Below are 110,208 nucleotides of genomic sequence, written 5' to 3'. Positions count from 1 at the left end.
TTTTCCTAAAGGCTCGTTCCCAAAGGCTTGGCGGACCGGCCGCCGGCGCCCGGGAGCGCCTTCTTGCAACGATTTTCGGGGCGGGTCCACGGCCGATTTGGCCGGGCAGGGCGGCTTGTGTGAGCGGCATGGCTCGGCATTTGCCGATATCAATGACTCGGCGTTGTAAGCTAGGTCAGAGGACTACCGCCGCGCCACCAGCACGCCGATCATGAACGCCACCATCAGCGCCGGCAGCGGCGCCTCGCGCACCATGCCGCGAACGACGTGTGTCCAATGTTGCTCCGGGACGAGGTTCGGCGACCTGATCTCCGGCGTTGGCGTGATGCCCCATTCCGACGCTAGCTCTGCGACCTCGCTCGATGCGAGCCGCACGCCATCGCGGACGCGGAAGATCGCTGCGTCGGATCGTTCGCCTGGTGCGAGCGCCATCAGCGTCGCGACGGCTGTGCGCAACGTCATCTCGCCGTAGCCTTGCAGCCTGACCGATTCCTCGGGGTCGGACGTCATCGCAAATACCTCACAGCCCAAATGCTCTACAGCGCGAAGTGGCGCGCGATGGTGAAGGCCATCGTCGCGCACAGGACCAGCGTGGATACCGCGCCGGCCACGCCGCGCACGAGATCGGCCCGCGTCAGGTGCCTGGTCATGATCTTGCTCCATGCTCGGCATGGCAATGGCGGGGAGGCGGCGTTGGTTCCTTGCGCGACGGGCGAATCGCGAACCGCGGCTATTTCCGCAGCAGCTCGCTCAGTGCGGCCGTCGCCTCGGCGCAGCGGATATCGTCGATTTCGCGCGACAGGCTGAGGGCGCTCGATCTGAGCTCTTCGACTTTCCAGCTCTCGGGGTGCTGGGTCTCGAGTTGACCGAGCCGCTTGTTCAGATCGTCCAATCTGGTCTGCAACTGCTCGACGCTGGCAGCCCCGTTCACCACCCAGACTCGTTGCGCACGCATCGTCGTTCCCCTGCTCGTCTCACGGCGTTGTGAGAGGGGTTCGTGGCCGCAATGGGAGTTTCTTTTGTCCGGCTTCAGACGGACGGGAACCGTTGCAGATCGGCAACGGGAGTTCCTTCGTGTTAGCGTGCGTCTGGAGCTCGGCCCGTCGCCGCATCAGGCCGCGCGCGGCCACTCGGTCGATTGCTTTTCAAGCCGGCGTTCGAGAATGGCGACGCTCACCCGGATATTCTCGCGTCGAGCCCGCAGGTTGTGCGCGAGCATGGGATAGGCGACGTTCTGGGGATCGCAGATTCCAGCCTTCCGCTCTTCCTCCAGAATGTCGGCGTCGATCATTCGCAGGCGCCAGCGCAGGTCGGAGATCAATGCATGGAGCTGTGTCGGCATGGTCGCTTCGAAACGGGACGTCGGGTGCATGATCGCCTCACGATGAGACAGACCCACTGCGGGTCTGAGGGATTTGACTGCCGTGCAGCAAGCGGAATGCCAGTGGGCGGCTGAGCGTCTCGCGCGATTGCTCGACGGCGCACCGGAACGATTGCCACTTTTTCCCGTTGCTGCAGGGGCCTCGACAACGAGGCGATCGAGGGACCCATGCCGCTCATCCGCTATTTCGTCTTCACCGGCGGCGCTCTGCTCGCCCTCCTGTACCTCGCTGACTACTACCTCGCCGGCCCCGTAAGCGCCGCCGCCGAAACCGGACCGGACCTCTCGATCGCCCGAATTCATTCTGCACAGACCTGGCCGGAGAAGATCGTCTTCGACACCAACGTGCGACAGATTCCGTTGACCAAAACTGTGGCGTCAACGTCAGACGCGGCGGCGCCAGTCGCGCCGGACGGTACGCGCCAGGCATTTGCCATGGCGGCGCAGCCCGCCGCGGAGCCCAGGCAGGCCAAGGCGGCCTCTCCGAACAAGCGCGTCGCGGAGCGGCATCGGCGCCGCCAGCCGTCGCGCATGGTGGCGCGCAGTCAGTTCTTCAACGAGCCCGTCGCCGCAGAATGGTGAGTGGCGCCCTGTGAGGGTGTTTGCGCGCGACGTGGATGCGATCAATCCCAATTCATCCTCGGCGCTTCCCGCGGAACGGTCGGGCTGCCTCTCGGTTGGGCACCGTGCCGGACAGCGGGGCTGTGCGCGCGGCGCATCGCGCGATAGGCTCTGCCGCGACCTGACCCGGGAAGCGGACGAGGGAAAGATTCGTGGCGAGATTTGTAACTGTTGCGGCCGGCCAGCTTGGCCCTGTGGCGCGGACCGAGACCAGAACCGCGGTCGTGGCGCGCCTGATGGCCTTGATGCGCCAGGCGCACGCAAACGGTTGCGACCTGATCGTCTATCCCGAACTCGCGCTGACCACGTTCTTTCCGCGTTGGTATTTCGAGGATCAGGCCGAGATCGACAGCTTCTTCGAGCGGGAGATGCCGGGGCCGGAGACGAGAGGCCTGTTCGATCTCGCGCGCGAGATCGGCATCGGATTTTATCTTGGCTATGCCGAGCTGACGGTCGAGGCCGGAATGGTCAGGCGCTACAACACCTCGATCCTGGTCGAGAAGAGCGGCGCCATCGTCGCGAGGTATCGCAAGGTTCATCTGCCCGGGCATGCCGAGCACGAGCCCTGGCGCGAATTCCAGCATCTGGAAAAACGCTATTTCGAGCCCGGCGATGGTTTTGGCGTGACCGAGGCCTTTGGCGGCGTGATGGGGATGGCGATCTGCAATGACCGCCGCTGGAGCGAGACCTATCGGGTGATGGGCCTGCAGGGCGTCGAGATGGTGATGATCGGCTACAACACGCCGGTGCACAATCCGCCCGCGCCCGAGCATGACGATCTCTCGCTGTTTCACAATCATCTGGTGATGCAGGCCGGCGCGTACCAGAACGGCACCTTCGTGGTCGGCGTCGCCAAAGCGGGTGTCGAGGAGGGCGTCGACCACATCGGCGGAAGCTGCGTCATCGCGCCCTCCGGCGAGATCATCGCGCGATGCACGACCAAGAGCGACGAGATCGCGCTCGCCCGCTGCGATCTCGATCTCTGCAACTCCTACAAGCGCACCACCTTCAATTTCGACGTTCACCGTCAGCCGCAGGCCTACGGGATGATTGTCGAACGGAAGGGCGTGACCATGATGGCGGATGGAACGCCGGTGCGAACGACGGGGTGATCTCCTGTAGCCCGGGTGAGCGTAGCGATACCCGGGGCCGCTCGCGCGGCGTTCGCACCTTCCCGGATTACGCTTGCGCTCCATCCGGGCTACGGGACTTCCTGTGTCGCCCCCTGTCAGTCCGCCGCCGCTTAGAGGCGATGCTATCCCGTGCTTCGCTCGGAATTGGCCATGTCGCGGCAGTCAGGCGCAACAATCTCAAATGTCGTCCTGGCGAAGGCCAGGACCCATACCGCGAGGTCAAGCGATTTGACGCGGTATCAATCCCACCGAACGAATGTCCGCCAAACCCCTCCCTGGATAATGGGTCCTGGCCTTCGCCAGGACGACGCCTGAGCCATCAGTTTGATCCGTGATCTCATCACAACCAAGTGTCTTTATTCGGAAACAATCATTCCCTATTATTCCGCAATGCAAAAGACCGCCCGCAAATCCCAGCCGATTGCCCGTCCGCCCGGCCGTCCCCGGGAGTTCGACATGGACACCGCGCTCGACAGGGCCGTCCGCGTGTTTTCCGAGCGCGGCTACCATGCCACCTCGATCGGCGATCTCACCACGGCGATGCGGCTGGCGACCGGCAGCGTTTACAAGGCATTTCGCGACAAGCATGCGGTGTTTCTCGCCGCCTTCGAGCGCTACGTGGCTCTGCGCCAGGAGCAGACGCGTAGCGCGGCGGCGAAAGGCGCCAATGGCCGCGAGCGGCTGCGCAACATGCTGCTGTCGTATGTAGAGCATTCCCAGGGCAGCGAGGGGCGGCGCGGCTGCCTCGTGGTCGGCAGCGCCGTCGAATTGTCCGCGGTCGATCCGGTGGTCGCCGCCCTCGTCAGCGCGCGGCTGGAAACCAACGAAGGCTTCATCGCCGGCCTCATTCGCGAGGGGCAGGCCGACGGCTCTATACCCCGCCATGTCGCCGCGGACGACACCGCGCGGCTGATGATCTGCATCACGCAGGGTCTGCGCGTGGTCGGCAAGGCGCGCCTTTCGCTCGACGGCAAGCGCCTGGTCGCTGTCGCGATGAAGCTGCTCGCCTGAATTTTTTGTCATATTAGGGAACAAGCGTTTCCTATAGTTCGGAGACTGTGTGAATGACGATGAATGCCACGATCGAGACCGCGCCGGATCCGGATGCGGTGTCGCAGCTCCTGACCTTCGTGCTTGCCGCGGCCTGTGGCATGGTCGCCGCCAACATCTATTACGCCCAGCCGCTGATCGCCCCGATCAGCGCCGCGCTCGGCCTGTCGCATGAAGCGGCGGGGCTGATCGTCACCATGACGCAGATCGGCTACGGCGTGGGGCTTCTCTTCATCGTGCCGCTCGGCGACCTCGTCGAGAACCGTACCCTGATCTGCTCCGTCATCACGCTCGGCGCGGCAGCCCTGCTCGCCGCGGGGTTCGCGTCCCACGCGCTGCCTTTCCTGATCGCCGCGCTGTTCATCGGGCTCGGCTCGGTCGCGGTGCAGATCATCATTCCCTATGCGGCGCATCTGGCGCCGGCAGCCATTCGCGGCCGCGTCGTCGGCAACGTCTCGACCGGCCTGATGCTCGGCATCATGCTGGCGCGGCCGGTGTCGAGTTTCGTCACGGCGATGCTGTCGTGGCACGCGGTGTTCTTCTCTTCGGCCGCGCTGATGATTGTGCTCGCAGCCGTGCTCTGGATGACGCTGCCGAAGCGTAAGCCGGTCGCGCGGATGCATTACGGCGAGTTGCTGCTGTCGATGCCGCATCTGGCGCGGACCACGCCGCTGCTGCGCCGCCGCGCGCTGTACCAGGCCAGCCTGTTCGGCGCCTTCAGCCTGTTCTGGACCGTGACGCCGCTGCTGCTCGCGAGCGAGTTCGGCTTCACCCAGAGCGGCATCGCGCTGTTCGCGCTCGCCGGTGTCGCCGGCGTGTTCGCGGCGCCGATCGCGGGGCGGCTTGCCGATCGCGGCCACAGCCGCATGGCAACACTGGTCGCGCTGCTGCTCGCGGCCGTGGGCTTCCTGATCACGCATGTCGGCGCGGCCGGATCGGTGCTGAACCTCGCCTGCCTGGTCGTGGCCGCGATCGCGATCGACATCGGCGTGCAGGGCAACGTCGTGCTCGGCTTCCGCGCGATCTTCGCGCTGGGGCATGAGCACCGCAGCCGCCTCAACGGCCTCTACATGGCGACGTTCTTCACGGCGGGCGCGGCGGGCTCGGCGGTCGGCGCCTGGGCGTTTGCGCAAGGCGGCTGGACGCTCGCATCGGCCATTGGCCTCGCGTTGCCCGTCGCAGGGCTGATCTATGCGGCCACCGAGTAGCGGCCGCGGTGGTCCAGATTGCGCGATTCGGCCCGTTTACCAAGGCCGTCCGGCCGGCAATTTCCACCTCGCAGTTTCCCTGCCGCTGTAGTACTTTGGTCGCAAGCGAGCCTGGTTAACGGGCGGCAGGGGGAGGCTGATGAGGCGTGCGGGGCTGGTTGGCGTACCGCGGGTACGACCATGGTCGTGGCAGGCGTTTCTGCTTGGATTCGTCGTTGTCGCGATGTCGGCTGCGCTCCAGGGCGTCTGTGTTGCGCTCGGCGCAAAACTTTATTTCGCGGCGTTCCTACCCAGCCTGTTCGTGCTCGGCATTGTCGCGGGCGCGCCGGCGGCGGCGTTCGCCGCGGTGCTTACAATTCCGCTGGTGTGGTGGGCGTTCATGCCGCCCTTCTTCGAGTTCAATTCGCTGACCAGCGCGCATGCCGATTCCATCAAGCTGTTCTGCCTGCTCGCCGTGCTGGTGATCGGCCTTGCCGATCTCTGCCGTGCGACGATGGCGATCATCAGCCGCGGCGGGTTGAAGCCGCGGAGCGAGAGCGCGGCAACGAATTCGCAATAGATCGGCCTTGCGCGGTCGCGCACGTTGCGCGCAGGCAACAGTCCGGAAACCATTCGCACGCTTGCTGTGCGGCGCTAACTTTTCGAAAAAGATTTGGCCGCAATTTCTCCCCCGGGAATGACGAGGGAGTTTTCGGACATGAACGGCCAAATCACCGGTCACGCCATCTTGGAGAACGTGCGCCGCTACCGCGGTATCGCGTCGCTCTATCGCCAGACCGCTGCATTCCGTCCGGGCCAGAGCTGGTCGCTGCTCGAGCAGGCGAAGGATTGGGAAGCGCGGGCGCTGCTGGAGCTGGAAGCCTATTTTGCCGCGCGGATGGACTACGCCGCGACGCGTGCGGCCTGATCGTTAACCATCGGCGCGGGCTTGGGCAGGCCCGCCGAGGGGCCGGTCGTCGGGTCGCGTACGGAGACCACGGGGCGATTACGGAGTTCTCTCGACGCCCGCCTGTGCTAGCAACGTCCCGACCGAGACATCCCAATTCGGCCGGGGCAAGCGATGACCACCTTTAACCGCATCTTCACGACCGAGCGCCTGCTCCAGATCATCGTCATTCTCGCGGCCACGGTCGCGATGAAGCTGATGGGCTGAAATTCGACGGGCTATCGCGCGCCGAGTTCGGGCAATTCGGGAAGATAGTTCGACCCCTCCGATCCCAAGAAATCGAACATCGCCTGCGCCGGTGGCAACAGCACCTTGTCGCTGCGGCGGATCACGTACCATTGCCGCACGATCGGCAGGCCCGCGACGTCGAGCACGATCAGCCGGCCCTCGGTGAGCTCGTGCGCCACGGTGTGGGCCGAGATGAAGGCGATGCCGAGCCCGGCGATGACAGCCTGCTTGATGGTCTCGTTGCTGCTCATCTCCATGCCGATGATCGGCTCGAGATCCGACCTCTGGAACATGCCTTCCATCAGTGTCCGCGTGCCCGAGCCGGGCTCGCGGGTGAGGAAGGTCTCGTGCACGAGGTCGGTCAGGTTGAGGCCGGAATCCTTCTCCAGCCAGTGCCCCTTGCGCGCGACGATGATGTGCGGATTGCGCCCGAGCTGACGGACGTCGACGCTGACATCGGCCGGTGGCCGACCCATCACCGCGAAATCGAGATCGTAGCCGTGCATGGCCTCGCGGATCTCCTCGCGATTGCCGACCGTGAGCTTGAGCTCGATCTTCGGATACCGCTTCGAGAATGCCGCGATCGCGTGCGGCACGAAATACTTTGCAGTCGAGACAGCGCCGAGATGCACCGTGCCGCCGGTCCGCCCCGCAAGCAGGTCGAGCGCGCCCTGGCAGTCGGCGATTGCGGCTTCGACCCGCTCGGCGAGGGTAAGCACCTCCTTGCCCGCCTCCGTCAGCAGCATGCCGTCGCCGGTCCGCTGCAGCAGCGGCAGTCCGGCGAGATCCTGAAGCTGGCGCAGTTGCTGGGTCACGGCCGGCTGCGTCAGGCCGAGTTGGGTCGATGCGGCCGTGACGCTGCCCTTGGCCGCGAGCGCCGCGAGCGAGCGAAGCTGCCGGATCGTCAGATGCCGGAGCTGTGCTGAGGCATTATAAGATAATTCTTTGGCACTCATTATGAATAGAAATTTTCCTTATTAAGCCGCCCCTGTCAATCTCATCGTTGTTGGCACTGACCGCACCGGACCTCCAGCGGGGAGGGAACTGGATACGGCACCAGCAAGGGGATGGACGCAGATGACCGGGCAACTCAGGCTGGACGACCACCTTCAGCGGTATTCCGAGACGGCGCCGCATGCGCTGGCCGTGGCGGCCGCGGTCGACGCCATCGCGGCAGCCGCGATCGAGATCGCCGATCTCATCGCGACGGGAGACCTTGCGGACGCATCGGGCCTGACCACCGGCCGTAACAGCGACGGTGACGTCCAGCGCGATCTCGACGTGCAGGCCGACGCGATCCTGCGCCGCTGCCTCGGCAAGCTGCCGATCGCGGCACTGGCATCAGAGGAGATGCGCGAACCTCAGATCGGCGACCGCGCGGCGAAGATCTGCGTCGCGATCGATCCGCTCGACGGCTCCTCCAACATCGACATCAACATGACCGTGGGCACGATCTTCTCGATCCTGCCCGCGCCCGATGATCTCACGCTCGCCTTCCATCAGCGCGGCTCGGCGCAGCTCGCGGCGGGGTTCGTCACCTATGGTCCGCAGACCTCGCTGGTGCTGACGCTTGGCGAGGGTGTCGACATCTTCACGCTTGACCGCAAGTCCGGTTGCTTCCGTCTCGCCCGCAGCGCCGTGCAGATCTCCGAGACCTGCGAGGAGTTCGCGATCAACGCCTCGAACCGCCGGCATTGGGAACAGCCGGTGCGCGCCTTCGTCGACGAATGCCTCGCCGGTGTGGAAGGGCAGGCCAATCACAATTTCAACATGCGCTGGGTCGGCTCGCTGGTTGCCGAGGCCTATCGCATCCTCACCCGCGGTGGCGTGTTCCTCTATCCCTCCGATGCACGGCCCGGTTATGGCGACGGCCGCCTGCGCCTCGTCTACGAGGCGCACCCGATGGCTTACATCATCGAGCAGGCCGGCGGCTCGGCTTCGACCGGGCGCGAGCGCATCCTCGAACTCTCGGCGCAGAGCCTGCACCAGCGCGTGCCGCTGATCATGGGCTCGAGCAACGAGGTGCAGCGTGTCGAGGAGCTGCATTGCGATCCCTTGCTGGTCGCCAGCGTCTCCGCACCGCTGTTCGCGCGGCGCGGCTTCTTCCGGCTGTGAGCGAGGCATCCTATGTCCAGGAAGTATCCGATCATCTCCATCACCGGCTCTTCCGGCGCCGGCACCACGTCGGTCAAGAAGACCTTTGAGCAGATCTTCTTCCGCGAGAAGGTCAACGCCGCCTACATCGAAGGCGACGCCTTCCATCGCTACGATCGCGCGGAAATGCGCACGCAGATGGCGAAGGAGGCCGATCGCGGCAACAGGCATTTCAGCCATTTCAGCCCCGAGACCAACCTGTTCGAGGAGCTGGAGCGGGCGTTCCGCGATTATGGCGAGAGCGGCACAGCGATGACGCGGCACTACGTCCACGATGCCGAGGAATCCGCGCTGCATGGTGCCGCACCCGGCACCTTTACCGAATGGAAACGACTGCCGGAGAGCTCCGATCTGCTGTTCTACGAAGGCCTGCACGGCGCGGTCGTCACCGACAAGGTCAACGTCGCGCGCTATGCCGACCTCAAGATCGGCGTCGTGCCCGTCATCAATCTCGAATGGATCCAGAAGCTGCATCGCGACCGCAGTGCGCGAGGCTATTCGACCGAGGCCGTCACCGACACCGTTCTGCGGCGGATGCCCGACTACATCCACTACATCTGCCCGCAATTTTCCGAAACCGACATCAACTTCCAGCGCGTGCCCACGGTGGACACCTCCAATCCATTCATCGCGCGCTGGATCCCGACGCCGGATGAATCGATGGTCGTGATTCGCTTCAAGAATCCGCGCGGCATCGACTTCCCCTATCTGCTCTCGATGCTGCCGCAAAGCTGGATGTCCCGCGCCAATTCGATCGTCTGCCCCGGCGCGAAGCTCGATCTCGCCATGCAGCTCATCCTGACGCCGCTGATCATGCAGCTGATCGAGCGCAAGCGAAACCTGAAGTGAACGAGGGGAGGATCCGATGAACATCTCCGTCCACGCCGACGCCGACCTCACGGCGGTCACGCACAACGATCTCGCCAATTCCGTCCGCTTTCTCGCGGTCGATGCCATCGAGACCTCGCAGTCCGGCCATCCCGGCCTGCCCATGGGCATGGCCGATGTCGCGACCGTGCTGTTCTCGCGCTTCCTGAAATTCGACTCGGCTCACCCCAATTGGCCGGACCGCGACCGCTTCGTGCTGTCGGCGGGCCATGGCTCGATGCTGCTCTATGCATTGCTCCATCTCACCGGCGGCGACCTCAGCCTCGATGACATCAAGGCGTTCCGGCAATGGGGCTCGAAGACGCCGGGGCATCCGGAATATGGCCACACGCCGGGCGTCGAGACGACGACCGGTCCGCTGGGGCAGGGGATTGCGACCGCGGTGGGCATGGCCCTCGCCGAGCGCATGGCCAATGCGCGGCATGGCGATGGCCTCGTCGACCACTTTACGTATGTGATCGCCGGCGACGGCTGCCTGATGGAAGGCATCAGCCAGGAAGCGATCTCGCTCGCCGGCCATCTCGGGCTGGGCCGCCTGATCGTGCTGTTCGACGACAATGGCATCTCGATCGACGGCCCGACCTCGCTCGCGACCTCCGACGACCAGCTCGCGCGCTTCGCTGCCTCCGGCTGGTCGGTTCGCCGTGTCGACGGGCACGATCCCGAAGCAGTTGCGCAGGCGATCGCCGAGGAGCGTGAGAGCACAAGACCGTCATTGATCGCCTGCCGCACCATCATCGGCTATGGCGCGCCGGATCGTCAGGGCACCGAGAAGGCGCATGGCGCGCCGCTCGGCACCGAGCAGGCGGCAGCGGCGCGGCGAGCGCTCGGCTGGGACTATCAGCCCTTCGTGGTGCCAATCCCGATCCTGAAAGCATGGCGGATGATCGGGCAGCGCGGGCAGGTCGCGCGTCTCGCCTGGCTCGATCGCTATGAATGCGCGACGCCCGAGCAGCGCGATCTGTTTGTCGAGGGCAAGACGGTTGCCCTGCCGAACGCCTATGCCCAAGCCTCGGCGAAATTGCGCGAACGCTTTGCCACCGAGCGTCCGAAGCTTGCGACGCGGCAGGCGTCGCAACAGGTGCTCGACGGCATCGCAGGGACGATTCCCGGATTTGTCGGCGGCTCGGCGGACCTCACGCATTCGAACCTGACGCATGCCAAGGCGCAGACCCCGGTCAAGCGCGACGCGTTCGCCGGCGATTACATCCATTATGGTATCCGCGAGCACGGCATGGCGGCCGCGATGAACGGCCTCGCGCTGCACGGCGGCTTCATTCCCTATGGCGGCACCTTCCTCGCCTTCTCTGATTACAGCCGGCCGGCGATCCGCCTTGCGGCGTTGATGCGGATCCGCGTCATTCATGTGATGACCCATGACTCCATTGGTCTCGGTGAGGACGGCCCCACGCATCAACCAGTCGAGCATCTCGCAGCGCTTCGCGTCATTCCGAACCTGCTTGTGTTCCGGCCGGCCGACGCGGTTGAGACGCTGGAAGCCTGGGACTGCGCGCTCCAAGCTGAAAATCGTCCCTCCGTGCTGTGCCTGTCCCGTCAGGCCCTGCCGACCTTCCGCAGCGATGTCCGTGGAAGAAACCGCGTCGCACGCGGCGCCTATCTGATTGTTTCGCCGGACGGCGGCCGAGACGTGACGCTCATTGCAACAGGTTCGGAAGTCTCGACTGCGCTGGAAGCGGCTCGCCTGCTTGCCACCGAGCATATCCGCGCGGCCGTGGTCTCCGCACCCTGCTTCGCGTTGTTCGAGGAGCAGCCGGAGGACTACCGCGCTGCCGTGCTCGGCACTGTGCCCCGGGTGGGCATCGAGGCGGCAGTCGCCGGCGATTGGCATCGCTGGATCGGCACCGAGGGCGAATTCGTCGGCATGCGCGGCTTCGGTGCTTCAGCGCCGGCCCCGGTGCTCTACCGCGAATTCGGCATCACGCCACAAAGCGTTGCGGAAGCCGCCCGGCGGGCGATGGCCCGCACAGGCAAGCAATAACAGGAGGAATTGTCGTGGCCCGTATCACCCTTCGCCAACTGCTCGACCACGCCGCCAGTCACGGTTACGCGGTGCCGGCGTTCAACATCAATAACATGGAGCAGGGTATCGCGATCATGCAGGCGGCGGCCGAGGTCGATGCGCCCGTCATCATCCAGGCTTCGCGCGGCGCGCGCAGCTATGCCGGCGACCTCATGCTCTCGCACATGATCGACGCGCTGGAGCGGACCTATCCGGACATCCCGCTCTGCATGCACCAGGACCACGGTAATGACGAGGCGACCTGCGCCTCCGCCATCGCGCATGGCTTCACCTCCGTGATGATGGACGGCTCGCTCAAGGCCGACGCCAAGACCGCGGCCGATTACGAGTACAATGTCGCGATCACCAGCCGCGTCGTCGATCTCGCGCATTGGGTCGGCGCCTCCGTCGAAGGCGAACTCGGCGTGCTCGGCTCGCTCGAACATGGCGGCGGCGAGCAGGAGGATGGCCACGGCGTCGAAGGCACGGTCAGCCATGATCAGTTGCTGACGGATCCCGACCAGGCGGTCGACTTCGTCCGCGCCACCAAGGTCGATGCGCTCGCGATCGCGATGGGCACCTCGCACGGCGCCTACAAGTTCAGCCGCAAGCCGGACGGCGACATTCTGGCCATGCGGGTGGTCGAGGAGATTCATCGCCGGCTGCCGAACACGCATCTCGTGATGCACGGCTCTTCCTCGGTGCCGCAGCCGCTTCAGGACATGTTCAACCAGTTCGGCGGCGAGATGCCGCAGACCTGGGGCGTGCCGGTCGAGGAGATCGTCCGCGGCATCAAGAGCGGCGTGCGCAAGGTCAATATCGATACCGACTGCCGACTGGCGATGACCGCGGTGTTCCGCAAAGTTGCGGCGCAAACGCGCTCGGAGTTCGATCCACGCAAATTCCTCAAGCCCGCGATGGATGCGATGCGCGAGCTCTGCCGCGAGCGCTTCGAGCAGTTCGGGACCGCAGGACACGCCAGCCGGATCAAGGTCGTTCCCTTGAGCGAGATGGCGCGGCGCTACCGCGCCGGAGAACTCGATCCGAGCGTCGACGCCCGCGACCCTGTCGCAGCCTAATCATTCAGAGAGAGAAGAGCAGGAGAGAGCTATGAACGCACACGCAGGAACCGTCCGCGGCAAGGAAAGATATCGATCGGGCGTGATGGAATACAAGCGCATGGGCTATTGGGAGCCTGACTATGTGCCAAAGGACACCGATGTCATCGCGCTGTTCCGCGTCACGCCGCAAGAGGGCGTCGATCCGATCGAGGCGTCGGCCGCTGTCGCCGGCGAATCCTCGACGGCGACCTGGACGGTGGTGTGGACCGATCGCCTGACCGCCGCGGAGAAGTATCGCGCAAAATGCTATCGCGTCGATCCGGTGCCGGGCACGCCGGGCTCGTATTTCGCCTACATCGCCTATGACCTCGACCTGTTCGAGCCGGGCTCGATCGCCAACCTCTCGGCCTCGATCATCGGCAACGTGTTCGGCTTCAAGCCGTTGAAAGCGCTGCGTCTGGAAGACATGCGCTTCCCCGTCGCTTATGTGAAGACGTTCCAGGGACCGGCAACCGGCATCGTGGTCGAGCGCGAGCGGCTCGACAAGTTCGGCAGGCCGCTGCTCGGCGCCACCGTCAAGCCCAAGCTCGGGCTTTCGGGCCGCAATTACGGCCGCGTGGTCTACGAGGCGCTGAAGGGCGGGCTCGACTTCACCAAGGATGACGAGAACATCAACTCGCAGCCGTTCATGCACTGGCGCGACCGCTTCCTCTATTGCATGGAGGCGGTGAACCGCGCGCAGGCGGCCTCCGGCGAGGCGAAGGGCACCTACCTGAACATCACCGCGGGAACGATGGAGGACATGTACGAGCGCGCCGAGTTCGCGAAGGAGCTCGGGTCGTGCATCGTCATGATCGACCTCGTGATCGGCTACACCGCGATCCAGTCGATGGCGAAATGGGCGCGTCGCAACGACATGATCCTGCATCTGCATCGCGCCGGTCACTCGACCTACACGCGGCAGAAGAGCCACGGCGTGTCGTTCCGTGTCATCGCCAAGTGGATGCGGCTTGCCGGCGTCGACCACATCCATGCCGGCACGGTGGTCGGCAAGCTCGAAGGTGATCCGAACACTACGCGCGGCTATTATGATGTTTGCCGCGAGGACTTCAACCCGACCAAACTCGAACACGGTCTGTTCTTCGACCAGTCCTGGGCGAGCCTGAACAAGATGATGCCGGTCGCCTCCGGCGGCATCCATGCCGGCCAGATGCACCAGCTGCTCGACCTGCTCGGCGAGGACGTCGTGCTGCAGTTCGGCGGCGGTACCATCGGCCATCCCATGGGCATCGCGGCCGGCGCGATCGCCAACCGCGTGGCGCTGGAAGCGATGATCCTCGCCCGCAACGAGGGCCGCGACTATGTCCACGAAGGTCCGGAGATCCTGGCCAGGGCGGCCGAGACCTGCACGCCCCTGAAAGCCGCACTCGAGGTCTGGAAGGACGTCTCCTTCAATTATGAATCCACCGACACGCCGGACTTCGTGCCGACCGCGCTCGAAACCGTTTGAGGAGATTTGACATGAAGCTGACCCAAGGCTGCTTCTCGTTCCTTCCAGATCTGACCGACGACCAGATCACCAAGCAGGTGCAGTATTGCCTGACCAACGGTTGGGCGGTGAACATCGAGTTCACCGACGATCCGCATCCCCGCAACACCTATTGGGAGATGTGGGGCCTGCCAATGTTCGATCTCCAGGACGCCGCCGGCGTGATGATGGAGCTCGCCGAATGCCGCAGAGTGTATGGCGACCGTTACATCCGTCTCAGCGGCTTCGACTCCAGCCACGGCTGGGAGTCGGTGCGGATCTCGTTCATCGTCAACCGCCCGCCGCAGGAGGCCGAGTTCGAGCTGGTGCGGCAGGAGGTGGGCGGACGCGCGATCCGCTACACCACCGTGCGTCGGCAGCCCGCGCACGCGCCAACCTAACTCATTCTCCTCCGCGCGGAGCACTCCCTGCTCCGTTTCCTTGGCGGACCACTGCTTCGCCGCTCCCCCGCGGCGAAGCCCTTTTCTTCGAGGTGCCGATGCTGGATGTTCCCCACGCCATGACCACTGAGCCCGGCGAGACCAGTTTCGATCTCCGCAAGGAGGCCGAAGCGGCTGGAATCACCGGCACGCTGCAACAGCTCGAGCAGGAGCTGATCGGATTGAAGCCGGTGAAGAACCGCGTGCGCCAGATCGCGTCGCTCTTGCTGATCGAACGTATCCGGCAGCGTGCGGGACTGGCTTCGTCGCCGCCGACGCTGCACATGTCGTTCACCGGAAATCCCGGCACCGGCAAGACGACCGTTGCGCTCCGCATGGCAAAGATCCTGCACGGCCTCGGCTTCGTGCGGCGCGGGCAGGTGATCTCGGTGACGCGCGACGATCTCGTCGGCCAGTATATCGGCCACACCGCGCCGAAGACCAAGGAGATCCTGAAGAAGGCGATGGGCGGCGTGCTGTTCATCGACGAGGCCTATTATCTGCACCGTCCCGACAACGAGCGCGACTACGGCCAGGAGGCGATCGAGATACTGCTCCAGGTGATGGAGAACCAGCGCGAGGACCTCGTCGTCATCCTTGCCGGCTATGGCGAGCGAATGACCAGCTTCTTCGCCTCCAATCCCGGCTTCCGCTCGCGCATCGCCCATCACATCGACTTTCCGGACTATGCGGAAGCCGAGCTGCTTGTCATCGCCGAATTGATGCTGAAGGAACGGGGTTATCGCCTCTCGGCGGCGGCGCGCGAAGCTTTCGAGAAATACATTGCGCTACGCCGGACCCAGCCGTTCTTTTCGAATGCACGCTCGATCCGCAATGCCGTCGACCGCATCCGCCTGCGGCAGGCCGATCGCCTGGTATCCGATCTCGATCGCATGCTCGAGATCGCCGACCTCGAAACGATCGATGCCATGGACGTCCTGGCGAGCCGCGTGTTTAGCGGCGTTGCGGACGCGCAGGGGAGTGCGAAGCCATGACCAGAGAAATCCTCATCGCGCCGTCGATCCTGGCTGCGGATTTCGCCCGCCTCGGCGAGGAGATCGCGGCGATCGACGCTGCGGGTGCCGACTGGATTCATTGCGACGTCATGGATGGGCATTTCGTTCCGAACATCAGTTATGGCGCGGACGTCATCAAGGCGATCCGGCCGCTGACGAAGAAAATATTCGACGTGCATCTCATGATCGCGCCGGCCGATCCCTATCTCGAGGCGTTCGCGAAGGCCGGCGCGGATGTCATCACGGTGCATGCCGAAGCCGGTCCGCATCTCGATCGCTCGCTCCAGGCCATCCGCGCGCTCGGTAAGAAAGCCGGTGTCAGCCTGTGTCCCGCCACTCCCGAAAGCGCGATCGAATATGTGCTCGATCGTCTCGATCTCGTCCTGGTGATGACGGTCAATCCGGGCTTTGGCGGCCAGTCCTTCCTGGAGTCCCAGCTCGAGAAGATCGGGCGTATTCGAAGCATGATCGGCGACCGGCCCATCCGGCTCGAGGTTGACGGCGGCATCACGCGCGACAATGCCGCTGCCGTGGCCGCTGCGGGTGCCGATACGCTTGTGGCGGGCTCCGCCGTGTTTCGCGGCAAGAGCAGCGCAGACTATGCCGGCAACATCGCCGCCATCCGCGCTGCTGCGGAAGCCGGCAGGGTTCCGGAGCTGCAACATAGTGCGGCGCAGACGATCCGGACCGGTGAGCCCGCGCTCATCCGGTAGGCTATGGGATACAGGCGGAGCGAGCCGGTACCCGAATGGGCTGTGCCAGGGCCTGCCACTTTCCACCAGACATATTGAGTCCGCGCTGATTGGAACTTTCGGCGCAACACGCGTTTGCCTAGAAGCGGGTCAAGCGCGCGGCGGGCGCAGCAAATCTTTTGCACAACCGCCATCGCCCTGACGCAAATAAGGGCAATAAGCTCTGTGAATGCGAGGGAGGGTCTCATGGACAACGTACGTCGCTATCGCGCGCTAGCGTCCCTCTGTCGTCAGCAGGCCGCCTACCGGCCGCTCCAGAGTTGGGAACTGCTCGGCCAGGCCGAACATTTCGAATATCTCGCCGAAGTCGAACTCAAGGCGCATTTCGACGCGTGCAATGCGCAACACGACGAGGACGGCGTCGAGGCCTCGGCGTGGGAGAGGCCCGCCGCGGCGTGACGGGCCAACCTGTTCGAATATGACCCGAACTTGCCGACGCCGGCACCGCTCAAGGACGCGGTTGTCGGCCCGAACGACAGGTCTTGTGACCGGCCCGACCTGGTCGTCCCTCGATTAATGCGACATCAGCGTCGGAACGGTCATGGCTTCCAGCATGGCGCGGGTGACACCGCCGAGGAACCGCTCCTGCAATCGCGAATGGCCGTAGCCGCCCATGACCAGAAGATCGAGGTTCTCATCGGCTGCCAGCGACAGCATGGTCGGCTGAATGTCGGAGCGCGCCGCCGACAGGTTGACGGTGCGGGTCGACAGTCCGCGCCGGCCGAGATGCCTTGCCAGATTGCGCGTCGAGACTTCGTCGGGAACCATATCTGTTTCGTTGATCGCAATGATCACGATCTCCTCGGCGCGAGCCAGGAATGGTGCGGCGTCGCGCATGGCGCGCGCGGCGAGGCGGCTGCCATCCCAACAGATGCCGATTCGTTTCGCCTTGAACGCTCCATGGAAGGTGTAGGGCAGGAAAAGCACCGGCCCGCCCGCCTGGAACAGGATCTCGCGGGGCACATCGTTGTCGAGTGAGCCTTGCGCCGGATCCGGCTGGAGCACGATGCTGAGATCGTGCAGCCGCGCCATCTCGCCAAGCAACCCGACCGCATCCCCCGGCATCGCTCCGAGTGGGTGGCATGTGTAGGAAATGCCGGCGTTCATCGCTTCGCTCTTGAACACCGCGAGCGCCGCCTCGGCCCGCTCCACTGCGCTTTCGCGCTCCATCTCGAACACCGCCGCCACCGCGGCGCCGCCCTCCATCACGTAGGCCGCGCTGGTTGCCACATAGCCAACCGCGACTGCATCGAGATGGGCGTTGAGGCCCGCTGCGAGTGAGATCGAGCCATCGATCACCGGGCGCATCGGCCGCTCGGTAGGGATGTGGACGAGAATGTCTTTGTACATGACCGCCTCCGATGGACATCATCCGGTAGCTGCAGTCTTTCACGGTGCGCAGCGCCCGCGTTGAGCTGCATCAAACGTGCAGTCTCGACTTTTGGCCGTGTCGCCGGCCCCGGCTACTTTGCCAAGATTTAATCGCGTGGACGGGACGCTGTAAGGTGGCGACCACCATGTTGGGTCCAAGGCGACTTACCCAACATGGACATATCGACATGAACGATCACGTCAATTCCGACACCACCGCGTCCCGCAAGATCCTGAGACCGCGCCGGCTCGCGCTGCTCGGCACCGTGGCCGCGCTTGGCCTGGCCGTGCTGGCGACTGCCCCCGGCTCTTCGCCGTTCGGCGCGAACTCCTTCATTGCGCCCGCCCAGGCCGCGGAGAGCGCCGCGACACCGCCGGGCTTCGGCGACCTCGTCAGCAAGGTCAAACCCGCCGTCATCTCGGTCCGGGTCAGGATCGACCAGGACAACGACAAGAGCGCGATGCTGCAACAGAACCGGATGGATTCGGACGAAGCATCGCCGTTCGACCAGTTCTCACGGCAATTCGGCTTCCGCGGCCCGGGTGGCATGGAAGGCATGCCGCGCCAGCACCGCCAGATGATCACGGGTGAGGGCTCCGGCTTCTTCATCTCAGCGGACGGCTACGCCGTGACCAACAACCACGTCGTCGATCACGCCGAGTCGGTGCAAGTGACGATGGACGACGGCGCGATCTACAGCGCGAAAGTGGTCGGCACCGATCCGAAGACGGACCTCGCGCTGATCAAGGTCGAGGGAAAGAAGGATTTTCCGTTCGTCAAATTCTCCGACCAGAAGCCGCGTATCGGCGACTGGGTGGTCGCGGTCGGCAATCCCTTCGGCCTCGGTGGCACCGTGACCGCCGGGATCGTCTCGGCCAGCGGTCGCGACATCGGCAACGGTCCCTATGACGACTTCATCCAGATCGACGCGCCGATCAACAAGGGTAACTCCGGCGGCCCGGCCTTCGACATGAATGGCAACGTGATCGGCGTGAACACTGCGATCTTCTCGCCCTCCGGCGGCTCGGTCGGCATCGGCTTCGACATTCCGGCCTCGACCGCAAAGCTCGTCGTCGCACAGTTGAAGGACAAGGGCGCGGTCACACGCGGCTGGCTCGGCGTGCAGGTGCAGCCGGTGACGTCGGATATCGCCGACAGCCTCGGCCTCAAGGAGGCGCGCGGCGCGATCGTCGACAATCCGCAGGACGGCAGCCCGGCAGCGAAGGCGGGCATCGAGGCGGGCGACGTCATCACCGCCGTCAATGGCACCGCGATCAAGGATTCCCGCGATCTCGCCCGCACCATCGCCACCCTGGCGCCAGGCACGTCCGTGAAGCTCGATGTCGTCCACAAGGGCGACAACAAGACGGTGACACTGGCGCTCGGCGAGTTGCCGAACGAGCGGCAGGCTAGAGCCGACGAGGGCAAGTCGCAGCCAGATGCCGGCATGCCGCCGCGTCTCGGCCTCAGCCTGGCTCCGGCCGGGGACGTCCAGGGCGCCGGCCAAAAGGGCGTCGTCGTCACCGAAGTCGATCCGCAAGGGCCGGCCGCGCAGCGCGGCATCCAGACCGGCGACGTCATCCTCAATGTGGGGGGCAAGGCCGTCGCCAATATCGGCGATGTCCGTTCGGAGCTGGCGCAGGCGAAATCGTCCGGCAAGCGCAGCGTGCTGCTGCAGGTCAGAAGCGCGCAGGCGACCCGGTTCGTGGCGGTGCCGCTCGCATAAGTCGAACGTCGATCGGCGCAACTCCAAAAAGGCGGCCTACGGGCCGCCTTTCCTGTTCGCCTTCAGGATTTCGGATGCCCGCCGATAACATTCTCGTTAACGGCAGGGAGGATGACCCGGTTCGTCCGAAAAAGCCGTGTTCGTTCATCACAATTACGGATCTCGTATGGACTCGGCGGCAATGAAGCCGCCGACGATTGCAAGCGTGGAACTTCGAACTTGCCGCCGCTGAGCCGGCCGGCAATTCGTATTTGATCGGTGCCGACATGGATCGATTGAAGCTCTCGCTGACGGCTGCGCTGCTCGTGGCGCCGTTCGTGCTGTGGGGCGGAAACGCTCTCGGGCGTGACGACGGCCGCTACGCGGACTCACCTCTTAAGCCGTGGTTCGACGGCCTGCGCAGCCATCTCGGTCCGTGCTGCTCGGATGCGGACGGGTTTGCCGTCGCCGATCCCGATTGGGACTCGCACAATGGACATTATCGCGTGCGGCTCGACGGCGAATGGGTCGAGGTACCGGACGAAGCCGTGATCACCGAGCCGAACCGGGCCGGCCGCACCATGGTGTGGCCGGTGAAGACCGCGTTCGGCGTGTCGATCCGCTGCTTCATGCCGGGCAGCATGATCTGACGGAGGTCAGCGCGACCGTTTGGAAGATTTGCGCTTCGACGTTTTCTTCGAACTCTTCTTCGAAGTCTTCTTGGATGTTTTCCGAGATGTCTTCTTTGACGTCTTCTTGGACGACTTCCGTTTCGCTGCTTTCTTCGGGACCTTCTTGCCCTTCTTGCGCGCTTTCGACAGGCCGATCGCGATCGCCTGCTTGCGGCTCTTCACGCGTCCGCCTCGACCGCCAAGTCCGCTTTTCGCGGTCCCCTTCTTGTAGCGCTTCATCTCGCCTTCGACATCGCTGCCGGAGCTGCGCGAGTAGCGGCGCTTCTTTGCCTTGCGTGCCATGCATGTTCTCCCTTGGCCTGGGAAAACAATCCGAGACAGGCATAGTTCCGAAAGCGCAAGCAACGTCCCGGATACGCGGCCTAGCCTAGAACGAATCCGCCAGCTCGATCTCCGCTTCCAGCACCTGAATGCGCCGCGCTGCCTCGCTGGAGGACAGATCCCGCGCATATTGCGCGGGTTGATACGCCTCTTCGCTCAGCCGTTTCAGCCGGAGGCCCTGCGCCCGCGTCATCTGCTCGGTGAGGAAAGCTTTGGCGTCGTATCTACCCTGAACCTGCATATCGCTTCTCCCTTCTGAAATCGTGACTTGACTATATGTTCTTATTTTGTTCTAACAAGTCATGGACAATAGAATTAATGAAATTCGACGTAAAATCAGCGCCTTGAGGTTGGAAATGGCCGATATCGAGGTGTCCGTCCGCGAACTCGTCGAGCGCGATCGCGACTGCACGGAGAAGGCCCTGGCGCAGATGGATCTGCGCCGGAAAATCAATCTGCTGATCGGCGAATGGAAGGCTGCAGGTGGCGGCGATGTCCTGCCGAATGTCCGCGATAGGATGCGCCTTCGTTCCGCGAAGGCAGCAGGTAGTCCTCTGCGCGTGGTCGCGCGCCGCTGAGAGCTTTGGGAGCGCACGGTGGGGGAAGACCCGGATGTGTACCGGATTCTAAAGCTGCGCGCCGAGATTCTCGAACTGGGCTCTGCCATCCGGCAGCTGCAACGCGAGGGGCTCGACGACGCCGCGGCCCAGCTCTTGATCGCCCGCAAGCGGGCACGGCTCGATCATCTGGTGAAATCAGATCCTGCGGGCGTCCACCCTGACATCCTGGGCAGCCATCGTAGCTGAGCCTTGGCGTAACGCGCGTGCGGGGCTCGTCGATACCGCATGTCGACGAAGCGGCCCGAGAAAAAGTTCGTTTGAACACCAAAGCAAAAGGCCCCGCGATCGCGGGGCCTTCATGATTTCGGGGAACACCTACTTGGTGTTGCTCATGCCGCCCTTGTTGTTCGTCATGGTGCCGCCCTGGTCGGAGCCGGGGCCGGAGCCGCCCTGACCGGAGGGATCAGCACCCTTGGAAGACTTGGTGTTGGCGCCCGTGGTGGTCTGCGACGATGACATCGAGGATCCGTGTTTTGCCTTGTGCGACTTGGCCTGCACGGCGAACGGTGCGGCGGCGAGGCCGGTTGCCAACATCACGGCAAGAGCGAGCTTGGTGGTCTTCATATGCGGGAACTCCCTGAGTTGAATTGACGCAGGCAGCCAACTGCCATTGGTCGCAGGAGTTCCGAACAAGGAAGTTCCGGTAAAGCACGCATCCTTCAAGATTGCTTGTCCTCTTCGAGGATGAATACGACCCCGGTCAGTGTTGCGCCGATCGCGAACGTCGTCACCAATGTGAGGGCGAAAACGACAACGGCCTGCCTTCCGCCGTGACTCAGCAAATTGGCGACGCCGGGATTGGACAGCACGAGCAAGAGGCTGAAAGCGAGCCCGAGGGCTGCGCCCATCATCGCGTGCGTCATCAGCTTGACGAGCCCGCTGGGAGAGATCAGGTCCGACGACTTCTTCGCGCGCATGGAACTCTATCCCAATCCCGCATGAAACGCCTGCGACACGCGCCGGTTCCACCCGCATGAAGGAATCGTTATCGCCCGCTTCATCCGACGTTCATGCCGGGTGGGCGAGAATGACCCTGCAACACGGGAACATTCGATATGGGTAAGGTGGTCTTTCTCTATCGCTCTCTGGCTTATCGCAACGCCGCTGCGGACATCCTCCGCAAAGCGCGCAAACTGCCCCGCGGCGCGGAGCGAAGCGCGGCGCGCCGCTATGCCAAGGCGCTGCGCGATCTCGCCCAAACGGAAGCCTGGCTCGAAGGGCGGGTCGCGCGCGAACCGCAAACGACGCAGCGCAGGAAGAGTGCGGCCTCCGGTTAACCGGACGCGCGCTGCAATTCGGCGGAGCTCGCGGCTTCGAAGTTTCCGGGCGCAGTCGTCGCGGCAGTCTTGCGGACCAACGGCACCTCGAGCCGGCACAACAGACCCTCGGCGCGCCAATCGAATCGCGCCTGCCCGCCGAGCTGGGACTCGACGCTCGCAAGCAGGCTCCGCGTACCAAAGCCGCGGGATTTCGGCGTCATGACAAGCGGGCCGCCGGATTCCTCCCACGTCAGCGTGAGCAGCTCGTCCTCGACCTGCCAGTCGATCGCGAGCCGTCCCGTCCGCGTCGAGAGCGCGCCATACTTCGCCGAGTTGGTGAAAAGCTCGTGCAGCGCCAGCGCCAGCGTCTGGGCGGTCGCCGGCAGCAACTGAACTTCGGACCCCGCCAATTTGATCTGGCCGCCGAGGGAATAGGGCGCAAGCTCCTCGTCGATCAGCTTCGAGAGTTCTGCGCCCTGCCAGCTCGACAGCGACAGGATCGTATGCACGCGCGCCAGTGCATTGATGCGTCCCTCGACGGCGCTGACATAGGCTTTGACCTCGTCGGCGCGGGTGAGGCGCACAATCGATTGCGCCAGCGCCAGCGCATTCTTGGCGCGATGATCGACTTCCCGCGCCAGGAGAGTCTGCCGTTCCTCGGCGCGCTTGCGTTCGGTGATGTCCACCGTCACGCCGCTGACGCGCATGACCCGACCGCTATCGTCAACCGTGGCGGCGGCCGTGCCGACACACCAGCGCACATCGCCGTCGGGCCGCACGATGCGGAACTCCGTTTCATAGGAGCGTGTGCCCTTGTTGAATTCGGCGATCGCCTTGCGCAACTGATCGACGTCATCCGGATGCAACAGCGCCTGAACGTTGGCCGGATTCACCGCGAAGCTCTCCGGGCCAACACCAAAGATGCGGTACTGTCCCTCGTCCCACATCCAGTCGCCGGTGATCCAGTCCCAGTCCCAGGAACCCATCTTGCCGGCGGCGATCGCCATACTGCGCCGCTCTTCGCTCTCGCGCAGCTTTGCAGTGGAATTCTCCAGCTCGGCGGTGCGTGCGCGCACGCGGTCCTCGAGATCCTGGTTCAGTCGTTCGAGTTCGCGCGTCTTGCGATAGAGCTCCGCAAACACCTTGACCTTGGCGCGCAGCACCTCCGGCACGACGGGGACCGGGACGTAGTCGACGGCGCCCATCTCGTAGCCGCGCAGGCGGTCGATGTCGCTGACTTGAATGGCCGAGATGAAGATCATCGCGGTCTTCTGGAAGCGCGGGTGCTCACGGATCATCGCGGCGAGCTCGAAGCCGTCGAGCTCGGGCATGCAGACGTCGACCAGGATCACCGCGATCTCGGTCTTGAGCAGCACCTCGAGAGCCTCGCGACCGGACGAGGCGATCACGAGGTTCTGGCCGAGATCCTTCAGGATCACCTCATAGGCGAGCAGCTTGGCCGGCTGGTCGTCGACGAGGAGGATGTTGACCTTTTCGTGGTCCATACGGGCATCCAACTCAGCGGTGCAGCCACATGCGGATTGCAAGCAGCAATTGATCGGTGTTGACGGGTTTGGCGAGGTAGTCGGACGCGCCGGCCTCGAGGCACTTCTCGCGGTCGCCCTTCATGGCCTTGGCCGTCAACGCGATGATCGGAAGACGGGCGAAGGTCGGATTTTCACGAATGACGCCGATGGTCTGATAGCCATCCATCTGCGGCATCATGATGTCCATCAGCACGATGGCGATCTCCGGGTTGGATTCGACCAAGGTCACCGCCTCGTTGCCGGTCGTGGCCGTCAGCACCTTCATGCCGCGCCGCTCCAGCACGCTCGACAGCGCGAAGATGTTGCGGGCGTCGTCGTCGACGAGCAGGGCTGTCTTGCCGATCAGGTCTTCGTCGGAACTGTTCAGCTTCTCGAGCATGCGCTGCTTCTCGACCGGCAACTCCGTGATCACGCGATGCAGGAACAGCGCGGTCTCGTCAAGCAGGCGCTCCGGCGATTCCACGCCCTTGACCACGATGCTTCGCGCCATGGTGTGGAGCTCCGCATCTTCCTCGGCCGACAGCTCGCGGCCGGTGAAGACGACGACCGGAACGTTCGAGAGCGCCTCGTCGTTGCGGATCTGGTCCAGCACCTCGAAGCCGGTCATGTCGGGCAGGCGCAGGTCGAGCACGACGCAATCACAGGGGGTCTCACGCAGCATCGAGAGCGCGTCGGCACCGGTGCCGGTCGTCACGATCTCGATGTCGTCGTGATGCAGGAGCTCGCGGATCGAGAGCTGCTCGGCCTCGTTGTCCTCGACGATCAGCAGCCGCTTGCGCCGCGGCCGCGCATATTCCTTGATCTGGGTCAGCGCGGCCGAGACGCCCTCGGTCGTCGTCGGTTTGTTGACGAAGGAGAAGGCGCCGCGCGCCAGCGCATGCTGGCGGTCCTCGTCGAGCGTGATGATCTGCACGGGGATGTGGCGGGTCAGCGGATTGTGCTTGAGCTGGCTCAACACGGTCCAGCCGAGCATATCCGGCAGGAATACGTCGAGCGACACGGCCCTCGGCTGGTACTGCTTTGCTAGCTCCAGCGCCTCCGCGCCGCGTGCGGCGACCAGCACCTTGAATCCCTTGTCGCGCGCGAGGTCGACCAGCACGCGTGCGTAGTGCGGGTCGTCCTCGACGATCAGGAGGATACTGTCGCCGGGTTCGAGGTTGAGCCGGTCGTCGGGAAGCTGCTCGATGACGCGCTGCGGTTCGGCTGTAGCGGGCTGCAGCGCCGGCGGCTGGCTTTGTTGGGGCGTCGCGCGGGGCGCGAGCGTCGGGCCGGAATATTTCAGCGGCAGGTAAAGCGTGAAGCACGAGCCTTTGCCCGGCAAGCTGCGCAGGTGGATCTCGCCGCCGAGCAGGCTTGCGAGCTCGCGGCTGATCGCAAGGCCGAGGCCGGTGCCGCCATATTTGCGGCTGGTGCCGGCATCCGCTTGCTGGAACGCCTCGAAGATCAGCTTCTGCTTCTCCAGGGGAATGCCGATGCCGGTATCGGACACTTCGAATGCGATCACGGCCGGCGCCGAGTTCAGTACGGGATGATCCGTGCCCCAGCCGCCGACCGCGGCGGCGACCTTCAGGCGCACTTCGCCCTCGGCGGTGAACTTGAAGGCGTTGGAGAGCAGGTTCTTCAAAACCTGCTGCAGGCGCTTGGAATCGGTGACGAGGCTGCGTGCGAGATTCGGATCGACGTCGATCTTGAACGACAAATTGCGGTTCTCCGCCTCGTGACGGAACGGCCGCCCGACCGTCTCGAGCAGGTTCGCGGTCAGGATTTCCTCGGCGTCGACCGTCACCGTACCGGACTCGATCTTGGAGAGATCGAGAATGTCGCTGATGAGATTGAGTAGGTCGGTGCCGGCGCCGTGGATGGTGCGGGCGAATTCGACCTGCTTGCCGGTAAGATTGCCGTCCGGATTGTCGGTGAGCTGCTGGCCGAGGATCAGGATCGAGTTCAGCGGCGTGCGCAGCTCGTGGCTCATATTGGCCAGGAATTCGGACTTATACTTCGAGGTCAGCGCGAGCTCGGTCGCCTTTTCCTCCAGTGCGCGGCGGGCCTGCTCGATCTCCTGGTTCTTGCGCTCGACTTCGACGTTGCGCTCGGCGAGCTGCTGCGCCTTCTGTTCGAGCTGGTCATTGGTCTGCTGCAATTCGCGCTGCTGGGTCTGGAGTTCGCCGGCGAGCTGCTGCGACTGCTTGAGCAGGCCTTCGGTCTGCATTGTCGCTTCGATCGAGTTGAGCACGATGCCGATCGAGTCCGTGAGCTGCTCCAGGAAGGTCATCTGCGAGGTCGTGAAGGAGGTGAGCGAGGCGAGCTCGATGACCGCCTTGACCTGGCCTTCGAACAGCACCGGCAGCACCACGAGGTTCTTCGGCGCGACGCGAAGCAGCGCCGAATTGATCGGCACCACGTCGGGCGGAATGTCCGCAATTACGCGCGGGCGCCGGTCGAGCGCGCATTGGCCGATCAGGCCGTCGCCGAATGGCAGCACGCGCGGATACGGATAGACGCCGTCGCCGGCATAGGAGGCAAGCAGCAGGAGCCGCGGATTGTCTTCGTTCTCGACCTGATAGATCACGCCGGTATGCGCGTTCACCAGCGGCGACAATTCGGTCAGCAGCAGGCGACCGACAGTGGTGAGGTCGCGCTGGCCCTGAAGCATGTTGGTGAATTTCGCCAGATTGGTCTTCAGCCAATCCTGCTCGGTGTTCACGTCCGTCGTGAGACGGAGGTTGGTGATCATCGTGTTGATGTTGTCTTTCAGCTCCGCGACCTCGCCGCGGGCGTCGACCTGGATCGACCGCGTCAGGTCGCCCTTGGTCACGGCGGTCGCCACTTCCGCGATCGCGCGCACCTGCGAGGTGAGGTTGGCCGCCAGCAAATTGACGTTGCCGGTGAGGTCCTTCCAGGTGCCGGCGGCGCCGGGCACGTCGGCCTGACCGCCCAGCCGGCCCTCGACACCGACCTCGCGCGCCACCGACGTCACCTGGTCGGCGAAGGTCGCGAGCGTCTCGGTCATGTTGTTGATGGTGTCGGCGAGTGCGGCGACCTCGCCCTTCGATTTCACGGTGAGGTTCTGCTTGAGGTCGCCGTTGGCGACCGCGGTCACCACCTTGACGATGCCGCGGACCTGCTCGGTCAGGTTCGCCGCCATGAAGTTGACGGTGTCGGTGAGATCCTTCCAGGTGCCGGCGACGCCGGGCACCTGGGCCTGGCCGCCGAGTTCGCCTTCGGTGCCGACCTCGCGTGCAACGCGCGTGACTTCGCCGGCGAACGCATTGAGCTGGTCCACCATGGTGTTGATGGTGTTTTTGAGCTCGAGGATTTCGCCCTTCACGTCGACGGTGATCTTGCGCGACAGGTCGCCGCGCGCCACCGCGGTGGTGACTTCGGCGATGTTGCGGACCTGGGTGGTGAGGTTCGCGGCCAGCAGGTTGACGTTGTCGGTGAGGTCCTTCCAGGTGCCGCCGACGCCGGGCACGACGGCCTGGCCGCCGAGCCGCCCCTCGGTGCCGACCTCACGTGCGACGCGCGTCACTTCCGCGGCGAAGGAGCGAAGCTGCTCGACCATGGTGTTCAAGGTGTCCTTGAGCAGCAGAATTTCGCCGCGCACGTCCACCGTGATCTTCTTCGACAGGTCGCCGCCGGCGATCGCGGTCGCGACCTCGGCGATGTTGCGGACCTGCGCCGTCAGGTTCGAGGCCATGAAGTTGACGTTGTCGGTGAGATCCTTCCAGGTGCCGGCAACGCCGGGGACTTCGGCCTGGCCGCCGAGCTTGCCTTCGGTGCCGACCTCGCGCGCGACGCGCGTCACTTCACCGGCGAAGCCGTTGAGCTGGTCCACCATGGTGTTGATGGTGTTCTTCAGCTCCAAAATCTCACCACGGACGTCGACGGTGATCTTGCGCGAGAGGTCGCCGCGCGCCACGGCAGTGGTGACTTCGGCGATGTTGCGGACCTGGGCAGTGAGGTTGCCCGCCATCGAGTTGACGCTGTCGGTGAGGTCTTTCCAGGTGCCGGCGACGCCGGGCACGTTGGCCTGACCGCCGAGCCGGCCTTCGGTGCCGACCTCGCGCGCGACGCGCGTCACTTCACCGGCGAAGCGGTTGAGCTGGTCGACCATCGTGTTCAGCGTGTCCTTGAGCTGAAGGATCTCGCCGCGCACGTCCACGGTGATCTTGCGCGACAAGTCGCCGCCGGCGATCGCAGTCGCGACTTCGGCGATGTTGCGGACCTGGGCGGTGAGGTTGCCCGCCATCGAGTTGACGCTGTCGGTGAGGTCCTTCCAGGTGCCGGCGACGCCGGGCACTTCGGCCTGACCGCCGAGCTTGCCTTCGGTGCCGACCTCGCGCGCGACGCGCGTGACTTCGCCGGCGAAGGCGTTGAGCTGGTCCACCATGGTGTTGAGCGTTTCCTTCAGCTGAAGGATTTCGCCTGACACGTTGACGGTGATCTTCTTCGACAAATCACCCTTGGCCACCGCAGTCGCGACCTCGGCGATGTTGCGGACCTGGCCGGTCAGGTTCGAGGCCATCGAGTTGACGCTGTCGGTGAGATCCTTCCAGGTGCCGGCGACGCCGCGCACCTGGGCCTGGCCGCCGAGTTTGCCTTCAGTGCCGACCTCGCGGGCGACGCGCGTGACTTCGCCGGCAAAGGCGTTGAGCTGGTCCACCATGGTGTTGATGGTGTCTTTCAGCTCCAGGATTTCGCCGCGGACATCGACCGTGATCTTTTTCGACAGATCGCCGCCCGCGACCGCGGTCGTCACCTCGGCGATGTTACGGACCTGCGCGGTGAGGTTCGAGGCCATCGAGTTGACGCTCTCGGTCAAGTCCTTCCACGTGCCCGCGACGCCTAGCACGTTGGCCTGGCCGCCGAGCCGCCCCTCGGTGCCGACCTCGCGCGCGACGCGCGTGACTTCGCCGGCGAAGGCGTTGAGCTGGTCGACCATGGTGTTGAGCGTTTCCTTCAATTGAAGGATTTCGCCCGAGACGTTCACCGTGATCTTCTTCGACAGGTCGCCGCTCGCGATGGCGGTGGCAACATCGGCGATGTTGCGGACCTGCGCGGTGAGGTTCGACGCCATGAAATTGACGTTGTCGGTGAGGTCCTTCCAGGTACCGGCGACGCCCGGCACCTGGGCCTGGCCGCCGAGCTTGCCTTCGGTGCCGACCTCGCGCGCCACGCGCGTCACTTCCGAGGCGAACGAGTTGAGCTGGTCCACCATGGTGTTGATGGTGTCCTTCAGCTCCAGGATCTCGCCGCGCACGTCGACCGTGATCTTGCGCGACAGGTCGCCGCGCGCCACGGCGGTGGTGACGTTGGCGATGTTGCGCACCTGTGCGGTGAGGTTGCCGCACATCGCGTTGACGCTATCGGTGAGATCCTTCCAGGTGCCGGCGACGCCTGGCACGATGGCCTGGCCGCCAAGCTTGCCGTCGGTGCCGACCTCGCGCGCCACGCGCGTCACTTCCGAGGCAAAGGAACGGAGCTGGTCCACCATCGTGTTGATGGCTTCCTTGAGCTGAAGGATCTCGCCGCGGACGTCGACCGTGATCTTTTTCGAGAGGTCGCCGTTCGCAACCGCGATCGTCACCTCGGCGATGTTGCGAACCTGGTTCGTCAGGTTGTTCGCCATCGAGTTGACGCTCTCGGTCAGATCCTTCCAGACGCCGGTCACCTCAGGTACCTGGGCCTGGCCGCCGAGCTTGCCCTCGGTGCCGACCTCGCGCGCCACGCGCGTCACCTCGGAGGTGAACACGCCGAGCTGCTTGATCATGGTGTTGACGATGGTCGCCGACTGCAGGAATTCGCCGCGCAGGGGACGCCCATCGACGTCGAGCTTGACGGTCTGGAGCAGGTCGCCCTGCGCCACGGCCGCGACCGCGCGCGTCACCTCGCGCGTCGGCCACAGCAAATCGTCGATCAGCGTGTTGACGGAGCCTTCCATGTCGGCCCAGGAGCCGGAGGCCAGCCCAAACTTTACGCGCTGCCGCGTCTTGCCCTCGCGGCCCACGACCTGGCCGACCAGCTCGAGCTGCTGCGCCATGCGCTGATTGGCGGCGATGATGTCGTTGAAAGTGTCCGCGAGCTTGCCGTCGATGCCGAGATAGTCGCCGCTCATGCGCACGGAGAAATCGCCGTTGCGCATGGCCTGCAGGGCGAGCAGCAATTCTGCCCGGGAATCGGGCTCCGACATGCCATTGGTTTTTGGCTTTGGAACGCGACGACCGGAACGTGATGCAGATCCGGGATCGAGGTCGCTCATACTGATTCCCCCGCAGGCGTCGGCCGATTCCCTGGCGAGACGCGGTTCATCAAAATAGAGCGTCAGCCAAATTCGAAATCAAGCGCCAACGTGACGGCGCCAGGAAGTGGAACCTGCTTTGCTCAGCCCGATTAACCTAAGTGCGATCCCTCGGAATGGTTCCGGCAGATAACCAAGTCGCTGAAAACAAACGGCCGGCCCGGAAATACTGGAACCGGCTTTCCGGAACGGAGCGCCGGGCGTGCCGTTAGCCCGCAGATGGAGGGAGAGCGCACATGAAAGCAGGATTTGCCGTCATCGGGACCGTGATGTTGTTGGCCGGATCGGCGTTCGCGCAGGGCGGGGCCCCCAGCGGCCGTGGGGCCGTCACCGGCGATCCCGCCGCAAGCTCCGCCACGCCACGCGCGGACACACCAACTACGGGTACGTCGACCCGGCCTAACCCCAGCGGTAGCGGCACGTCGAGTTCGGGCGGCAAGGATGACAATGGGGATGCCGGCCGCGACAGGATGCCGGAGAGCAACCGCACCGTGCGGCCGGAGAGCCAGCAAAGTCATCCCAGCGACAAGTGAACGGTCTACTTGTCTGCCATGGTGCGCTCGGCGTCCTTGACCTGCGAGCGCAACATCGGGAGCTGCTCGCGCGCGAACGCTGCAAGCGCGGCATTGTCGGGTGCCTTGAGATAGCGTTCGAGCAAGTCGATGACAGATTCATACTCGGGAATCTGCGCGGCATAGAAGCTTCTGACGAAAGTGGGTCCGTCCGAGGTTTCGGGCTCGACCAGGCTCGCGCTCGCCGGGGTCGTCTTGGTGACGCGCGGTTCGGTGCCGATCGCCTCCTGAATTGGCTTCAGGGTCTTATCGCGCCGGGCCGCTTCTTCGGCACGCAGGGCGGCGAGGTTCTTGACCTCGGCATTGCCCTTGAGGTCGGTGCTCTCCAGCAGACCCTGCTGGAAGCGGCTGAAGCTGTAGAGATCGCTGATGGTCTCGGTTGCGGTCGGCGTGCGGCCGCCCGGCCTTCGCTCCCCAGTGCTGTCGGCAAGCGCTGCCGTGCTGACGAATGCCAAAACGATCGCGAGAAGAATCCGCATGGATATCCAAGGCGGACGGCGGTCGAAAGTTCCGCAGATGTTACGATCCGGTAAGGGCGGTTGCGACGCGACGGTTCCGTCCCCAATTCATACTGATGAAACAGTCCGAGATCTTCAGGAATAACGCCGACAACTGCCTCCAGCTCGCCGAGAGGGCCGAAGGGCAGCCGGCACACAATCGTTTTCTGCGCATGGCGAATGCGTGGACGGCACTTGCCGACGAGCAGGATTGGCTCGACGGCGAGGTGCCGCCCGTTCCAGCCCGCATCCGTCAAAAGCAGGATGCGTAACGCTCTCGTTTCGTGGATCTGCGTGTGAGACTGCTCACGGACAGCAAGCAGGATCATTCGTAACAGTCGATCGCGTTGATTTCCTATTCCAGGAGGTTTTTGCAATGGCTCCACGTCTGGCTCTTCTTTCGCTCATCCTCGCCTTTGGCGTGTCGGTCGCGTTCGCCACCGTGACGACAGTGCGGCAGGTGCATCACGAAAATGCATCGGCCCCGGTGCACTCAGCGCACAGTTAGCAGTCCGATCTCGCGGGCCGGAACCTTCGACGCTCCGGCGCGTAAGCGCTTCGAGACAGCAAAGAGGCGAGAGCTATCATGGCCCATTCCGACCAAGGCATCATCAGAGATCAGCGCGGTGAACAGCAGCCGCGGGACAAGCAGCGCGCGCAGACCGTGCACAAGTCGGAGCCAAAGGGCTCGCCCTCTCGTGAGGCTACGCGCGATCCCAAACTGAACGACAACAGCAAGACGCCCGGCTCCGGCATGGCGCCGGATGATTCCGGCGACGCCCCGAGCGGCTAATTCCATCAGGAACGAATTCGCACGCAAAGAGTCGAGGGATTGCTTCCGGCTGTCATGCCCCCGGTGATCCGGAAGCAATCTCCAAGGACGGCCCTGGCACCCCGTGCCGGGGCCGTTTGCTTGAGCATCAGGCTGGACTAATCCTCGGCGTCGCGCTGCGGATGCGGTTGCGTATGGCCGTCCGGGCCGCGCCCGAAAACCCCGAACCTGCTCGATTTGACATTAGGCCCTGCATCGACAGCGGCGGTGGCCAGGCCGAGCTTGAGGAGCTCGCGCACAGCCGCGGCTCGCGTCGGCATGCGATGTTTGAACCGGAAGTCGTCGACCGCGGCCAGTTCTTCCGGTGACAGCATGACCTGGAGCCGCTCGGCGCGAAGGTCGTTCATGATCAATCATCCAAAATGAGCAAGTTGAGTAGTTTACTCAACGAACTCATTCCACCGCGGTTCCATAAGATGCGGCTATGGCGCCAAGTGAGTAAAATAATATAGCAAAATCAACAAGTTGGATGGTGCAAAGGTCGTTGGGCGGGTGTATGCTTCCGGCAAATGGGAGAGACCTCATGACGAGCGAAGTCACATTGCCCCGCAAACATGTCGACGAGAGCGCGGCACCCAAGCCGGTGCGCCCCAGCCACCAGAAGGTCATCGAGCAGGTCGAGCGCTGGGCCAACAGTCCGGGCCTTCAACCGCCGAGATTGCAGCCGTCAACGCATGCCAAAGCGGGCTAGCGCTTCGCAAGGGGAGAGCCCTTTGACGATAGCGAATGGGCTGATCGGTGCGATTTGCGGGAGACGATGCGAAGCTTGCGCCTGAGCCACCAGGCCAAGACCGAAACGATGGTCCAGACTGTCAACGCGGCAGCGAAAGCGCCCGGAACGCTCGCGGCCACGGTGAAATGAAAGACGGCAGCGAATGCCAGGAGACCGATGCTTCCCCAGGCGGCACCAGCCGCGTCGAGCGCGGCGGCCTCTTGCCCGCGGCGCGTGCCGCTGAGGCCAGCCTTCTCCTTAGTGCGGCGTTCATGGCTTTCGACCAGCGTGGCGCTCGCGCAAAAGATGGCGGGAAGCGCAAGGAAAAGTCCGCCGACGGACACACCGAAGCGCGCTCCCAGAACCCCCGTGAGCACGGTCGCCAGGCCACCGAGCAGGAAACGAATGCCGTATTCGTACCAGCGTGTCTGCTTCAGCGCGGAGAGCGACAGCTTGACCGGCATCAGGCCGCACCTCCGAACCCGGCGAGCAGGCCGAAGGCGACTGCAAGCCACACGATGACAGCGAGGACGGTCGCGGGCAGCGCGGACACACGGTATCTGATCAGCAGATGGCAGACGACGACGCTGTAGCAGCCGAGCGCGACCGCGCCATAGATCATCGTCCAGCTTTCGGCCGCAGCATATTGCGGGCCGTGCTGGACGACGGCGATGCCGAGCGTCGCCAGTGCGACCGACGGTGCCGCGCCGAGCAACCCCGCAAAGCTTTTGGGTTTGAGCATATCGCCCAAGATCGCAAAAGCGGAGACGATGATGCCACCGGCGATGAAGCGCACGATATATTCGGTCACGGCTTTTCCCGCCGATTGACTTGCTTGCGGAACGATTGCGTCAGTGTCCATGGCCGCAAGAGTCTCTCTACGGCCGCGCCAAGCGCAAAGCCTGCGACCACGTCGCTTGCCCAGTGCGCGAGCACCGCGATCCGTGTCAGTGACAGCGCGATCGCAACCGTGCGCAGCAATCGGCGCGGCGTCTTCGGTAGCAAGCCCGCCGCCGAGGCAAGAGCGCCCATATGGACCGCGTGACCGGACGGGAAGGCGTCGCGCGCTCGTCCTGAGACGGGTACTCCATGCCCGTGCCCGCGTATGGTCAGCCGGTCTGGCCTGGTCTGATCGAACACGGATTTCAGGACATGCGGCAGGGCGGCCGTCGCGAGCGACACGGCCAGGACGTGGTTTGCCACGGGCCGCTGTTGCGGCTGCCGAATATGAGTATAGAGCCACCCTATTGCGGCCAGCGCGAGCAGCACGTGCTCGTCAGCGGCCCAGGTCAATGTCTGCGCCGTGTGCTCGACGCCTGAATTGGTGTGATCAGCGATCGTATCCGCGATCGCGGTGTCGATCCGGCTGGGTTTGACCTCTACCAATGCCATCGGTCTGCAAGCGTGATGTCCTTTGTGACAGTTTTGTAAAGCCCGAAGACAAAGAAGGTTCCTGGGCCCTACCTTGCGGCATCAGCCTGGGGCCGGACCAAAGCGCCGTTTACGGCTGTCCCGATCCACCAGCGGACCCATACACCTGGCCGGTCGCATAGCTCGCGTCGGCTGCGGCAAGCTGCACGTAAATGGAGGCCAGTTCGGCGGGCTGGCCGGGACGGCCGAGCGGCGTCATGCCGCCGAATTTTTCGAGCTTCTCCATCGTGGCGCCGCCGGAGACCTGGAGTGGCGTCCAGATCGGTCCCGGGGCGACGCCATTGACGCGAATGCCCTTCGGACCCAACTGCTTTGCCAGCGACTTGACGTAGTTCATCGTCGCCGCCTTGGTCTGCGCGTAGTCATAGAGATCGGGCGAGGGATCGTAAGCCTGCTCCGATGCCGTGCCAATGATGCACGAGCCGGGCTTCAAATGCGGCAGCGCCGCCTTGATGATCCAGAACGGCGCGTAGATGTTGGTCTTCATGGTCGCGTCGAAGTCTTCCGAGGAGACGTCGAGAATGGACGCACGTGTCTGCTGCCGCGCCGCGTTGCAGACGACGATGTCGAGTCCGCCGAGACCTTGGACGGCCTGCTCGACCAGCTTCTTGCAGAAAGCCTCATCCTTGAGGTCGCCGGGAATCGCGAGCCCGATACGCCCTTCCTTCTTGATCAGCGCGATGACGTCCTGCGCATCCGGCTCTTCGGCCGGTAGATAGTTGATGGCGACGTCGGCGCCTTCGCGTGCGTAGGCTATCGCAGCGGCGCGGCCCATACCGGAATCGCCGCCGGTGATCAGCGCTTTGCGGCCGGCGAGCCGGCCGGAGCCCTTGTAGCTGGTCTCGCCGTGATCCGGGGGCGGCTCCATCTTGCCGGCGAGGCCAGGCCAGGGCTGCGATTGCTTCTTGAACGGCGGCTTTGGAAAGCGGGTGACGGGATCGACCAGGTTCTGCTCGGCCATTTTCTGCTCGGCCATGGACGTGTCTCCTTTCGCTGTGATTGTGTTGCAAAAGTCGAAAGTTGCAGGGCTCAAGATTTTTCGCGAAACCACTACGCAGCGAGCGACCGCTGATTCGTATGACCTCAATCGCGTTACCGAAGTCGCCTGTGAATTTTGCGTGAGGCCGTGAGGTCCCCCGCATCTTGTACGCGAAAGTCGCGCCCACGGCCCGCGGAATTTTGGTCATCGGCGAAAAACGACTTTTGCAACAATATCGCTGTGGAAGAGGCCAGCGAAGCGGCAGCAAGCGTTGCGCTCGCCGCTTGGACGACGTGCCGGCGGGATACTGAAGCCTTGTCGTGATGTGTCATGACGATCTCCGCGATCTCGCGATCTCAACGCGCGGAGAGAGGCATCGTTGCAAAACGAGAGGACGCCGACCCGCAAGCCGGCGTCCTCGGAAGATGTTTACTTGGTCTGGCCGACGCTTGGCGCCTTGCCGAGCTCCTTGGCCATGTCGAGATGGTGCTTGAGCGCCGGCAGCGTCTTGCCGGCCCAATCCTTCAGGTCGGAATTGTCGCCGCCCTTGGCGTAACGCTCGAACAGCGAGACCGCGTCCTCGTGGGCGCTGACCTGGTACGAATTGTAATCCGAGCTGAAGTCCCTGCCATTCGCGCTCTTGAGCTTGTCGAGCTTGCTCTGATGCGAGCTGTCGAGCGCTGTCGGAAGGGTCGCCTGCACCTTGCCGCCGGTGACGAGGCCCTTCAGTTCGCTGCTGGTCTTGGTGTGGTCGGTCACCATCTGTTGCGCAAATGTCTTTTCCTGCGCGTTGCCTTTCTGCTCGGCAAGTTTGCTCGATTCGATCTCGAACATGTCGCTGATGGCGACTTCCTTGACGAAGTCGGTGGTGGCGGGCGCGACGCCGAGCGCCGAGTTGACGCCGGTTTTCTCGCCGAGCGACTGGGCGAGCGCGGGGCCTGCGAGCAGCACGCAAGCAGCTGCGATAATCATTCGTTTCATGGTCCGATCCCTCCGAATGGGCGCGCAGCCTCTCGCCGCGCGGCGTTGCGCCCACCAACACGCTGCAGCGGCCGGAGTTCCTAACGGCTAATCCGTCGGTCTCCGCCCGCTCCGTGGGTTGATGGGATCCGTCGGCTTGCGCCGAAGCCGTTCGGGCAGGAACGGCTCGCTCGGCGTGGCAGTGGCCTCGGCACGCACGTCTGCATGGCGTTGTGCCCGTTCATGCGGCGTCCGGTTGTCGTTGATCTGCCGCTTCACGTCGAGGCCATCCACGGGATCGTTGACGCCGTGCTGGATATCGCGGAAATCGCTCATGCTTCACCTCATTCACTTCCAGGCAGGATCTTTTCCAACACCTGCCGCGCCGCGCCCTTGATCACTCCGCTCTCGTTGGGATCGCCCTTCATCAGCGCAAGAGAGAAGTTCTTGGCCTGCTGCAAGGTGATGTGCGGCGGCAGCGGCGGCACTTCGGGATCGGTCTTCACCTCCAGCACCACCGGCATCTGGCTCGCGAGCGCCTGGTCCCAAGCCGAGCCCAGTAGCTGCGGGCTGTCTACGTAGATGCCGGAGAGGCCGATCAGCTCGGCAAAGCGCGAATAGGACACGTTCGGGATGCGCTGCGATGCCTCGAATTTCGGATCGCCGTTGATGACGCGCTGCTCCCAGGTCACCTGGTTGAGGTCTTCGTTGTTGAAGACGCAGACGATGAAGCGCGGATCCTTCCACTCGCGCCAATACTTCGCGGCGGTGATCAGTTCGGCCATGTTGTTCATTTGCATCGCGCCGTCGCCGACAAGGGCAATCACCGGGCGGTCGGAATGCGCGTATTTCGCGGCGAGCGCATAGGGCACCGCGGCACCCATCGAGGCGAGGCCGCCTGAGAGCGAGGTCGTCATGCCGCGGCGCATCTTCAGGTCGCGCGCGAACCAGTTGGCGCAGGAGCCGGAATCGCTGGTGACGATGGCGCGGTCGGGCAGGCGCGGAGACAGCTCCCAGGCGACGAGTTGCGGATTGACCGGTGCCGCGGGCTGATGTGCCCGATCATCGAGCGTCTTCCACCATTTCGCGACGTCGTCCTGGATGCCTTGGCGCCAGGCGCCGTCGGTCTTGGGTGCGAGCCGCGGCAGCAGGGCGCGCAGCGTCTCGGCGGCATCGCCGACCAGGCCAACCTCCATGGGAAAACGGATCGCCATCATGCTGGCGTCGATGTCGATCTGCACGCCGCGCGCCGCGCCTTCCTTCGGCAGGAACTCGGAATACGGAAACCCCGAGCCGACCATCAGCAGCGTGTCGCATTCCATCATCATGTTGTAGCTGGGTTCGGTGCCGAGCAGGCCGATCGAGCCGGTGACCCAGGGGAGATCGTCGGGGAGCGCCGCCTTGCCGAGCAGCGCTTTGGCGCAGCCGGCGGACAAGCGGTCGGCGACGGCGATCACCTCCTCGGTGGCGTTGAGTGCGCCGGCACCGATGAGCATCGCGACCTTCTTGCCGGCGTTAAGCACCTCGGCGGCGCGGTCGAGGTCAGCGTCACGAGGCTTGATGCCTGGCGCGCTGTAGCCGACGCCAGAGTGCAGGGTGCCGTGAGCGCGCGGCGGATCCTCGTACGGCTCCTCCTGGATATCGTTGGGCAGGATGATCACCGTGGGCGTCCGCCGGGCCAGCGCGGTGCGGATCGACCGGTCGATCAGATGCCGGATTTGCGCCGGCGAGGAGGCCTGCATGACGTAGGCGCCAGCCACATCCTTGAACATCGAGACCAGATCAAGTTCCTGCTGATAGTGTCCGCCCAGTGCATTGCGTGCCTGCTGACCGACGATCGCGAGCACGGGCTGGTGATCCAGCAGGGCATCGTAGAGCCCGGTGATCAGATGCGAGGCGCCGGGGCCCGAAGTGGCGATACACACCCCCAGTTGGCCAGAGAACTTCGCATAGGCGCTCGCCATGAAAGCGGCCATCTCCTCATGCCGCGCCTGGACAAAGCCGATCTTGCCCTCAGCACGCTGAAGCGCACCGAATACGCCGTTGATGCCATCGCCGGGATAGCCAAAGAGGTGGCGCACGCCCCATTGATGCAGACGTTGAACGATGAAGTCGGAGACGGTCTGGGACATCGAGGGCGCCCCTCGTTTTCCGGTATTTGGTTTCCGGGATTTGAAGCTGAGAGAACCGCCCGTTTCCGGCGATGTTCCTCAAGTCTGACGGAACATGCCGGAACGATCGCGCACCTCTTTGGGTTGTCTCCAGACTGGCTGAGTGGAGAATTGAGATGTTGAATCAGGGTGAACTGGACCAAAACGAGATGGGTCGGTTGATCGGCAGCGACAAGGTCGAGGGAACATCGGTCTACGGCGCCGATCGCAACAAAATCGGCTCGATCGAACGCGTGATGATCGACAAGATCAGCGGCAAGGTGTCCTACGCCGTGCTCGGCTTCGGCGGATTTCTGGGCCTCGGCAACGACCATTATCCGCTGCCCTGGCAGTCGCTGAAATACGACACGGAGCTCGGCGGTTACGTCACGGGCATCACCACCAAGGAACTGGAAGGCGCGCCGAAATATGGCGAGCGGAGTGATTGGAACTGGGGGGATGACGCCGCGGTTCGCGGGATCAACTCCTATTATGGCGTCCCCTTCGCGTAAGCGTTTCCACCGAAAGGAAGCTCGATGAGCAAGGAACGGCCTAACGACGATCCCCGGCAGCAGAGCGACTGGGGTTCGCACAAGCAGACGGACAAGCCCTGGAAGGGCACTCCGGAAAAGGAGCAGGGATCGGACGAGGTGAAGCCCGATCTCGAGAAATGGCACGCGACGAAGACGCACTGAGACACGGTGCCGTTCCCATGAGTCATCGAGGCGAGCGCGGCATCCAGTGTGCCGCGCTCGCTTTTGGGCAGGGCGTTCACGAACGCGATGGTGCTCGCAACAAGGGGAACCATGATCAGGAGTTGCAGTTGGGCTCGCGTCGCGTGAGCCGGCTTTGGCGGCTCTGCCGCCAGTTTAATCCCGAGAAAGGTGTTCACCGTGGATGCTCAGACACGGGAGCGTGGACCGTCCGCGGAGCAGCCGCAGAGGGCGAAGGAAGCTCCGAAGACATCTCCTGATCAGGCCCACGACGCCAAGGATTCGAAGCCGGCGAAGGCGCCGTCGCTGCAAGATCGGCTTCGCGAGCATTGGCTGGTGGCAAGCGTTGGCGCCATCGTCTTGCTCGCAGCTCTGATCGGCGGATTGCTCTATTGGCTCCAGATAAGCCACTATGAATCCACCGACGATGCCTTCGTCGCCGCGCGCAGCTTTTCCGTGGCCTCCAAGGTCGGCGGCTACGTGACCGACATCCCGGTGACGGACAACCAGCATGTCAACGCCGGGGACCTTCTCGCCAAGATCGACGAGCGCGACTATCGGATCGCCATCGATCAGGCTAATGCGCAAGTCGCGGTCGCCAAGGCGAACATCGCCAATGTCCAGGCGCAGATCGTTTCGCAGCAGGAGCAGATCAAGCAGGCGGAGGCGCAGCTCGAACAGGCCCAGGCCCAGCTTCAGTTCTCGCAGGAAGAATTCGCGCGCGCCCAGGATCTGGTCGAGAAGGGCGCCGGCACCGTGCAGCGCCAGCAGCAGACCCGCTCCGATCTTCAGGCGCAGCAGGCCAACACCGAGCGCGCGAAGACCGCGGTGACGGCCGCGCAAGTCGGCATCAAGACGCTGCAAGCGCAGCTTGAGGGCGCCCGGGCGCAGCTCGAGCAGTCGCAGGCGCAGGTCGATCAGGCCAAGCTGAACCTGCAATATACCAGCGTCGTTGCGGCGCAGTCCGGCCGCGTCGTCAAGCTCAGCGGCGCCAAGGGCACTTTCGTCACAGCGGGACAGAGCCTGATGATGTTCGTGCCTGACGAGGTCTGGATCGTCGCCAACTACAAGGAGACGCAGCTCAACGACATGCGGCCGGGCCAGCCGGTCGAGATCCGCATCGACGCCTATCCCGGGCGCAAGCTGACCGGCCATGTCGAGTCGGTGCAGCCGGGCTCCGGCACTGCGTTCAGCCTGTTGCCCGCGGAGAACGCCACCGGAAATTACGTCAAGGTGGTGCAGCGCGTGCCTGTGAAGATCGTTGTCGACAGCTGGCCGGCCGATTTGCCCGTCGGTCCCGGCATGTCGGTCGTGCCCTGGACCAGGGTGCGATGACCGACACGGCGCAAGGCGGCGCGTCCGCGGGCGGCTGGTCGCCGGAGCGCTCGGCGGCCGGCGGTCATAATCCTTATCTCATTGCGTTCGTCGTCTCGATCGCGACCTTCATGGAGGTGCTCGACACCACCATTGCCAATGTCGCCTTGCGCCACATCGCCGGTGGGCTTGCCGTCGGCATCGACGAGAGCACCTACGTCATCACCAGCTATCTCGTCGCCAACGCCATCGTGCTGTCGATCTCGGGCTGGCTGTCGACCGTGATCGGCCGCAAGCGCTTCTACATGATCTGCGTTGCGGTTTTCACAATCTCCTCGCTCTTGTGCGGCTTTGCCTGGAATTTGCAGGCGCTGGTGCTGTTTCGAATCCTTCAGGGCCTTGGCGGCGGCGGCATGGCGACCAGCGAGCAGGCGATCCTCGCCGACTCCTTCCCGCCGCACAAGCGCGGCCAGGCGTTCGCAATCTATGGCGTCGCAGTCGTGGTCGCGCCCGTGGTCGGTCCGACGCTCGGCGGCTGGATCACCGACACCTACACCTGGCACTGGGTGTTCCTGATCAACGTCCCCATGGGATTGCTGTCGCTGTTCCTGGTCGGCACGCTGGTCAAGGAGCCCTCGGGGGCGGAGGAGGAGAGGGAGAAGCTGCTGAGCAAGGGCCTGCGCGTCGACTATGTCGGCTTCGTGCTGGTCGCGATCGGGCTCGGCTCGCTCGAATACGTGCTCGACGAAGGCCAGCGCAACGACTGGTTCGGCTCGAACATGATCGTCTTCTTCGCGGTGCTTTCGGCCATGTCACTGCTTGCGCTGATCCCGTGGGAGCTGACGCGCGAGGATCCCATCGTCGATCTCCGCCTGCTCGGCCGCCGCCAGTTCGCCGCCTGCTTCCTGGTCATGCTTGCGACCGGCGCGGTGCTGATCTCGACGACGCAGCTTTTGCCGCAACTCCTCCAGAGCGATTTGAACTACACCGCCATGCTGGCGGGTCTTGCGTTGTCACCGGGCGGAATCGCGACCCTGGTGCTGATGCCGGTGGTGGGCCGTCTCGTCAGCAGCGTGCAGCCGAAATACCTCATCATGCTCGGCGCCACCATCGTCGCGTTCTCGATGTGGCATCTCACGGGCCTCACCGGCGACATCACCTACGGCTATGCCGCGATGTCGCGCATCTTCCTGGCGCTCGGTCTGCCTTTCCTGTTCCTGCCGGTCACGACCGCGTCCTATGACGGCGTGCCGCCGGACAAGACCAACCAGGCCTCGGCGCTGATCAACGTCGCCCGCAATATCGGCGGCTCCATGGGCGTTGCGCTGGCGCAGACAATCCTGGCGCAGCGCCAGCAATTCCATCAGAGCCGTCTGATCGAGCACGCCGCGCCGTCGGACCTCGGCTACCAGCAAGCTATCGAGACGATGACCCGCTTCTTCCAGGCTCAGGGCTCGAATGCGAGCGATGCGGCTGCGCAGGCGGTCGCCTGGGTCGGCCGCACCTTGCAGCAGCAGGTCGATTTGCTCGCTTATATCGACGTGTTCTGGACGCTCGCGGTCATCGCGGTGCTGATGATCCCGACCGCCGCGGTGCTGCGCCCGATCAAGCTGGGCGCCCCCGCGCGGGGGCATTGAGGCAACAGCCGCTCGGCTCGAAATGGAGAGAGAAAGGGTGACCGCGGCGCAAATGTCCGGCTAGACTGGTCCGAACGTCAAGCAAATGCCCGGGAGGTAATTTAAGTGAAGACCGCGATCACCGAACTGTTCGGCATCGAGCACCCCATCATCCAGGGCGGCATGCATTTCGTCGGCTTTGCCGAGCTGGCGGCTGCCGTCTCCAATGCCGGCGGGCTCGGCATCATCACCGGTCTCACGCAGAAGACGCCGGAGCTGCTTGCAAAGGAGATCGCACGCTGCCGCGATATGACCGACAAGCCGTTCGGCGTGAACCTCACTTTCCTGCCGACCTTCGCCGCGCCGCCTTATCCGGAATACATCGCGGCCATCGTCGAAGGCGGCATCAAGTCCGTGGAGACCGCCGGCCGCAGCCCGGAAGCCTACATGCCCGCGCTGAAGGCCGCCGGGATCAAGGTCATCCACAAATGCACGTCGGTGCGCCACTCGCTGAAGGCCGAGCGCATCGGATGCGACGCCGTCAGCGTCGACGGCTTTGAGTGCGGCGGCCATCCCGGCGAGGACGACATTCCCAACATGATCCTGTTGCCGCGCGCGGCGGAGGAATTGAAGATTCCGTTCGTCGCGTCCGGCGGCATGGCCGACGGCCGCAGCCTCGTCGCGGCGCTGTCGCTGGGGGCGGCCGGCATGAACATGGGCACGCGCTTCATCGCCACCAAGGAAGCGCCGGTGCATCAGAACGTCAAGAACGCGCTGGTCGCCGCGACCGAACTCGACACCCGCCTGATCATGCGGAGCCTGCGCAACACCGAGCGCGTGCTGAAGAACGCCAATGTCGACCGCCTGCTCGAGATCGAACGCGAGAAGGGCGACAAGCTGAAGATCGACGACATCCACGACCAGGTCGCGGGCGTTTATCCCAGGATCATGCTGGACGGGCAGATGGACGCGGGCGCGTGGAGCTGCGGCATGGTCGCAGGCCTCATCCACGACATCCCCACTTGCAAGGAACTCGTCGACAGGATCATGGCTGAGGCGGAAACCATCATCCGTACCCGTCTAATGGGGTTTCTTGAAGAGACGGGTGCACCGCGAAAGGTCGCCTGACACCGCCAAACTTCTTAACCACGGCGGCAGTTGACCGCTGGAATTGCGCGCGATGCCTCCTAAATAGAGGTAAATTACCTCTTAACAATCGATTTCAGGAGGCGTCCGTGATTATGAAGAGCGCTCCTTTTGCAATGGCCGTTGTCCTCGTGCTCGCATGGGCCGGCGTCGCGCGCGCTGACGACTACAAGCCCGACGAATATCTCGGCCTCGATCTTTCGAAGGCGGTGTTGTCGCCGAAGCGGCTGGGGCCCGAAACCCAGTTCGCGCCGGTCGCGCTGGAGGCGCGCGGCGGCAACGAGGCGCAGGCGCGCGCCGAGCCGGTCGACGTGCCGAAGAGGGTCGCCGCCGAACGCGTGCGCGTGTCGGAGCCGAAGGTTGCGCACGCCAAGCCCGCGCACCCGCGCGGCGCGGCGCGCACCAAGCTCGCGCATCGTCACGGCAATCCGCTCGACGCGCAGGCGATGGACACCCGCATCCAGACCTGGCCGTGCCGCAGCGGCGGCATCTGCAACTGGAAGCATTAGGTCAGTTCCGAGCGTCATCCGCACGTCGTAAAACCGTAGGCCCGCGGTCAAGAAACCGTAAGCCGGGGGTCAAACGACGCAGGCACCTTCCGTCGCTAGTCGACGAAGGTTTCCTGAATGGTAGCGCTCCGCGCCTCGCGCGCCTGGACCCGGCGGCAATTCCTGGTCCGTTCCACCTCGAGCCTCACCGTTGCCGCGCTCGCAACGCCACATCTCAGCCGCGCCGCGGATCGTCCGCAGCTCGCAGGCGGCATCCAGTCCGGCGACGTCTCGGATGGCTCCGCGGTGATCTGGGCGCGCGCCGACCGGCCGGCGCGGATGCGGGTGGACTATTCGACCGTGGAGAGCTTCAAGACGATCATTGCGTCGGCTTCGCGCGATGCGTCGCCCGATGCCGACTTCACCTCGAAAGTGCTGCTGAACGATCTGCCGCCCGGGCAGGACATCTTCTATCGTGTGCGCTTCGACGACATCGCGACCGGCATCGCCGGCGAAAGCCGCGTCGGCCACTTCCGCACTGCGCCGGCTGCCGGCCGGTCGATCTCGTTCCTGTGGTCCGGCGACACCGCGGGGCAGGGCTGGGGCATCGACACATCGCGCGGCGGCTATCGCAGCTATCGCACCATGCTCGACAATCGCCCGGACTTCTTCATCCACTCCGGCGATCACATCTACGCCGACTGCACGATCCCCTCCGAGCAGAAGCTGCCGAACGGCGAGATATGGCGCAACGTCGTGACCGAGGAGAAATCCGAGGTCGCGCACACGCTGGCGCAGTTCCGCGGCAATTACAAATACAACCATCTCGACGAGCACTTCCGCGCCTTCCATGCCGAAGTGCCGATGTTTGCACAATGGGATGACCACGAGGTCACCAACGATTGGTCGCCGACCGGTAGCTATGACGCCGCCGGCCATGAGGATGACGGCACCCCGCGCCTGGTCGCGCGCGCCCGCCGCGCCTTCTTCGACTTCATGCCGATCCGCGACATCGGCGCGCGAAAGGGGCGGGTCTATCGCAAGATCGCCTATGGTCCGCTGCTCGACGTCTTCATGATCGACATGCGCAGCTATCGCGACGAGAGCTGGAACAAGGGTGATGATCACCGCGGCTGGATCCTGGGCGCCGAACAGCTCGCCTGGCTGAAGCGTGAGCTCGCGGCCTCGCGCGCGACCTGGAAGGTGATCGCGGCCGACCTGCCGATCGGGCTCGTCAGTCTCGATGCGGTCGCGCTGGGTAATGGGACGCCCGACCGGCGCGAGCACGAGATCGCCGATCTTCTCGCGTCCATCAAGCGCGCCGGAATTCGCAACATCGTCTGGCTCACCGCCGACATGCATTACACCGCCGCGCATTACTACGATCCGAACAGGGCGCAATTCCAGGAGTTCGAACCGTTCTGGGAGTTCGTCTCGGGGCCCTTGCATGCCGGCAGCTGGGGACCGGGCGAGCTCGACGACACCTTTGGTCCGGTCGCGATGTACCAGAACGGGTGCAGCGATGCGCAGGGTGAAAACCTCGCGCCCTGCTTCGGACTGCAGTTCTTCGGCAAGGTCGACATCGAAGGCCGGACCGGCGTCATGACCGTGACGCTGAAGGACGTCGACAACCGGGACCTCTGGTCGGTCGATATCGTGCCGCAGCCGCAGGCGCGTCCAGCCCTGGTGGCGCAACATTCGTAGGTCGCTAACCCGATCTTGATTGGCCGCCTTGCGCCTGCCGCGCTATGCTGTCCGTCCCGCCACCTCTTTTCCTCCCCGAAGAGTCTGCTCACGCAGCATCGCTGCTGGCCTCCGGCGGGCTGAACGATGTCAGGAGCCTTTTCATGGATAATCTCAAGACCCAGGGCATCAGCATGCCCAAGCTCGGCCTCGGGACTTTCCGCATGCAGGGCGATGCCTGCCGTGCGGCGGTCGAGAGCGCGCTGTCGATCGGCTATCGCCATATCGATACCGCCGAGATGTACGGCAACGAAGAATCGATCGGCGCGGCGCTCGCCGCGGCCCGGCTGCCGCGGGGCGAGCTGCACGTCACGACAAAGGTCTGGCACGAGAACCTCAGCCCCGACGCCATCCGCCGCGCCTTCGACACCAGCCTGAACAAGCTGCGGCTCGACCATGTCGATCTCTATCTCGTGCACTGGCCGTCCAAGGCGGCGAACTGGGGCGCGGTGTTCGAGACCTTGATGACGCTGAAGCAGGAGGGGCGGACGCGGGCGATCGGCGTCGCCAACTTCACGACGGCGCTGCTCAAGATCGCGGTCGAGGACATCAAGGCACCGATCGCCTGCAATCAGATCGAATATCACGCCATGCTCGATCAATCGAAGGTGCTGGCCTATCTCAACGCCAAGTCGATCCCGCTGGTCGCCTATTGCCCGCTGGCGCAGGGACGCGTCGCGTCAGATGAGGTGCTGGCCGAGATCGGCGCCAGGCACAATGCAACCGCTGCGCAGGTCGCGCTGAAATGGCTGCTCGACCAAAACGGTGTCGCCGCGATACCGAAGGCGTCGCGGCGAGAGAGCCAGCAGGCCAATCTCGACGCGCTGAAGATCACGCTCGACGATGCCGACCGCAACAAGATCGCCGCGCTGCCGAAGGACAGACGCTGCGTCAATCCCGGTTTCGCACCGGCGTGGAACTGAGAGTCGTCGCTGAGCGCACCCTCTCTCTCCGCGTGCACATTTGTCAGTTTGAATTCGCCGAGGAATACCCCTCATCCGGCGCTTCGCGCCACCCTCGCCCACAAGGGGAGAAGGAAGAAAGAACGCAAAGAAATGGCCCCGTGAGGGGCCATTTCCATATTGCGTTGCGCATTAGTCCCAATGGTGACGGTGGCCACGCTTGATCACAACGACGCGGTCGCGATTGTGCCAGCCGCGATGCCAACCGTGATCGCGATGCATGCCGTATTCGGCGCGGGCGCCATACATGCCGTGATGATGACCTCCGCGCTTGATCACCACCGTCTCCGCGCTGGCGAGCGTCGGCAATGCAACAGCGAGCGCGCCGACAGCGGCAAGCACATAACCAAACTTCTTCATGATGTCCTCCTCCAATGGAATGCAAATCTAAACGGCGCATTCGCGGGAACGTTCCGGAGGAATCGCAGGAGAATTCTGAACGCCTGTTCAGGTGGGTTAATCGCAGCGCTGTTGTGGAGGCGTTGGCGCGCCGGTCGCGACGTATTTGCCGTCCCTGATCGTGTACTCGCCGCGTTGGCTGCGATTGTAGATCGCGCGCAAGCTGCCTTGCTTCGAAAGGAGCAGGCCAAACTCGCGCGTCTGCTGCAGCAAGGGGAAGTACACCATCACATCGAGCAGGCCGTCGGCGTTGACCATCGCCGATACCACCTCGTTTTCGTCTTTGGCCTCGCCGAAATTGCGCCGGTACATCACCCTTCCGTCCTTCCGGATCTCGTAAATCAAGAGCGCGCCCTTGTCGCGGTCGGGCCGGGCCGCGCAGTCGACCGCCCATGAGCCGAGCAGGCCCCATTGCTCGACGGTCGTCGCAAGCGATTCGGCACCGGCCGCGGGCGTGAACGCAACCCACAGCACTGCTGCCGCAATCCAGCGGCTCAAGCAACTCGTCATGTCCTGATAAGCCCCACCTCCGAATAATTCCGAAGTGTAGCATCCCGCGCGCGATCGTCCACGCTGACCGCCATTCGCGCGCGAATTTGATCCGCGTCAATGAGGCCGGCCGCTTCCGGAGTAGGATGGCGTTCCCGAAGGCGAAATTGGATAGACCGATGCTGAATCAAGTCAGGGATTTCGCAGGCGAGGTGCTGCCGGGGAGCTGTGCCGTGCCGCCTTATTCCGAGACCGCGTTTCTGGCCGAGCTGGGCGACCGCTTGAAGTCCTCACGCATGCGCTGCGTCCTGTCGCGCCGGGAGCTGGCCCGCCGCTCCGGGATTTCCGAGCGCTACATCGCCCAGATCGAGGCCGGCAAGGGCAACGTCTCGATCGTGCTGCTGCTGCGGCTGGCCTCCGCGATCCACGGCAGCCAGCCCCAGATCGTCTGAAGGCTCAGGCCCGCTTCTCCACATTGGCGCTGCGGGCCGGCACGCCGAACTCCTTGCGGCAGATCTCGGCCAGCACGGCGACGCCCTCGCGGATCTGCTGATGCGAGGGGCTCGCAAAGCACAGCCGCAGTCGCGATCTGGAGTGGTTTTTGTCAGTCGACCATTCCGGCCCCGGATTGATCGATACGCCGGCGGCAAGCGCGGCCTGATACAGCTTCAGCGTATCGACCTGATCGGGCAGCTTCACCCAAAGGAAGATGCCGCCCTTCGGCTCCTCGAATTCGGCGGCCGTCCCGAACTGCTCGTTGACGGCCTCCATCAGCGTGTCGAGCTTGGTGCGCAGTGCCTTCGTCAGCGCCGGCACGTGGGTCGAGAAATGCGGCTTGCAATAGGCGGCGAGCACCATCTGCTCCAGTGCGCCGGAGCCGGCATCCGTCTTCAGCGCCAGCATCCGCGACATCACATCCCAGGGCGCGACGATGAAGCCGACGCGCAGCGCGGGCGCGATCGACTTCGAGAACGAGCCGATATGGATCACGCCGCCGTTCGGGCTCATCGCATGGATCGCCGGCGGCCGCTGTCCTGACCAGACCAGATCGGCATAGCAATCGTCTTCGAAGATGGGCACGCCGTAGTCTGCCGACAGCCGCAACAGCTCCGTGCGGCGGCCCTCCGGCATGATGCTGCCGGTCGGGTTCTGCACGGTCGGAATGGTGTAGATGTACTTCGGCCGGATGCCGCGGCCCTTGAGGTCGGCAAGCATCGTGGCCAGCACGTCCATGCGCATGCCGTCCTTGTCGAGGGGGATGCCAACCACATTGACCCCGAGCCGCGCCAAACGGGTCAGCGAGCCCTGATAGCTATCCTGCTCGAAGATCACGGTATCGCCGCGCGTCAGCAGCGTGGTGTTGACGAGGTCGAGCGCCTGCAGCGAGCCGGAGACGATCAGGAGATCGTCGACCGTGCAGTTGATGCCGGCATCGCGCTTGAGTTTCGTCACCAGGAATTCGCGCAAGGGCAGATAGCCCTGGGGACCATGTGCCAGCCCGTAAGTGGCGAGCGAGCGGCCTTCGCGTTGCAGAGCCATGTTGGCCGCCTCGATCAGATGATCGAGCGGCAGCTGCTCGGCGTCGTTGTTGCCGCCGACAAAACTGTATTTGGCGAGACCCGTCCAGCGCGCAGAGGGGGCCGGCAGCCCTGCGGGAAACAGGGGCGCAAAATCGAAGCTGGACGTCATGGGAGCGTTCCTCATTCTATTCTTGTCAGGCTGCCGGCTTTGCGCAGGTCAGTCGTGCTTCTTACTTATTTCTTGCCGACCGTCCGGGTCGGACGGCCCTGGCTGATGAAAGCGTAACGCGCATTGGCGACGCCGCCAACCATCAAGGCCTCGACGGCAGGCTCGGCGATCTCGCTTGTTGCGGCCCAATCGACGAGGAAATTGGCTCCCGTCCCGCCGCGTACGTCGTCGGTCGGAATGAAGATCGAGACGGTGGCGAGGGGCTTCAACGCGACGGGTGCCTTCAGATAGCTCTCGACCTGCTTGCCTGAGGTATCGAAATAGCCGATGCGTTTGACCACCAGTGCTTGCGTCTCGGAGGCGTTGTGCACGCTCAGGGTCACCGAGAAGTCGACGCGCAGCTTGCCCTGGCTCATCGCGACGCTGGAATAGGCGGGCACGTAGAACCCGCCGGAGACGGCGAGTTCTTCCTTCGGCAGCGCGGTGAGGGAATCGGCAAAGCTTTGTTCGATATTGACCTTGGATTGAGCGTCTGCGGGGATGGAGGAGGCGAGGGGGCATAGCAGCATTGCAATGGCGAGCCCCATCCGGATGTGACGAATTGCTCGCTTGCCGCGCCGCACTCGATCACTAGGGTGCGGCAAAACGGACCAATCTGGCATGCACGAGCTCATTCGCGACATCACTCTCTGTATCCTGTTTGCCTGGATGCTGGGCCTGCTTGCCCACTTCTCCAGGCAGCCGCTGATCCTGGCCTATCTTATCGCCGGCTTCTGCATTGGTCCATTTGGCGCCGGCTGGGTCAAGTCGCAGGAATCGATCAGCGTCATCTCCGAGCTCGGCCTGATCTTCATGCTGTTCATGATCGGCCTGGAGATCGACCTGAAGAAGATCGTGCGGGCCGGAAAGGTCATCCTGTTCGCGGCGGGCGGCCAGCTCCTCGGCGGCTGTCTGCTCGGGGTGCTGTTCTTCGTCGGCATCGGCCTATCGCTCGGTGGGGGCCAGTTCGACGCGGTTTATCTCTGTGTCGCCTGCGCGCTGTCGAGCACCGTCATCATCGTCAAAGTGCTCTACGAGAAGCGCGAGCTCGACACGCTGCCGGGCCGCATCACCCTCGGCGTGCTGGTGCTCCAGGACATCTTCGCCATCCTGTTTCTGGCGGTGCAGCCGAGCCTTGCCAATCTGGAAATCAGCGTCATCCTGCTCTCGATCGGCCGGGTCGCGGTGCTGGTCGCCGCGGCACTGCTGGTGAGCCGCTACGTGCTGCCGCGTCTGTTTCACCAGATCGCCCGCCGCCCCGAGCTGATCCTGCTCGGCGCGCTCGCCTGGTGCTTCCTGGTCGCCGAGACAGCCGAGCGGCTGTCGCTGTCCCGCGAGATGGGCGCCCTGATCGCCGGCGTCTCGCTCTCGACCTTTCCCTACGCGCTCGACGTCACGGCTAAGGTCACGACGCTACGCGATTTCTTCATCACGCTGTTCTTCGTCGCGCTCGGCATGACCATTCCCGTGCCCGGGTTCTCCGTGATCGGGCTTGCCCTGATGATCGCGGCGTTCACGGTGGTGAGCCGCCTCGTCACCACTTTCGCCCCGCTCTATCTGATGAAGCAGGGCCTGCGCGCTAGCCTGTTGCCGGCCCTGAATCTCGCGCAGATCTCCGAGTTCTCGCTGGTGGTGATCCAGACCGGCGTCGCCGACCACCACATCGCGGCCGAGACGGCGAATGCGGTCTCCTTCGCCTTCGTGGTGCTGGCGGTGCTCTCGACCTTCGTGATGACCCGCAGCGACGCGATCACCCGCTGGGCGATCGGCCCCCTCAAGCGGATCGGCCTGCGCGATCTCGATCACGGCAATGGCCAAGGCGAGGAAGGGCACGAAGGCCATGGCGAGGCCCGCCGCATCGTCATCCTCGGCTTTTTCCGTGCGGCGAGCGCGCTGCTGGCCGAGATCGAACGGCAGGCCCCGGTGCTGCTCGAGCAGATCACCGTGATCGACTTCAACCCCAATGTGTACCAGACGCTGCTTTCGCGCGGCCTGCACGTGATCTATGGCGATATCAGCAGCGCCGACACGCTGCTCCATGCCGGCGTCGGCAAGTCCGAGATGATCATCCTCAGCGTACCGGATGCGCTTCTGAAGGGTGCCAGCAACGAGAAGCTGGTCCGCCACGTTCGCACCCTCAACCCGACCGCCATGATCGTTGCCACGGCCGATCTGTTGTCGGATGTAGGCGAACTCTACGCGGCCGGCGCCAGCTATGTCACCGTGACCCGGCTCAGCGACGCTCATGAGTTGTTCACGGTGATCGAGGCCGCCCAAGCCGGCCTGTTGGCCGACAAGCGTGCCGAGCTCGATCAGCGGCTCGGCGAGCGGCGCGAAGTGCTGCCCTGACCGCGCCCGGCTGGCTTCTCACCGGGCTTTTCCGCGCCCATATCCCTGGTATGCCCGTGCAAGCCGCCCGCCGGGCAGGGCTGCGGTCCGGCATATGTGGTTGCGCCGGGGACACTAGCGCCCCGGGCCAAGTCCGGCTAAGCCTCCGGGCCATAACCGATAGAGATTGGGAAATGCCGGATAACGTCCAGGAAGTCTTGCAGGCCTTTGCCCGGGGTGAGCTCGTGGTCGTCACCGACGACGATGACCGCGAGGGTGAGGGCGATCTGATCGTCGCCGCCTCGTTCTGCACCGCCGAGAAGATGGCGTTCATCATCCGCCACACGTCCGGCATCGTTTGCGCGCCGATCACCACCGAAGATGCGCGCCGCCTGCGGCTCGATCCGATGGTGGCCCACAACGATTCCGCGCACACCACCGCATTCACGGTTTCGATCGACTACAAGCCTGACGGCGGCACCGGCATCTCGGCCGAGGAGCGCGCCTCGTGCTGCCGCGCGCTGTCCAATCCCAACGCCGGCGCCAACGATTTCGCCCGTCCCGGCCATATCTTCCCGCTGATCGCCAAGGATGGCGGCGTGCTGCTGCGCTCCGGCCATACCGAGGCCGCGGTCGATCTGTGCAAGCTCTCCGGCCTGCCGCCGGTCGGCGTCATCAGCGAGTTGATGAACGACGACGGCAGCGTGATGAAGGGCGAGCAGGTCGCCCGCTTCGCCGCCCAGCACAAGCTCAAGCACGTCACCATCGCCGACATGATCGCCTACCGCCAGGTTCGCGAGAAGCTGATCGAGCGGGTCTCGACCTTCGTCACCGAGAGCCCGATCGGGCCGCTGCAGGGCTATGCCTACCGCTCGCCGTTCGATTCCATCGCCCACGTCGCCTTCGTCTACAACGGCGTCGGCGACGGCAAGAACGTCCTGACACGCTTCCACAAGCCGAACATCGTCAAGGACATCTTCACCGGCCACAAGCGCATGGCGGCGGTGCTCGAGCACTTCAAGAAATCCGGCCGTGGCGTTCTGGTCTATCTGCGCGACGGTGCGGCCGGTGTCCCCGTGGCGCCGCTGCCCGATGAGAGCGCGACCGAGGCCGACCGCAACCGCCAGTGGCGTGAAGTCGGCGTCGGTGCGCAGATCCTGCGCGATCTCGGCGTCACCTCGATCCGGCATCTCACCTCCTCGGTGCACGACTACAAGGGCCTTTCGGGCTTCGGCATCGAGATCGTCGCCAACGAGCAGCTCGAAAGCTAGCGCTGTCATCTCGGGGTGCGCGAAGCGCATCCCCCGAGGTGAGCCTCGCTCGTCCCCGGGATTCACGCAGACCCGATCATCTGCAACGCAATTGCACTTGTTGCCGCGGCGCTTTACGTTGTCGGGCAAATTTTGACGGAACCAGACGAAAGGACGTTTCATGACCGCGCGCCCTCAGGCCAAGGACAAGCCGGCTTCGGCTTCTTTCCAATGGGACGATCCGTTCCTGCTCGACGAGCAGCTCACCGAAGACGAGCGCATGGTGCGCGACACCGCGCGCGCCTACGCCCAGGACAAGCTGCTGCCGCGCGTTGCCAAGGCCTATCTCGAAGAGAAGACAGATCGCGAGATCTTCAACGAGATGGGCGAGCTCGGCCTGATCGGCATCACGTTGCCGGAGGAATATGGCTGCGCCAATGCAGGCTATGTCGCCTATGGTCTGGTCGCGCGCGAGATCGAGCGGGTCGATTCCGGCTACCGCTCGATGAACTCGGTACAGTCCTCGCTGGTGATGTATCCGATCTACGCCTATGGCGACGAGAACCAGCGCAAGAAGTACCTGCCGAAGCTCGCCAGCGGCGAGTGGGTCGGCTGCTTCGGGCTGACCGAGCCTGACGCCGGCTCCGATCCGGCCGGCATGAAAACCCGCGCCGAGAAAGTTTCGGACGGCTATCGCCTGACCGGCAGCAAGATGTGGATCTCGAACGCGCCGATCGCCGACGTGTTCGTGGTCTGGGCCAAGTCGGCCGCGCACGACAACCAGATCCGCGGCTTCGTGCTGGAGAAGGGCATGAAGGGCCTGTCGGCACCGAAGATCGGCGGCAAGCTGTCGCTTCGCGCCTCCATCACCGGCGAAGTCGTGATGGACGGCGTCGTGGTTCCGGAAGACGCGCTGCTGCCCAACGTCTCCGGCCTGAAGGGCCCGTTCGGCTGCCTCAACCGCGCCCGCTACGGCATTTCCTGGGGCGTGCTCGGCGCGGCCGAGGACTGCATGCACCGCGCCCGGCAGTACACGCTCGACCGCAAGCAGTTCGGCAAGCCGCTCGCTGCGACCCAGCTCGTGCAGAAGAAGCTCGCGGACATGCAGACCGAGATCGCGCTGGGCCTCCAGGGCTCGCTTCGCGTCGGCCGCCTGATGGACGAGGGCAAGTTCGCGCCCGAGATGATCTCGATCATGAAGCGCAACAATTGCGGCAAGGCCCTCGACATCGCCCGCGTCGCGCGCGACATGCACGGCGGTAACGGTATCTCGATCGAGTATCACGTGATGCGCCACGTCCATAACCTCGAGACCGTCAACACCTACGAGGGCACCCACGACGTCCACGCCCTGATCCTGGGCCGCGCGATCACGGGTATTCAGGCGTTTTTCTGATTGCCATGTATTCCATGGCAGTTGCCTTGCTCCGCTGTCATCGTCCGCCTTGTGCGCATTGCGCACTGGGGCGGACGATCCAGTATCCCAGAGGCCTCGCCTTCGTCTCGACCGCCGCGGCGTACTGGATACCCCGCTTTCGCGGGGTATGACGGCAGAGAGTTTGGCTACAGGAAGTCCCATGTCCGACAACGACGACGTCCCGTTCAACCGCGACTTTCCGCTGAAGCCCGGCATCGTCGAGGAAGTCCGTCCTGGCGTGCGGCGGGTGCTCTGTAACAATCCGAGCCCGTTCACTTTCACCGGCACGGTCAGCTACATCGTGGGCCGGGGCAACGTTGCGATCATCGATCCCGGTCCGGACGACGAGGCGCATGCGGCGGCGCTGCTCGATGCCGTCAGCGGCGAGACGGTGAGCCATATCTTCGTGACCCACACCCACCGCGACCATTCGCCGAACACCGCGCGGATCAAGCGGGCGACCGGCGCGCCAGTTTACGCCGAAGGCCCCCACCGCGCCTCGCGCCCGCGTTTCGAGAGCGAGAAGCACAACCCGGAATCCGGCGCCGACCGCGACTTCGCGCCGGATATCAGGATCGCCCATGGCGACGTGGTCGAAGGAGACGGCTGGCGGCTTGAGGCCGTGGCGACGCCCGGCCATACCGCCAATCACCTCGCGTTCGCCTGGCCCGAGCGGAAGTTCAACTTCGTCGGCGATCACGTGATGGGATGGTCGACCTCGATCGTGGCGCCGCCCGACGGCTCGATGATCGACTACATGGAATCGCTGGATCGCCTCGCCGTGCGCGAGGAGGATGTGTATTTCTCCGGTCACGGCCCCGAAATTCCCGACGGTCCGCGCTTCGTGCGTTTCCTGATCCGTCACCGCAAGGCGCGCGAGGCCTCTATCCTGCACCGCCTGGCCAAGGGCGAGACCGACATCCCGACCATGGTCCGGGCGATCTATATCGGCATCGATCCGAGGCTCACCACCGCGGCGGGCTACTCCGTGCTGGCGCATCTGGAAGACCTGGTCGCCCGCGGCGTGGTGGCGACGGACGGCGATCCCGTGATTGGCGGGACCTATCGGATGGCGAACTAGTCCCTCGTCATTCCGGGGCGCGCGTTAGCGCGAACCCGGAATGACAGAATCCTACTTCTTCACCGTCTTGGCCGGCGCCTTCGGCGGCGCCACCGGCGTCTTCTTCACCGGCTTGAGTGCGTCGGCATCGGCGGCGGTGTTGAGATCGTCGATGAATTTCTTCACGCGCGCGGCGTTGCTGCCGAGGTCGCTCTCGAAATAGCGCGAGGCGGAGCGGATATCGACGCGGGAATCCTCGCCGTCGGGCACGACGCGGATCGCGATGTCCTCGCGGAACCCCATGATCGGCGAGCGCGCCACCGCCTCGATGCGGCCGATGCGGCGCGGCGGCTGCGGCGCGCGCTCGTCGATCACCAGCCATTTGCGCTTGTTGACGAGCTGAAGCGCGATCGCATAGGCGCGGTCGACTGAAATCTCGAGCTCGATCGGCTCGATATCGGGATAGAATTGACGCTGCTGCTCGGCCGAATAGAGGCCGGCATACACCGCGGTATTGGCACCATCGCCGGTGCGCAGGCGGGCCAGTGCGTCGAAGCGCGGCGGGTCGATCGGGTCGGTGGTGATGTCGTGGATCGCCGGCAGCTTGCGGTATTGCAGGCCGAGATAAGCTGGATAGGCGAGGATCGCGCCGTCGATCAGGAAGGCAAGCAGGATGCGCGCCATGCCGCGCGAGCCGTTCTGCCAGATCGCAGCGAAGCCGGCGAGCCCGAACAGGATCGAGAGCGCCGCAATCCCGAGCCCGCCGAAGAAGGTCGCGAGTGCCGGCTTCATCTCCAGGAAGCCGAACCGGACGATGATGATCGAGACCACCACCGCCACCACCGCGAACACGGCCAGATTGCGCGCCCAGCTCGCGAGGCTGGACACGGGCTCCGACTGATAGGGAGCGGAAAACCTGCGGGCCATCGGGTGAGCTCTGCCGGGGTCTTGAGGGCGATGCCGGCCGATCGGGCACGACGATGGGCCGTTGAGACCACGGCCCCGAGGCAAATTCAAGGGAGACCGGACTGTTACCGCCCGTCATTCCGGGGCGATGCGGAGCATCGAACCCGGAATCTCGAGATTCCACGGTGCGCAATTGCGCACCTGAGGTCTGGTCCTTCGGACCATCCCGGAATGACGTCGCTTGCTTTACCGTTACGCCGCCGCGTTCGGGAAGCGGTATTCCTTAAACTGGTCGCGCAGCGCGGTCTTCAGGATCTTGCCCGTCGCCGTATGCGGGATGCCTTCGACGAAGGCAACGTCGTCGGGCATCCACCATTTGGCGATCTTGCCGTCCATGAACTTCAGGATGTCCTCGCGGCTGGCCTGCTGGCCCTGCTTCAGCTGCACGATCAGCAGCGGACGCTCGTCCCATTTGGGGTGGAACACGCCGATCACGGCGGCTTCCGCCACGGCCGGATGGCCGACTGCGAGGTTTTCCAGGTCGATCGAGGAAATCCACTCGCCGCCGGACTTGATCACGTCCTTGGAGCGGTCGGTGATCCGCATGTAGCCGGCCTCGTCGATGGTCGCGACGTCGCCGGTGTCGAAAAAGCCGTCCTCGTCCAGAATGTTGGCGTCGACCCGGTAATAGGCCTTGGCGACGGCCGGGCCGGCGACCTTGAGGCGGCCGAAGGTCGTGCCGTCCCACGGCAGTTCCTTGCCGGCATCGTCGGTGATCTTCATCTCGACGGCGAACGGCGCGTAGCCCTGCATCTGCAGCACGTCGAGCCGTGCCTCGCCCGTCGCATTCTGGAACGGCGGCTTCAGCGCCGCGACGCTGCCGATCGGGCTCATCTCGGTCATGCCCCAAGCGTGGCGGACGTTCGAGCCCATGTCGAGGAAGGCCTTGATCATCGAGCGCGGCATCGCCGAGCCGCCGCAGATCACCATCTTCAGATCCGGCAGTTTGAGATTGTTGGCGGTCATGTGCTGGAGCAGCATCAGCCACACCGTGGGCACGCCGGCGGTATGCGTCACCCTCTCGGTCGAGAGCAGCTCATAGACCGAGGCGCCGTCGAGCTTGGCGCCGGGCATGACGAGCTTGGTGCCCTGCGAGGGCGCGGAGAAGGCGATGCCCCAGCTGTTGGCGTGGAAGAGCGGCACCACGGGAAGCATGGTTTCGGAGGCGCTGGTGCCGAGCGCATCGACATTGTTGGCCATCAGCGCGTGCAGCACGTTGGAGCGATGCGAATACAGCACGCCTTTGGGGTCGCCGGTGGTGCCCGATGTGTAGCACATCGCGGCCGCCGTGTTCTCGTCAAAGTCCTTCCATTTAAACTTGCCGTCGGCCTCCGCAATCCAGTCCTCGTAGGCGACCACGTTCTTCAGCGTCGTCTGCGGCATGTGCGCCTTGTCGGTCAGTACGACGTAGCGTTCCACGCTTGTCAGCTTGTCGGCGATCTTCTCCAGGACCGGAATGAACGTGATGTCGGTCATCACGATGCGGTCCTGCGCATGGTTGATGATCCAGGCGATCTGTTCGGGGAAAAGGCGGGGATTGACGGTATGGCAGATAGCGCCGATCCCCATGATGCCGTACCAGACCTCAAGATGGCGCCAGGTGTTCCAGGCGATCGTTGCGACACGGTCGCCGAGCTTGATGCCGTCGCGTTCCAGCATCTGCGAGACCTTGAGCGCCCGCTTGTGGATATCGGCATAGGTGGTGCGATGGATCGGTCCCTCGACCGAGCGCGTCACGACCTCCTGCTTGCCATGAATCTTGGCGGCGTGTTCGATGATCCGGTGGCAGAGCAGGGGCCAGTCTTGCATCAAACCAAGCATTCCGTCGTTCCTCCGAGAAGCCGCTGGGCGGATTGTCGCTCTCAGCGTTGGGCCAAAGAATTGTCATGAGTCTTAGCCTGCCCGCCATTCGCCGCAAATGGTCTTGTCGCGGCTATATGTCCGTCGGCGCGGCCATGGTTACCGTGGCGCTCGGGCTCGCGGATCGGGCAGAGGCGCGCAAATATGGGTCCCCGCTGGACATCTTTGGTATTGCTGCACCACGGCCGCGCGCGACGGTTCGTTCTGCCAATATCTCTGGCAAGATCCCGCTCCCAAGGCCTCGCCCCGAGGAGGCCCCCAAGGCGTCGGACGAGGCGTCGGACGAGGCTCCTCCGGAGACCGGCGGCAAGCCTTCCGTGGACAAACCTGGCACCACCAAGCCCGCCGAGGCGGCGCCGCCGCCCGAGAAGCAGGCCTCGGCGTGCCGCCTCGGGCTGACCGAGGAGATCGCGATCGCGCCCTCGATCCCGGATATCCGCGGCCCCGGCGCCTGCGGTGGTGAGGATCTGGTGCGGCTCGAAGCCATCGTGCTGCCGGACCAGCGCAAGGTGGCGGTCAAGCCCGCGGCGATCCTCCGCTGCACCATGGCGTCCGCAATCGCCGATTGGGTGCGCAAGGACGTGGTGCCGCTGGCCGCGAGCCTCGGCTCGACCATCAGCGATCTCGACAATTTCGACAGCTTCGAGTGCCGCGGCCGCAACCGCGTTGTCGGCGCCATGCTGTCCGAGCACGGCAAGGCCAACGCGATCGATGTCCGCGCCATCAAGCTCGCTAACGGGCAGTCGATCGGCCTGACCGACCGCACCATGTCGCGCGAGGTGCGCGAGCGCGTGCTGCATTCGGTCTGCTCGCGCTTTTCGACCGTGCTCGGCCCCGGCTCGGATTGGTACCATGAGGACCATATCCATCTCGACCTCGCGCAGCGGCGCAACGACTACCGGATCTGCCAGTGGAACGTCTGGGATCCCCTGCCGCAGGTTGCGCCGCTGCTGCCGCCGGAACGGCCCGAGGAGGCCCCGCCGCGTGAGGTCGCGGCCAAACCTGAAGAAAAGCCCGAGACGAAGCAAGGAGTTGACGACGAGGCGGAGAAATCTCCTACGCCTGCGGACAAGTCGGCGGCCGAGGGCCACAAAGCCCAGCCGCACAAGCCGGCAACAAAAAAGCGCCGGTGAAACCGGCGCTTTTGAATGTCAGAGATCAGGAGGCAATCAGTAGCTGCCCGCCTGGCCAGTTCCGCCGCCGCCGAGCGCAAGGCGCGAATTGTACGGCGAGTCGCCATGCTTCGGTTCGAGCACCACGACGATGGTGCCGACCTTGACCCGGCCATAGAGGTCGATCGCGTCCTCGTTGGTCAGGCGGATGCAGCCCGACGAGATTGAGGCGCCGATATATTCCGGCTGATTTGTGCCGTGAATGCGGAACAATGTGTCCTTGCCGCCCGAGTACAGATACATCGCCCGCGAACCCATCGGATTGTCCGGACCGGGGGCGACGAAGGTGGGCACGCCCAGGCGCGAAATCTCGCCGGGGGTCGGGTGCCAGGCCGGCCATTCGGTCATGCTGCCGACCTTGGCAATGCCGGACCAGGCCATGGCTTCTTCACCGACGGTGATGCCGTAGCGGATCGCCTTGCCGCCATCCAGGACATAGTAGAGGTAATGGTTGTCGGAATCGACCACGATCGAGCCGGGCGATTCCTTGCGGTGGTACTCGACGATGGCGCGGCGGAACGGCTCTGCGACCGGGGTGTTCTCGTACCGAACCTTGGCAAGGAGTTCCTTGTCCTTCGGCTTGAATGCCTTGGTGTCGGTCGCTTCAAAATGCGTGGCCTGCATGCAGCCCGACAGCATCAGGCCAGCGGCCAAAATACCCAGCGTAACTTTCAGCAACGACATGATTTGGTTCCAATCGACAACAACAAGCTTTCGTGGGGCTTGAGCAGGCCCAATTCCACGATTCCGTTGGCCCCATTATCGTTGAAATCTGCCACAATTCCAGCCTTACGAAGCTTCTCCCGCGCTGCAAGACCTTACCTGTGGCTTTTCTGCCGCAAGTTTTGCGGGCCCGAGTCGGTTTCTGGGCAAAACGGGCACATGTGTCGATTCCGTGCCACAGTTGGGCCACGGCGCCGCCACAAATGCAAACGCTCCGTTAATGTGCTTGTCATCATCAACTTGTCAGAATCGCGCTAAGGGCTGTCAGTCTGTCGCAGGCCCCTCCTGGAGTTGTGCATGTTTTCTGTGTTTGTTCCCTCCGAGTCCTCCCTCAAGAAGGCCATCGTCGAGGATCTCGCGGCAGTACCGGAGCATGCGGTCTGGATCGACCTGGTCAACCCGACCGCGGCCGAGGACAAAGCCGTCGAGAAGCTCTCGGGGATCGCAATCCCGACCCGGGAGGACATGCAGGAGATCGAGATCTCGAGCCGCCTCTATATGGAGAACGGCGCGCGCTACATGACCGCGACGCTGATGTGCCACTCCGATACCGATATGCCCCGAACCACGGCGGTGACCTTCATTCTCGGCGACCACCGCCTGGTGACGGTGCGCTATGACCAGCCCAAGCCCTTTGCGCTGGTCGAGGCCAAGCTGGCCCGTTCCTGCACGCCGGCCATCACCGGCGAGATGGTGCTGATGGAACTGCTCGATGCCGTGATCGACCGCTGCGCCGACATCCTGGAGCGCTGCGGCGCCGAGATCGACCAGGTCTCGCATGACATCTTCGAGCCGGAGAGCGAGCGCCACGGTCATGCCAAGCAATATTCGCAAATCCTGATCTCGATCGGCCGCAAGGGCGACCTGACCTCCAAGGTTCGCGAGAGCCTGGTCTCGATCGGCCGTGTCGTCGCCTTCCTCTCGGCGGTGGTGGAGGGCGTGAAATGGTCGAAGGACATGCGCGAGCAGCTCAAGACCATGCAGCGCGACGTCGTCTCGCTGACCGATCATGCCTCCTATCTTTCCAGCAAGATCACCTTCGTGCTCGACGCCATGCTCGGCGTCGTCAATCTCGAGCAGAACAACATCATCAAGCTGTTTTCGGTCATGGCGGTTGTCCTGATGCCGCCGACGCTGATCGCCTCGATCTACGGCATGAACTTCAAGTCGATGCCGGAACTCGAATGGGCGCACGGCTATCCGTTCGCGCTGGTGCTGATGCTGATTGCGGCGATCGTTCCGTACTGGATCTTCAAGTGGAAGAAGTGGCTGTAATAGCTACCGAGACCTTACGCGGGACGCAGAGACACAGTGTCTGGTGTCGCAGAATAGAGCGGGATTGCGGCCGCACGGCGATGTGTGCTCGCCGCCCCAATTCCTCCGGTAAAATTTGAGCGGTGGGCTGAACGTTTACGCGAAACTTGTCTGCGATAAGGAGCAGGTAAGCCGCGAGGAACAGCCATGGTTGAAAAACACATAACGACGCCCCCCAACGTCATCGATCTGGCGAGCTATCGCCACGTCGTGACGAGCGGCAAGGCGTCGTCGATGTCGGCACGCATGTGCCGACACTGTGGTGCTCCGCTGCTCGACGGTGAGAACGACGACGATTGTTCGACTGCAATCAGCACGGCCGCTCCGCAGCCACGCGAGAGGTCACGTCGGATTCGACTCGATTGAGGAACGGGAGCCAAGGGCGATCCAGGTCTTGCGGCGGCGTTGTCTGGATCGCCTTGCTCCCGCCCTTCGGCAAATCAGCTAGCGCTTCACGATCTGCGCCGTCGAGACGATGGTCTCGGCCACGACCCCGTTGCCGCTGAAAGAAGCCAGGTGCTCCCGGACGTCGCGTAGCATCGCCTCGACATTGTCGCCCAGCGCATCTGGTGATGACGACGAATAGGTCAGCGTGCGCCGCGTCAGGTCCTCCACGCCAACTACGTGGCTGGTCTCGACCGTGACGAGTTCGGTGGGCTGAAAGGCGCTGCCGCGAAAGAACGCTGGCAAGTCGCGATGGGTGCGCGTGCCCCTGCCTGCCTCCTCCCAGAGCTTGGCCGGCGACCAGCGGCGGCGTACGTCGCTGTAGCCATCGAGCCACGGGTTTCTGCCGTCGGTGACCGAGAACGAGGCGCAGATCAGAATTGCGCCACCGCGCGCAACCAGCCGATCGAGCCGTGCAAGCGTCGGCTCACGATCCATCCAATGCAGCGCGCGGCCGATCGTCACGACGTCGAAGCTGATGTCGGGGCTGAGCGTCTCGACCTTGCCTTCGATCAGCGTGAGTGCGTGGCCTGCGCTCGCAGCCGTACGTCGCGCCGCATCGAGCATGGCAGGTTCTGGGTCGACGCCGACGATGCGGCCGACATAGGGCGCAAAGCCGAGCGCCAGCAGCCCAGGTCCGGTGCCGAGGTCGATCAAGCTGCTTTGCGTGGAGAGGCCGAGCTTTTCCGCGACGCTGCGAAAGAATTCGCTCGGGTACGGCGGTCGCAAATGCTCGTAAAGTGCCGCAGTGCTAGCGAACCGCCCCATGCTTCGCCTACACGTGCTGGCCACCGTTGATGTGGATCTCGGCGCCGTTGACGTAAGAACTGGTGTCCGTACACAGCACGTAGATGATCTTGGCGACCTCGTCGGGCGTGCCGAGCCGGTGCATCGGGATCTGCTGGTCGACGATCTTCTCGGTGCCCGGCGACAGGATGGAGGTGTCGATCTCGCCCGGCGCGATCGCGTTGACGCGCACGCCGACGCGGCCGAAGTCGGAGGCCATCTCGCGCGTCAGGGATGCCAGCGCGGCCTTCGAGGTGGCGTAGGCGGCGCCTGCGAAGGGATGCACGCGCGAGCCCGCGATCGAAGTGACGTTCACGACAGAGCCCTTGGCCGTCTTCAGTTCCTCGAGCAGCCCGCGCGCCATCATGATCGGCGCGAAGAAGTTGACGTTGAACACATGCGTCCAGGTGTCGAGGTCGGTGTCGATCGAGCCGAGCCTGGAGCCGCCGGCGCCCTTCGGTGAGATCGCGGCATTGTTGACCAGCGCATGCAGCATCCCGCCTTCGAGCCGGTCGCGGATGTCGGAGATTGCGCGGGTGGTATCGGCGGGCGTGGCGAGGTCGACCTGGATATGGTCCTCAGGGCCTGCATCCCACGGACAATCCTCCGGGAACGGATGTCGCGAGCAGGTGATCACGCGCCAGCCGGCCGAGGAGAAACGGATCACGGTGGCATGGCCGATGCCGCGGCTCGCCCCGGTCAGGAGCAGCGTACGGCGCGGCGCGTTGGAAGGCTGCGGCATGAAGGTCTTTCAGGTTGGAGCATGATCCGGATCCGGAGGGGCCGCGTTAGCGCAAAGCGTGCAGCGGTTTTCCGAAAGGACCATGGTCGAACAAAATACTAGGGATACATCCGCGTCTTGGACCATTTCTGGCCGGCCGCGTCACGGCGAAATTCGATGCGGTCGTGCAGGCGGAATGGGCGGTCGTGCCAGAACTCGATACGCGACGGCGCGATGCGCCAGCCGCTCCAGCCCGGCGGCCGTGGCACCTCGCCGATCATGTGCTTGGCGGCGACCTTGGCGATCGCCTGCTCGAAGGCGAAGCGGCTCTCCAGCTCCTGCGACTGCTTGCTCGCCCAGGCACCGATCTGCGCCTGCTTCGGGCGGGTGGCGAAATAGGCGTCGGCTTCGGCCTCGGTCACGGGCGTCACGTTGCCGCGGATGCGGACCTGCCGGCGCAGCGACTTCCAGTGAAAAAGTAACGCCGCCTTAGGATTTGCGGCGAGTTCGCGGCCCTTCTGGCTGGCGATGTGGCTGTAGAAGACGAAACCATCGGTATCGAAGCCCTTCATCAGCACCATGCGCACATCCGGCAGGCCATCGGGATCGACGGTTGCGAGCGCCATGGCGTTCGGATCGTTCGGCTCGCTCTTGATGGCTTCGTTCATCCAGGCCTCGAACAGCGCAAACGGCTCGTCGGCGGCGGTGAAATCACCGGATGTTAAGGGTGTCTGGTGTTTCATCGAGGTCGTGTCGGTCATGTCTGGGGTCCGAGTTGCGTCCTGCGGTCCAAAACGCGCTGTTGTCTGCTACCGCCCTATATAGGGTATGGGGACGCGTTGGCCTATCGGCGATCCGGCCGTCCGGCTTCGTCATGACGATCATTCTGATCGGGCTCGGCACCGGCGGTTGCAGCTTCTCCCGCAACGACAAGAGTGCCTACGCCAAGGCCGAGGACAGCGACCTCACCGGCTCGATCGCAATGCCGGCCAGGGCGGCGGCACCGACCGAGACCGATCTCGCCTTCGCCCGCAACGCCGCCTCCGACGTCCTCAGCAAGAACGATAAGGATTCCAGCCAGCATTGGGAGAATCCGGAAACCGGGGCGCGCGGTTCGGTCACGCCGATCGCGCAATCCTATGCCGCCGAGGACGGCCGCAAGTGCCGCGACTTCCTGGCGAGCTACGTCAACGGCAGCACCGAAAGCTGGCTCCAGGGCGCGGGCTGCCAAAGCAGCCGTGGCAGTTGGGAGATTCATACGCTAAAGCCGTGGCGGAGCTAGGAATCGCTTCACCAGGCTAGTTGCAAAAATACCACTCGCCCCCCACATGAGGCTCAGTTGGGGGCGGGGAGCCCTTTGAACAATTCGATTTCTTGAAGGAGACGTGACGGATGCGCGACCCCTATGAGGTCTTGGGGGTGCCGCGGAGCGCCAACGCTGCCGCGATCAAGAGCGCCTATCGCAAGCTTGCTAAGAAGCACCATCCTGACAGCAACAAGAACGACCCGAAGGCGGCCGAGCGCTTCGCTGAGCTCAATTCGGCCAACGAGATCCTCGGCGACGAGGACAAGCGCAAGCAATTCGACCGCGGCGAGATCGACGCCGACGGCAAGCCGCGCTTCCAGGGCTTTCCCGGCGGCGGCGGGCCGCGCGGTCGCGCGGGTCCCGGCGGGTTCGAGAGCTATACGTTCCGCGGTGGCGGCGCGGGCCCTGGTCCGGGCGGCGGCGCGTTCGAGGACATCCTCAACAGCATGTTCGGCGGTGGGCCGCGTCCGCGCCCCGGGGCCGGCGGCGGTGCCCAGTTCGAATTCGACACCGGCGGGATCGGGCTCGATCTCGACGTCAATGTCGCTATGACCGTCTCGCTGGAGGAGGCGGTGAAGGGTGGCGAGAAGCGCGTCCGGCTGCCGAACGGCAAGGAACTCAACGTCAAGGTTCCGGCCGGCGTGACCGAGGGCCAGCAGATCCGGTTGCGGGGACAGGGCGAGAGCGCCCAGGGCCATCCGCCGGGTGATCTCTTGATCACGATCGGCATCGCGCCGCATCCGTTCTTCAAGATCGAGGGCGCCGATCTCCGGATCGACCTGCCGGTCACGCTTTATGAGGCGGTGCTTGGCGGCAAGGTCCGCGTGCCCACCCTCGGCAATGCCGTGGAGCTTTCGGTCCCGCAAAACACCTCTAGCGGCCGGACCTTCCGGCTTAAGGGCAAGGGACTGCCAAAAGCTGGCGGAACCGGGGATCTCTTCGTCACTGTCAGGATTATGCTACCGGACGGGAACGACGCCGAGCTTGAAGCATTGATGGAGAAGTGGCGGGACCAACGCCCCTACAATCCACGTAGCGGGCTTGGCTAAGCGTGATCCAGAAAGTGTGAAGGGGTTCTCCTAACGACTGAGAGCGTCGTCCATCGAGATGATGCTCATCATATGCCCGAGGCGTGGTAGCTCTTCTTGGCTCACGTGCTCGACGTGTCGGCTGTCCGGCGGGGCAGCCGATAAAAAGGTGCGGCCTCGAGAGGGGGACCAGCGCGGTACCAAAAACCCCAATCGAGGCCGCCCGCGTCGATCGGCGGATCGAACGCTGCTCATTTTCGCGTGATCATCCGGTGCGATAATGAGACGCGCCGATGTCTTCATTCCAAATTTTCAATGTCGGAATCGAGGCACCGCGTTTGCCTAGTTGTCTAGGTGCCGCTTTTCTCTGCTTGGTCGTAGACCGCCTGCGCCACTTTGGTCAGCCGGTCCCGGTCACCGCCACCGCTGACGACGTAGCCGACGCCGCGCTCCGACCAGAACAGCGCCCCGTCCTTGTCCGTTCGGGCGTAGCGCATCTGCGTTGCACCATTCTCGGTCTTGGCGGTGTAAATCGTGTACCGCTCGCCCGAGGCACCCTCATACATCAGGAACGACGCCGGCCCGTTCGGCCCCGGCAAAAGCCGGCCACCGACGAGCTTTAGTCCACTCGCCTCCAGGTTCGGTGCAAACACGGTCCAGCCGCAGCGCCGGGTCAGCCAGGCCTGGAGGTGGTCGCGCTCGTTGCCGCCGACCTCGACGGGATGGCGAACCTCGACGACATAGAGGCGGTGGGCGTCGAGTGCGTCAGTCGTAAAGCTCTGGAAGGTCGAGGGCGCGTTGGCGGCACCATGCGCCAGCCAGCCGGCGGTGCCGCCGGCGACGAAGGCCACCAGCACGGCCGCGGCGGCGCCATAGAGCCAGTGCCGCGGGCGGCGCTCCAGCCGTTCGAGCTCGAGCCGCGCCGGCACCGGCTCCTGGGCGACGGAATCGTAGCGGGCGTGCAGCATCTCGGCCATGGCGCGCCAGGACTGCACGCGCTCGCCATCCTCAGGCTGCGCGGCAAGCCAGGCCTCGACGTCGGCGCGGCGCTCGGCCGGCAACTCGCCGTCGACATAGGCGTGCAGTTCGTCCTCGGTCACTGGGATCTTGCGGTCGTTCATATCGATCGTCTCTGGCTCTGCGGCCCAAAATGTTCTTCGTGGTTCAACTGCGCCGCTTCCCATGCCATGCAGGAGAAACGACCGGCGCGATGCATCAATCCTGCCATCATTTCACCCGCCTGAGCGCCGGGCGCTCACCCTCCAGCGAGGCTTTAACGTGGGCGCGGGCGCGTGCCAGGCGCGACATCACGGTGCCGATCGGCACGCCCTGGATGTCGGCGACCTCGCGGTAGCTCATGCCCTCCAGCATCACCAGGAGCAGCACCGAGCGTTGCTCCTCGACGAGCGTCGCCAGCGCCCTCTCGATATCGCGCCCTTCGGCTTCGGTCCCGCTGGCGTCCGGGTTGTTCTCCGTCAGCTGCATGAATTGCGGGCGCCGTGCCAGCGAGCGCCGCCGGTTCTTGTTGAGGTTGGTCAGGATCGTATAGAGCCAGCTCCTGACGTCGCCCCCGAGGAACAGGCGCTCCGAACGCAGCGCCCGCACCAGCGTGTCCTGCACCAGATCGTCGGCCGCATCTGCCTCGCGCGTGAGCGCGCGGGCGTAGCGGCGCAACGCCGGGATCATGGCTTCAACACTCTGGCGAAACGCACTCATTGCGATCTTGACGTCCTGATGTCCGGCGCGAGCGCCACAACGATCATAACACCCGAGCGGAACGGCTATTCCGGCGCGTGAAACAGCGTTAACGCCGCGTATTAGGACTGTACCGCCACGGAGGGCTGGTGTACCTCCAAACCTTACCGGGAGCTCGACGGGACGTTAGCAAAATGGCGCAGAATTCAGGTCTGATGCAGGGCAAGCGGGGCGTGGTCCTCGGCGTTGCCAACAACCGCTCGATCGCCTGGGGCATTGCCAAGGCATGCCACGCGGCCGGCGCCGAGCTTGCCTTCACCTATCAGGGCGATGCGCTGAAGAAGCGCGTCGAGCCGCTCGCCGCCGAGATCGGCGGGCTCGTGCTCGGCCATTGCGACGTCACCGATGCTGCGACCATCGATGCGGCCTTCGCGGTGCTGAAGGAGAAGTGGGGCGAGATCGACTTCCTGGTGCATGCGATCGCCTATGGCGAGCAGCTCGACGGCCGCTACGTCGACACCACGCAGGAGAATTTTTCGAAGTCCATGCTGATCTCCTGCTACTCGTTCACAGCCGTGGCGCAGCGCGCCGAGAAGCTGATGACCGACGGCGGCTCGCTGATCACGCTCAGCTATTACGGCGCCGAGAAGTGGATGCCGCATTACAACGTCATGGGCGTCGCGAAAGCGGCGCTCGAAGCGAGCGTGCGTTACCTCGCCGCCGATCTCGGCGAGAAGAACATCCGCGTCAACGCGATCTCCGCAGGGCCGATCAAGACGCTCGCGGCGTCCGGCATCGGCGATTTCAGATATATCCTGAAGTGGAACGAGGCCAACGCGCCGCTGCGGCGCAACGTCTCCACGGAAGACGTCGGCGGCAGCGCGCTGTATTTCCTCTCCGACCTCTCGCGCGGCGTCACCGGGGAGGTGCACCACGTCGATTCCGGCTATCACGTGCTCGGCATGAAGCGCCCGGACGCGCCGGACATTTCGTTCGGCGGGAAGGACTAACTTTTTACCCAGCAATGCCCGTGCCCACGATCTATTATCTGCGCCACGGCGAGACCGAGTGGAATGCGCTCGGGAGGCTTCAGGGCATCAAGGACATTCCGCTGAACGCGCGCGGTCGCGATCAGGCCGTGCGGGCCGGCGGCATTCTCGCCGATCTGTTCAAGCGCGAGGGCCGCGACAAGGCTGCATTACCCTACGTGTCGAGTCCGCTTGGCCGCGCGCGACAGACCATGGAACTGGCGCGGAGCAAGCTCGAACTGCCGATTGCGGACTATACGCTCGACGATCGCCTGCGTGAGATCGGCTACGGCACCTGGGAGGGACTGACGCTGGCCGAGAGCGAGGCCTCCGATCCCGACATCTACGCCCGGCGCCTCGCCGACAAATGGACTGTGGGCCCCGCGGGCGGGGAGACCTACGCCGATGTCCAGGTGCGCGTGCGCGCCTGGTACGACCAGCTCCGGACCGACACCGTCGCAGTCGCCCATGGTGGGACCTGCCGGGCCCTGATGGTTTCACTCGGCCTGGAGACGCCGGCGAGCGCCGCCGAACTCTATATCGAGCAGGGCGCCGTCTACGTGTTCCGGGATGGGCGGCTCGAGAAGTTCAGTTAAGCCGGCTCGCCGTCTCCGTGGGGGCTGCGGGTTTGACCACCGGCGCCCCGCGCGTTACCACACGCGGGAACCGAGCCAGCGAGCAGCGATGTCCTTCAACACCTTCGGCCACATGTTCCGCGTCACGACCTTCGGCGAGAGCCATGGGGTGGCGATCGGCTGCGTGGTCGACGGCTGCCCGCCCATGATCCCGCTCGTCGAGGCCGATATCCAGGGCGATCTCGACCGGCGGCGGCCAGGCCAGACGCGCTTCACGACCCAGCGTCAGGAGGCGGACCAGGTCAAGATCCTCTCCGGCGTGATGGCGCATCCGGAGACCGGCGTGCAGGTGACGACGGGCACGCCGATCGGGCTCCTGATCGAGAACACCGACCAGCGCTCCAAGGATTATTCCGAGATCAAGGACAAGTTTCGCCCCGGTCACGCCGACTTCACCTATGAAGCAAAGTACGGCCTGCGCGATTATCGCGGCGGCGGCCGCTCGTCGGCGCGCGAAACCGCGACGCGCGTTGCCGCCGGCGCGATCGCGCGAAAGGTGTTGCCCGATGTGAAGGTGCGCGGCGCGTTGGTGCAGATGGGGCCGCACAAGATCGACCGCGCGAAGTGGGACTGGGACGAGATCGCGAAGAATCCGTTCTTCTGTCCGGACAAGGACAAGGCCGCATTCTTCGAGACCTATCTCGACGGCATCCGCAAGAGCGGCTCCTCGATCGGCGCGGTGATCGAGGTCGTCGCCGAAGGTGTGCCGGCTGGCCTTGGCGCGCCGATCTACGCCAAGCTCGATTCCGATCTGGCGGGCGCGATGATGACCATCAACGCGGTGAAGGGCGTCGAGATCGGCGCCGGCTTTGGCGCGGCGGAATTGACCGGCGAAGAGAACGCCGACGAGATGCGCACGGGCAATGACGGCACGCGTTTTCTCTCCAACCACGCCGGCGGCGTGCTGGGCGGCATCTCCACAGGGCAGCCGGTGGTGGTGCGTTTCGCGGTCAAACCGACCTCGTCGATCCTGCAGCCGCGTCTCACCGTCGATCGCAACGGCGCCGACACCGAGATCATGACCAAGGGCCGCCACGATCCCTGCGTCGGCATCCGCGCCGTACCCGTCGGCGAAGCCATGATGGCCTGTGTTTTGGCGGATCATTTCCTGCGCGACCGCGGCCAGGTCGGGCGCTAGCGTTCTGCGAGGCGCTTGTATCGCGCCACTGGCCCACCGCGCAGCTTGACGATCCCACAACTTCGTCCGCAAATGCGCGCATGGAAAGTTCCGAGCTCCAACGCATCACCAGCTGGCTGATCGACGGCGCCTGGTCGTCGAAGACCCCGGCCGAGATGACGGCGGAAGCCTGCGAACGGATGGTCGCAGCCGGTCTGCCGCTATGGCGGTTCGGCATCTTCATCCGCACGCTGCATCCCGAAATTTTCGGTCGCAACTTCATCTGGCGGGAGGGCGAGGAGGTCGAGATCGGCACGGTCGATTTCGAGATCCTGGAGACGCCGGAATTCGCCAGAAGTCCGCTGAGGGTCGTGTTCGAGCAGGGACTTGAGGTGCGCGGACGCATGGACGATCCCGGCAGCAAGCATTTCCTTTTTTTCGACGATATGCGTGCCGAAGGCGTAACCGACTACGTCGCGACGCCAATGCAGTTTCTCGACGGCTCGGTCCACGCGACGAGCTGGACCACGCGCCATCCAGGCGGATTCACCGATGAACACATCGCGGCGATTCACGCCATCATCAAACCGCTCGCGCGCATCACCGAGATCATCAGCCTGCGCCGCACCGCCGAGATGCTGCTCGACACCTATGTCGGCAATCGTGCCGGCGCGCGCATCCTTGGCGGTCAGATCCGCCGCGGCCACAACGACACCATGCAGGCTGCGATCTGGCTCTCCGATCTGCGCGGCTTCACCGCACTGTCGGACCGGCTGCCGGCCGAGACCGTGGTCGAGATCCTCAACCATTATTTCGACTGCCAGGTCGCCGCGATCCGCGGCCATGGCGGCGAGGTGCTGAAATTCATGGGCGACGGCCTGCTCGCGGTATTCCCCATCGACGAATATGTCGGCGATGCCGCGCATGTCTGCACGCGGGTGCTGGAGGCGGCGCGCGAATCCCGCGCCAGCGTCGAGGCGCTCGCGTACCCTGTCGGCGACGTCGTCGAGCGCTTCCGCTTCGGCGTTGCGCTCCACGTCGGCAACATCCTCTACGGCAATATCGGTGGCGGCAATCGCCTCGACTTCACCTGCATCGGTCCCGCCGTGAACCTTGCCGCCAGGCTCGAGAAGATCACCGGTCGCCTGGGGCGGACCGTCGTGGCCTCGGAAATGTTCGCCAATGTCTGCCGCCACGACTGGCACGAACTCGGCGAATTCCCGATCGCGGGCTTTTCAAAGGCGCAGCGCGTGTACGGGCTGACGGAGGAGACGCCGGTGCTGATGGCCTGAGGTCGTCCTCGGATGTCCGCCGCCGCCAAGCCGGTGAGCAGAATTCAGGCGTTCGACGCCATCACGGACTTCAGCGGTACATCCAGCTGATAGACAAATCCGGACGGTTCGTAGGCCAGCCGCACCTGCCCGTTCAGTTGCTGGCCGAGCGACTCGATCATCCGGGTGCCGTAGCTTCGCCGCGTCGGCGGCGCCACCACGGGGCCGCCGCTTTCGCTCCACTTCAGGCGCAGCCTTTGCTCGATCTCGTCCACCGTCCATGCGATCTCGACATGGCCGGAGGAACTGGACAGCGCGCCGAATTTCGTTGTGTTGGTGCAGAGCTCGTTGAATGTCATCGCCAGCGCTATCACGGCACCGGACGTGATCCGGAGGTCCGGCCCATTGAAATGGAATCGTCGGCCCCCCTGACTGTCAAAAGGATCGGTGGCGCCGCTCAGGGTGTGAGTGAGGCTCGCATTTGACCAGCTGACCTGTATCAACAGGTCGTGGGCACGCCCCAACGCCAGCAAGCGGCCATCCATGGCTTTTTGGCCTTGCTCGAGATTGATTGCGGCCCGGAAGCTCTGGGCTGCGATTGCGCTCACCGTCGCAAGCGTATTCTTGATGCGATGATGCAGCTCTCCGAGGATGAGCTTTTGCAACTTGTCGGCGGCCTCGCGTTCGTGGGCTTCGATGCCGGCTTGAGCGAGCAGGACCTTGGCGTCGGTGTCGGCCTGTTCCAGCAACAGGCGCAGATTGTCGTTCTCCGCTACCAGAACCGATTCCTGTGGCGATCGAGCAACCTCAAGGTTTTCCCCGGGATCTGTCGTTGTGTTCGGAAGGATTTTTAGCGCGCCCGCTCCGATCATCGTCTGCAACTGCGAGATCATTTCGTCGACGGCGAGCGGCTTGCGAAAGAAGCGGCTGTCCGCCGGCGTTTCGTTTTCAGACGGCTTTACCTGACCGGAAACCAGCACGATCTTGATGGCAGGCCAGCGATCGTGCACCGCGTGGGCCAGCTTCAAGCCGTCCATGGTCCCGGGCATCTGGATGTCGCTGAACAGAAGCGAGATGTCCGACCGCGACTCGAGGATTGCGATGGCTTCGTCGGCGTTGACGGCCTGCACAGGGCAGAAGCCTGCATCCTCCACGATATCGACCGCGCGCATGCGCAGGATCATCTCGTCTTCGACGACGAGCACATTCGGCAGGGAGGTTGGAGGTGTTGACATCTGTGCACGATACTTTCCTGGACATCCGACAAGCTCGGCCGGCGCTTTGCGATTGTTGGTTTAGCGGCGCGCCGTCACCAAACGAGCTTCATGAACCCTGACATCGGATTCACCTCGGCGCAGACACGACGCTTCGAAGTCCGGCCAGACCTGGCCCAGGCAATTCCTGGCCACCGGATGGCTCGCCAGCCGGTCCGCCTTCGCCAAAGCAACGGTTTCGCGCGCTTTCACTTGCGGAGCGAAGCCGGGCAACACCATTACCGACACTCCGAGGAGCGCGAACATCGCGAACGCGATAAGAGATTTCATCATCGGGGGGCTGCTTTGCTGTTGCCTGCTCCCGCTGCGTTCGGGGAACGCTATCTCAACAATCAAAACAAGATATCGTTCACCACGTGCAACTTATATTTGAGTTCTGGTTTCCGGGAATGCTGCGCCGGCGCTCAAACTGGCACTGCTGCCTTGGGCTTCGCTCCATCGGCAGGCTGATGCATTCGCGACTAGCGCGGCGCCTTCAGGCCCGGCGAACTTAGCCAATCATGAATGTGCGAGGCTGTTTCGCTCAAGCGCGCCGCCTTGAGAAGCGATTCCCGCTGAACGCCGGGCGGGGCAATCTCTGCGCGACGGCGAGCCTCGGCTGCCAATTGGGCAAGGCGATTGCTCAGCGGGATGGTTCTCTTGGTGGTGTCTTGCATGGGACGCTCCGCATTGGGCGGGAGCGCAAAGACTCTCTCAGTCACCGATAGATGCCGTGACGGGCCGGTGATGGCTCACCATGCGCCTGTTGACGGCCAATAGATACATTATTCGGCAGAGCCGATTCGGCGCTGAAATCGCAACAGGGCGCCAAAGCACCAAAGCCGGGCCGGAGCCACTATTCCTCCGGCTCCGTGGTGAACAGCAGCGGATAGCCCTTGGTGCGGCCGGCATCCGTTGCGCGGGTAGCCTTGGTCTCGGCGACGTCCTTGGTGAAAACCGCGACCACGCAGGCGCCGAGCTTGTGGGCGGTGATCATCACCTTGTAGGCCTGATCCTCGGTCATCCGGAACTCGGCCTTGAGGATCATCGTGACGAATTCGCGCGGCGTGAAGTCGTCGTTGATCAGGATGACCTTATGAAGCTTCGGCCGCTCGACCTTGGTCTTCGTCCTGGTTTTCGGTTTGGCAACGGTATCGTTCATTCCGCCTCCCGGATATGGCGGGTTCGGGTTCCTGCCGGCGCGCTCAGCGCGCGGCCTTCTCACCATATTGCAGGACCTGCACCTTCTCCAAGGTGATCAGGCCGCTCGACATCATGCCATCCAGGATGGGCAGGAATGCATTGATGTTGTCCTCGCTGTCGACGATCTCGATCAGCAGCGGCAGGTCTTCCGAGAGCCGCAGAATCTTCGAAGTGTGCAGCCGGCTCGACTTGCCGAAGCCCATCGGGCCGCGCAGCACGGTGGCGCCGGCCAGATGCCGCTCGCGCGCCGTCATCACGATCGCTTCATAGAGCGGCTTGCCGTCGAAATGGTCGTTCTCGCCAATGAAGATCCGGAGCGAAACTGCCTGATTGGGGATTTGCATGATTAGCTCCTTCGCAAGCGGTTGGTGCCGCTGGCTATCATATGGCCTGCCCATACCGACACCAGCCAGCAAATGACGGATGCCGCGATATAGGCGAGCGCCGTATATTTCATGCCGCCGTGGAGCAGGCGGAAAGTCTCCAGGCTGAAGGTCGAAAAGGTCGTGTAGCCGCCGCAGAACCCGGTCATGACGAACTGCCGGTGCTCGGGCCGGGCCAGCAGGCGGCCGTCGGGCCCGGTCAGGGTCGCGTAGAAGCCGATGATCAGTGAGCCCGTGGCGTTGATGAACAGCGTCGCGACCGGGAAGCCGGGGCCGGTGTCGAGCGCAAGCCCGACCAGATAGCGCGCCAGCCCGCCGACCATGCTGCCGGCGGCAATCCAGGCATAGAGCGTCGCGGTGCGCCAGCGATCGGCAAAGGAGGGGGACTTCATCTGCCTCTAGCCTGCCAGAGTGTCCGCGAGGAGGAAGCCGCAACTGACGGCCGCGAGGCAGAGCACGACCGAGACCGCGACATTCCCGAGCGCGTGCATCGCCTCGCCGTTGCGCGCCAGCGTCAGCGTTTGCAGACTGAACGAGGACACCGTGGTGTAGCAGCCAAGAAAACCGGTGACCGCGAACAGCCATGGATCGGGCGCGGCGAAGACCGAGCCGGGATGGGTCGCCAATGCGCCAAAAATGCCGATCAGAAAGGCGCCGGTGACATTGATGGTCACGGTGCCCCACGGAAACGTCTCGCCCAGCCGCCGGGCGATCGCGCCGGAGATGAAATAGCGCGCGCAGCCGCCGAGCATGCTGCCGATCATGATCGCAAGCACTCCGCTCAGCACGGCGAACAGCCCCCCGTCATCGTTTCTCCTCCGTTGCCAGCCCGCCGCCGACGGCGAATAGTCCCACGAGCGCGACCAGCGCGAAGCCGAGCCCCGCCAGGAACGTGCCGGCCGGACCATAGGCATCCCACAAGGCGCCGGCGATCACGCTTGCGGCCAGCAAGGCAAGGCCGGTGAACAGGTTGAAATAGCCGAACGCGGTGCCGCGCAGGCTCGGTGGCGCCGCGTCGGCGACGAGGGCCGAGAGCAGGCCTTGCGTCAACCCCATATGCAGTCCCCACAGCACGACGCCGAGGGCGAGGCCCCCAAGGTTTGGCAGCAGCGCGAGCGCAAGATCGGCGCCGGCGAGGAAGACGAGGCCGAGCGCGAGCAGGCCGGTGCGGTTGATCCGGTCCGAGAGCACGCCGGCCGGATAGGCCGACAACGCATAGACGATGTTCATCAGCACCAGCACGGCCGGCACCCACATCGCATTGAGCCCGATGTTCTGCGCGCGCAGGATCAGGAAGGCCTCGCTGAAGCGCGCCAGCGTGAACACGACGCCAACCGCGACCACGCGCCAGTATACGGACCCGAGCTGGCGCACCGCGGCGGTATTCAGTGGATTCCTTGAGGGCTCCCGGCCAGGGTCCGGCTCCGGCTCGCTCACCGCGAACGCGATCAGTCCGAACGACAGGAAGCCCGGCAGCACGGCCACCCAGAACACCATCGTAAAATTGTCCGCCGTCCACCACATCAGGCCGATCGCCATGAGCGGCCCGACGAAGGCACCGATGGTGTCGAGCGACTGCCGCAGGCCGAAGCTCGCGCCACGCAGGCCGATGGGTGCGATATCGGCGATCAGCGCATCGCGCGGCGCGCCGCGAATGCCCTTGCCGACGCGGTCGATGAAGCGCGCGGCAACCAGCCATCCGACGCTGGGGGCAAGCGGGAATAGCGGTTTTGTCAGCGCGGCGAGTCCGTAGCCCAGCGCGGCGAGCAATTTGCGCCGGCCTAGCCAGTCGGACAACGCGCCGGAGAAGATCTTCGTGATCGAGGCGGTCGCCTCGGCAATGCCCTCGATGAAGCCAACGGTAAGCGTGGAGGCGCCGAGCACGGTGACGAGATAGACCGGCAGCAGCGCGTGGATCATCTCGGAAGAGACGTCCATCAGCATCGAGACGAAACCGAGCACCCAGATTCCCCTGGGCAGCCCCGCAAGTGCAGCATTCGGTGTTGTCGTCGTCACGTCCAGGACTTCTCCTCGGCCTCTGCTTGACCTCTGCTTGACCTCTGCTTGACCTCTCCTTGGCCTTCGCGTCCAGGCAACAAAAAACCCGCCAGCGGCGGGTTTGTCCATGCTCCCGCCGAAGGCAAAGGCTTAGAAATTGCCCGTCCTCAAGCAGGAGTCATCAGCCCATTACGGTCACAGGCCGCCGGGCGGTTGTCGGGGGACTCCATCCCCATCTGTGTCGCCAGCCTAGCATGGAAATGGCGCCGGACAAATGGGCGAGGGTGCTCTGTCCAGTGGCCCGTTCTTCCGGGGCGCATGGCGCATGACGGCATACCCGTGCCAGCGATCGCGCAGTCAGCGGCGCGAGCGCGGCAACATGGCGGCAGCTTTGCGTAATGCTTCGCAATTCCCGACCCGCAGATCCCAACGCGCAAATCCCTAACTGGAATGTGAAGCGCAAGCGATCTTCGGACTTTGCGGCAAGGCGATTGCATGTCACCATCGCGTCATACGACGGGAGGCTGCGATGCGCTTGCTGTTCTCGATCGGGGCTGTGCTGGTGACCGGCATGTTTGCCGGAGGGGACGTCGCGGGCATCGCGGCACCAGGACCCAAATTTGAGTCGCCTAAAATTCAGCCGCAACGGCAAGCAGCCGACAGGGACGCGCAGACGGTCGATGTCGAGCTGATCCTCGCTGTCGACGTCTCCTACTCCATGGACATGGACGAGCTCGCGATCCAGCGCGAAGGCTATGCGCAGGCGATCCAGTCGAAGGAATTCCTGCAGGCGCTGAAGCTGGGCCCGAACGGCCGGATCGCGGTGACGTATTTCGAGTGGGCCGCCTCGACCGACCAGAAGATCATCATTCCCTGGCGCCTGATCGACGGACCGGAGACCGCCGATGCCGTCGCCGCCGAAATCCTGAAGACGCCGATCCGGCGCGCCTCGCGCACTTCGATCTCCGGCGCGATCAGTTTCGCGATGCCGCTGTTCGACGAGGATCCCTATCGGGGCTTGCGCCGTGTGATCGATATTTCCGGCGACGGTCCCAACAACAATGGCACTCCGGTCACGATTGCGCGCGACGCGGCGATCGAGAAGGGCATCGTGATCAACGGCCTCCCGATCATGGTCAAGGAGCCGTCCTATTCGACCATGGATATCGACAATCTCGACTTCTACTATGAAGATTGTGTCATCGGCGGCCCCGGTTCCTTTGTCATCACGATCAAGGATCGCGAGAAGTTCAAGGAAGCCATCCGCACCAAGCTCTTGATGGAGGTTGCAGGCCGTATGCCGGAGCGCCCGGTGATGCGCGTTGCGGAGAAGGACAGGGAGCCGCGTGTGAACTGCATGATCGGCGAGAAGATCTGGTCAGACCGCTGGGGTCGCTGAGCGCGGCCCCCGGACGAGACCTTTTGCCCTATTTGCCCGCGATGGAATTTTAACCATGCGTTAACTGTTGCGTGGCCCTAATCGGCTGCTTCCAATTGTTTCCGGATACTGTTCTGACGTTCCTGTCGGGGCGCGAACCAAGCGGGCCTGTCAGACAAATCCGCCGAGCAATCCAATGGCCATCGTCTCATCGAGCACCAGCCAGATTTCGCCCGCCAACGAGCGGGTGTATCACCAGAGCGCCCTGCTCGGTGACTGGAAGGGCAATTGGGCGGGCAACAACCAGCCCGTCGGCTTCAAGGTCGTGAACATCCGCGGTGCCCGGGCGCAGGTCGAGTACACCCATAACGGGCACACCGAGCGCGGCTTTGGCGAGGTCGCCGGTTCGCTTCTCACCTTCGGTAACATCACGGTCGGCACCAAAGACGGCAAGAGTTTGGTGCTGTTATCCTCCGCGGGCGCTGGCAAGCAGACCGCGACGCTGGACAAGCAGGCGCCGCCGGCCTCGGACAGCCGTCTGATGGGAAGCTGGGGTGGCTATTCAAGTGACAATGGCAAGAGCGCGAGCTTCAGGGTGCTCGGCGTCAACGGCAACGAAGCGCAGGTCAGCGTCACCACCGATGGCGTCACCCGTCAGGGCACCGGCACCGTCTACAAGAACGTCATCATGTTCGGGCAGGCGCAGATTGCGACCGACGACGGGCAGAACGGCAAGATCATCTACCAGGTCGGCAACAAGTCATTCATGGTGCCCGTGACGAAATATCCGCCGGCGGATACGTCGTCCACGGTGGACAGGACGGCATAGCAGATCACGGCTGCTGCTCGCTGGACCGCGTCAGCGCCTTCAAGTGCCGGTCGATCTGACGCAAGACGTCGCACGCGGGCGCCAAAGCGCCATTACCGATCATTTGCGGCGGCCAGCTTACGTTGCCGCGCGAGCGAGGCAAGGATGTCGGCGCGTGGCTGCAGCATCGGCATGGCCATATACCGCAGCCACGCGCCGGAATGGGGAAGATCAGATCCGCGCCTCCAGAATCAGATTGAAGGGCGTTTCAGCTGCGCGGCGGAAGCGCGTCAGTCCGCCCTCTCGCGCGACCTTGCGCAGCCTTGCCTCGCCGGCTTGCGCGCCCAGTGCGAGGCCCACCTCCTGGTCGAGCGAGGCCGGCGTGCAGATCATGGTCGACGCCGCATAATAGACCCGCCCGACCGGGTTGAGATTGTCCTCGAGGCGGTCGCCTGCGAACGGCTCGACCAGCATGCAGGTGCCGTCCTTTGCCATGGTCTCGCGCACGTGGCCGATGGCGCCGACGGGATCGCCCATGTCATGCAGGCAATCGAAGAAGCAGACGAGATCATAGCCCTCGGCCGGATAGGTCTTGGCGGAATGAACAGCGAAGCTGACCCGGTCGCCCAATCTGGCTTCGGTGGCCGCCTTTCGCGCGGCCTCGATCGAACCCTCGTGATAGTCGAAGCCGTAGAAGCGGGAGTTCGGGAAGGCTTCCGCCATCAGCCGTGTCGAGACGCCGTGCCCGCAGCCGACATCGGCGACCTTGGCGCCGCGCTTCAGCTTGTCCACGACGCCGTCGAGCGCGGGCAGCCATTCCTGCACCAGATGATGCATGTACCCGGTCCGGAAGAAGCGGGCGGTGCCGCAGAACAGGCACTCGCTGCGCCGGTTCCAACCGACGCCCTTGCCGGATTTGAATGCGTCCGAGACCTTCGGCTCGTCGAGAAACGCCGAGGCAATGACATTGCCGAACGCGCCGAGGAACACCGGACTGTCCTCATCGGCAAGCGCCATCGCCTGCTCCGGCAGCATCGAGAATTTTGCCGAAGCGGAATCGTATTCGATGTAGCCGGATGCCGCCTGGCTCGCGAGCCATTCGCGGACGTAGCGCTCCGCCGTCCCGGTGGCGCTTGCGAGCTCGGACGAGTTCATCGGTCCCTTGGCGGCAAGGGTACGGTAGAGACCGAGCTTGTCCCCGAGCAGGACCAGCGACGCATTCATCGCTGCCCCGAATTCGGTGACCATCTTGCCCATAAAGGCATTCAACCTGTCGGAATTGACCTCCATGACAGCCTCCGTGCTGACGCGCCCCCTTAGGTGGGTCAATCCGGCATGCGGGAAGTTCAAACTGGCAGGAAAACGTGATCCCGGAACTCAAGGGAAGACTGGTGTCGCTATGCTGGCATTCATGCTGTCTGGTGGGTATAATTCGCAAGCTTTTTCGACGGTTATTTGGATGTCCAGGCTTACACGCTCTTGCGGTCTCGCGGTTTTTCTTGCCCTGCTCTGCCTCGGCGAAGCGCCGGCTCATGCGCAAGGCGCACCCCTGCAATATTGGATCCCCGGCGGACCTTTCGGCTTCGGCGGCGTTGCCGGCCAGAGCGCCGACAGCTACGGCAATTTCCCGAGCTTCAATGGCGCCGACGCAAGCGGCCGCAGCAATTTTGCGAACGGCTTCTTGGTCGGCAGCCAGCATGGCAATCTCAATTGGAGCGGCCTCAGCCCGGCCGGACTGAGCGGCAATTTCAGCGCGCTCTCCTACGACAGCACGCAATTCGGCTACAACACCAAGACCGCGGGCGGCATGCCCGTCACGTTCTTTGCCGGTTTCGACACCCTGAAATACGGCAACGGCATCGGCAGCTCGCTTGCGCCGCTCACCTCCAGCGCCTCGCCCGGCTACGGCGCATTTGCGGGTGTCGAGTTCAAGCCGACCTCCAACCTCAGCCTGTCGTTCGGCGCCGGCTTCACCCAGCAGGACTCGGGCCGCATGGATAGCGATCTCAGATCGAACATGCTGCCCGGCGAGTCGCCGGCGTTGAGTGGCCTTCGGCGCTAACTAGCGCGTGAACTTCGCAACGAGCTCGACATGCGGCGTGTGGCGGAACTGATCCACCGGCACGACTACGTCAATCTTGTAGCCGCCATCGATCAGCAGCCGCGCATCGCGAGCAAAGGTCGCGACATTGCAGGAGACCGCGACCACCACCGGCACCTTGCTCGCGGCGAGCTTCAAGGCCTGCGCCTGTGCGCCCTGGCGTGGCGGGTCGAACACGACAGCGTCAAAATCGCGCAGCTCCGGCGCCACCAGGGGACGGCGGAACAGGTCGCGCGGCTCGGCCTTGATCGGCTTGAGCCCCGGCGTGCGTGCTGCTTTTTCGAGCGCTGCAATGGCGCCGACGTCGTTGTCATGGGCGCTGATGCGGGTCTTCTCGGCGAGCCGCAACGCAAACGGCCCGACGCCGCAGAAGAGATCAAGAACGTTCTTGGCCTTGCCGACGCGCTCCGCGACCAGCGACGCAAGCGTCTCTTCGCCGGCGACGGTGGCCTGCAGGAACGAGCCCGGCGGCAGCGTCACCTCGGCGCGGCCCATCTGCAGGGTCGGTGGCAGGCGTTGCAGCACCAGTTCGCCGTGCCGTGTCAGCCGTGCCAGGCGATGCTGCTCGGCGACGCGCGACAGCGCCGTCACGAGCGGCGTTGGCAGCGGGCCGGAGCCGCGCACGTCCACGTCGAGACCGTTGGCGGTCGCGGTCACCTGGATGTCCAGCGGCTTCGTCACCAGCATTTTGGACGTCAGCAGTTCGGCGAGCGCCCAACCGGCATCGAGCGCGCCCTCGAGCCCGGGATCGAGGATCGGGCAGCGATCGATCGGGATGACATCGTGCGAGCTCGCAGCCGAGAAGCCGACCTTGAGGATGTCATGGGTGCCGAACCGGCCGTGCAGCGTCATGCGCCTGCGTCCCGCACCGTGGGCATCGACCAGCGGCGCCACCTCGCAGTCGATGCCGGCCTGGGCCAGGGTCTCGACCACGATGCCGCGCTTCCAGGCGTGATACGGTTCAGTCGCCCAGTGCTGGATCGCGCAGCCGCCACAGACGCCGAAATGCGGACAGAACGGCGCGACGCGCTCGGGGCTGGCGACATCCACCGCCAGCAGCTTGCGGCGATCAGGATGGTTGCCGACGACACGATCGACCTCGACGGTCTCGCCGCCGAGCGTGTAGGGCACATAGACGGCATCACCAGCGTCGAGCGAGACGCCGTCGCCGCGATGGCCGACGTGATCGATCCTCACGCGCTCAACCACGGCGCGCGCCCAGGAAGAATTCGATGTTGCCGTCGCCGCCGGTGATCGCCGACGGGAACACCTCGACATCGGTGCAGCCGAGCGAGGCCGCAAAGGCGGCGATGTCGTCGCAGATCTCGCGGTGCACGGCGGCGTCGCGGACGATGCCCTTCTTGTTGTGCTTCCGGTCCGCCTCGAATTGCGGCTTGATCAGTGCCAGCAGGCTCATCGGCGCGGCCGCCAGCGACAGCGCCACGGGCAGCACCGTCTTGAGCGAGATGAAGCTGACGTCGATCACGACGACATCGGGCCGCGCCGGCAAACGCTTGCCGTCATAGGCGCGGATGTCGGTCTCTTCCATCGACACGATTTTGGAGTGACCGCGCAGCGAGGGATGCAGCTGACTAGAGCCGACGTCGACGGCAAAAACGAGACTCGCGCCATTCGCCAGCAGCACCTCGGTAAATCCGCCGGTGGACGCGCCGACGTCGAGGCAGACATGGTCCTCGATCTCGATCGGATAGCGCTCCAGCGCGCCGGCGAGCTTGACGCCGCCGCGGGAGACGTAGGGGTGCGCGGGCTCGGCCTGGATCACGGCGTCCTCGGCGATGGTCTCCGACGGTTTTGCCACCCGCTTGTCGTCGGCCGTGACGAGCCCGGCCTCGATCGCCGCGCGCGCCCGCGCCCGGCTCTCGAACAGGCCGCGCTCGACCAGCAGAACATCCGCGCGCTTGCGGGCAGGGGACATCATCTCTCCGAAGACGCCTGAGGCGCTTATGTAGCGATCAATCGCGCGGCCGCCATCCGGACGCAAGCCTCGAACGCGGCCAGATCGTGCCAGACGTCGATCGGCATTTGCGCCGGCGTCACCAGCGGGCAGCCATGCAGCTCCAGCGCGTGGATCATCATGAGATTGTCGACGAGGCCGAAATCCTCGACCGTCAGCCCCTGCGCATCGATCAGCCGCCCGTCCTCTGACGTCACGTCCATGAAGCGACTGAGGCGGTCGGCATAGGCGGCGCCATCATTGGAATAGGCGAGGCAGAACTTGCGGCGGCCGGCCATGTAGCCGAGCTCGTAGACCGTGCCCGGATCGGCGCCGGCGCCGCGGAACGGCGTGAGGTTGGCGATGATCGCATCGGCGCCGTCCATCATCGCCTCGTTGCCGCAGAAGATCTGCCGCGAGGCGTCGGGAGCGGCGAGGTCGATCTCGTTGTCGAGGGGATAGAGGCCGGTGAGGCCGTTCGCGGCACAGATCGCGACCTTCTGCCGGCCGATCTCGACCGCATCTGGCAGGAACACGTCGGGGCCTGCCAGATAGATTTTCATCAGAGCTGCTTCGCGGAAGGTCGAAGCTCGCTGTTAGGCGAGCTTGACCGTCTCGGCCTTGACGTCCTTGCCGAGCGCCTCGAACACCTTGGCGACGATGCCCTTGGCGTCGAGACCGGCACGACCGTACATCGCCGCCGGGGTGTCGTGGTCCTGGAACACGTCGGGCAGCACCATGGTGCGGAACCGCACCAGGCCGCTGTCGAGCGCGCCCTGGTCGGTCAGGTATTGCGCGACATGCGAGCCGAAACCGCCGACCGAGCCTTCCTCGATCGTGATCAGGATCTCGTGGTCGCGCGCGAGCTTGAGCACCAGCTCGGTGTCCAGCGGCTTCATGAAGCGCGCATCCGCGATCGTGGTCGAAAGGCCGTGGGCCGCGAGCTCGTCGGCGGCCTTCTCGCATTCGGCAAGGCGCGTGCCGAAGGAGAGCAGGGCGATCTTGCTGCCCTCGCGGACGATGCGGCCCTTGCCGATCTCGAGCGGAACGCCGATTTCGGGCATCTCGATGCCGCGGCCTTCGCCGCGCGGATAGCGCAGGGAACTCGGACGATCGTTGATCGCGACCTGGGTTGCGACCATGTGCACCAGCTCGGCTTCGTCGGCCGCCGCCATGATCACCATGTTCGGCAGACAGCCGAGATAGGCGTTGTCGAACGAGCCGGCATGGGTGGCGCCGTCGGCGCCGACGAGGCCGGCGCGGTCGATGGCGAAGCGCACGGGCAGGCTCTGGATCGCGACGTCATGCACGATCTGGTCGTAGCCGCGCTGCAGGAAGGTCGAGTAGATCGCGCAGAACGGCTTGTAGCCTTCGGTGGCGAGACCGGCGGCGAACGTCACCGCGTGTTGCTCGGCAATGCCGACGTCGAAGGTGCGGTCCGGGAACGCCTTGTTGAAGATGTCGACGCCGGTGCCGGAGGGCATCGCCGCGGTGATGGCGACGATCTTGTCGTCCTTCTCCGCTTCCTTGACGAGGCTCTGGCCGAACACGTTCTGATAGGCCGGCGCGTTCGGCTTGGACTTGGCCTGGGTGCCGGTCGCGACGTCGAACTTGACCACCGCGTGGTACTTGTCGGCGGAGGCTTCCGCCGGGCCGTAGCCCTTGCCCTTCTGCGTCACGACGTGGAGCAGGATCGGGCCGGTCTCCATGTCGCGCACGTTCTTGAGCACGGGCAGCAGATGGTCGAGGTTGTGGCCGTCGATCGGGCCGACGTAATAGAAGCCGAGCTCCTCGAACAGCGTGCCGCCGTCCATCATGAAGCCGCGGGAATATTCCTCGACGCGATTGGCGCGGTTGGCGAGGATCTTGGGCAGGCGCTGGTTGATCTGCTTGGCCACATCGCGCAGCGTGCGATAGGTCTTGCCGGAGTAGAGCCGCGACAGATAGGCGCTCATCGCGCCGACCGGCGGTGCGATCGACATGTCGTTGTCGTTTAGGATGACGATCAGGCGCGAGTTCATCGCCCCCGCATTGTTCATGGCCTCGTAGGCCATGCCCGCCGACATCGCGCCGTCACCGATGACGGCGATAACGTTGTTCTTGCGGCCGGAGAGGTCGCGCGCGACGGCCATGCCGAGGCCGGCGGAGATCGAGGTCGAGGAATGCGCGGCGCCGAACGGATCGTAATCGCTCTCGCTGCGCTTGGTGAAGCCGGACAGGCCGCCGCCGGTGCGCAGGGTACGGATGCGATCGCGCCGGCCGGTGAGGATCTTGTGCGGATAGGCCTGGTGGCCGACGTCCCAGATCAGCCGGTCGCGCGGGGTGTCGAAGACGTAATGGATCGCAGTGGTGAGCTCGACCACGCCGAGGCCTGCGCCGAAGTGACCGCCGGTCACCGAGACGGCATCGATGGTCTCCTGACGCAGCTCGTCGGCGACCTGGCGAACCTGCTCGACCTTGAGCTTGCGCAGGTCGTCCGGCGTCCGGATGGTGTCGAGAAGCGGCGTTTTACTATATGCGTTCACGGCGATTTCCAATTTGTCAGCGCCGGAAGATTGTTCCGGTGCGCGATGGGTTTGCTCAATATCGGCGCAGCGCGAGTCCTTAAACCGTCGGAGCCACCTGCATGGGGCAAAGCCCCGTCTTCAAGCTTAGGTGAGCTTAAGTGCTCTCCGGTTCAGTCTCTGTGATCCCTGTCACTTAGATCGGCTTCGTCCATCCCAGCCAATTCATCAGCAGTTTGAAGCGCTTGTCGTCGGTAATCAGTGCCTACGCAAGGCTTACAAAAAGCCACACTCGGCGCAGCTTTACACCAAAGCTTGGGCCAAAGCCAACCCGCTGGGCCGATTACGGGCATGCACCTGCAACCCCCGGGCCAGAGTGGTTAATCCCAGCGCCAGCGGAAGGGTTCCAAGCTTGCCCGGTTCCTCGGCAAGGTTTTTCGCGTGCGGAAGCTATTTTTAGACGGATTTAGGAGGGCGAGGGGCCCTCTGCGGGAGGTTCCGTGATCTCCAGAGTGCCGGTTTCCCTTGAATCAAGCAGCAGCAGCAACGCCGACGGCGGCGTGCGATCATGAAAAATTGCCGGTGCCCGCTGCGTGAGATAGGCGGCTTTGAAGGCGGCCCTTACTGGACGTCGAGCGGCGCGGTGCCGGTGGCCTGGCCGCTGGCATCGGTGGTGATCTTGTCGACGCGCGCCTCGGCCTGGCGCAGCAACTCCTCGCAGCGGCGCTTCAGGGCCTCGCCGCGCTCGTAGATCGTCACGGATTCCTCGAGCGGCACCTTGCCGTCCTCGAGCCGCTTCACGATGGTTTCGAGCTCCTCGATGGCGCGTTCGAAGGTCAGCCTGGAGATGTCGATTTGGGTATTTTCGGCCATATAAGTTTCCGATTGCCCGATTCGCTTCATGTCGGAGAAAGCAAAGTTTTGCGGGCGCAATGTGGCGGGTGTGTCAGGCGCCCATCAGGGCGCCGACATGCGCCGTAACAGATTCTTTCAGTCCTTGCAGGTCGTAGCCGCCCTCGAGCACAGAAACAACGCGCCCCCCGGCGGTCTTGTCGGCGAGGTCCATCAGCTTGCGCGTCACCCAGGCATAATCCTCCGCGCGCAAATTCAGCGACGCCAACGGATCGCGATAATGCGCGTCGAAGCCCGCAGAGATGACGAGCAGCTCCGGGCTGAATTTTTCGAGCTGCGGCAGGATCAAATTCTCGAACGCGATGCGGAATTCCGGCCCGCCGTCCTCGGAGGCGAGCGGCGCGTTGACAATGGTGTCGTGGTCGCCGCGCTCGCTCTTGGCACCGGTGCCCGGAAACAGCGGCATCTGGTGCGTCGAGCAATACATCACGGTCGGGTCCGACCAGAAGATGTCCTGCGTGCCGTTGCCGTGATGCACGTCGAAATCGACGATGGCCGCGCGCTTGATGCCGTATTTGCGCTGCGCGTGGCGCGCGGCGATGGCGACGTTGTCGAAGAAGCAGAAGCCCATCGGCTTGCCGATCTCGGCGTGGTGGCCGGGCGGGCGCACCGCGACGAAGGCGTTGCGATGCTCGCCATTCATCACCGCTTCGGTCGCCGCGACCGCGCCGCCGACGCCGCGCATCACCGCTTCCCACGTGCCCGGCGACATCGAGGTGTCGCCATCGATATAGACGAGGCCGCTGGTCGGCGCGATGTGGCGCAGCTCCGTGACGTAGTGCTCGTTGTGGCAGAGCGTGACGAGATCGAGATCGCCCTCCGGCGCCTGGTCGCGCACCAGGAACTGGAAGCGCTCATGCGACAGCGCCTCCTCCACCGCGCGCAGGCGGTCCGGCCTTTCAGGGTGTCCCGGCGGCGTGACGTGGTCGAGGCAGGCCTTGTGGGAGAGGAGAAGCGTACTCATCAGTCGGCCTCATGGGATGCGGGCTCTCGACGTCGCTTGGCGCATCCGGCGCCAAAACGCAAATGCAAAACCCAATCTATGCGTTCCCCCGGGAATGGCAAAGGGTGTCCCGAACCGGCCCGTTTGATCCGGATCAATTCACGCGCAGGATGCGGCTCAGCGGCAGCGGCCCGATCGGTCCGTGCGCCCTGAAGAACGCGAACAGCGCGTCGGCGTCGTAGCCGCCATATTGCGGCCCCGTGCCTTGTTTGGCGACCGTAAAGCCGTCGCCACCAACAGCGAGGTAATCGTTGAGGGTGACGCGGTAACCGCTTCCGGCTTCGATCGGTCTGCCATTGAGCGTCATCTTCTCGTTGATCACGCGCTCGCCGAATGGCTTCGCCGCATCCCAGGCGTAACTGAACCCGTTCGAGACCTGGAGAATCCGCGGCCGCTTCGGATCGAGCCATTGCTGCTCCAGCATGTCCTTGAGCTGGCTGCCCGTGAGCGTCATGGTGACGAGCCGGTTGCGGAACGGCTGGCTGGCGAAAACGTCGCCGAAGGTGATCGCGCCGTTCTCCTTCGGGACGATGTCGGTGCGGATACCGCCGGGATTGGTGAGCGCGATGACGGCGCCGCCGTCCTTGGCGTCCCTGGTTGCGGCGAGCTGCGCGTCCGCAATGACGTCGCCGAGCGCGCTTTCTCCGGCTTCGTTCGGCACCCGCGACAGCGTCTGCGTCACCGATCCGGCCGGGCGATTGGCGATCGGCGCCGAAAGCCTGTCGTAGGCATCGATCAGTGCGGTCTGCTCGGGATCCCTAGGCAGCGAGGCGTTGGCGACGAGGACGTTCTCGGCCCGGGCGCTGACGACGTCGCGGGTTACAGGATCGAGCTTGAGGTCGATCGCGGTGACCAGGGTCCCGTATTTGTCCCCGCTGGTGACAAGCCGCCCGTCAATATCGCAGACATAAGCACGATGAGTGTGGCCGCTGACGACGACGTCGACGGCGCGATCGAATTTTTTCACGATGTCGACGATCGGCCCCGTGATCGCAGGGCATTCGTTGTAGTCGCCGGCCGGCTCGCCGCCCTGGTGGATCAGCACCACGATCGCCTCGACCCCGCGCGCCTTCAGCTGCGGCACCAGCGCGTTCACCGTCTCGGCTTCGTCGCGGAATTCAAGACCCGTGATGCCCGATGGCGAGACGATGCCCGCGGTGTCCTTCAAGGTCAGCCCGATGAAGGCGATGGGGATGCCCTCGAATTCCCTGATCTCGTAAGGGGGCAGCACGCTCCTGCCGGTCGCGGTCTCGATGGTGGACGCCGCGAGATAGCGGAATTTGGCGCCCGTGAAGGGGTGCGGCCCCTGGCAGCCGTCGACGGGATGACAGCCCCCGTTCTGCATCCGCAACAGCTCGGTCTTGCCCTCGTCGAATTCGTGATTGCCGACCGAGGTGATCGCGAGCCCCATCATCGAGAGCGACTCGATCGAAGGCTCGTCGTGGAACATCGCCGACAGGAACGGGCTCGCGCCGATCAGGTCGCCGGCGGCGACGAAGATCGTGTTCTTGTGGCCCTCGCGCAGCTGCTTCACCAGCGTCGCCATGTATTCGGCACCGCCGGCCGCCACCATCACCTTCCTGGACTTGTCCTCGGGATCGCTGATCCGGATGCCGCCCGGCGGCGGGCGCAGATTGCCGTGGAAATCGTTGATCGCGAGGATGCGCAGCTCGACGGGGGCGGGCGTTTGGGCGGACGCGGGCAGGGCAGCGAGCGCGAGCGCGAAGACGGTCAGGCGGAGAACATGTCGCATGGAACCAGACTAGTCGTTCCGCACGAAGTTTTCACGAAAGTTATCGCGTCATTCCGGGACGAGGCGCCGGGCGGCAGCCTACTTTTTCTTCTTCCTGCTCGCAAACGCGTTGAACGCGGCGGTGGCTTCTTCCGACTTCAGCCGCTCGCCGAACAAATGGGCCTCCTGGTCGATCCGGCGGGTGAGCTCCTCGGATGCGACGCGCAGCAGTTTGCGCGAGGTCGCGACCGCTTCGGCGGGGAGCCGGCAGATATCGCGCGCCACCTTGCGCGCCTCGACCTCGGTATGTCCCGGCGAGACCACGGTGTTGACGAAGCCGGCGGCATGCGCTTCCGCGGCCGTAAAAGTCCGCCCCATCACCAGCATGGCGAAGGCGCGCTGGTAGCCCATCGTGTTCGGCATCAAGAGGCTGGACGCGCCGACCGGCACGAGCCCGAGATGGATGTAGGGCGCGGAGAAGGTCGCCGCGTTCGAGGCCAGCACATAGTCGCAATGGAACAGCATCACGGTGCCCATGCCGATCGATGCACCGTCCACGGCCGCGATCACCGGCTTGGCGTTGAGGGCGAGCGAATAGAGAAACTTGGCGCCGTCGGACAGCGTCTCGGGGCGCGACGTGTCGGCGTGCATGAAATCGTCGATATCATCGCCGGCGGTGAACACGCCGGAGCCTCCGGTGATGATCATGCAGCGGATGTCGGGATTGTTCTGCGCGGTGTCGATCGCGCGGCTCATCTCCCGATACATGTCCTGCGTGATCGCGTTCTTCTTGCTCGGGCGACGCAGGGTGATCACGCGTGTTCCGCGCTCTTCGGTGACGACGATATTGCCATTCGGCATGAGGGGGCCCCTGCGGTCGCCGCGATACTGACATTGGCTAGACTCGCGAAACGTCAGCCTACATCATCTTGCAGGCGTGCCAATGCGCTCGCTCAACCTTTTGGAGGTCGAATTCGCCCGAGACGGGCGCATCACGCTCCCGCCGTGTGACGCGTTGCAATAATCAGCTGCCATTTTCGATTGAAAAACCCCTGGTTGTGGTGCACGATCGCCTCGCGCCGCTCCATTTGGCCGATTGCCTGATTGATGATTGCCGCCACTCGTGTTGACGAATCCTCGCTGCACTATCGCGGCTGGCGCGTCGTGCTGGCCTGCTTCCTGATGGCTTTCTTCATGTTCGGCTTCGGCCTCTACGGCCAGGGCGTCTATCTCGCCGAACTCCAGCGCGCCCATGGCTGGCCGGGCACGCTGGTCTCCGCGGCCAGCACCTTCTCCTTTCTCCTGACTGCCGTCCTCGTCATCTTCACCGACGATCTGCTCGCCCGCATCGGGCTTCGGTCGCTGATCCTGTGCGGCCTGTCGGCGCTCGGCGCTTCGACGGTGCTGCTGGCGCTGCTGCAGACGCCCTGGCAGCTCTATCTCGCCTATGCGCTGATGTCGGTCGGCTGGACCGGCATGGGCACGGTGGTGATCGCGACCGTGCTGAACTCCTGGTTCGAACGGCGCCGCGGGCTCGCGCTCAGCCTCGCCTACAACGGCGCGACCTGCGGCGGCATCGTCCTCGTGCCGCTGCTGCTGTCGCTGAGCGCCAGCATCGGCTTCCGTTCCGCGATGCTGGCAGCCACGCTCGCGATGGTGGTGCTGGTGCTGCCGGTGGTGGTCATCTTCACCGGCTGGCGGACCGAAATGCCGCCGACGCCGGGTGGGGATTCATCCGCTGGCGGCACTGCCTTGCCCGCGATTCACTCGCGCAAGACGCTACTTGCCAACGCGGCGTTCTGGACCATGGTGCTGCCGATCGCGGTCGCGCTGCTGGCGCAGATGGGATTCATCATCCACCAGGTGACGTTCCTCGAACCGCTGATCGGCCGCGCCAGTGCGGGCCTTGCCGTCACCGTCATGGCGGCGATGGCGGTGGTCGGGCGCCTGTCGCTCGGCCTGTTCGTGGACCGGCTCGATCCGCGGCTCGCCTGCGCGGCATCGATGACGAGCCAGGCGGCGGCTCTGTTCGTGCTTCTGCAAAGCACGAACCCGACCGTGCTGCTCGTGTGCTGCGCCGTCTACGGCTTCTCGATCGGCAACATGATCACGTTCCCGCCCTTGATCATCCAGCGCGAGATCGGCGCGAGCGCCTTCGCCGCCGCGATGGGACTGGGCACGTCGATCAGCGGCATCGTCAGTGCCTTCGGCCCCGGCATCGTCGGTCTCGTGCGCAGCGTAACCGGCGATTACACGACGGCATTTGCGATGTGCGTGGTGCTCGACCTGTTGGCGGCGGGCGTGGTGCTGTGGCGGCCGGGGCGACGTACCAAGCTCGCGGCTTCGTAGCCCGGATGGAGCGCAGCGCAATCCGGGATTCGTGCCACGAGCAATGACGGCCCTGGATTACGCTGCGCTCCATCCAGGCTACGCCGTCCCAGCTACCCCAACAGCACCGCATCCGCCGCCGCGACCGACTCCGCGCTTTCCGTCACGGTGCGCTCGAGCGCGCCGGCCTGCACGGCGATGTTCTCGGCGAAGAAGCGCGCCAGCGAGACGTAGCGCGCGGCGTCCGTGATGCCATCGGATTTCGCGGCGAGCGCTTCGGATGCCAGCATGCAGCCGCCGAGCGTGGCGCCGAACTGTTGCAGATACGGCGTCGCGCCGGCCAGCGCCTCGTTCGGCGCGGACGCAACCCGCTCCAGCAGCCATTTGCTGGTGCGCGTCAGCGCCTCCAGTGCCTCGCGCAACTTCACGCCCGTGGTGCCGAAGGCGGGATCGTTGGAAGCTTCGACCTGCTTCACGATGGCCGAGAGTTCGTCGAGCAGCGCCCACACCGCTGCGCCGCCGTTGGCCGCGAGCTTTCGCGTGACGAGGTCGATGGCCTGGATGCCGTTGGTGCCCTCGTAGATCGCGGTGATGCGGGCATCGCGATAGTGTTGTGCCGCGCCGGTCTCCTCGATGAAGCCCATGCCGCCATGCACCTGCACGCCGAGATAGGCGACCTCGTTGCCGATGTCGGTGGAATAGCCCTTGGCCATCGGCGTCAGCAGCGCCGCGCGCGCGGCAGCGTCGGCGCGGACCTTCGGATCACTGGCGCGCGTCGAGACGTCGATCGCCACCGCGGTCGCGTAGCAGATGGTACGCGCCGCCGCGGTCTGCGCCCGCATCCGCATCAGCATGCGCTTGACGTCGGGATGCACGAAGATCGCATCGGAGCCGTCACCCTTCTTGCCGAGAGCGCGGCCCTGCTTGCGCTCCTGTGCGTAAGACAATGCCTGCTGATAGGCGCGGTCGGCAACACCGACGCCTTCGAGGCCGACGCCGAGGCGGGCCTGGTTCATCATTGTGAACATGCAGCGCATGCCCTGGTTCTCTTCGCCGACCAGGAAGCCGATGGCGCCGCCATGATCGCCCATTGTCATGGTGCAAGTGGGCGAGGCATGCATGCCGAGCTTGTGCTCGACGCCGCTTGCGAAAATGTCGTTGCGCGCACCCAGCGAGCCGTCTTCGTTGACCATGAATTTCGGCACCAGGAACAGCGATATCCCCTTGGTGCCGGCCGGCGCGTCCGGCAGGCGCGCCAGCACGAAATGCACGATGTTGTCGGTCATGTCGTGCTCGCCATAGGTGATGAAGATCTTCGTCCCCTTGATGCGATAGGTGCCGTCGGCCTGCTTCTCGGCGCGGGTGCGCAGTGCGCCGACATCGGAGCCGGCCTGCGGCTCGGTCAGCTGCATCGTGCCGGTCCATTCGCCGGAGACGAGCTTCTCGAGATAGATCTTCTTCAGCTCATCGCTGCCATGCGCGTCCAGAGCCTCCATCGCCGACGCCGTCAGCAGCGGGCAGAGGCCGAAGGCGACGTTGGCGGCGCTCCAGATCTCGGTGCAGGCGGCGTTGATCGCGAGCGGCAGGCCCTGGCCGCCAAAATCCTCGGGGCCGGAGACCGCATTCCAGCCGCCCTCGGTCCAGCGCTTATAGGCATCCGGCCAGCCCGGCGCGGTCGTGACCTTGCCCTCGCTGAGCTTGATGCCGTGCTCGTCGCCGACCTTGTTGAGCGGCGCCAGCACGTCGGTTGCGAACTTGCCGGCTTCCTCCAGCACGGCGCTCACGATATCGCCGTCGAAATCGCCGTAATGGCCGGCCTCCATGGCAGCCTTCAGGCCGGCGCCGTGGTTGAGCGACAGCAGCATGTCAGAGATTGGCGCGCGGTAGGTCATGGCTCACTCCCGTGGACAGTTCTTGGCGCCGTATTCCCACGAAACGGGGGAGGTCTCAACTGCCGGGAGGGGTGGCGGAGCGGCCGTCGGGAGCGGGGGGCGTAGCGCCCCTATAAGGCATGGCGCGGCGCCGCCGGCGCCTGTGGTATTTTGCCCCTCCGGGCGGTTGAAATGCCGCGCCTCTCCCTATAGACCGGCACCACTCGAGGGAATCCGCGGGCGCTCCTGTCGCCGCCGTTCCCACGGGCCTGATGGGGCGTAGCCAAGTGGTAAGGCAGCGGATTTTGATTCCGCCATTCGGAGGTTCGATCCCTCCCGCCCCAGCCAGCGGCTCCGCTTCCCCTGAAAAAGCTGACGAAACCGGCCTGGCTGGGGCGCTGCTGCACAGCGCTGCGACACATCACTGCTGCACAGGGTGTCGCTCGCAATGGCTTTCCACATCTTTCGCCGCCAAGCCGTCTATTATTGGCGCCGTCGTACCCCTAGGACGCTTGCCAGCGTGCTCGGCCGCCCGCATCTTTCTATGAGCCTGAAAACGACGAACCGCGCGGCGGCTTGTCGGCTGGCTACCCAGGTCAACCTGTTCTTGGATGATGTTGCCATGCTTGCTGATGGTGCCGATCGGCTGTCGCGGTCTCAAATTGAGACAATGCTTCATGCCGTCGTCGACAAGCAGGTAGCCAAGCTCGAGCGGGTGGCGTTCGCTGCCAAGAACGCGCCCGGCTTTGACGTCGACCAGGCGCGGTCGGACGACCGGCGGGCCTTGTGGACCTACACGCTGCTGGATGCCCAAGGACACGGCGCTGCCGTGCGCCCTCAGGATCGCGACCGGATGATCGCCGATGGTCTCTCGGAGGCGGACATCGAGGCTGTGAAGCGCCATCTGACCATGCTTCGGGCCAACGACATGGTGCCGACCAAGTACCACGTCCTTCGGCAAATGATCGAAGGCGTGCAAGCGGTGCCGACCGCCATGAACATGGACGTGGCGCAGGGGACTTATTTCCGTGGAATGAGGCTTGCGCTGGCGGAGTCCGAGCGCCGGTACGGAGGGGCACGGGTCGAAGACGAGGGACTGGTGGATCGCCTGCTGCTTGCGATGAACGATCCACCGAAGCCAATGATCCCGGTGGCGGGGCCTGCGGTGGATCGTCCAAGCGATCCACCGACTGCGGGTCCCGTTGCTGCGATCCCGCAATTCGTCCCCCTGGCCGACTTCTCGCGATTTGCGGATGGCGTGATCCAGCAGAACGCTGCCGACGGTCATTGGGACGAGAAGACGCAGCGGCAAGCCAAGAGCATCTCGAACCTATTCATCAAGTTCATGGTTCAGGATCAGCACATTCACGACCTCAATCTCGTGGGCCAGGCAGAGGTCGGGAAGTTCGCCGATTTCCTCCGTCTCGAAATCTACAAGCACTACGGCAAATCGGTGCGGGACGAGAAGCTCACTATCGCAGAGCTCCGCGAGAAGGGGCGGTCGGTCGATCGGAGCAAGCGCGGCATTGGCGGCGAAACCCTCAATCGACATTGGACCTTCATTGACCAGATCTTTGATTACGCGATTGCTCGAGGTTCAAAGAGCCTGGAGGCGATAAACCTGACGAAATTGCGCGCAAAGAGCCGAGGCAAGAACAAGCGTGCCCGCGACGAAAGGGCGAAGTTGCCGATCGAGAGCGCTAAGGCGATTTTTCAGACCTCGCCGTTCATCAATTCCGCCGGTTGGGACGATCTCGGGAATTGGGGCGAGGAGGGCGCCGCACGGATCTTCCACTGCGCACTCTATTTTGTCCCGATCCTCATCTACTACATGGGCGCGAGGCGGGAGGAGCTTTGCGGGGCGATGGTGGACGACGTCATCGTCGAACGCGAAGGCTGCAGGCCGTATATTCACATTGCAGCCAACGAGCAACGGCGCATCAAGAACGCACAGTCCAAGCGCAACATCCCACTCCATCCGGAGCTGATCAGGTTGGGCTTCCTCCACTACGTCGGCAAGATCAAGGCGCTCGGCTACAAGCTGCTCTTCCCCGATCTCTACTCTCCCAGCAGTCGTTCGCCGTTGGGCAATCGCTTCTACAAGCTGTTCAAGCCGATCCTCACGGCGGCCAAGATCACCGAAGAAGGGCTGGGCGCGCATGCCGTGCGTCACCTCTTCGGCGCGCAGTTGAAAAAGAAGCTGCTCTCGAAGGAGGACCGGGCGGATCTCCTCGGGCACGGCGGCGACAGCGAAACCAGCGAGCGCTACTGCGAACCGCATGAACTCGATACGTTGTTCGAATTCATCATGAAGCTCGAAGTGATCACCGGCCATCTCGTGCCGCACGCTATCAAACTTATCCCTTGGGTCGAGAACAAGGAGGTCGCACCGTTTTCGCAGCCGTCGCGCGCAAAGCGTTCGATCGGAACTGTCGGCGTCGGCGGCTGAGTTGGGGCTTGGGGATCGCGACGAAACACAAAGGTCTATCGTTCGTCCAGAGGAAGCAGACGCCAGACGGCCGTGAGGTGACGCGGAAGGTTTCCGAAAGGGAGGACGATCTCCCGGGACTGCGCTTCACGACGGACAACGCTGCGTTTCTCGATGCTCTGGACTCGGACTGCATGGTCGGAGGTGCGACCGCCTGGCTCTGTGCCCGACCCGACGCGGCGGAAATCGTCGACGTTCTCTTCATCGACGGAGCCGCCCAGATGTCGCTCGCGAACGTTCTCGCCGTCTCGCAGGCCGCGCGAAGCCCTGTTGGGCGATCCGCCGCAACTCGAGCAGCCGATCAAGGGAAGCCATCCCAACGGCGTCGACGTCTCCTCTCTCGACCATATCCTCGGCGACACGCCACCGTGCCCCTCACGAACTCGAAACCTTGTTCGAGTTCATCATGAAGCTCAGTCTGATCACTGACCACCTCAAGCCCCATGGCGTGAACCTCATTCCCTGGGTCCAGAACAGGCAGGTGGCGCCATTTTCACGATCATCGCCTGCGAAACATTTGCCAGAACCCGCAGATTAGACCACTGGAATTGGGTCGGTGGTACGAGTGGAATGACAGATACCCCCTTGTGGCAACAGCCGGTAACATCGGCGAACTAGGTAGAAGTTAACGCGGTTTAACGATGTTCGGTCGCAACCCTTGTGTCCGGATACCCAGGGGTTATTTTGACGTGTCCGCCGCTTCTGAGAGCGGTAGTGCGCACCCTGGAGAGGGGCGCCGGACTTCTCCTGCCGGGGCCACCCTGTGGCCGAAATGGCGGTGAAGGCTTCTCCAACCGTCGGCCTTCTCCTCGGCAATTACTGCCTCGCGCACCCTGAAATCGTCTGAAAACAATGCCCCCTGGGGCGTCAATCAAAGTGCAGCTTTGTGGCTGTGCGACGCGATTGGCGTCGCAGCGGCCAAGCTAGGGAGACTAGTCTTCGGACTAGTCATGCGAATGACCGTCGATGCCGGCGCCAAGGCTGCCTTTGAACGTGGTCCAGAGACCTTTGATCAAGGTCCAGGATCGAATGACCGCGACGAATCCCAATTCAAGGAGAAGGTCGCGGAATTGGGTCTGGAGCCGACCACCGCCTACGTCCGCGTCGCACGCCGGAAGAAGCAAGTATCAGAGGCGGCTGAGGCGAAACGAAAGTACCGAGCCCAGCGGAAGAAAGACGGGTTTGGGCAATACGTTGTAGAGGTGCCTGAACAGGAAGAAGCGAAGAACACGGTGTACGCGGTGGCGCAAGCGCTCGTCGCCGACAGGGACAATAGCAGGAACGTCCGTGCGACCATTCTGTCCGTCGTTTCAAGTGCGGCCCTACTTGAGCTCGCCCAGCTCCTGATCGTGTCGGGAGTGGACGCCTCGTCGATCATCGAGCTGATCAAGCGCGGGGATTTGGCCAAGATCGCCGCGATTCACGCGTGGCGCCCTACGCTGGTTGACGACGTTTCCAGCTTGGCGAAGGCCAATGACGACTTCTTGTCCGTCCTTGACAGTCTTCTCCGTCATGCCGGCGACATATCGGACAGTTCTGCCAACGGTTTGCTGGAGGCGGCCGTTGCGGCGTCCGGCTGTCCCGAGGCTCTTAGGTTCGTCCAGGTTCGCCAGCGTGGCGGGCTTCGTGCTCGACTACTGGGCTGGGCGCTGGGCGTGCACTAGTCGTTGGATTGGTTCTTCGGCATCCGCGGCGCTGGGCCCTCCCTCTCCGCCAGTTTCCAAATCCTATCCGCCACTTTCTTCGCGCAGAAAACCTTGAAAAATCACGTGTTCGGCCTGCGTGAGTGTGCAAGTGCCAAAGCGTGTATCCCCCGAGGTAGTCCATCAAGTAGTCCACGACCGCGCCGCCCCGGCGCCGGCCCGCAGCAGCCGCCGGCGAGGCGCGCCTACCTACGTTGTTCGCCGGCTTTCCACGTATTTCTTCCAGATCCGACCGCCCCGCGATCTTGCGGGTAACGGCATCCCGTGCGCTCCTATCCGGGTGAGGCTCGGCGTGCTGCCCAAGAGGGAGGCGCACCGCCGAGGCGCGTGGCTGGGGATCCTGGCTCAGGCCGGGTTCGGCGAATGGAGGCGGCACTTGGAAGGTCACGCGTACAGCGAGATCCGCCGAGCGAGGTCGGCTTCCCGAAGGGGGACAGCCCCGAGGAGTTTTTTGCCGACGCTGAACAACGTCTTCCGGCTCGGTGTCGATTCAGGTTATCTGGATGACGCCATGCTGGGGCCCCTGTGTTTGCTGTCCACGCGCCGGGTCGGCATTCTGCCCTGGATCCGCGGCAGCGATTTCGGACGAAGCACGGAGTGGATATTATCCGCGTCAACGGGATCGTGTTCGATGCCAAGGACGGCATCTATCGGCGCATCCCGTACAAGACCAATGAAAGCCTTCGCTTCTTCGTTCTGCACAGCGCGTTCCGCAAATGGGGTTTTGTGGACTGGGCAATCGAGCAGGGGGACAATTTCCTCTTGCGCTTGCTGCAGACCTGCAAGGATCCCTCGGACACCGCGTCAGACCGGATCAACAAGCTCCTGAGGCGCGGCGGCGGCGCGGGCATGAATATCGAAGTCGGCCAGTCGCTGCGGCATGGCGGCAAGGACCTGCTGATCGAGGAGGATGTCGACACCACGACGATCCGCCTTCAGATGGGCCACCGGGCAAGCGACCCTCATGCCTGGTACGGCACCCGGGCCGAGTTGCGCCGGAAGCAGTGCCAGGAGCTGGCCAATTTCGAACTGCCCAAGGAGATCGACTGGTCGATGTTTGAGGGGCTGGATTTTGAAGCAATGGCGTCGACGCCTCGGAGAGCGGGGCGGCCTAAACGGCAACCGGCTGATTGACGCCTGGGCCGCAGCGCGCGATGCATCAGCCGAACTGGTACTTGGCGGTTCGACACCCGCCGCCTCTCAGCCACACAGTCGGGGTTCCACAGAAACCTCCCACCAACTTGTGCTACAAGCAACTCGCGTGGAGCTCAAAAGGGGATATCATCGTCCAGTTCAATCATCCGATGGTCGCGAAACTCCTGCTGTTTAGTAATTGGCTGCACCTTGTTGCTGATATTCTCGACGATGCATTTTGCTCTCTGGTATAATTCGTCGAACGTAAGAATCTCAGGCGCACGTAGATTGCGTCGGAAGAGTTCAAAGCACGCCACCTTGTCATCGTTTGAAGTTAGCTGCCCTAAGTTTCCAATGACCAGGAAGCTGCGCGGATCGATGGAGTAGACGGTCTTCCCGGTATCATTGCCATCACCGTCTTTGGAGTAGTCACGGAATCGATTTTTAGTGAAGTCGAATACCGTCTTCTGTATTTGCGTCACGGCATTCGATAGCTCTTCGGAGACCCCCCATACCCCCGAGCGATAGTTATCCTCTCGCAAAAGGAGAGTGTCGTTCTTCTTTATCTCAAGCAGAACATATTGACTGACCTCAGCATTGGTCTGCATGAGCCCGTCCGCTCTCTTTCCAGAACGGTCGAAGGCAGAGCCCGTTGTTTGAGCTTCGAGCTTTTTGCCCGTTTTGTTCAGAAATATGTAATTCAGTCCGTGGCCGAAAATCCAAGGGTTTGCCTCAAAAAACCTTTGCCAGGTAGGTTCGGATACCTCGCTCTTCAAGTTCGCTTCGAACTCGGCAAGGGCTGCCCGCTTCGCCGCCACAGCATAGATGTCTTCGTGCAGTTCAGGATTCGCGGCCAGCTCTCTGACGAGCGCAGCGCCCTTGGTGCTCGACAACAAAGCGCCTAAGGCGGCGACGTGAATGCTGTCGTCCAGCAAAACGCGTGTCTTTCTTACATCCCGTAAGTCGAGGCTGGAAATGATCGACAAGAACTCCCTTATTTGAGCAAGCTGAAAATCATTCACTTGGACCTGGCCGTCGGTCCGCCACCCAAATCGCTTATGGAATTTTATTTTCGTGATCTTGAGCGTGCCGAAGTCTAAACGGTCCTGGACATAGAACGCGGAGACGGCGATTTTACATCGGGCGGTAACGTCGATCTCACCAAGTACAACTTCGCTGTCGCCGACAAGCGTGGCGTAAGCGCCCGTCCCATTTTTCGCAGGCGCCGTATAAAGTGCGTTTGACCGATAGTTGGCGAGGTAATCGAGGTCATCTTCTGTCATGGCGATTCCTGCGATCTCTACGGATGCTTGTAGTGCTTCGTCACGGCATCGACGCGCCCTAGGAGATTCTGAAAGGCTGACCAATCCAGCTTAGTTGCATGGGGTCTAACGACCTTTTCTGCAAAGACGATTTTTCCGTACTCTTTGGTCGGCTCAATGCTCTTGCCCGGATTGAAGATCTTTCCGTCGACCATCGTTTTAAGAATGGACGCCGCGAACAGGTCTTCTATGCGAGAGGTGCCATGAAGCCCTGATTCTGGTGTCTTCACGAGATAAAGATTGGGACAGATATGATAGAAATCTGCCGTAGACTGACGAGTTACCTTCAACTTGACGGCGGTTTGGATGGCGACAAATATTTCGTCGGCCCCATCATCATTGTCGATTAGCAATATAACCGGATGCGCGAGCGGCTTATGCCGGAAGTACTTCAGTGCAGCGGTGTAGTCTTTGATGAGGAGCTGCATGCCGCCCGATCCACCGCCCAGCTTCAGAACGTTGCCCGCTATGCGAGTATGATTAAAAAAGCTGACGTTGCGTGTCTGAACAGAGCCCATCGTTGTTATTAGCGATGGAAAGCTGACAGCTAAGCTGCGCAACGCCAATTTGAGATATATGTTGTCAGTTTTTCCCTCGCAAATGATGAGAGTTGAACAAAGTGTTTGTAGAATAGGAGCCTCTTATAGAGCTTGCGAACGCCACGATCTCGTTTGTCATTTAGAGTGATTTCTTTTCTGGCCAAGGCTACTGCGTACTTGACCCGAAAACAGTGGTTCAATTGCCCTAGAAGGGTCGGCAACCCAATCATGGGTGCTCCGCCCTGATTAAAGTAACTGCCTGTCTTGAATAACTCATAGCACATTGATCGGACGCGGCGATAATAGTCCGCTTGAATATTCACCTTCTGATTTACAGTTAGGCCGGTAACGGTTTGGCGACTGGCGCGCAGCTGCATCCGTGTCTTGTCCGGGTTGATCGTGAACCCAGCGCTCCTGATCGTGTCGGCAAGCGGCTTGCCGGGCTGCCAATCAGACGGCGAGATTTGAACAGCGAGCGGTGTCGGGAAAGACTTTAACCCTGTGGAGAATGTGAGGTCGTCCGCATAGCGCGTGTATGTGCAACTGTATTTCTTCGCGAGGCCGACCAAGCGGACATCAAGGATGTGTCCGATAAGATCTGATATAATCGGCGAGGTTGGCGCGCCCTGAGGCAGCGCATTGGCATGACAGGCGATTTGAGCGATGACAGTCGCGACGTCTTTATGTAGCTTGAAGTCATTGTTGCCGATAAAGAAGCCGCGCACCCGCCCAAAGTTTATCGATGGAAAGAAATCCTGTAAGTCGAGATTGAGCACATATCGATGTTTGATGTGCGGGTTTGCATTTGTGATGATTGACTGCCCTTTGCGAAACGCGTGCGACAATGGCTGCCGCTTGTTTGCATCATCGATCTCTTTGCGGCACTTTGTGAGGAGCGTTGTAAGGTGCTGCTGAAGAGTTTTCAGTTTCGGCGCGGGAGCGCTGATGAGGCGCAGCCCACCCGACTTTTTCGGGACCGTGAAAGAGAAATACTTCGATCCGGCCGGAATTTGATGAATGACAAAGGCTAACGCACTAGGCTTGTAGCCGATGAGCTTGGCCAAATCGCTCAGCGATGTTGCAGCCTTCAGATCACTAAGTGCGCTCAAATGCCCCTCGCTCTAAATTAGAGAGCTTACAGGCACTCCTTAGCGATCATGGGATTTCGTATTCCGCATTGAGCGTGCATAGTTCTGCAGTCAGGAAGCATTGGCCTCTGACCTTTGGTCTCATGTTGCGATAGCGCAACAAAAAATCTGCCTGTAAGCTCGGGTGCCAACTTAAACGTGTGATCCCGAAAGGCAAGACCCAAGCTGTGCTTTGCGGCAATTGACGCCAAAGAAATCCGCCGCCCGCACGTTTCGGCTCCGTCGTCTTGGTCCGCCGCAGATAACTGTCACATTTTCAGTATGTTATGGGAGAGCTGAGGCAATCCTTTCCTGGGCACCCGTGGATGCGCGCTCCACAACTTCAATGGGTGAATTCCTCATTACTACTCAGCAGCTTCGGCCTTCGCCTCGATCATCAGCACATCCAAGCTCTCGATCTCCTGCATGGCGTGGCCAGCGATGCCCTGAATGTCGCCGTACAGGCCGGCAGTCGATTCCAGCACGCCCCTGAGTTGCTCCTCCCGCTTGGCCCATAGGCGCGACATGGTGGCGCGCTCGCGGTCGAGGTCCTTCTGCATGTCGGTGAACTTTTCGACGATGGCCTCGATGCGGTGACGAAAGCGCGGCCCGGTCAGGTAGCTGTACACGATCTCGGTCTTGGTCTGCTGACCAGACTGGGCCTGGCGGCTTGTAGCGACGTCGATCAGCAACTGCCGGAGTGCGACAGCCAGCGGAATTGCAAAGCGGGGCTCTGCCAGCCAGACATTCTCGACCATGTCGAAGCCCTCGATGCCTTTGGGAAGAACGGTCGAGACGATCAGCGCCAGCTCCGCCTTAGCGGCGCGTTGGTCATCCCGCAATTTGCCGAGCCAAGCCGGGTTCCAGGCCTTCGTCCGCTTCGATTCCCACAGAATGGTGCCGCAGCGCTGGCCGCCCGCGGAAAAGACGCCGTGCACCACGTCGCCGCCGAACTCGCCCTTCGGCACCGGCTCGATCAGGTCGCCGTGAAAGCGATTCCGGAGCAGGGCTTCGAGCTCTACTTCGAGCGCCTCACCCTGCAGCTGCTGCGAACCCTGATCGGCCTTGCGACGGAGGTCTTCGATCTGCCGCTGCATGCCCGCGAGTTGGGCCTCCTTTTCGGCGACTTTTGACTTGAGCGCGTCTTCGGCTTCGAGCCGCGCCTTGTCGCGCACCGCGGCCAGGTTCTCCTGCACCTTTTTCTCGATCGTGAGTTCGACCTCGCGCTTGGCGACGTCGAGCTCACGCTGTTTCCGCAGCATCTCAGCCTGGGTGCGCTGAGCTTCGATCAGTTTGGCATCGTTTGCGGCAAGCAGCTGTTGCAGGTCGGCAAGCTGCCGGTCCCGCAAACCAAGATCATCAGCGAGGGCCAAGCGGGCCCTCTTGGCTTCCGCCTCCGCGATGGCGTCGCGTTCCAGGGTCAACTTGGCCGCGATCTGCTCGTCCACAGTTTCGCGGAGCTTGGCCAGATCGTCTTCAGATTGACGCAGCTGCGCTTCGCGGCGGCTGAACGCGGCCTCCTTGGCCGCGAGCTGCGCCTCGAACTGCTTGCGCGCGGCGACGATCAACGGGGCCGCAAGGGACTCCGTCAGCTTGATCTCGGTTCCGCACTTCGTGCAGGTGATCTGGGGGTCGCTCACGCGATTAGTCCTTTGATGGTGAAGTGTGAGTGTATCCTTGTTTCCAGCATCAGCCGGGATCTCGGCCGGCGTTATCCCCGGCAATCGCGGCGGCCGTGGTAGCGGCGATGCTCGGTGCGGCGCGGGCTTCTCGTGGGGCTCTCGGCTCATATCAATTCCTCGTGGCGCTGAGATCGCGTTCGCGCAGGATGACCTCGACAATGCGGCGCAACCGCCGCACAGAGCCGCCTTGCCACAGCTTGGCAACCGCGACGTGTTCGTGTTCGTCGAGCGGCCAAATCCAGCGTTGATCGAGCCCGCGCTCTTTGATGAGATCCACCATCACAGCGGGCAACAAGGAATCGATATCGGCAGCGCCCGGCTTCGGGAACCTGACGGCCAAGAACCGATCGCGGATCGGGCTCGGCAGCGGGTCCAGGCTGTTGGCGGTCGCGACGAAAGAGATTCGGGAAAGATCCAGGTTGACCTGTAGTGCAGGATCGAAATGGCGCGCGCTCGTTTCGGCCTCGGTGAAGCTCAACAAGCAGTCCCACAGCCGGCCTGCATTTGAGGTCGAGCTGGAGGGTGCTTTTTCCAGCTCGTCCAGAAGAACCAGCGGGCTGGCCGTCTTGCTTCGGGCCACCGCGAGAAGAGGATGGCAGGGTTCGGCGGAGTGCCAGCGACGGTCAGTACCACCGAATGCCGCGTCTCCCCGAGAGCAATCAGTGCGCCACACGTGGAGGTTGAGAGCTTGGCCCAAGCTTCGAACGAATCGCGTTTTACCTCCGCCTGGTTCCCCGACCAGGATCATCGGACGGAGCTGAACGATGCGCCGGCCAACAAGATCAGATAGGATCAAGTCGATGACGCGCTTTGCGTAGGGAAACTCGAGCAGCAGTTTGCTGCGCACCTCGTGCAGCGGCGGCACCATGACGAGCGGCAGCGGCACGTTCACGACGTTCTTCAGCGAAGCGAGAATTTCCTTCAGCCGGATGTTCTTCATCTCGTCGGCGCTCAGACGAACGACGATAAGATGATCAGACGGCAGGTTCTCCTCCTTAGCTGGAGTCTCGCGCGAGATCTCGGTTCTTTCCTGCTCGGCCTCTTCCATCAAGCGCACCTTTTGCTCCTGCGCCTGAGTGGCTTCTCGCCAGGCAGCAGCAATGCGATGTTCCACCATGCGCGAGCCGAGCATAAGCGCATTTTCCGCGGCGGAGGCGTGCCCTACGGATATGTGAGCGCACGCAGGCAGTGCCGCCCAGCCAAAGGCGAACCGCTCCATGTCGCAACACAGTTCTTCGTCACGGTCGCGAATGATCTCGAAGGACAGCAGCAGCGCCTTTGCGACCCGAAAATAATGCTGGAAGTGAAGACCCCCTCGCGTCGCGGGTAAACAAAGCAACCGCACACAATCTGACAAGCTGCGCAGGTTCGGATCGTTATATTGCGCCGCGCGACGATCGAGCTCGGTGGCAAGCGCAAGCCCAGTGTCAACATCCAGCGCAACCGCCCAAGCGGTGTTCAGCGCGAGATCCGGGCAGAGCTCGTCGATCTCGGCAATCAGGCGCTGTTCGACGTGCCTGGCGTGGTCTCCGACTAGCTTTGCGTAACGCAGAATACGGGGCATGTTTTTTAGGTGATTCTCGGAATCGGCCGAATCGGCTGCCGCGCCGGTCAACAAATCATCGCGTGCGACCGCCGGCAGCTCGAAATCGTCGCCATCATCGCCGGCGTTGCTCATTCGATTTCCACCACCATGGCGCCGTTAAAGGCATCGTTCTCGGATCCGTAGCCGTGCGGGTTGCATATGATCCGCGCCCCGCCGACGCTGGCGCCGCCGCCGCCGCCGCCGCCGCCGCCGACGCGATAGTCCGACGAATTGTGGACGTGGCCATGGACCCACAGTGTCGGCTGAAAGCGCTCGATCAGCGCGCTCTGGTCGGAGACGAAGGCAGCGGTGAGGGGATCGCTCTGAAATTTCGGGTGCACAGAATTCCAGTGCACTGCGTGATGAGTGACGACCACGGTGCTGCCGTCGAATGGTGTCGCCAAAATACCAGTGAGGTACGCCTTAGATTCGCGGTGTACCAAGGCTGCTTCCTGGGGCCTGAACCGGCGCCACGGCTGCTTCCGCCAGGTGATCAGGCGGTGATCATTCATGCCGGTCGCGCAGGTGTTCATCACCCCGAACTGATTGGCTTTGCCGAAAGCGAGATAATCGGTCCAGAACGTGGCACCGACCACACGGATCGCTCGTTCGCCGTCCCGGCCGGCCAAGATCACGGTCGCGTTTTCCAGCAGATAGATGTTCAAGGAGGCCGCCTGGGAACGGGCGGACGCGATTTCTTCGGGAATGCAGTGGCGGTAGTATTCGTGGTTGCCGAGCACCATCGCGATCGGGATGTGCATTGGCACGACGCGACGGAGGTACTCGAAGGCGCGGATCGCGCTCTCGCAGGTATCCCCGGCGACGATCACGAGGTCGACGCCAGGCAATATCGTGATGGGCTTGACCGGATGCACGTCGCCATGGAGGTCGGAGAAGATCTGGATTTTCATTCATCTTTCTCCCGCTCACGATCCTGGAAAGCGGTCAGCAGCACGGCCGCCGCATTGCTGAACTCGCGGGGATTTTCCGAGCACAGCCAGCCGTACGCGAGCCATGCGGTTGCGAGCTCCCCGGCATAGGGATGGCCGAGGTCAGTCAAGCCCAAGACCTGAGCCAGAACCAGGGATGCCGCCGCGTTGCGCTCCAGGGCGCACCGCAGGAGCGCAGTCATCGCGATGTCAGTCCTCAGTGAGATTTCGCTCATCGGCATGAGCGTGAACGTGACCTCGATGGCGGCGGCCGCGTCGCCCTTTAGCGCGGCCAAAAGATCGAGTTCGGCATGCAGTACGTTGATCTGCTCGAGCGTTGCGCCCATGTGAAGGCGCTCGGGTTCGCCGAACGCCTGTGACGGGAGCCTCCGCCACCATGCCAGCGGTGAACTGTCCTCCGCCTTGAATGGCCAGGAACGTGCACTTGCGGGGCCGTAAGCTGCCAACCGAACCATCGTTGCGGAACCGGTCACCGCGGGTGTCATGGACTCTTTCTCATTGTTCGGCATGAACGTTCGGTCTTCGCTCTATTAGTTGCGCGAGCGGCCATTCGGGGGGCGGCGCAAAGACAACAGCAAGCTGGCGACCTGCCAGGACGTCGCGAGCTTCGTACGGAGGCGCGCCTCAAGCGGCATCTCGCCAAGCTTATGAGACAACGCGAGCGCCGCGCCGGGATCTTCGAAGGCGCACGACAGCAACAGCGTCATCGGGAAATCGACCCTGACGCCGATTGCACTGGGCGTCTTGCGGTGCATGACCATGCCGATAGCGGCATCTGCATCGCCCGAGATGGCGCGCTGCAACTGCGGGATGGTCGTGGTCGTCGCCTGCACGAACGAGATCACCTCGGCCTTGGTCGCGTCGTCGAACGCCTCGGCCGAAATCGTCCGCCAGTACTTCAGGACACGAGGCCACGGCTCTCTTGTGACCTCCTGGTGCCGTTCAGGGCCATCATTGTCGATGTGGTTCAAAGGCGCTCCTCCTGGGGTTACCGGCATCAGCTCGCGTGGCATCTTCACGGTCACTGACGGCTGCGGGGCCCGGGGCCGGTCGGACGCGCGTTGATGATCTTGATCAGTGCACTCTCGGCCCCGAAATGGTCGTCCTGAGGGACAGTTGTCCGAGCCGAGGGCGGCTGCTGCTTCACCGTTTCGCCGCCTATGGCCTCGAGGACGGTCGCGAAGAGGTAGGGGAGTTCGCTGTGCAGAGCCGTCCGCAGGCAGGTCGTGGACCTGTCCAGCGTCTGGCGCACCGGCACTCCGAAGTGGCTGTCCAGGTCATCGCGGCCGATCTTCAGTTCCTTGCTGAAGCCCGTGCCGCCGTAGTAGTCAATCACGCCGGTCGTCACGCGCGCGATGTTCGGGTAGCCGCGCTTTGCAAGGTAGCTCGAGAGCACCATGCGAGTGGCTTTCAGGTCGTTTTCGATAGGGCGCCGGCTGCGACCATCGATCGCGCCGTTCCCGCGCTTAATTTCGTAGGCACCGGCCCAGCCCACCTCCGCATCGATCACGACGAGATCGATGGTCACGATGCGCTCGGCCGACGCATCGGCGCGAATGTTGATTCGCGCCAGATCCTCCGCAGAGTTACGAGCCAGGAGAAGTTCCTGCGCGGCATCTGTCACAGGGATCGCGACTTCGACGAGCACGTCGAAGCGCCCACTGGCAGCGAGTGCGTTGGCGAGCGTGCTCTCAAGCAAGTGGCCGTGCCGCTTGACGACCGAGTTGACCACCGCGATCGCGCGAGACAGATCGGGGCCGATGACGGGATCCTCGTTGAAGGCGGTCGAGACCGCATTGGCTACAACCGTCTTCGCGGCCTGGGCGAGCGCAGCGTCAGAAACAGAGGGGATGATGTGCGACTCAACCTTCATGGTGTATGGCTCCTTCTGGGTATCGATAAAACGCTCGTGCAATATGCGATGTGTTTCCCATTAATGGCACAACGTCGCTTTTTGCACAAGAGGCAAGAAGCGCTCTTCTGGCTCGGATTCCGGAATGGTTAAGAAGCCCCTCACGTCCTCAGGGACGATTACGGCCCAGCAGGTGAGGGCCGCCCGGGCGTGGCTCGATCTCTCCCAAGACGACCTTGCCCAGAAGACAGGAATTACGCGCCGCGCAATCCAAGACTTTGAGAACGGCAAACGCACGCCTCAACCGCGGACCCTTCGTGACTTTCGAAATGCGCTTGAAGAGTTCGGAATCGAGTTTCTTTTCATCGAAGAGCGCGCCGTCGGTATCTGCGCACCTGAGGCGGACAAATAGCGACGAGGACGCTATCGAGCTTGATTGGTGGCGTCGCCGCAGAGCAGACGTGGGTAGCTCAGCCGGGTGCACTCGGAGCGCCGCACAGTAGGAACTGGAATACAATCACTTATTCGGCAGCGAGTAAGCTACCAAAGAATCGCCGATCGGCGTCTCCATGAAATGATGACCGCCGGCCATGATGACGAGGTACTGGCGGCCGCCGGCCTCATAGGTGATCGGCGTGGCCTGGCCGCCGGCAGGAAGCACGTCCTTCCAGACGGTTTTTCCGGTCTTGATGTCGATGGCACGGATCAGATTATCGGTCGTCGCTGCGACGAAGATAAGCCCGCCGGCGGTCACGACGGCGCCGCCATTGTTAGGCGTGCCGATCGTGATCGGCAGCATCGACGGGATCCCGAATGGGCCGTTCGTCCGGGCCTCACCTAACGGACGATCCCACAGCGTCTTGCCGGTCTTCAGATCGATGGCGCGAATTCCGCCATAGGGCGGCTGCTTGCACAACAATCCGGTGCCCGGCAGCCGCCAGCCGGCATTGACGTTGATCGCATAGGGGGAACCGAGCTGTGGATCGCCGGCGCCTTCCTGCCCGCCGATTTCGCCGCGCGCCTGGTCCCGCGGCGCCCAACCGAGACGATTGGCCTCGTCGCGCGGCACCAGCCGATTATAGTTGGGCATGTCGTTGTAATTGGCAACGATGATGTCGCGTACGGGATCGATGGCGATGCCGCCCCAATCGGAGCCGCCATTATAGCCTGGATATTCAATCCAGTGCGGGCTGGCCGTAGGTGGCGTGAAGATGCCCTTGTAGCTCGCCTGACGAAACTGGATACGGCAGATCATCTGGTCGATGGGCGACATGCCCCACATGTCCTGCTCGGTGAGATCGGCCTTTCGCAGGGTGTGGTAAAGCGAGAATGGCTGGGTTTTGGCGCGCTGCGCAGGCTCCACGCCGCCTTGCGGCACCGGCCTCTCTTCGACGCCGACGAGCGGCTTGCCCGTGCGGCGGTCGAGCACGAAAATGTCGCCGCGCTTGCTCGGCAACACCAGCGCCGGCACCGGCGCGCCATTGTCCGTCGGGAAGTCGACCAGCGTCGCTTGAGAGCCGAGATCGTAGTCCCAGACGTCGTTGTGCACGGTCTGGAAATGCCAGGCGGGCTTGCCGGTCGTAACATCTAGCGCGACCAGCGATGTCGCGAACTCTTTCTCGCGGTCCGAGCGGCTGCTGCTCCAGTAGTCCACGGCCGAAAGCCCAAGCGGCAGATAAACGAGTCCCAGCTCCTCGTCGCCGGAGGCGGTCGTCCACATGTTGGGTGTGCCCCTGGTATAGGTTTGTCCAACCTGCGGCGGTGCGCTTGCATCCGGCTTGCCCATGTCCCAGGCCCAACGCAACGCCCCCGTCTGCGCGTCGTATCCCTGAATCACACCCGAGGGTGCGTCCCGCTTTTGCCCGTCGAGCACTTCGTGCCCGATGACGATGACGCCGCGAACGATCGTCGGCGCCGAGGTAATCGCGAACATGCCGGGATCGTGCCGGCCGACGCCCGTCGCGGTGTCGACCTGTCCGTCATATCCGAATGCCTCGCAAGGCTTGCCGGTCTTCGCATCGATTGCGATCAGGCGTGCGTCAAGCGTACCTTCGATGATGCGGCTGGCACAGGCCGGGCCCTGATCGGCATTGGACAGTTCGTAATATGCAAGGCCTCTGCAAGCTGCGGTGTACGGAATGAACTCGTCCGGGACGCGCGGGTCAAATCGCCAGACCTGCTTGCCGGTCTTGGCGTCGACGGCGATAACGATGTTCTTGGGCGTGCAGACGTAGAGGTTATCCCCCACCTTCAGCGGCGTGTTCTCTGCGCCGTATGTGCCTTTTGTATTCTTGGTAGGCAAGTCGCCCGTGTGAAAGGTCCAGACCTTGGTGAGCTTGGCGACGTTCGTCGAGTTGATCTCGTCGAGCGGCGAATAGCGGCGCGCACTGTAGCTGCCGCCATAGGCGGGCCAATCTGAGCCTGCCTTGAGAGACGAAGGGTCGGCCATTGCGACGGTCGGCGACGGCATTGCGCGAGGAGCGGCGCTTGCCGGCCGAAAAGCCCCGGTCATCAGCACAGTTGTGGCTACCAGCAGTACAAGCCCGGCAGCGATTGTAGCCGCAGCTTCATACTGGTGGCGAATGGGGCGAAGCTTCGGCGTGAGTGCCAGGACGGCGATCAGCAAAATGGCCGGCCCGACAGTCCGGGGCACCAGCGCCCAACCGTTAGCGCCAACTTCCCAGAACGCCCAGGCGAGGGTGAGCAGGAAGAGAACAAGGTAAAGCCATGCGCCTTCAACGCGCCGGCGGGCCAACAGGAGACCCGAGACGATCAGGACGATTCCGCTGGACAGATAATAGAAGGAGCCTCCCAACCAAAGCAGCCAAGCACCGCCGGCCCCGAGCACGAGGCCGACCAGAACCATGACTCCGCCAAGGGTGAATGCCGCCCAATCTGCTGCGCGATATCTCTGAGCCATGCCGGTTACTCGTCATCTGTTGATTACTTTGCTCCAGATCCAAGAGTGCGTCCGCCGCTTTGGTTCCTGCATTTGCTCGTACGCTTCCGGACCACGGAGCGCCGTTGGCTCGGGGAGGCGATGAGCTCAAGCGACCCTCAGCAGCCCGAAGAGATGGGCGATTCGTTTCTGCTCGGCTCTTGATTTCGGGGTCATACGCATTCTCAACGTATGTGTTCGCTGCCTATCATAAAGACCTGCGGATCGCTCGGCGCAGTTGCCGGGTTGACGATATGGCTCTGCGTCGCTGCCTATTTCGTCCTGGCGGCGCCGAACTCAACGCTGAGATCGGAAGGCGACTGTCTCAGCGATAGCCTTTGGCGGATCATCGTCGCCCGCTAGAGGCA

116 protein-coding genes, 1 tRNA gene, 1 pseudogene and 1 riboswitch (1 of these 119 running past the window's edge) are annotated in these 110,208 nt (G+C 63.7%); of the genes and pseudogenes, 56 read left to right on the top strand and 62 right to left on the bottom strand.

The features are described 5' to 3' along the window. Positions 1 to 183 precede the first annotated feature (183 nt). The 3 genes from ABIB91_RS14495 to ABIB91_RS14485 all read right to left on the bottom strand — a co-directional run bounded on the left by ABIB91_RS14495 (position 184) and on the right by ABIB91_RS14485 (position 1,291). Complete coding sequence (locus ABIB91_RS14495; protein ID WP_219678648.1) at positions 184 to 510, bottom strand: hypothetical protein; 327 nt, start codon at positions 508 to 510, stop codon at positions 184 to 186. A 220-nt stretch (positions 511 to 730) separates the two neighbouring features. Next, a complete protein-coding gene (locus ABIB91_RS14490; RefSeq protein WP_007594875.1) occupies positions 731 to 955 on the bottom strand; it encodes a hypothetical protein in 225 nt (74 codons plus the stop codon). A 156-nt stretch (positions 956 to 1,111) separates the two neighbouring features. Continuing rightward, a complete protein-coding gene (locus ABIB91_RS14485; protein ID WP_502916976.1) occupies positions 1,112 to 1,291 on the bottom strand; it encodes a hypothetical protein in 180 nt (59 codons plus the stop codon). A 258-nt stretch (positions 1,292 to 1,549) separates the two neighbouring features. Here ABIB91_RS14485 and ABIB91_RS14480 point away from each other — a divergent pair, with 258 nt between their 5' ends. The 6 genes from ABIB91_RS14480 (at position 1,550) to ABIB91_RS14455 (ending at position 6,300) form a co-directional block, all read left to right on the top strand. Next, positions 1,550 to 1,963: a hypothetical protein gene (locus ABIB91_RS14480; RefSeq protein ID WP_219678647.1), complete on the top strand. Its 414-nt coding sequence runs from the start codon at positions 1,550 to 1,552 to the stop codon at positions 1,961 to 1,963. A 191-nt stretch (positions 1,964 to 2,154) separates the two neighbouring features. Beyond that, positions 2,155 to 3,114: an N-carbamoyl-D-amino-acid hydrolase gene (locus tag ABIB91_RS14475; RefSeq protein ID WP_219678645.1), complete on the top strand. Its 960-nt coding sequence runs from the start codon at positions 2,155 to 2,157 to the stop codon at positions 3,112 to 3,114. 411 nt (positions 3,115 to 3,525) lie between these two features. Continuing rightward, on the top strand, positions 3,526 to 4,146 hold the full coding sequence (locus ABIB91_RS14470; protein ID WP_035993264.1) for a TetR/AcrR family transcriptional regulator: 621 nt from the start codon (positions 3,526 to 3,528) through the stop codon (positions 4,144 to 4,146). A gap of 53 nt (positions 4,147 to 4,199) precedes the next feature. Beyond that, positions 4,200 to 5,393, top strand: a complete 1,194-nt coding sequence (locus ABIB91_RS14465) for an MFS transporter (protein WP_354127345.1) — start codon at positions 4,200 to 4,202, stop codon at positions 5,391 to 5,393. 139 nt (positions 5,394 to 5,532) lie between these two features. Then, complete coding sequence (locus ABIB91_RS14460; protein ID WP_007594853.1) at positions 5,533 to 5,952, top strand: hypothetical protein; 420 nt, start codon at positions 5,533 to 5,535, stop codon at positions 5,950 to 5,952. Between the two features lie 138 nt (positions 5,953 to 6,090). After that, positions 6,091 to 6,300, top strand: a complete 210-nt coding sequence (locus ABIB91_RS14455; protein ID WP_007594851.1) for a hypothetical protein — start codon at positions 6,091 to 6,093, stop codon at positions 6,298 to 6,300. A gap of 257 nt (positions 6,301 to 6,557) precedes the next feature. Here ABIB91_RS14455 and ABIB91_RS14450 read toward each other — a convergent pair whose 3' ends face one another. Continuing rightward, positions 6,558 to 7,523, bottom strand: a complete 966-nt coding sequence (locus ABIB91_RS14450) for a LysR family transcriptional regulator (protein ID WP_219678637.1) — start codon at positions 7,521 to 7,523, stop codon at positions 6,558 to 6,560. Positions 7,524 to 7,644: 121 nt separating this feature from the next. Between ABIB91_RS14450 and ABIB91_RS14445 the strand changes: the two genes are divergently transcribed. The 9 genes from ABIB91_RS14445 (at position 7,645) to ABIB91_RS14405 (ending at position 16,825) form a co-directional block, all read left to right on the top strand. Beyond that, entirely contained in the window at positions 7,645 to 8,682 is a 1,038-nt protein-coding gene (locus ABIB91_RS14445) for a class 1 fructose-bisphosphatase (protein WP_007594848.1), read from the top strand. Positions 8,683 to 8,694: 12 nt separating this feature from the next. Continuing rightward, positions 8,695 to 9,570, top strand: a complete 876-nt coding sequence (locus ABIB91_RS14440) for a phosphoribulokinase (RefSeq protein ID WP_007594842.1) — start codon at positions 8,695 to 8,697, stop codon at positions 9,568 to 9,570. 16 nt (positions 9,571 to 9,586) lie between these two features. Then, positions 9,587 to 11,608 carry a transketolase gene (gene tkt, locus ABIB91_RS14435; protein ID WP_354161996.1) on the top strand — a complete coding sequence of 674 codons (2,022 nt, stop codon included), beginning with the start codon at positions 9,587 to 9,589 and terminating at the stop codon, positions 11,606 to 11,608. 14 nt (positions 11,609 to 11,622) lie between these two features. Next, positions 11,623 to 12,708: a class II fructose-bisphosphate aldolase gene (fba, locus tag ABIB91_RS14430; protein ID WP_354161993.1), complete on the top strand. Its 1,086-nt coding sequence runs from the start codon at positions 11,623 to 11,625 to the stop codon at positions 12,706 to 12,708. A 31-nt stretch (positions 12,709 to 12,739) separates the two neighbouring features. Then, entirely contained in the window at positions 12,740 to 14,200 is a 1,461-nt protein-coding gene (locus ABIB91_RS14425; protein WP_027516500.1) for a form I ribulose bisphosphate carboxylase large subunit, read from the top strand. 11 nt (positions 14,201 to 14,211) lie between these two features. Next, on the top strand, positions 14,212 to 14,619 hold the full coding sequence (locus ABIB91_RS14420; RefSeq protein WP_007594833.1) for a ribulose bisphosphate carboxylase small subunit: 408 nt from the start codon (positions 14,212 to 14,214) through the stop codon (positions 14,617 to 14,619). Between the two features lie 98 nt (positions 14,620 to 14,717). Then, positions 14,718 to 15,653, top strand: coding sequence for a CbbX protein (gene cbbX, locus ABIB91_RS14415; protein ID WP_354161988.1), 936 nt, complete (start codon positions 14,718 to 14,720; stop codon positions 15,651 to 15,653). Beyond that, complete coding sequence (gene rpe, locus ABIB91_RS14410; RefSeq protein WP_354161985.1) at positions 15,650 to 16,387, top strand: ribulose-phosphate 3-epimerase; 738 nt, start codon at positions 15,650 to 15,652, stop codon at positions 16,385 to 16,387. Before cbbX ends, rpe begins: the two co-directional genes overlap by 4 nt. Before the next feature lie 225 nt (positions 16,388 to 16,612). Beyond that, positions 16,613 to 16,825 carry a hypothetical protein gene (locus ABIB91_RS14405; protein WP_354127340.1) on the top strand — a complete coding sequence of 71 codons (213 nt, stop codon included), beginning with the start codon at positions 16,613 to 16,615 and terminating at the stop codon, positions 16,823 to 16,825. A gap of 114 nt (positions 16,826 to 16,939) precedes the next feature. Here the strand turns inward: ABIB91_RS14405 and ABIB91_RS14400 are convergent, their stop codons facing one another. Next, complete coding sequence (locus ABIB91_RS14400) at positions 16,940 to 17,776, bottom strand: universal stress protein (RefSeq protein ID WP_007594814.1); 837 nt, start codon at positions 17,774 to 17,776, stop codon at positions 16,940 to 16,942. 209 nt (positions 17,777 to 17,985) lie between these two features. Here ABIB91_RS14400 and ABIB91_RS14395 point away from each other — a divergent pair, with 209 nt between their 5' ends. Beyond that, entirely contained in the window at positions 17,986 to 19,524 is a 1,539-nt protein-coding gene (locus tag ABIB91_RS14395; RefSeq protein WP_354161981.1) for a Do family serine endopeptidase, read from the top strand. A gap of 266 nt (positions 19,525 to 19,790) precedes the next feature. Continuing rightward, entirely contained in the window at positions 19,791 to 20,153 is a 363-nt protein-coding gene (locus tag ABIB91_RS14390) for a hypothetical protein (RefSeq protein WP_007594801.1), read from the top strand. Between the two features lie 6 nt (positions 20,154 to 20,159). Here the strand turns inward: ABIB91_RS14390 and ABIB91_RS14385 are convergent, their stop codons facing one another. Beyond that, a complete protein-coding gene (locus tag ABIB91_RS14385) occupies positions 20,160 to 20,477 on the bottom strand; it encodes a DUF6496 domain-containing protein (protein WP_354161978.1) in 318 nt (105 codons plus the stop codon). A gap of 85 nt (positions 20,478 to 20,562) precedes the next feature. Next, a complete protein-coding gene (locus ABIB91_RS14380; RefSeq protein ID WP_007594797.1) occupies positions 20,563 to 20,757 on the bottom strand; it encodes a DUF3072 domain-containing protein in 195 nt (64 codons plus the stop codon). 115 nt (positions 20,758 to 20,872) lie between these two features. Here ABIB91_RS14380 and ABIB91_RS14375 point away from each other — a divergent pair, with 115 nt between their 5' ends. Both ABIB91_RS14375 and ABIB91_RS14370 read left to right on the top strand, forming a co-directional pair. Continuing rightward, the gene (locus tag ABIB91_RS14375; protein ID WP_007594795.1) at positions 20,873 to 21,094 is read left to right on the top strand and encodes a hypothetical protein; all 222 of its coding nucleotides are present in this window, start codon (positions 20,873 to 20,875) and stop codon (positions 21,092 to 21,094) included. 18 nt (positions 21,095 to 21,112) lie between these two features. Continuing rightward, on the top strand, positions 21,113 to 21,322 hold the full coding sequence (locus tag ABIB91_RS14370) for a hypothetical protein (protein WP_354161974.1): 210 nt from the start codon (positions 21,113 to 21,115) through the stop codon (positions 21,320 to 21,322). A 129-nt stretch (positions 21,323 to 21,451) separates the two neighbouring features. Here the strand turns inward: ABIB91_RS14370 and ABIB91_RS14365 are convergent, their stop codons facing one another. Further along, on the bottom strand, positions 21,452 to 21,700 hold the full coding sequence (locus ABIB91_RS14365; RefSeq protein WP_007594791.1) for a hypothetical protein: 249 nt from the start codon (positions 21,698 to 21,700) through the stop codon (positions 21,452 to 21,454). 95 nt (positions 21,701 to 21,795) lie between these two features. Continuing rightward, the gene (locus ABIB91_RS14360) at positions 21,796 to 22,053 is read right to left on the bottom strand and encodes a hypothetical protein (protein ID WP_007594789.1); all 258 of its coding nucleotides are present in this window, start codon (positions 22,051 to 22,053) and stop codon (positions 21,796 to 21,798) included. 138 nt (positions 22,054 to 22,191) lie between these two features. On the opposite strand from ABIB91_RS14360, the gene ABIB91_RS14355 reads away from it, so the two are divergent. Further along, positions 22,192 to 22,413, top strand: a complete 222-nt coding sequence (locus tag ABIB91_RS14355) for a hypothetical protein (protein WP_007594788.1) — start codon at positions 22,192 to 22,194, stop codon at positions 22,411 to 22,413. Here ABIB91_RS14355 and ABIB91_RS14350 read toward each other — a convergent pair. Next, entirely contained in the window at positions 22,410 to 23,900 is a 1,491-nt protein-coding gene (locus ABIB91_RS14350) for an HWE histidine kinase domain-containing protein (protein ID WP_354161970.1), read from the bottom strand. The two genes, ABIB91_RS14355 and ABIB91_RS14350, sit on opposite strands and share 4 nt — an antisense overlap. A 13-nt stretch (positions 23,901 to 23,913) precedes the next feature. After that, complete coding sequence (locus ABIB91_RS14345) at positions 23,914 to 30,201, bottom strand: HAMP domain-containing protein (RefSeq protein WP_007594784.1); 6,288 nt, start codon at positions 30,199 to 30,201, stop codon at positions 23,914 to 23,916. A gap of 275 nt (positions 30,202 to 30,476) precedes the next feature. Between ABIB91_RS14345 and ABIB91_RS14340 the strand changes: the two genes are divergently transcribed. Further along, positions 30,477 to 30,773 carry a hypothetical protein gene (locus ABIB91_RS14340; RefSeq protein ID WP_354161967.1) on the top strand — a complete coding sequence of 99 codons (297 nt, stop codon included), beginning with the start codon at positions 30,477 to 30,479 and terminating at the stop codon, positions 30,771 to 30,773. A 5-nt stretch (positions 30,774 to 30,778) separates the two neighbouring features. Here the strand turns inward: ABIB91_RS14340 and ABIB91_RS14335 are convergent, their stop codons facing one another. Beyond that, on the bottom strand, positions 30,779 to 31,291 hold the full coding sequence (locus ABIB91_RS14335) for a DUF4142 domain-containing protein (protein WP_354161964.1): 513 nt from the start codon (positions 31,289 to 31,291) through the stop codon (positions 30,779 to 30,781). 95 nt (positions 31,292 to 31,386) lie between these two features. Here ABIB91_RS14335 and ABIB91_RS14330 point away from each other — a divergent pair, with 95 nt between their 5' ends. Together ABIB91_RS14330 and ABIB91_RS14325 are read left to right on the top strand one after the other, a co-directional pair. Next, the gene (locus tag ABIB91_RS14330) at positions 31,387 to 31,581 is read left to right on the top strand and encodes a hypothetical protein (RefSeq protein ID WP_354161961.1); all 195 of its coding nucleotides are present in this window, start codon (positions 31,387 to 31,389) and stop codon (positions 31,579 to 31,581) included. A 314-nt stretch (positions 31,582 to 31,895) separates the two neighbouring features. Beyond that, a complete protein-coding gene (locus ABIB91_RS14325) occupies positions 31,896 to 32,102 on the top strand; it encodes a hypothetical protein (RefSeq protein WP_007594775.1) in 207 nt (68 codons plus the stop codon). Between the two features lie 137 nt (positions 32,103 to 32,239). On the opposite strand, the gene ABIB91_RS14320 is transcribed toward ABIB91_RS14325, so the two are convergent. Further along, a complete protein-coding gene (locus tag ABIB91_RS14320; protein ID WP_007594773.1) occupies positions 32,240 to 32,488 on the bottom strand; it encodes a hypothetical protein in 249 nt (82 codons plus the stop codon). Between the two features lie 176 nt (positions 32,489 to 32,664). Here ABIB91_RS14320 and ABIB91_RS14315 point away from each other — a divergent pair, with 176 nt between their 5' ends. Next, on the top strand, positions 32,665 to 32,832 hold the full coding sequence (locus ABIB91_RS14315) for a hypothetical protein (protein WP_007594771.1): 168 nt from the start codon (positions 32,665 to 32,667) through the stop codon (positions 32,830 to 32,832). On the opposite strand, the gene ABIB91_RS14310 is transcribed toward ABIB91_RS14315, so the two are convergent. The 7 genes from ABIB91_RS14310 to ABIB91_RS14280 form a co-directional block, all read right to left on the bottom strand. Further along, positions 32,829 to 33,317, bottom strand: a complete 489-nt coding sequence (locus tag ABIB91_RS14310; protein ID WP_354161956.1) for a hypothetical protein — start codon at positions 33,315 to 33,317, stop codon at positions 32,829 to 32,831. The two genes, ABIB91_RS14315 and ABIB91_RS14310, sit on opposite strands and share 4 nt — an antisense overlap. Continuing rightward, entirely contained in the window at positions 33,317 to 33,664 is a 348-nt protein-coding gene (locus ABIB91_RS14305) for a DUF3147 family protein (RefSeq protein ID WP_027568683.1), read from the bottom strand. Before ABIB91_RS14305 ends, ABIB91_RS14310 begins: the two co-directional genes overlap by 1 nt. Next, positions 33,661 to 34,245, bottom strand: coding sequence for a phosphatase PAP2 family protein (locus ABIB91_RS14300; protein ID WP_354161953.1), 585 nt, complete (start codon positions 34,243 to 34,245; stop codon positions 33,661 to 33,663). The genes ABIB91_RS14305 and ABIB91_RS14300 overlap by 4 nt, the downstream gene beginning before the upstream one ends. A 109-nt stretch (positions 34,246 to 34,354) precedes the next feature. Further along, positions 34,355 to 35,245 (bottom strand): SDR family oxidoreductase, encoded by an 891-nt coding sequence (locus ABIB91_RS14295; RefSeq protein ID WP_354162139.1) that lies wholly within the window; start codon positions 35,243 to 35,245, stop codon positions 34,355 to 34,357. A 447-nt stretch (positions 35,246 to 35,692) separates the two neighbouring features. Next, positions 35,693 to 36,244: a DUF4142 domain-containing protein gene (locus ABIB91_RS14290; RefSeq protein ID WP_354161950.1), complete on the bottom strand. Its 552-nt coding sequence runs from the start codon at positions 36,242 to 36,244 to the stop codon at positions 35,693 to 35,695. 87 nt (positions 36,245 to 36,331) lie between these two features. Continuing rightward, positions 36,332 to 36,559: a hypothetical protein gene (locus ABIB91_RS14285; RefSeq protein WP_018456212.1), complete on the bottom strand. Its 228-nt coding sequence runs from the start codon at positions 36,557 to 36,559 to the stop codon at positions 36,332 to 36,334. Between the two features lie 8 nt (positions 36,560 to 36,567). Next, positions 36,568 to 38,355, bottom strand: coding sequence for a thiamine pyrophosphate-requiring protein (locus ABIB91_RS14280; RefSeq protein WP_354161947.1), 1,788 nt, complete (start codon positions 38,353 to 38,355; stop codon positions 36,568 to 36,570). Positions 38,356 to 38,510: 155 nt separating this feature from the next. On the opposite strand from ABIB91_RS14280, the gene ABIB91_RS14275 reads away from it, so the two are divergent. The 8 genes from ABIB91_RS14275 (at position 38,511) to ABIB91_RS14240 (ending at position 46,316) form a co-directional block, all read left to right on the top strand. Then, a complete protein-coding gene (locus tag ABIB91_RS14275) occupies positions 38,511 to 38,885 on the top strand; it encodes a PRC-barrel domain-containing protein (protein ID WP_007594753.1) in 375 nt (124 codons plus the stop codon). A 24-nt stretch (positions 38,886 to 38,909) separates the two neighbouring features. Beyond that, positions 38,910 to 39,068, top strand: coding sequence for a hypothetical protein (locus tag ABIB91_RS14270; protein WP_007594751.1), 159 nt, complete (start codon positions 38,910 to 38,912; stop codon positions 39,066 to 39,068). 198 nt (positions 39,069 to 39,266) lie between these two features. Beyond that, a complete protein-coding gene (locus ABIB91_RS14265) occupies positions 39,267 to 40,421 on the top strand; it encodes an HlyD family secretion protein (RefSeq protein WP_007594750.1) in 1,155 nt (384 codons plus the stop codon). After that, on the top strand, positions 40,418 to 42,037 hold the full coding sequence (locus ABIB91_RS14260) for a DHA2 family efflux MFS transporter permease subunit (protein ID WP_354161942.1): 1,620 nt from the start codon (positions 40,418 to 40,420) through the stop codon (positions 42,035 to 42,037). The genes ABIB91_RS14265 and ABIB91_RS14260 overlap by 4 nt, the downstream gene beginning before the upstream one ends. A gap of 105 nt (positions 42,038 to 42,142) precedes the next feature. After that, complete coding sequence (locus ABIB91_RS14255) at positions 42,143 to 43,144, top strand: NAD(P)H-dependent flavin oxidoreductase (RefSeq protein WP_027568692.1); 1,002 nt, start codon at positions 42,143 to 42,145, stop codon at positions 43,142 to 43,144. Positions 43,145 to 43,278: 134 nt separating this feature from the next. Then, positions 43,279 to 43,671 carry a hypothetical protein gene (locus ABIB91_RS14250; RefSeq protein WP_246648483.1) on the top strand — a complete coding sequence of 131 codons (393 nt, stop codon included), beginning with the start codon at positions 43,279 to 43,281 and terminating at the stop codon, positions 43,669 to 43,671. A gap of 117 nt (positions 43,672 to 43,788) precedes the next feature. Then, positions 43,789 to 45,354, top strand: a complete 1,566-nt coding sequence (locus tag ABIB91_RS14245) for an alkaline phosphatase D family protein (RefSeq protein ID WP_354161939.1) — start codon at positions 43,789 to 43,791, stop codon at positions 45,352 to 45,354. Between the two features lie 143 nt (positions 45,355 to 45,497). Beyond that, complete coding sequence (locus ABIB91_RS14240) at positions 45,498 to 46,316, top strand: aldo/keto reductase (protein ID WP_354161936.1); 819 nt, start codon at positions 45,498 to 45,500, stop codon at positions 46,314 to 46,316. 171 nt (positions 46,317 to 46,487) lie between these two features. Here the strand turns inward: ABIB91_RS14240 and ABIB91_RS14235 are convergent, their stop codons facing one another. Then, a complete protein-coding gene (locus ABIB91_RS14235; protein ID WP_007594737.1) occupies positions 46,488 to 46,715 on the bottom strand; it encodes a hypothetical protein in 228 nt (75 codons plus the stop codon). Positions 46,716 to 46,811: 96 nt separating this feature from the next. Then, positions 46,812 to 47,264 carry a hypothetical protein gene (locus ABIB91_RS14230; RefSeq protein ID WP_354161933.1) on the bottom strand — a complete coding sequence of 151 codons (453 nt, stop codon included), beginning with the start codon at positions 47,262 to 47,264 and terminating at the stop codon, positions 46,812 to 46,814. Positions 47,265 to 47,422: 158 nt separating this feature from the next. On the opposite strand from ABIB91_RS14230, the gene ABIB91_RS14225 reads away from it, so the two are divergent. Next, complete coding sequence (locus tag ABIB91_RS14225; RefSeq protein ID WP_219678604.1) at positions 47,423 to 47,695, top strand: helix-turn-helix domain-containing protein; 273 nt, start codon at positions 47,423 to 47,425, stop codon at positions 47,693 to 47,695. A 4-nt stretch (positions 47,696 to 47,699) separates the two neighbouring features. On the opposite strand, the gene ABIB91_RS14220 is transcribed toward ABIB91_RS14225, so the two are convergent. After that, entirely contained in the window at positions 47,700 to 48,932 is a 1,233-nt protein-coding gene (locus ABIB91_RS14220) for an aminotransferase-like domain-containing protein (protein ID WP_354161930.1), read from the bottom strand. 65 nt (positions 48,933 to 48,997) lie between these two features. Beyond that, complete coding sequence (locus ABIB91_RS14215) at positions 48,998 to 49,501, bottom strand: DUF3124 domain-containing protein (RefSeq protein WP_502916975.1); 504 nt, start codon at positions 49,499 to 49,501, stop codon at positions 48,998 to 49,000. Positions 49,502 to 49,592: 91 nt separating this feature from the next. Here ABIB91_RS14215 and ABIB91_RS14210 point away from each other — a divergent pair, with 91 nt between their 5' ends. The 4 genes from ABIB91_RS14210 (at position 49,593) to ABIB91_RS14195 (ending at position 55,047) form a co-directional block, all read left to right on the top strand. Beyond that, the gene (locus tag ABIB91_RS14210; RefSeq protein WP_354161928.1) at positions 49,593 to 51,320 is read left to right on the top strand and encodes a cation:proton antiporter domain-containing protein; all 1,728 of its coding nucleotides are present in this window, start codon (positions 49,593 to 49,595) and stop codon (positions 51,318 to 51,320) included. A 173-nt stretch (positions 51,321 to 51,493) separates the two neighbouring features. After that, positions 51,494 to 52,570: a 3,4-dihydroxy-2-butanone-4-phosphate synthase gene (ribB, locus tag ABIB91_RS14205; RefSeq protein ID WP_007594722.1), complete on the top strand. Its 1,077-nt coding sequence runs from the start codon at positions 51,494 to 51,496 to the stop codon at positions 52,568 to 52,570. A 160-nt stretch (positions 52,571 to 52,730) separates the two neighbouring features. Beyond that, positions 52,731 to 53,945 (top strand): acyl-CoA dehydrogenase, encoded by a 1,215-nt coding sequence (locus tag ABIB91_RS14200; protein WP_007594720.1) that lies wholly within the window; start codon positions 52,731 to 52,733, stop codon positions 53,943 to 53,945. A gap of 181 nt (positions 53,946 to 54,126) precedes the next feature. Next, on the top strand, positions 54,127 to 55,047 hold the full coding sequence (locus tag ABIB91_RS14195) for an MBL fold metallo-hydrolase (protein ID WP_354161923.1): 921 nt from the start codon (positions 54,127 to 54,129) through the stop codon (positions 55,045 to 55,047). A gap of 51 nt (positions 55,048 to 55,098) precedes the next feature. Here ABIB91_RS14195 and ABIB91_RS14190 read toward each other — a convergent pair whose 3' ends face one another. Together ABIB91_RS14190 and ABIB91_RS14185 are read right to left on the bottom strand one after the other, a co-directional pair. Further along, on the bottom strand, positions 55,099 to 55,953 hold the full coding sequence (locus tag ABIB91_RS14190; RefSeq protein WP_007594716.1) for a DUF1499 domain-containing protein: 855 nt from the start codon (positions 55,951 to 55,953) through the stop codon (positions 55,099 to 55,101). Positions 55,954 to 56,184: 231 nt separating this feature from the next. Further along, on the bottom strand, positions 56,185 to 57,813 hold the full coding sequence (locus ABIB91_RS14185; RefSeq protein ID WP_354161920.1) for a fatty-acid--CoA ligase: 1,629 nt from the start codon (positions 57,811 to 57,813) through the stop codon (positions 56,185 to 56,187). A 65-nt stretch (positions 57,814 to 57,878) separates the two neighbouring features. On the opposite strand from ABIB91_RS14185, the gene ABIB91_RS14180 reads away from it, so the two are divergent. Beyond that, positions 57,879 to 58,985: an extensin family protein gene (locus tag ABIB91_RS14180; protein ID WP_354161917.1), complete on the top strand. Its 1,107-nt coding sequence runs from the start codon at positions 57,879 to 57,881 to the stop codon at positions 58,983 to 58,985. Positions 58,986 to 59,021: 36 nt separating this feature from the next. On the opposite strand, the gene ABIB91_RS14175 is transcribed toward ABIB91_RS14180, so the two are convergent. Beyond that, on the bottom strand, positions 59,022 to 59,708 hold the full coding sequence (locus ABIB91_RS14175; RefSeq protein ID WP_007594711.1) for a L,D-transpeptidase: 687 nt from the start codon (positions 59,706 to 59,708) through the stop codon (positions 59,022 to 59,024). 336 nt (positions 59,709 to 60,044) lie between these two features. On the opposite strand from ABIB91_RS14175, the gene ABIB91_RS14170 reads away from it, so the two are divergent. Continuing rightward, positions 60,045 to 61,022 carry a magnesium transporter CorA family protein gene (locus tag ABIB91_RS14170; protein ID WP_007594709.1) on the top strand — a complete coding sequence of 326 codons (978 nt, stop codon included), beginning with the start codon at positions 60,045 to 60,047 and terminating at the stop codon, positions 61,020 to 61,022. A 186-nt stretch (positions 61,023 to 61,208) separates the two neighbouring features. After that, positions 61,209 to 61,427: a hypothetical protein gene (locus tag ABIB91_RS14165; protein ID WP_106942821.1), complete on the top strand. Its 219-nt coding sequence runs from the start codon at positions 61,209 to 61,211 to the stop codon at positions 61,425 to 61,427. A gap of 78 nt (positions 61,428 to 61,505) precedes the next feature. On the opposite strand, the gene ABIB91_RS14160 is transcribed toward ABIB91_RS14165, so the two are convergent. The 3 genes from ABIB91_RS14160 to pdxH form a co-directional block, all read right to left on the bottom strand. After that, positions 61,506 to 62,273 carry a class I SAM-dependent methyltransferase gene (locus tag ABIB91_RS14160; RefSeq protein ID WP_354161913.1) on the bottom strand — a complete coding sequence of 256 codons (768 nt, stop codon included), beginning with the start codon at positions 62,271 to 62,273 and terminating at the stop codon, positions 61,506 to 61,508. Between the two features lie 7 nt (positions 62,274 to 62,280). Continuing rightward, the gene (locus ABIB91_RS14155) at positions 62,281 to 63,033 is read right to left on the bottom strand and encodes an SDR family NAD(P)-dependent oxidoreductase (protein ID WP_007594703.1); all 753 of its coding nucleotides are present in this window, start codon (positions 63,031 to 63,033) and stop codon (positions 62,281 to 62,283) included. Positions 63,034 to 63,131: 98 nt separating this feature from the next. Next, entirely contained in the window at positions 63,132 to 63,773 is a 642-nt protein-coding gene (gene pdxH, locus ABIB91_RS14150) for a pyridoxamine 5'-phosphate oxidase (protein ID WP_354161910.1), read from the bottom strand. Positions 63,774 to 63,886: 113 nt separating this feature from the next. On the opposite strand from pdxH, the gene ABIB91_RS14145 reads away from it, so the two are divergent. After that, entirely contained in the window at positions 63,887 to 64,294 is a 408-nt protein-coding gene (locus ABIB91_RS14145; RefSeq protein WP_007594695.1) for an RT0821/Lpp0805 family surface protein, read from the top strand. Between the two features lie 110 nt (positions 64,295 to 64,404). Then, entirely contained in the window at positions 64,405 to 65,367 is a 963-nt protein-coding gene (locus ABIB91_RS14140) for a DnaJ C-terminal domain-containing protein (protein ID WP_219678588.1), read from the top strand. A gap of 329 nt (positions 65,368 to 65,696) precedes the next feature. Here the strand turns inward: ABIB91_RS14140 and ABIB91_RS14135 are convergent, their stop codons facing one another. After that, positions 65,697 to 66,467, bottom strand: coding sequence for an anti-sigma factor family protein (locus ABIB91_RS14135; RefSeq protein ID WP_007594681.1), 771 nt, complete (start codon positions 66,465 to 66,467; stop codon positions 65,697 to 65,699). A 106-nt stretch (positions 66,468 to 66,573) separates the two neighbouring features. Beyond that, positions 66,574 to 67,062 carry a sigma-70 family RNA polymerase sigma factor gene (locus tag ABIB91_RS14130; RefSeq protein WP_007594679.1) on the bottom strand — a complete coding sequence of 163 codons (489 nt, stop codon included), beginning with the start codon at positions 67,060 to 67,062 and terminating at the stop codon, positions 66,574 to 66,576. A 173-nt stretch (positions 67,063 to 67,235) separates the two neighbouring features. Here ABIB91_RS14130 and fabI point away from each other — a divergent pair, with 173 nt between their 5' ends. From fabI to ABIB91_RS14110, 4 genes are all read left to right on the top strand, one after another. After that, a complete protein-coding gene (fabI, locus tag ABIB91_RS14125; protein WP_354161905.1) occupies positions 67,236 to 68,051 on the top strand; it encodes an enoyl-ACP reductase FabI in 816 nt (271 codons plus the stop codon). Positions 68,052 to 68,065: 14 nt separating this feature from the next. Then, positions 68,066 to 68,665, top strand: coding sequence for a histidine phosphatase family protein (locus ABIB91_RS14120; RefSeq protein WP_354161902.1), 600 nt, complete (start codon positions 68,066 to 68,068; stop codon positions 68,663 to 68,665). An 88-nt stretch (positions 68,666 to 68,753) separates the two neighbouring features. Then, a complete protein-coding gene (gene aroC / locus ABIB91_RS14115; RefSeq protein WP_354161899.1) occupies positions 68,754 to 69,842 on the top strand; it encodes a chorismate synthase in 1,089 nt (362 codons plus the stop codon). A gap of 80 nt (positions 69,843 to 69,922) precedes the next feature. Further along, positions 69,923 to 71,113, top strand: coding sequence for an adenylate/guanylate cyclase domain-containing protein (locus tag ABIB91_RS14110; RefSeq protein ID WP_354161896.1), 1,191 nt, complete (start codon positions 69,923 to 69,925; stop codon positions 71,111 to 71,113). Between the two features lie 44 nt (positions 71,114 to 71,157). On the opposite strand, the gene ABIB91_RS14105 is transcribed toward ABIB91_RS14110, so the two are convergent. The 8 genes from ABIB91_RS14105 to ABIB91_RS14070 form a co-directional block, all read right to left on the bottom strand. Next, positions 71,158 to 72,327 (bottom strand): sensor histidine kinase, encoded by a 1,170-nt coding sequence (locus ABIB91_RS14105; RefSeq protein ID WP_354161893.1) that lies wholly within the window; start codon positions 72,325 to 72,327, stop codon positions 71,158 to 71,160. 60 nt (positions 72,328 to 72,387) lie between these two features. Continuing rightward, entirely contained in the window at positions 72,388 to 72,639 is a 252-nt protein-coding gene (locus ABIB91_RS14100) for a hypothetical protein (protein ID WP_219678579.1), read from the bottom strand. Between the two features lie 188 nt (positions 72,640 to 72,827). After that, on the bottom strand, positions 72,828 to 73,022 hold the full coding sequence (locus ABIB91_RS14095; RefSeq protein ID WP_219678576.1) for a hypothetical protein: 195 nt from the start codon (positions 73,020 to 73,022) through the stop codon (positions 72,828 to 72,830). Positions 73,023 to 73,201: 179 nt separating this feature from the next. Further along, positions 73,202 to 73,507: an ATP-dependent Clp protease adapter ClpS gene (gene clpS / locus ABIB91_RS14090; RefSeq protein ID WP_007594672.1), complete on the bottom strand. Its 306-nt coding sequence runs from the start codon at positions 73,505 to 73,507 to the stop codon at positions 73,202 to 73,204. A 43-nt stretch (positions 73,508 to 73,550) separates the two neighbouring features. Beyond that, positions 73,551 to 73,892: a DUF190 domain-containing protein gene (locus ABIB91_RS14085; protein WP_007594670.1), complete on the bottom strand. Its 342-nt coding sequence runs from the start codon at positions 73,890 to 73,892 to the stop codon at positions 73,551 to 73,553. Between the two features lie 2 nt (positions 73,893 to 73,894). Continuing rightward, positions 73,895 to 74,323, bottom strand: coding sequence for a fluoride efflux transporter CrcB (gene crcB, locus ABIB91_RS14080; protein ID WP_219678574.1), 429 nt, complete (start codon positions 74,321 to 74,323; stop codon positions 73,895 to 73,897). A 6-nt stretch (positions 74,324 to 74,329) separates the two neighbouring features. Continuing rightward, positions 74,330 to 74,728 (bottom strand): fluoride efflux transporter CrcB, encoded by a 399-nt coding sequence (crcB, locus tag ABIB91_RS14075; protein WP_219678686.1) that lies wholly within the window; start codon positions 74,726 to 74,728, stop codon positions 74,330 to 74,332. 7 nt (positions 74,729 to 74,735) lie between these two features. Beyond that, entirely contained in the window at positions 74,736 to 75,947 is a 1,212-nt protein-coding gene (locus ABIB91_RS14070) for an MFS transporter (RefSeq protein ID WP_354161887.1), read from the bottom strand. 147 nt (positions 75,948 to 76,094) lie between these two features. Further along, positions 76,095 to 76,172: riboswitch (Fluoride riboswitch) on the bottom strand. 286 nt (positions 76,173 to 76,458) lie between these two features. Between ABIB91_RS14070 and ABIB91_RS14065 the strand changes: the two genes are divergently transcribed. Together ABIB91_RS14065 and ABIB91_RS14060 are read left to right on the top strand one after the other, a co-directional pair. Beyond that, positions 76,459 to 77,328 (top strand): DUF1194 domain-containing protein, encoded by an 870-nt coding sequence (locus ABIB91_RS14065; protein WP_007594662.1) that lies wholly within the window; start codon positions 76,459 to 76,461, stop codon positions 77,326 to 77,328. Positions 77,329 to 77,503: 175 nt separating this feature from the next. Then, positions 77,504 to 78,136 carry a hypothetical protein gene (locus tag ABIB91_RS14060; RefSeq protein WP_007594660.1) on the top strand — a complete coding sequence of 211 codons (633 nt, stop codon included), beginning with the start codon at positions 77,504 to 77,506 and terminating at the stop codon, positions 78,134 to 78,136. A 210-nt stretch (positions 78,137 to 78,346) separates the two neighbouring features. Here ABIB91_RS14060 and ABIB91_RS14055 read toward each other — a convergent pair whose 3' ends face one another. Further along, positions 78,347 to 79,405: a class I SAM-dependent methyltransferase gene (locus ABIB91_RS14055; protein WP_027516562.1), complete on the bottom strand. Its 1,059-nt coding sequence runs from the start codon at positions 79,403 to 79,405 to the stop codon at positions 78,347 to 78,349. A gap of 169 nt (positions 79,406 to 79,574) precedes the next feature. Between ABIB91_RS14055 and ABIB91_RS14050 the strand changes: the two genes are divergently transcribed. Continuing rightward, entirely contained in the window at positions 79,575 to 80,177 is a 603-nt protein-coding gene (locus tag ABIB91_RS14050; protein ID WP_354161882.1) for a hypothetical protein, read from the top strand. Here ABIB91_RS14050 and ABIB91_RS14045 read toward each other — a convergent pair whose 3' ends face one another. The 9 genes from ABIB91_RS14045 to ABIB91_RS14005 form a co-directional block, all read right to left on the bottom strand. Then, positions 80,178 to 81,425, bottom strand: a complete 1,248-nt coding sequence (locus ABIB91_RS14045; protein WP_354161879.1) for a class I SAM-dependent RNA methyltransferase — start codon at positions 81,423 to 81,425, stop codon at positions 80,178 to 80,180. Beyond that, on the bottom strand, positions 81,418 to 82,152 hold the full coding sequence (locus ABIB91_RS14040; RefSeq protein WP_354161876.1) for a TlyA family RNA methyltransferase: 735 nt from the start codon (positions 82,150 to 82,152) through the stop codon (positions 81,418 to 81,420). The genes ABIB91_RS14045 and ABIB91_RS14040 overlap by 8 nt, the downstream gene beginning before the upstream one ends. A gap of 26 nt (positions 82,153 to 82,178) precedes the next feature. Continuing rightward, positions 82,179 to 82,733: a nucleoside 2-deoxyribosyltransferase gene (locus tag ABIB91_RS14035; protein WP_354161873.1), complete on the bottom strand. Its 555-nt coding sequence runs from the start codon at positions 82,731 to 82,733 to the stop codon at positions 82,179 to 82,181. Positions 82,734 to 82,766: 33 nt separating this feature from the next. Beyond that, on the bottom strand, positions 82,767 to 84,695 hold the full coding sequence (dxs, locus tag ABIB91_RS14030) for a 1-deoxy-D-xylulose-5-phosphate synthase (protein ID WP_354161870.1): 1,929 nt from the start codon (positions 84,693 to 84,695) through the stop codon (positions 82,767 to 82,769). A 600-nt stretch (positions 84,696 to 85,295) separates the two neighbouring features. Continuing rightward, positions 85,296 to 85,547: an exodeoxyribonuclease VII small subunit gene (locus ABIB91_RS14025; protein ID WP_007594646.1), complete on the bottom strand. Its 252-nt coding sequence runs from the start codon at positions 85,545 to 85,547 to the stop codon at positions 85,296 to 85,298. Positions 85,548 to 85,620: 73 nt separating this feature from the next. Next, the gene (locus tag ABIB91_RS14020; RefSeq protein WP_354161866.1) at positions 85,621 to 86,550 is read right to left on the bottom strand and encodes a histone deacetylase family protein; all 930 of its coding nucleotides are present in this window, start codon (positions 86,548 to 86,550) and stop codon (positions 85,621 to 85,623) included. Positions 86,551 to 86,683: 133 nt separating this feature from the next. Next, entirely contained in the window at positions 86,684 to 88,342 is a 1,659-nt protein-coding gene (locus tag ABIB91_RS14015; RefSeq protein WP_354161864.1) for a bifunctional metallophosphatase/5'-nucleotidase, read from the bottom strand. A gap of 78 nt (positions 88,343 to 88,420) precedes the next feature. After that, complete coding sequence (locus tag ABIB91_RS14010) at positions 88,421 to 89,182, bottom strand: enoyl-CoA hydratase-related protein (protein WP_007594643.1); 762 nt, start codon at positions 89,180 to 89,182, stop codon at positions 88,421 to 88,423. 131 nt (positions 89,183 to 89,313) lie between these two features. Beyond that, positions 89,314 to 89,442: a hypothetical protein gene (locus ABIB91_RS14005; protein ID WP_256375804.1), complete on the bottom strand. Its 129-nt coding sequence runs from the start codon at positions 89,440 to 89,442 to the stop codon at positions 89,314 to 89,316. Between ABIB91_RS14005 and ABIB91_RS14000 the strand changes: the two genes are divergently transcribed. Continuing rightward, entirely contained in the window at positions 89,429 to 90,670 is a 1,242-nt protein-coding gene (locus tag ABIB91_RS14000; RefSeq protein WP_354161860.1) for an MFS transporter, read from the top strand. The genes ABIB91_RS14005 and ABIB91_RS14000 overlap by 14 nt on opposite strands. Positions 90,671 to 90,762: 92 nt before the next feature. Here ABIB91_RS14000 and ABIB91_RS13995 read toward each other — a convergent pair whose 3' ends face one another. Further along, positions 90,763 to 92,541, bottom strand: a complete 1,779-nt coding sequence (locus tag ABIB91_RS13995) for an acyl-CoA dehydrogenase family protein (protein ID WP_354161857.1) — start codon at positions 92,539 to 92,541, stop codon at positions 90,763 to 90,765. 252 nt (positions 92,542 to 92,793) lie between these two features. Between ABIB91_RS13995 and ABIB91_RS13990 the strand changes: the two genes are divergently transcribed. The 5 genes and pseudogenes from ABIB91_RS13990 (at position 92,794) to ABIB91_RS13970 (ending at position 97,845) form a co-directional block, all read left to right on the top strand. Further along, positions 92,794 to 92,868: transfer RNA gene (locus tag ABIB91_RS13990), tRNA-Gln, on the top strand. A 100-nt stretch (positions 92,869 to 92,968) separates the two neighbouring features. Beyond that, positions 92,969 to 93,127: pseudogene (locus tag ABIB91_RS13985) on the top strand (DUF6538 domain-containing protein); the annotation flags it as partial. Positions 93,128 to 93,190: 63 nt separating this feature from the next. Next, entirely contained in the window at positions 93,191 to 94,969 is a 1,779-nt protein-coding gene (locus ABIB91_RS13980; protein WP_354162145.1) for a site-specific integrase, read from the top strand. Between the two features lie 995 nt (positions 94,970 to 95,964). After that, a complete protein-coding gene (locus tag ABIB91_RS13975) occupies positions 95,965 to 96,672 on the top strand; it encodes a hypothetical protein (protein WP_354161855.1) in 708 nt (235 codons plus the stop codon). A 564-nt stretch (positions 96,673 to 97,236) separates the two neighbouring features. After that, on the top strand, positions 97,237 to 97,845 hold the full coding sequence (locus ABIB91_RS13970) for a site-specific integrase (RefSeq protein WP_354161853.1): 609 nt from the start codon (positions 97,237 to 97,239) through the stop codon (positions 97,843 to 97,845). A 134-nt stretch (positions 97,846 to 97,979) separates the two neighbouring features. Here the strand turns inward: ABIB91_RS13970 and ABIB91_RS13965 are convergent, their stop codons facing one another. The 9 genes from ABIB91_RS13965 to ABIB91_RS13925 form a co-directional block, all read right to left on the bottom strand. After that, positions 97,980 to 99,128: a Shedu immune nuclease family protein gene (locus tag ABIB91_RS13965; protein ID WP_354161850.1), complete on the bottom strand. Its 1,149-nt coding sequence runs from the start codon at positions 99,126 to 99,128 to the stop codon at positions 97,980 to 97,982. A gap of 17 nt (positions 99,129 to 99,145) precedes the next feature. Beyond that, entirely contained in the window at positions 99,146 to 99,685 is a 540-nt protein-coding gene (locus tag ABIB91_RS13960; RefSeq protein WP_354161848.1) for a hypothetical protein, read from the bottom strand. A gap of 29 nt (positions 99,686 to 99,714) precedes the next feature. Further along, a complete protein-coding gene (locus ABIB91_RS13955; RefSeq protein WP_354161845.1) occupies positions 99,715 to 100,815 on the bottom strand; it encodes a retron Ec67 family RNA-directed DNA polymerase/endonuclease in 1,101 nt (366 codons plus the stop codon). Positions 100,816 to 101,198: 383 nt separating this feature from the next. Beyond that, positions 101,199 to 102,473, bottom strand: a complete 1,275-nt coding sequence (locus ABIB91_RS13950) for a DUF2130 domain-containing protein (RefSeq protein ID WP_354161842.1) — start codon at positions 102,471 to 102,473, stop codon at positions 101,199 to 101,201. A 151-nt stretch (positions 102,474 to 102,624) separates the two neighbouring features. After that, entirely contained in the window at positions 102,625 to 104,193 is a 1,569-nt protein-coding gene (locus ABIB91_RS13945; protein WP_354161839.1) for an AAA family ATPase, read from the bottom strand. Continuing rightward, the gene (locus tag ABIB91_RS13940; RefSeq protein ID WP_354161837.1) at positions 104,190 to 105,011 is read right to left on the bottom strand and encodes a metallophosphoesterase; all 822 of its coding nucleotides are present in this window, start codon (positions 105,009 to 105,011) and stop codon (positions 104,190 to 104,192) included. The genes ABIB91_RS13945 and ABIB91_RS13940 overlap by 4 nt, the downstream gene beginning before the upstream one ends. After that, positions 105,008 to 105,559: a hypothetical protein gene (locus ABIB91_RS13935; protein ID WP_354161834.1), complete on the bottom strand. Its 552-nt coding sequence runs from the start codon at positions 105,557 to 105,559 to the stop codon at positions 105,008 to 105,010. Before ABIB91_RS13935 ends, ABIB91_RS13940 begins: the two co-directional genes overlap by 4 nt. 21 nt (positions 105,560 to 105,580) lie before the next feature. Next, the gene (locus ABIB91_RS13930; protein WP_354161831.1) at positions 105,581 to 106,021 is read right to left on the bottom strand and encodes a hypothetical protein; all 441 of its coding nucleotides are present in this window, start codon (positions 106,019 to 106,021) and stop codon (positions 105,581 to 105,583) included. A gap of 50 nt (positions 106,022 to 106,071) precedes the next feature. Further along, a complete protein-coding gene (locus tag ABIB91_RS13925; RefSeq protein WP_354161829.1) occupies positions 106,072 to 106,923 on the bottom strand; it encodes a hypothetical protein in 852 nt (283 codons plus the stop codon). A gap of 124 nt (positions 106,924 to 107,047) precedes the next feature. Between ABIB91_RS13925 and ABIB91_RS13920 the strand changes: the two genes are divergently transcribed. Further along, the gene (locus ABIB91_RS13920) at positions 107,048 to 107,314 is read left to right on the top strand and encodes a helix-turn-helix transcriptional regulator (protein WP_354161826.1); all 267 of its coding nucleotides are present in this window, start codon (positions 107,048 to 107,050) and stop codon (positions 107,312 to 107,314) included. Positions 107,315 to 107,419: 105 nt separating this feature from the next. Here ABIB91_RS13920 and ABIB91_RS13915 read toward each other — a convergent pair whose 3' ends face one another. Together ABIB91_RS13915 and ABIB91_RS13910 are read right to left on the bottom strand one after the other, a co-directional pair. After that, a complete protein-coding gene (locus ABIB91_RS13915; protein ID WP_354161823.1) occupies positions 107,420 to 109,822 on the bottom strand; it encodes a membrane-bound PQQ-dependent dehydrogenase, glucose/quinate/shikimate family in 2,403 nt (800 codons plus the stop codon). Positions 109,823 to 110,137: 315 nt separating this feature from the next. Further along, on the bottom strand, positions 110,138 to 110,208 hold the final stretch of the coding sequence (locus ABIB91_RS13910; RefSeq protein ID WP_354161820.1) for a DUF2254 domain-containing protein. It continues 1,312 nt past the right edge of the window; 71 of the gene's 1,383 nt are visible here — the last part of the coding sequence; its start codon lies beyond the right edge, outside the window; it ends in the stop codon at positions 110,138 to 110,140.

This window comes from Bradyrhizobium sp. JR4.3, from assembly GCF_040547695.1.
GTDB classification, from domain to species: Bacteria; Pseudomonadota; Alphaproteobacteria; order Rhizobiales; family Xanthobacteraceae; genus Bradyrhizobium; species Bradyrhizobium canariense.
The sequence above is the reverse complement of the archived record's forward strand: the minus strand, read 5'-3'. Positions and strand labels throughout refer to the sequence as shown.

Excerpts from the sequence above, each read along its gene's own strand:
- ABIB91_RS14145 (WP_007594695.1), top strand. The coding sequence starts at position 63,887 with ATGACGATCATTCTGATCGGGCTCGGCACCGGCGGTTGCAGCTTCTCC.
- ABIB91_RS14060 (WP_007594660.1), top strand. The coding sequence starts at position 77,504 with ATGGCCATCGTCTCATCGAGCACCAGCCAGATTTCGCCCGCCAACGAG.
- ABIB91_RS14095 (WP_219678576.1), bottom strand. The coding sequence starts at position 73,022 with ATGCAAGACACCACCAAGAGAACCATCCCGCTGAGCAATCGCCTTGCC.
- ABIB91_RS13920 (WP_354161826.1), top strand. The coding sequence starts at position 107,048 with ATGGTTAAGAAGCCCCTCACGTCCTCAGGGACGATTACGGCCCAGCAG.
- ABIB91_RS14365 (WP_007594791.1), bottom strand. The coding sequence starts at position 21,700 with ATGAAGACCACCAAGCTCGCTCTTGCCGTGATGTTGGCAACCGGCCTC.
- ABIB91_RS14025 (WP_007594646.1), bottom strand. The coding sequence starts at position 85,547 with ATGGCCGAAAATACCCAAATCGACATCTCCAGGCTGACCTTCGAACGC.
- ABIB91_RS14275 (WP_007594753.1), top strand. The coding sequence starts at position 38,511 with ATGTTGAATCAGGGTGAACTGGACCAAAACGAGATGGGTCGGTTGATC.
- ABIB91_RS14200 (WP_007594720.1), top strand. The coding sequence starts at position 52,731 with ATGACCGCGCGCCCTCAGGCCAAGGACAAGCCGGCTTCGGCTTCTTTC.
- ABIB91_RS14345 (WP_007594784.1), bottom strand. The coding sequence starts at position 30,201 with ATGAGCGACCTCGATCCCGGATCTGCATCACGTTCCGGTCGTCGCGTT.
- ABIB91_RS14480 (WP_219678647.1), top strand. The coding sequence starts at position 1,550 with ATGCCGCTCATCCGCTATTTCGTCTTCACCGGCGGCGCTCTGCTCGCC.
- ABIB91_RS14215 (WP_502916975.1), bottom strand. The coding sequence starts at position 49,501 with ATGCTGCTATGCCCCCTCGCCTCCTCCATCCCCGCAGACGCTCAATCC.
- ABIB91_RS14015 (WP_354161864.1), bottom strand. The coding sequence starts at position 88,342 with ATGCGACATGTTCTCCGCCTGACCGTCTTCGCGCTCGCGCTCGCTGCC.
- ABIB91_RS14315 (WP_007594771.1), top strand. The coding sequence starts at position 32,665 with ATGACGAGCGAAGTCACATTGCCCCGCAAACATGTCGACGAGAGCGCG.
- ABIB91_RS14170 (WP_007594709.1), top strand. The coding sequence starts at position 60,045 with ATGTTTTCTGTGTTTGTTCCCTCCGAGTCCTCCCTCAAGAAGGCCATC.
- ABIB91_RS14185 (WP_354161920.1), bottom strand. The coding sequence starts at position 57,813 with ATGCTTGGTTTGATGCAAGACTGGCCCCTGCTCTGCCACCGGATCATC.
- ABIB91_RS14195 (WP_354161923.1), top strand. The coding sequence starts at position 54,127 with ATGTCCGACAACGACGACGTCCCGTTCAACCGCGACTTTCCGCTGAAG.
- ABIB91_RS13945 (WP_354161839.1), bottom strand. The coding sequence starts at position 104,193 with ATGAGCAACGCCGGCGATGATGGCGACGATTTCGAGCTGCCGGCGGTC.
- rpe (WP_354161985.1), top strand. The coding sequence starts at position 15,650 with ATGACCAGAGAAATCCTCATCGCGCCGTCGATCCTGGCTGCGGATTTC.
- ABIB91_RS13965 (WP_354161850.1), bottom strand. The coding sequence starts at position 99,128 with ATGACAGAAGATGACCTCGATTACCTCGCCAACTATCGGTCAAACGCA.
- ABIB91_RS14110 (WP_354161896.1), top strand. The coding sequence starts at position 69,923 with ATGGAAAGTTCCGAGCTCCAACGCATCACCAGCTGGCTGATCGACGGC.
- ABIB91_RS14330 (WP_354161961.1), top strand. The coding sequence starts at position 31,387 with ATGAAACAGTCCGAGATCTTCAGGAATAACGCCGACAACTGCCTCCAG.
- ABIB91_RS13940 (WP_354161837.1), bottom strand. The coding sequence starts at position 105,011 with ATGAAAATCCAGATCTTCTCCGACCTCCATGGCGACGTGCATCCGGTC.
- ABIB91_RS14280 (WP_354161947.1), bottom strand. The coding sequence starts at position 38,355 with ATGTCCCAGACCGTCTCCGACTTCATCGTTCAACGTCTGCATCAATGG.
- ABIB91_RS14155 (WP_007594703.1), bottom strand. The coding sequence starts at position 63,033 with ATGCCGCAGCCTTCCAACGCGCCGCGCCGTACGCTGCTCCTGACCGGG.
- ABIB91_RS14180 (WP_354161917.1), top strand. The coding sequence starts at position 57,879 with ATGAGTCTTAGCCTGCCCGCCATTCGCCGCAAATGGTCTTGTCGCGGC.
- ABIB91_RS13935 (WP_354161834.1), bottom strand. The coding sequence starts at position 105,559 with ATGCCGAACAATGAGAAAGAGTCCATGACACCCGCGGTGACCGGTTCC.
- ABIB91_RS14460 (WP_007594853.1), top strand. The coding sequence starts at position 5,533 with ATGAGGCGTGCGGGGCTGGTTGGCGTACCGCGGGTACGACCATGGTCG.
- ABIB91_RS13960 (WP_354161848.1), bottom strand. The coding sequence starts at position 99,685 with ATGGGCTCTGTTCAGACACGCAACGTCAGCTTTTTTAATCATACTCGC.
- ABIB91_RS14040 (WP_354161876.1), bottom strand. The coding sequence starts at position 82,152 with ATGTCCCCTGCCCGCAAGCGCGCGGATGTTCTGCTGGTCGAGCGCGGC.
- ABIB91_RS13915 (WP_354161823.1), bottom strand. The coding sequence starts at position 109,822 with ATGGCTCAGAGATATCGCGCAGCAGATTGGGCGGCATTCACCCTTGGC.
- ABIB91_RS14130 (WP_007594679.1), bottom strand. The coding sequence starts at position 67,062 with ATGAGTGCGTTTCGCCAGAGTGTTGAAGCCATGATCCCGGCGTTGCGC.
- ABIB91_RS14340 (WP_354161967.1), top strand. The coding sequence starts at position 30,477 with ATGAAAGCAGGATTTGCCGTCATCGGGACCGTGATGTTGTTGGCCGGA.
- ABIB91_RS14190 (WP_007594716.1), bottom strand. The coding sequence starts at position 55,953 with ATGGCCCGCAGGTTTTCCGCTCCCTATCAGTCGGAGCCCGTGTCCAGC.
- ABIB91_RS14320 (WP_007594773.1), bottom strand. The coding sequence starts at position 32,488 with ATGAACGACCTTCGCGCCGAGCGGCTCCAGGTCATGCTGTCACCGGAA.
- ABIB91_RS14425 (WP_027516500.1), top strand. The coding sequence starts at position 12,740 with ATGAACGCACACGCAGGAACCGTCCGCGGCAAGGAAAGATATCGATCG.
- ABIB91_RS14260 (WP_354161942.1), top strand. The coding sequence starts at position 40,418 with ATGACCGACACGGCGCAAGGCGGCGCGTCCGCGGGCGGCTGGTCGCCG.
- ABIB91_RS14440 (WP_007594842.1), top strand. The coding sequence starts at position 8,695 with ATGTCCAGGAAGTATCCGATCATCTCCATCACCGGCTCTTCCGGCGCC.
- ABIB91_RS14250 (WP_246648483.1), top strand. The coding sequence starts at position 43,279 with ATGGCCGTTGTCCTCGTGCTCGCATGGGCCGGCGTCGCGCGCGCTGAC.
- ABIB91_RS14355 (WP_007594788.1), top strand. The coding sequence starts at position 22,192 with ATGGGTAAGGTGGTCTTTCTCTATCGCTCTCTGGCTTATCGCAACGCC.
- ABIB91_RS14210 (WP_354161928.1), top strand. The coding sequence starts at position 49,593 with ATGCACGAGCTCATTCGCGACATCACTCTCTGTATCCTGTTTGCCTGG.
- ABIB91_RS13925 (WP_354161829.1), bottom strand. The coding sequence starts at position 106,923 with ATGAAGGTTGAGTCGCACATCATCCCCTCTGTTTCTGACGCTGCGCTC.
- ABIB91_RS14300 (WP_354161953.1), bottom strand. The coding sequence starts at position 34,245 with ATGGCATTGGTAGAGGTCAAACCCAGCCGGATCGACACCGCGATCGCG.
- ABIB91_RS14400 (WP_007594814.1), bottom strand. The coding sequence starts at position 17,776 with ATGTACAAAGACATTCTCGTCCACATCCCTACCGAGCGGCCGATGCGC.
- ABIB91_RS14235 (WP_007594737.1), bottom strand. The coding sequence starts at position 46,715 with ATGAAGAAGTTTGGTTATGTGCTTGCCGCTGTCGGCGCGCTCGCTGTT.
- ABIB91_RS14120 (WP_354161902.1), top strand. The coding sequence starts at position 68,066 with ATGCCCGTGCCCACGATCTATTATCTGCGCCACGGCGAGACCGAGTGG.
- ABIB91_RS14470 (WP_035993264.1), top strand. The coding sequence starts at position 3,526 with ATGCAAAAGACCGCCCGCAAATCCCAGCCGATTGCCCGTCCGCCCGGC.
- ABIB91_RS14385 (WP_354161978.1), bottom strand. The coding sequence starts at position 20,477 with ATGGCACGCAAGGCAAAGAAGCGCCGCTACTCGCGCAGCTCCGGCAGC.
- ABIB91_RS14035 (WP_354161873.1), bottom strand. The coding sequence starts at position 82,733 with ATGAAAATCTATCTGGCAGGCCCCGACGTGTTCCTGCCAGATGCGGTC.
- ABIB91_RS14000 (WP_354161860.1), top strand. The coding sequence starts at position 89,429 with ATGATTGCCGCCACTCGTGTTGACGAATCCTCGCTGCACTATCGCGGC.
- fabI (WP_354161905.1), top strand. The coding sequence starts at position 67,236 with ATGGCGCAGAATTCAGGTCTGATGCAGGGCAAGCGGGGCGTGGTCCTC.
- crcB (WP_219678574.1), bottom strand. The coding sequence starts at position 74,323 with ATGAAGTCCCCCTCCTTTGCCGATCGCTGGCGCACCGCGACGCTCTAT.
- ABIB91_RS14310 (WP_354161956.1), bottom strand. The coding sequence starts at position 33,317 with ATGCCGGTCAAGCTGTCGCTCTCCGCGCTGAAGCAGACACGCTGGTAC.
- ABIB91_RS14050 (WP_354161882.1), top strand. The coding sequence starts at position 79,575 with ATGTCCAGGCTTACACGCTCTTGCGGTCTCGCGGTTTTTCTTGCCCTG.
- ABIB91_RS14490 (WP_007594875.1), bottom strand. The coding sequence starts at position 955 with ATGCGTGCGCAACGAGTCTGGGTGGTGAACGGGGCTGCCAGCGTCGAG.
- ABIB91_RS14055 (WP_027516562.1), bottom strand. The coding sequence starts at position 79,405 with ATGGAGGTCAATTCCGACAGGTTGAATGCCTTTATGGGCAAGATGGTC.
- ABIB91_RS14445 (WP_007594848.1), top strand. The coding sequence starts at position 7,645 with ATGACCGGGCAACTCAGGCTGGACGACCACCTTCAGCGGTATTCCGAG.
- ABIB91_RS13995 (WP_354161857.1), bottom strand. The coding sequence starts at position 92,541 with ATGACCTACCGCGCGCCAATCTCTGACATGCTGCTGTCGCTCAACCAC.
- cbbX (WP_354161988.1), top strand. The coding sequence starts at position 14,718 with ATGCTGGATGTTCCCCACGCCATGACCACTGAGCCCGGCGAGACCAGT.
- ABIB91_RS14085 (WP_007594670.1), bottom strand. The coding sequence starts at position 73,892 with ATGCAAATCCCCAATCAGGCAGTTTCGCTCCGGATCTTCATTGGCGAG.
- ABIB91_RS14020 (WP_354161866.1), bottom strand. The coding sequence starts at position 86,550 with ATGAGTACGCTTCTCCTCTCCCACAAGGCCTGCCTCGACCACGTCACG.
- ABIB91_RS14495 (WP_219678648.1), bottom strand. The coding sequence starts at position 510 with ATGACGTCCGACCCCGAGGAATCGGTCAGGCTGCAAGGCTACGGCGAG.
- ABIB91_RS14175 (WP_007594711.1), bottom strand. The coding sequence starts at position 59,708 with ATGTCGTTGCTGAAAGTTACGCTGGGTATTTTGGCCGCTGGCCTGATG.
- ABIB91_RS14455 (WP_007594851.1), top strand. The coding sequence starts at position 6,091 with ATGAACGGCCAAATCACCGGTCACGCCATCTTGGAGAACGTGCGCCGC.
- ABIB91_RS14395 (WP_354161981.1), top strand. The coding sequence starts at position 17,986 with ATGAACGATCACGTCAATTCCGACACCACCGCGTCCCGCAAGATCCTG.
- ABIB91_RS14450 (WP_219678637.1), bottom strand. The coding sequence starts at position 7,523 with ATGAGTGCCAAAGAATTATCTTATAATGCCTCAGCACAGCTCCGGCAT.
- pdxH (WP_354161910.1), bottom strand. The coding sequence starts at position 63,773 with ATGACCGACACGACCTCGATGAAACACCAGACACCCTTAACATCCGGT.
- ABIB91_RS14485 (WP_502916976.1), bottom strand. The coding sequence starts at position 1,291 with ATGATCGACGCCGACATTCTGGAGGAAGAGCGGAAGGCTGGAATCTGC.
- ABIB91_RS14350 (WP_354161970.1), bottom strand. The coding sequence starts at position 23,900 with ATGGACCACGAAAAGGTCAACATCCTCCTCGTCGACGACCAGCCGGCC.
- tkt (WP_354161996.1), top strand. The coding sequence starts at position 9,587 with ATGAACATCTCCGTCCACGCCGACGCCGACCTCACGGCGGTCACGCAC.
- ABIB91_RS14230 (WP_354161933.1), bottom strand. The coding sequence starts at position 47,264 with ATGACGAGTTGCTTGAGCCGCTGGATTGCGGCAGCAGTGCTGTGGGTT.
- ABIB91_RS14160 (WP_354161913.1), bottom strand. The coding sequence starts at position 62,273 with ATGGGGCGGTTCGCTAGCACTGCGGCACTTTACGAGCATTTGCGACCG.
- ABIB91_RS14140 (WP_219678588.1), top strand. The coding sequence starts at position 64,405 with ATGCGCGACCCCTATGAGGTCTTGGGGGTGCCGCGGAGCGCCAACGCT.
- aroC (WP_354161899.1), top strand. The coding sequence starts at position 68,754 with ATGTCCTTCAACACCTTCGGCCACATGTTCCGCGTCACGACCTTCGGC.
- ABIB91_RS14065 (WP_007594662.1), top strand. The coding sequence starts at position 76,459 with ATGCGCTTGCTGTTCTCGATCGGGGCTGTGCTGGTGACCGGCATGTTT.
- ABIB91_RS14335 (WP_354161964.1), bottom strand. The coding sequence starts at position 31,291 with ATGCGGATTCTTCTCGCGATCGTTTTGGCATTCGTCAGCACGGCAGCG.
- ABIB91_RS14135 (WP_007594681.1), bottom strand. The coding sequence starts at position 66,467 with ATGAACGACCGCAAGATCCCAGTGACCGAGGACGAACTGCACGCCTAT.
- ABIB91_RS14240 (WP_354161936.1), top strand. The coding sequence starts at position 45,498 with ATGGATAATCTCAAGACCCAGGGCATCAGCATGCCCAAGCTCGGCCTC.
- ABIB91_RS14100 (WP_219678579.1), bottom strand. The coding sequence starts at position 72,639 with ATGATGAAATCTCTTATCGCGTTCGCGATGTTCGCGCTCCTCGGAGTG.
- ABIB91_RS13980 (WP_354162145.1), top strand. The coding sequence starts at position 93,191 with ATGCTTCATGCCGTCGTCGACAAGCAGGTAGCCAAGCTCGAGCGGGTG.
- ABIB91_RS14325 (WP_007594775.1), top strand. The coding sequence starts at position 31,896 with ATGGCCCATTCCGACCAAGGCATCATCAGAGATCAGCGCGGTGAACAG.
- ABIB91_RS14165 (WP_106942821.1), top strand. The coding sequence starts at position 61,209 with ATGGTTGAAAAACACATAACGACGCCCCCCAACGTCATCGATCTGGCG.
- ABIB91_RS14465 (WP_354127345.1), top strand. The coding sequence starts at position 4,200 with ATGACGATGAATGCCACGATCGAGACCGCGCCGGATCCGGATGCGGTG.
- ABIB91_RS14375 (WP_007594795.1), top strand. The coding sequence starts at position 20,873 with ATGGCCGATATCGAGGTGTCCGTCCGCGAACTCGTCGAGCGCGATCGC.
- clpS (WP_007594672.1), bottom strand. The coding sequence starts at position 73,507 with ATGAACGATACCGTTGCCAAACCGAAAACCAGGACGAAGACCAAGGTC.
- ABIB91_RS14360 (WP_007594789.1), bottom strand. The coding sequence starts at position 22,053 with ATGCGCGCGAAGAAGTCGTCGGACCTGATCTCTCCCAGCGGGCTCGTC.
- ABIB91_RS14010 (WP_007594643.1), bottom strand. The coding sequence starts at position 89,182 with ATGCCGAATGGCAATATCGTCGTCACCGAAGAGCGCGGAACACGCGTG.
- ABIB91_RS14220 (WP_354161930.1), bottom strand. The coding sequence starts at position 48,932 with ATGACGTCCAGCTTCGATTTTGCGCCCCTGTTTCCCGCAGGGCTGCCG.
- ABIB91_RS14380 (WP_007594797.1), bottom strand. The coding sequence starts at position 20,757 with ATGCAGGTTCAGGGTAGATACGACGCCAAAGCTTTCCTCACCGAGCAG.
- ABIB91_RS14390 (WP_007594801.1), top strand. The coding sequence starts at position 19,791 with ATGGATCGATTGAAGCTCTCGCTGACGGCTGCGCTGCTCGTGGCGCCG.
- ABIB91_RS14285 (WP_018456212.1), bottom strand. The coding sequence starts at position 36,559 with ATGAGCGATTTCCGCGATATCCAGCACGGCGTCAACGATCCCGTGGAT.
- ABIB91_RS14225 (WP_219678604.1), top strand. The coding sequence starts at position 47,423 with ATGCTGAATCAAGTCAGGGATTTCGCAGGCGAGGTGCTGCCGGGGAGC.
- ABIB91_RS14245 (WP_354161939.1), top strand. The coding sequence starts at position 43,789 with ATGGTAGCGCTCCGCGCCTCGCGCGCCTGGACCCGGCGGCAATTCCTG.
- ABIB91_RS14405 (WP_354127340.1), top strand. The coding sequence starts at position 16,613 with ATGGACAACGTACGTCGCTATCGCGCGCTAGCGTCCCTCTGTCGTCAG.
- ABIB91_RS13975 (WP_354161855.1), top strand. The coding sequence starts at position 95,965 with ATGACCGTCGATGCCGGCGCCAAGGCTGCCTTTGAACGTGGTCCAGAG.
- ribB (WP_007594722.1), top strand. The coding sequence starts at position 51,494 with ATGCCGGATAACGTCCAGGAAGTCTTGCAGGCCTTTGCCCGGGGTGAG.
- ABIB91_RS14295 (WP_354162139.1), bottom strand. The coding sequence starts at position 35,245 with ATGGCCGAGCAGAACCTGGTCGATCCCGTCACCCGCTTTCCAAAGCCG.
- ABIB91_RS14105 (WP_354161893.1), bottom strand. The coding sequence starts at position 72,327 with ATGTCAACACCTCCAACCTCCCTGCCGAATGTGCTCGTCGTCGAAGAC.
- ABIB91_RS14290 (WP_354161950.1), bottom strand. The coding sequence starts at position 36,244 with ATGAAACGAATGATTATCGCAGCTGCTTGCGTGCTGCTCGCAGGCCCC.
- ABIB91_RS14420 (WP_007594833.1), top strand. The coding sequence starts at position 14,212 with ATGAAGCTGACCCAAGGCTGCTTCTCGTTCCTTCCAGATCTGACCGAC.
- ABIB91_RS14270 (WP_007594751.1), top strand. The coding sequence starts at position 38,910 with ATGAGCAAGGAACGGCCTAACGACGATCCCCGGCAGCAGAGCGACTGG.